Annotated in this window: 96 protein-coding genes, 4 tRNA genes and 1 other annotated feature (1 of these 101 running past the window's edge); of the genes, 62 read left to right on the top strand and 38 right to left on the bottom strand. The window is 55.1% G+C overall.

All coding sequences use genetic code 11. From position 1 onward, the window contains the following. Both SK47_RS14075 and yegD read right to left on the bottom strand, forming a co-directional pair. Positions 1-150 carry the beginning of an MdtA/MuxA family multidrug efflux RND transporter periplasmic adaptor subunit gene (locus tag SK47_RS14075; protein ID WP_048244546.1) on the bottom strand. 1,053 nt of this gene lie to the left of the window's left edge, so the window shows 150 of its 1,203 coding nt (coding positions 1-150); the start codon lies at positions 148-150; its stop codon lies off the left edge, out of view. A 216-nt stretch (positions 151-366) separates the two neighbouring features. Beyond that, positions 367-1,719 carry a molecular chaperone gene (yegD, locus tag SK47_RS14070; RefSeq protein ID WP_023314478.1) on the bottom strand — a complete coding sequence of 451 codons (1,353 nt, stop codon included), beginning with the start codon at positions 1,717-1,719 and terminating at the stop codon, positions 367-369. A gap of 130 nt (positions 1,720-1,849) precedes the next feature. Here yegD and alkA point away from each other — a divergent pair, with 130 nt between their 5' ends. Beyond that, positions 1,850-2,722 carry a DNA-3-methyladenine glycosylase 2 gene (gene alkA / locus SK47_RS14065; protein ID WP_048244544.1) on the top strand — a complete coding sequence of 291 codons (873 nt, stop codon included), beginning with the start codon at positions 1,850-1,852 and terminating at the stop codon, positions 2,720-2,722. On the opposite strand, the gene SK47_RS14060 is transcribed toward alkA, so the two are convergent. Next, the gene (locus tag SK47_RS14060; protein WP_048244542.1) at positions 2,687-6,016 is read right to left on the bottom strand and encodes a diguanylate cyclase; all 3,330 of its coding nucleotides are present in this window, start codon (positions 6,014-6,016) and stop codon (positions 2,687-2,689) included. The genes alkA and SK47_RS14060 overlap by 36 nt on opposite strands. 342 nt (positions 6,017-6,358) lie before the next feature. Here SK47_RS14060 and udk point away from each other — a divergent pair, with 342 nt between their 5' ends. The 3 genes from udk (at position 6,359) to asmA (ending at position 9,547) form a co-directional block, all read left to right on the top strand. Then, positions 6,359-7,000: a uridine kinase gene (udk, locus tag SK47_RS14055; protein ID WP_000130320.1), complete on the top strand. Its 642-nt coding sequence runs from the start codon at positions 6,359-6,361 to the stop codon at positions 6,998-7,000. A 91-nt stretch (positions 7,001-7,091) separates the two neighbouring features. Next, on the top strand, positions 7,092-7,673 hold the full coding sequence (dcd, locus tag SK47_RS14050) for a dCTP deaminase (RefSeq protein WP_013097886.1): 582 nt from the start codon (positions 7,092-7,094) through the stop codon (positions 7,671-7,673). Positions 7,674-7,696: 23 nt separating this feature from the next. Beyond that, the gene (asmA, locus tag SK47_RS14045; RefSeq protein WP_032659393.1) at positions 7,697-9,547 is read left to right on the top strand and encodes an outer membrane assembly protein AsmA; all 1,851 of its coding nucleotides are present in this window, start codon (positions 7,697-7,699) and stop codon (positions 9,545-9,547) included. A gap of 113 nt (positions 9,548-9,660) precedes the next feature. On the opposite strand, the gene SK47_RS14040 is transcribed toward asmA, so the two are convergent. Further along, complete coding sequence (locus SK47_RS14040; protein WP_003862080.1) at positions 9,661-11,244, bottom strand: TerC family protein; 1,584 nt, start codon at positions 11,242-11,244, stop codon at positions 9,661-9,663. Between the two features lie 693 nt (positions 11,245-11,937). On the opposite strand from SK47_RS14040, the gene SK47_RS14035 reads away from it, so the two are divergent. The 30 genes from SK47_RS14035 to ugd all read left to right on the top strand — a co-directional run bounded on the left by SK47_RS14035 (position 11,938) and on the right by ugd (position 45,488). Next, the gene (locus SK47_RS14035; RefSeq protein WP_003862079.1) at positions 11,938-13,074 is read left to right on the top strand and encodes a polysaccharide export protein; all 1,137 of its coding nucleotides are present in this window, start codon (positions 11,938-11,940) and stop codon (positions 13,072-13,074) included. 6 nt (positions 13,075-13,080) lie between these two features. Next, positions 13,081-13,524, top strand: a complete 444-nt coding sequence (wzb, locus tag SK47_RS14030; protein WP_003862078.1) for a low molecular weight protein-tyrosine-phosphatase Wzb — start codon at positions 13,081-13,083, stop codon at positions 13,522-13,524. 2 nt (positions 13,525-13,526) lie between these two features. Further along, positions 13,527-15,689 carry a tyrosine-protein kinase Wzc gene (wzc, locus tag SK47_RS14025; RefSeq protein WP_015572374.1) on the top strand — a complete coding sequence of 721 codons (2,163 nt, stop codon included), beginning with the start codon at positions 13,527-13,529 and terminating at the stop codon, positions 15,687-15,689. 151 nt (positions 15,690-15,840) lie between these two features. Next, positions 15,841-16,683 carry a colanic acid biosynthesis glycosyltransferase WcaA gene (wcaA, locus tag SK47_RS14020; RefSeq protein ID WP_017383272.1) on the top strand — a complete coding sequence of 281 codons (843 nt, stop codon included), beginning with the start codon at positions 15,841-15,843 and terminating at the stop codon, positions 16,681-16,683. Then, entirely contained in the window at positions 16,683-17,174 is a 492-nt protein-coding gene (gene wcaB, locus SK47_RS14015) for a colanic acid biosynthesis acetyltransferase WcaB (protein WP_003863505.1), read from the top strand. The genes wcaA and wcaB overlap by 1 nt, the downstream gene beginning before the upstream one ends. Continuing rightward, positions 17,171-18,388 (top strand): colanic acid biosynthesis glycosyltransferase WcaC, encoded by a 1,218-nt coding sequence (gene wcaC / locus SK47_RS14010; protein ID WP_032609666.1) that lies wholly within the window; start codon positions 17,171-17,173, stop codon positions 18,386-18,388. The genes wcaB and wcaC overlap by 4 nt, the downstream gene beginning before the upstream one ends. Further along, positions 18,363-19,583: a colanic acid polymerase WcaD gene (gene wcaD / locus SK47_RS14005; protein WP_003863508.1), complete on the top strand. Its 1,221-nt coding sequence runs from the start codon at positions 18,363-18,365 to the stop codon at positions 19,581-19,583. Before wcaC ends, wcaD begins: the two co-directional genes overlap by 26 nt. Before the next feature lie 16 nt (positions 19,584-19,599). Beyond that, positions 19,600-20,346 (top strand): colanic acid biosynthesis glycosyltransferase WcaE, encoded by a 747-nt coding sequence (gene wcaE, locus SK47_RS14000; RefSeq protein WP_003863510.1) that lies wholly within the window; start codon positions 19,600-19,602, stop codon positions 20,344-20,346. A 16-nt stretch (positions 20,347-20,362) separates the two neighbouring features. Continuing rightward, on the top strand, positions 20,363-20,911 hold the full coding sequence (gene wcaF, locus SK47_RS13995) for a colanic acid biosynthesis acetyltransferase WcaF (protein ID WP_048244539.1): 549 nt from the start codon (positions 20,363-20,365) through the stop codon (positions 20,909-20,911). Between the two features lie 24 nt (positions 20,912-20,935). Continuing rightward, positions 20,936-22,057, top strand: coding sequence for a GDP-mannose 4,6-dehydratase (gene gmd, locus SK47_RS13990; RefSeq protein WP_003863514.1), 1,122 nt, complete (start codon positions 20,936-20,938; stop codon positions 22,055-22,057). A gap of 2 nt (positions 22,058-22,059) precedes the next feature. Beyond that, a complete protein-coding gene (locus SK47_RS13985; protein WP_003863516.1) occupies positions 22,060-23,025 on the top strand; it encodes a GDP-L-fucose synthase in 966 nt (321 codons plus the stop codon). A gap of 2 nt (positions 23,026-23,027) precedes the next feature. Continuing rightward, on the top strand, positions 23,028-23,507 hold the full coding sequence (locus SK47_RS13980; RefSeq protein ID WP_057979975.1) for a GDP-mannose mannosyl hydrolase: 480 nt from the start codon (positions 23,028-23,030) through the stop codon (positions 23,505-23,507). Beyond that, a complete protein-coding gene (wcaI, locus tag SK47_RS13975) occupies positions 23,504-24,727 on the top strand; it encodes a colanic acid biosynthesis fucosyltransferase WcaI (RefSeq protein ID WP_022651482.1) in 1,224 nt (407 codons plus the stop codon). Before SK47_RS13980 ends, wcaI begins: the two co-directional genes overlap by 4 nt. Before the next feature lie 3 nt (positions 24,728-24,730). Further along, positions 24,731-26,167 (top strand): mannose-1-phosphate guanyltransferase, encoded by a 1,437-nt coding sequence (cpsB, locus tag SK47_RS13970; protein ID WP_003863522.1) that lies wholly within the window; start codon positions 24,731-24,733, stop codon positions 26,165-26,167. Between the two features lie 109 nt (positions 26,168-26,276). Then, on the top strand, positions 26,277-27,647 hold the full coding sequence (gene cpsG, locus SK47_RS13965; RefSeq protein ID WP_022648631.1) for a colanic acid biosynthesis phosphomannomutase CpsG: 1,371 nt from the start codon (positions 26,277-26,279) through the stop codon (positions 27,645-27,647). Positions 27,648-27,775: 128 nt separating this feature from the next. Continuing rightward, complete coding sequence (gene wcaJ, locus SK47_RS13960) at positions 27,776-29,170, top strand: undecaprenyl-phosphate glucose phosphotransferase (RefSeq protein ID WP_045346745.1); 1,395 nt, start codon at positions 27,776-27,778, stop codon at positions 29,168-29,170. Between the two features lies 1 nt (position 29,171). Continuing rightward, positions 29,172-30,650, top strand: coding sequence for a colanic acid undecaprenyl disphosphate flippase WzxC (gene wzxC, locus SK47_RS13955; protein ID WP_003863527.1), 1,479 nt, complete (start codon positions 29,172-29,174; stop codon positions 30,648-30,650). A gap of 15 nt (positions 30,651-30,665) precedes the next feature. Next, positions 30,666-31,946 carry a colanic acid biosynthesis pyruvyl transferase WcaK gene (wcaK, locus tag SK47_RS13950; RefSeq protein WP_006811234.1) on the top strand — a complete coding sequence of 427 codons (1,281 nt, stop codon included), beginning with the start codon at positions 30,666-30,668 and terminating at the stop codon, positions 31,944-31,946. Further along, a complete protein-coding gene (gene wcaL, locus SK47_RS13945; protein ID WP_048244537.1) occupies positions 31,943-33,163 on the top strand; it encodes a colanic acid biosynthesis glycosyltransferase WcaL in 1,221 nt (406 codons plus the stop codon). The genes wcaK and wcaL overlap by 4 nt, the downstream gene beginning before the upstream one ends. 12 nt (positions 33,164-33,175) lie before the next feature. Next, positions 33,176-34,567 carry a colanic acid biosynthesis protein WcaM gene (gene wcaM / locus SK47_RS13940; protein WP_048244534.1) on the top strand — a complete coding sequence of 464 codons (1,392 nt, stop codon included), beginning with the start codon at positions 33,176-33,178 and terminating at the stop codon, positions 34,565-34,567. A 174-nt stretch (positions 34,568-34,741) separates the two neighbouring features. After that, a complete protein-coding gene (gene galF, locus SK47_RS13935) occupies positions 34,742-35,638 on the top strand; it encodes a GalU regulator GalF (RefSeq protein WP_048244533.1) in 897 nt (298 codons plus the stop codon). Between the two features lie 334 nt (positions 35,639-35,972). Then, positions 35,973-37,247, top strand: a complete 1,275-nt coding sequence (locus SK47_RS13930) for a WzyE family oligosaccharide polymerase (protein ID WP_048244531.1) — start codon at positions 35,973-35,975, stop codon at positions 37,245-37,247. Further along, the gene (locus tag SK47_RS13925; protein WP_232927024.1) at positions 37,225-38,286 is read left to right on the top strand and encodes a glycosyltransferase family 4 protein; all 1,062 of its coding nucleotides are present in this window, start codon (positions 37,225-37,227) and stop codon (positions 38,284-38,286) included. Before SK47_RS13930 ends, SK47_RS13925 begins: the two co-directional genes overlap by 23 nt. Further along, a complete protein-coding gene (locus SK47_RS13920) occupies positions 38,277-39,497 on the top strand; it encodes a hypothetical protein (RefSeq protein WP_048244529.1) in 1,221 nt (406 codons plus the stop codon). The genes SK47_RS13925 and SK47_RS13920 overlap by 10 nt, the downstream gene beginning before the upstream one ends. After that, a complete protein-coding gene (gene pssD, locus SK47_RS13915; protein WP_048244527.1) occupies positions 39,481-39,981 on the top strand; it encodes a PssD/Cps14F family polysaccharide biosynthesis glycosyltransferase in 501 nt (166 codons plus the stop codon). Before SK47_RS13920 ends, pssD begins: the two co-directional genes overlap by 17 nt. After that, a complete protein-coding gene (gene pssE, locus SK47_RS13910; RefSeq protein WP_048244525.1) occupies positions 39,978-40,445 on the top strand; it encodes a PssE/Cps14G family polysaccharide biosynthesis glycosyltransferase in 468 nt (155 codons plus the stop codon). The genes pssD and pssE overlap by 4 nt, the downstream gene beginning before the upstream one ends. Before the next feature lie 173 nt (positions 40,446-40,618). After that, positions 40,619-42,025: an NADP-dependent phosphogluconate dehydrogenase gene (gndA, locus tag SK47_RS13905; protein ID WP_006811221.1), complete on the top strand. Its 1,407-nt coding sequence runs from the start codon at positions 40,619-40,621 to the stop codon at positions 42,023-42,025. Positions 42,026-42,114: 89 nt separating this feature from the next. Beyond that, positions 42,115-43,200 (top strand): dTDP-glucose 4,6-dehydratase, encoded by a 1,086-nt coding sequence (gene rfbB, locus SK47_RS13900; protein WP_048244523.1) that lies wholly within the window; start codon positions 42,115-42,117, stop codon positions 43,198-43,200. After that, complete coding sequence (gene rfbA, locus SK47_RS13895; RefSeq protein WP_003859476.1) at positions 43,201-44,082, top strand: glucose-1-phosphate thymidylyltransferase RfbA; 882 nt, start codon at positions 43,201-43,203, stop codon at positions 44,080-44,082. It begins immediately after the preceding gene. Between the two features lie 239 nt (positions 44,083-44,321). Then, positions 44,322-45,488 carry a UDP-glucose 6-dehydrogenase gene (gene ugd, locus SK47_RS13890; protein WP_003859477.1) on the top strand — a complete coding sequence of 389 codons (1,167 nt, stop codon included), beginning with the start codon at positions 44,322-44,324 and terminating at the stop codon, positions 45,486-45,488. 47 nt (positions 45,489-45,535) lie between these two features. On the opposite strand, the gene SK47_RS13885 is transcribed toward ugd, so the two are convergent. Further along, positions 45,536-46,540 carry an NAD-dependent epimerase gene (locus tag SK47_RS13885; protein ID WP_048240498.1) on the bottom strand — a complete coding sequence of 335 codons (1,005 nt, stop codon included), beginning with the start codon at positions 46,538-46,540 and terminating at the stop codon, positions 45,536-45,538. A gap of 192 nt (positions 46,541-46,732) precedes the next feature. Here SK47_RS13885 and wzzB point away from each other — a divergent pair, with 192 nt between their 5' ends. Further along, positions 46,733-47,713, top strand: a complete 981-nt coding sequence (wzzB, locus tag SK47_RS13880; RefSeq protein WP_048244521.1) for an LPS O-antigen chain length determinant protein WzzB — start codon at positions 46,733-46,735, stop codon at positions 47,711-47,713. A 38-nt stretch (positions 47,714-47,751) separates the two neighbouring features. Here the strand turns inward: wzzB and hisIE are convergent, their stop codons facing one another. From hisIE to hisL, 9 genes are all read right to left on the bottom strand, one after another. Then, a complete protein-coding gene (hisIE, locus tag SK47_RS13875) occupies positions 47,752-48,363 on the bottom strand; it encodes a bifunctional phosphoribosyl-AMP cyclohydrolase/phosphoribosyl-ATP diphosphatase HisIE (RefSeq protein ID WP_045337605.1) in 612 nt (203 codons plus the stop codon). Beyond that, positions 48,357-49,133, bottom strand: a complete 777-nt coding sequence (gene hisF, locus SK47_RS13870; RefSeq protein ID WP_003859481.1) for an imidazole glycerol phosphate synthase subunit HisF — start codon at positions 49,131-49,133, stop codon at positions 48,357-48,359. The genes hisIE and hisF overlap by 7 nt, the downstream gene beginning before the upstream one ends. Continuing rightward, entirely contained in the window at positions 49,115-49,852 is a 738-nt protein-coding gene (hisA, locus tag SK47_RS13865; protein ID WP_048244519.1) for a 1-(5-phosphoribosyl)-5-[(5-phosphoribosylamino)methylideneamino]imidazole-4-carboxamide isomerase, read from the bottom strand. Before hisA ends, hisF begins: the two co-directional genes overlap by 19 nt. Next, positions 49,852-50,442, bottom strand: coding sequence for an imidazole glycerol phosphate synthase subunit HisH (gene hisH, locus SK47_RS13860; RefSeq protein ID WP_003859485.1), 591 nt, complete (start codon positions 50,440-50,442; stop codon positions 49,852-49,854). The genes hisA and hisH overlap by 1 nt, the downstream gene beginning before the upstream one ends. Then, entirely contained in the window at positions 50,442-51,509 is a 1,068-nt protein-coding gene (hisB, locus tag SK47_RS13855) for a bifunctional histidinol-phosphatase/imidazoleglycerol-phosphate dehydratase HisB (RefSeq protein ID WP_003859487.1), read from the bottom strand. The genes hisH and hisB overlap by 1 nt, the downstream gene beginning before the upstream one ends. Then, positions 51,506-52,567, bottom strand: a complete 1,062-nt coding sequence (gene hisC / locus SK47_RS13850; protein WP_045337604.1) for a histidinol-phosphate transaminase — start codon at positions 52,565-52,567, stop codon at positions 51,506-51,508. The genes hisB and hisC overlap by 4 nt, the downstream gene beginning before the upstream one ends. Next, positions 52,564-53,868: a histidinol dehydrogenase gene (gene hisD / locus SK47_RS13845; RefSeq protein ID WP_023314448.1), complete on the bottom strand. Its 1,305-nt coding sequence runs from the start codon at positions 53,866-53,868 to the stop codon at positions 52,564-52,566. Before hisD ends, hisC begins: the two co-directional genes overlap by 4 nt. Positions 53,869-53,873: 5 nt before the next feature. Further along, on the bottom strand, positions 53,874-54,773 hold the full coding sequence (gene hisG, locus SK47_RS13840) for an ATP phosphoribosyltransferase (protein WP_003859492.1): 900 nt from the start codon (positions 54,771-54,773) through the stop codon (positions 53,874-53,876). 45 nt (positions 54,774-54,818) lie between these two features. Further along, positions 54,819-54,942: a sequence feature (His leader region), on the bottom strand. Beyond that, a complete protein-coding gene (gene hisL / locus SK47_RS23980) occupies positions 54,918-54,968 on the bottom strand; it encodes a his operon leader peptide (protein ID WP_099516347.1) in 51 nt (16 codons plus the stop codon). Its footprint overlaps the feature before it by 25 nt. A 172-nt stretch (positions 54,969-55,140) precedes the next feature. Between hisL and SK47_RS13835 the strand changes: the two genes are divergently transcribed. The 4 genes from SK47_RS13835 to plaP all read left to right on the top strand — a co-directional run bounded on the left by SK47_RS13835 (position 55,141) and on the right by plaP (position 58,566). After that, complete coding sequence (locus SK47_RS13835) at positions 55,141-55,965, top strand: SDR family oxidoreductase (protein ID WP_003859494.1); 825 nt, start codon at positions 55,141-55,143, stop codon at positions 55,963-55,965. A 41-nt stretch (positions 55,966-56,006) separates the two neighbouring features. Next, complete coding sequence (locus SK47_RS13830; protein ID WP_003859497.1) at positions 56,007-56,936, top strand: LysR substrate-binding domain-containing protein; 930 nt, start codon at positions 56,007-56,009, stop codon at positions 56,934-56,936. A gap of 219 nt (positions 56,937-57,155) precedes the next feature. Beyond that, positions 57,156-57,218 (top strand): membrane protein YoeI, encoded by a 63-nt coding sequence (gene yoeI / locus SK47_RS23975; RefSeq protein ID WP_099458931.1) that lies wholly within the window; start codon positions 57,156-57,158, stop codon positions 57,216-57,218. After that, positions 57,208-58,566: a putrescine/proton symporter PlaP gene (plaP, locus tag SK47_RS13825; protein WP_048244517.1), complete on the top strand. Its 1,359-nt coding sequence runs from the start codon at positions 57,208-57,210 to the stop codon at positions 58,564-58,566. The genes yoeI and plaP overlap by 11 nt, the downstream gene beginning before the upstream one ends. 123 nt (positions 58,567-58,689) lie before the next feature. Here plaP and sbcB read toward each other — a convergent pair whose 3' ends face one another. Next, positions 58,690-60,126 carry an exodeoxyribonuclease I gene (gene sbcB, locus SK47_RS13820; protein WP_015572402.1) on the bottom strand — a complete coding sequence of 479 codons (1,437 nt, stop codon included), beginning with the start codon at positions 60,124-60,126 and terminating at the stop codon, positions 58,690-58,692. 191 nt (positions 60,127-60,317) lie between these two features. Between sbcB and dacD the strand changes: the two genes are divergently transcribed. The 4 genes from dacD (at position 60,318) to SK47_RS13800 (ending at position 63,715) form a co-directional block, all read left to right on the top strand. After that, complete coding sequence (gene dacD / locus SK47_RS13815; protein ID WP_156172561.1) at positions 60,318-61,490, top strand: serine-type D-Ala-D-Ala carboxypeptidase DacD; 1,173 nt, start codon at positions 60,318-60,320, stop codon at positions 61,488-61,490. Between the two features lie 118 nt (positions 61,491-61,608). Continuing rightward, positions 61,609-62,082, top strand: a complete 474-nt coding sequence (gene sbmC, locus SK47_RS13810; RefSeq protein WP_023314443.1) for a DNA gyrase inhibitor SbmC — start codon at positions 61,609-61,611, stop codon at positions 62,080-62,082. A 91-nt stretch (positions 62,083-62,173) separates the two neighbouring features. Beyond that, a complete protein-coding gene (locus SK47_RS13805; protein WP_003859506.1) occupies positions 62,174-63,232 on the top strand; it encodes an FUSC family protein in 1,059 nt (352 codons plus the stop codon). Positions 63,233-63,379: 147 nt separating this feature from the next. Next, complete coding sequence (locus SK47_RS13800) at positions 63,380-63,715, top strand: DUF496 family protein (protein WP_000450410.1); 336 nt, start codon at positions 63,380-63,382, stop codon at positions 63,713-63,715. Positions 63,716-63,862: 147 nt separating this feature from the next. Here the strand turns inward: SK47_RS13800 and SK47_RS13795 are convergent. Next, positions 63,863-63,938 (bottom strand) — tRNA-Asn (locus SK47_RS13795). A 226-nt stretch (positions 63,939-64,164) separates the two neighbouring features. On the opposite strand from SK47_RS13795, the gene emmdR reads away from it, so the two are divergent. Together emmdR and SK47_RS13785 are read left to right on the top strand one after the other, a co-directional pair. Beyond that, positions 64,165-65,583: a multidrug efflux MATE transporter EmmdR gene (emmdR, locus tag SK47_RS13790; RefSeq protein WP_023324934.1), complete on the top strand. Its 1,419-nt coding sequence runs from the start codon at positions 64,165-64,167 to the stop codon at positions 65,581-65,583. A gap of 103 nt (positions 65,584-65,686) precedes the next feature. Then, positions 65,687-65,762: transfer RNA gene (locus SK47_RS13785), tRNA-Asn, on the top strand. Positions 65,763-65,897: 135 nt separating this feature from the next. Here SK47_RS13785 and SK47_RS13780 read toward each other — a convergent pair. Together SK47_RS13780 and shiA are read right to left on the bottom strand one after the other, a co-directional pair. Continuing rightward, positions 65,898-67,352, bottom strand: coding sequence for an AMP nucleosidase (locus SK47_RS13780; protein ID WP_023324933.1), 1,455 nt, complete (start codon positions 67,350-67,352; stop codon positions 65,898-65,900). Between the two features lie 76 nt (positions 67,353-67,428). Further along, positions 67,429-68,745, bottom strand: a complete 1,317-nt coding sequence (gene shiA, locus SK47_RS13775) for a shikimate transporter (RefSeq protein WP_048244513.1) — start codon at positions 68,743-68,745, stop codon at positions 67,429-67,431. A gap of 256 nt (positions 68,746-69,001) precedes the next feature. Here shiA and pagP point away from each other — a divergent pair, with 256 nt between their 5' ends. Continuing rightward, positions 69,002-69,577 (top strand): lipid IV(A) palmitoyltransferase PagP, encoded by a 576-nt coding sequence (pagP, locus tag SK47_RS13770; protein WP_032609626.1) that lies wholly within the window; start codon positions 69,002-69,004, stop codon positions 69,575-69,577. On the opposite strand, the gene SK47_RS13765 is transcribed toward pagP, so the two are convergent. The 3 genes from SK47_RS13765 to SK47_RS13755 are packed head-to-tail and all read right to left on the bottom strand — an operon-like array spanning position 69,574 to position 74,683. Further along, a complete protein-coding gene (locus SK47_RS13765; RefSeq protein WP_047653421.1) occupies positions 69,574-70,539 on the bottom strand; it encodes an acyltransferase in 966 nt (321 codons plus the stop codon). The genes pagP and SK47_RS13765 overlap by 4 nt on opposite strands. Next, on the bottom strand, positions 70,536-73,598 hold the full coding sequence (locus SK47_RS13760; RefSeq protein ID WP_048244512.1) for an efflux RND transporter permease subunit: 3,063 nt from the start codon (positions 73,596-73,598) through the stop codon (positions 70,536-70,538). The genes SK47_RS13765 and SK47_RS13760 overlap by 4 nt, the downstream gene beginning before the upstream one ends. Continuing rightward, complete coding sequence (locus SK47_RS13755; protein WP_023314437.1) at positions 73,598-74,683, bottom strand: efflux RND transporter periplasmic adaptor subunit; 1,086 nt, start codon at positions 74,681-74,683, stop codon at positions 73,598-73,600. Before SK47_RS13755 ends, SK47_RS13760 begins: the two co-directional genes overlap by 1 nt. A 472-nt stretch (positions 74,684-75,155) precedes the next feature. Here SK47_RS13755 and SK47_RS13750 point away from each other — a divergent pair, with 472 nt between their 5' ends. The 3 genes from SK47_RS13750 to ldtA all read left to right on the top strand — a co-directional run bounded on the left by SK47_RS13750 (position 75,156) and on the right by ldtA (position 79,314). Further along, the gene (locus tag SK47_RS13750; RefSeq protein ID WP_003859525.1) at positions 75,156-75,587 is read left to right on the top strand and encodes a universal stress protein; all 432 of its coding nucleotides are present in this window, start codon (positions 75,156-75,158) and stop codon (positions 75,585-75,587) included. Positions 75,588-75,634: 47 nt separating this feature from the next. Beyond that, on the top strand, positions 75,635-78,328 hold the full coding sequence (locus tag SK47_RS13745) for a cation-transporting P-type ATPase (RefSeq protein WP_048244510.1): 2,694 nt from the start codon (positions 75,635-75,637) through the stop codon (positions 78,326-78,328). A gap of 62 nt (positions 78,329-78,390) precedes the next feature. After that, the gene (gene ldtA / locus SK47_RS13740; RefSeq protein ID WP_032659287.1) at positions 78,391-79,314 is read left to right on the top strand and encodes a L,D-transpeptidase; all 924 of its coding nucleotides are present in this window, start codon (positions 78,391-78,393) and stop codon (positions 79,312-79,314) included. A gap of 92 nt (positions 79,315-79,406) precedes the next feature. On the opposite strand, the gene SK47_RS13735 is transcribed toward ldtA, so the two are convergent. Then, positions 79,407-79,482: transfer RNA gene (locus tag SK47_RS13735), tRNA-Asn, on the bottom strand. Between the two features lie 320 nt (positions 79,483-79,802). On the opposite strand from SK47_RS13735, the gene nac reads away from it, so the two are divergent. Then, positions 79,803-80,720 carry a nitrogen assimilation transcriptional regulator NAC gene (gene nac / locus SK47_RS13730; protein ID WP_003859531.1) on the top strand — a complete coding sequence of 306 codons (918 nt, stop codon included), beginning with the start codon at positions 79,803-79,805 and terminating at the stop codon, positions 80,718-80,720. A gap of 96 nt (positions 80,721-80,816) precedes the next feature. Continuing rightward, positions 80,817-81,767: an HTH-type transcriptional regulator Cbl gene (gene cbl, locus SK47_RS13725; RefSeq protein ID WP_003859532.1), complete on the top strand. Its 951-nt coding sequence runs from the start codon at positions 80,817-80,819 to the stop codon at positions 81,765-81,767. A gap of 99 nt (positions 81,768-81,866) precedes the next feature. On the opposite strand, the gene SK47_RS13720 is transcribed toward cbl, so the two are convergent. From SK47_RS13720 to SK47_RS13695, 6 genes are all read right to left on the bottom strand, one after another. After that, positions 81,867-81,942: transfer RNA gene (locus SK47_RS13720), tRNA-Asn, on the bottom strand. 167 nt (positions 81,943-82,109) lie between these two features. Continuing rightward, positions 82,110-84,299: a TonB-dependent siderophore receptor gene (locus SK47_RS13715; RefSeq protein ID WP_023324924.1), complete on the bottom strand. Its 2,190-nt coding sequence runs from the start codon at positions 84,297-84,299 to the stop codon at positions 82,110-82,112. Positions 84,300-84,325: 26 nt separating this feature from the next. Continuing rightward, positions 84,326-85,651 (bottom strand): lysine N(6)-hydroxylase/L-ornithine N(5)-oxygenase family protein, encoded by a 1,326-nt coding sequence (locus SK47_RS13710; RefSeq protein WP_023314433.1) that lies wholly within the window; start codon positions 85,649-85,651, stop codon positions 84,326-84,328. Continuing rightward, positions 85,648-87,390, bottom strand: a complete 1,743-nt coding sequence (iucC, locus tag SK47_RS13705; RefSeq protein ID WP_048244508.1) for an IucA/IucC family protein — start codon at positions 87,388-87,390, stop codon at positions 85,648-85,650. Before iucC ends, SK47_RS13710 begins: the two co-directional genes overlap by 4 nt. Continuing rightward, the gene (locus SK47_RS13700) at positions 87,387-88,334 is read right to left on the bottom strand and encodes a GNAT family N-acetyltransferase (RefSeq protein ID WP_048244506.1); all 948 of its coding nucleotides are present in this window, start codon (positions 88,332-88,334) and stop codon (positions 87,387-87,389) included. Before SK47_RS13700 ends, iucC begins: the two co-directional genes overlap by 4 nt. Further along, positions 88,334-90,076 (bottom strand): IucA/IucC family protein, encoded by a 1,743-nt coding sequence (locus tag SK47_RS13695; RefSeq protein ID WP_048244504.1) that lies wholly within the window; start codon positions 90,074-90,076, stop codon positions 88,334-88,336. The genes SK47_RS13700 and SK47_RS13695 overlap by 1 nt, the downstream gene beginning before the upstream one ends. A gap of 138 nt (positions 90,077-90,214) precedes the next feature. Here SK47_RS13695 and SK47_RS13690 point away from each other — a divergent pair, with 138 nt between their 5' ends. Continuing rightward, the gene (locus SK47_RS13690) at positions 90,215-91,414 is read left to right on the top strand and encodes an MFS transporter (protein ID WP_045346626.1); all 1,200 of its coding nucleotides are present in this window, start codon (positions 90,215-90,217) and stop codon (positions 91,412-91,414) included. Between the two features lie 3 nt (positions 91,415-91,417). Here the strand turns inward: SK47_RS13690 and mtfA are convergent, their stop codons facing one another. Then, positions 91,418-92,215, bottom strand: coding sequence for a DgsA anti-repressor MtfA (gene mtfA, locus SK47_RS13685; protein ID WP_003859539.1), 798 nt, complete (start codon positions 92,213-92,215; stop codon positions 91,418-91,420). Positions 92,216-92,481: 266 nt separating this feature from the next. Here mtfA and SK47_RS13680 point away from each other — a divergent pair, with 266 nt between their 5' ends. After that, on the top strand, positions 92,482-93,384 hold the full coding sequence (locus SK47_RS13680) for an L-proline-binding transcription factor PsrA (RefSeq protein ID WP_045896111.1): 903 nt from the start codon (positions 92,482-92,484) through the stop codon (positions 93,382-93,384). Here SK47_RS13680 and SK47_RS13675 read toward each other — a convergent pair. The 3 genes from SK47_RS13675 to SK47_RS13665 all read right to left on the bottom strand — a co-directional run bounded on the left by SK47_RS13675 (position 93,356) and on the right by SK47_RS13665 (position 97,008). Beyond that, positions 93,356-94,144: a substrate-binding domain-containing protein gene (locus SK47_RS13675; RefSeq protein ID WP_023324918.1), complete on the bottom strand. Its 789-nt coding sequence runs from the start codon at positions 94,142-94,144 to the stop codon at positions 93,356-93,358. The two genes, SK47_RS13680 and SK47_RS13675, sit on opposite strands and share 29 nt — an antisense overlap. Positions 94,145-94,150: 6 nt before the next feature. After that, complete coding sequence (locus SK47_RS13670; RefSeq protein WP_048244502.1) at positions 94,151-95,452, bottom strand: MFS transporter; 1,302 nt, start codon at positions 95,450-95,452, stop codon at positions 94,151-94,153. A gap of 260 nt (positions 95,453-95,712) precedes the next feature. After that, positions 95,713-97,008, bottom strand: a complete 1,296-nt coding sequence (locus tag SK47_RS13665) for a serine hydrolase domain-containing protein (RefSeq protein ID WP_003859544.1) — start codon at positions 97,006-97,008, stop codon at positions 95,713-95,715. Positions 97,009-97,103: 95 nt separating this feature from the next. Between SK47_RS13665 and SK47_RS13660 the strand changes: the two genes are divergently transcribed. Then, entirely contained in the window at positions 97,104-98,009 is a 906-nt protein-coding gene (locus tag SK47_RS13660; RefSeq protein ID WP_048244500.1) for a LysR family transcriptional regulator, read from the top strand. Here the strand turns inward: SK47_RS13660 and fumA are convergent. Continuing rightward, on the bottom strand, positions 97,998-99,647 hold the full coding sequence (gene fumA, locus SK47_RS13655) for a class I fumarate hydratase FumA (RefSeq protein WP_048244498.1): 1,650 nt from the start codon (positions 99,645-99,647) through the stop codon (positions 97,998-98,000). The genes SK47_RS13660 and fumA overlap by 12 nt on opposite strands. 52 nt (positions 99,648-99,699) lie before the next feature. After that, on the bottom strand, positions 99,700-101,208 hold the full coding sequence (locus SK47_RS13650; RefSeq protein WP_023314425.1) for an anion permease: 1,509 nt from the start codon (positions 101,206-101,208) through the stop codon (positions 99,700-99,702). A gap of 609 nt (positions 101,209-101,817) precedes the next feature. Between SK47_RS13650 and SK47_RS13645 the strand changes: the two genes are divergently transcribed. Together SK47_RS13645 and SK47_RS13640 are read left to right on the top strand one after the other, a co-directional pair. Beyond that, the gene (locus SK47_RS13645) at positions 101,818-104,598 is read left to right on the top strand and encodes a flavocytochrome c (RefSeq protein WP_048244496.1); all 2,781 of its coding nucleotides are present in this window, start codon (positions 101,818-101,820) and stop codon (positions 104,596-104,598) included. A gap of 58 nt (positions 104,599-104,656) precedes the next feature. Then, complete coding sequence (locus SK47_RS13640; protein WP_045897119.1) at positions 104,657-105,619, top strand: FAD:protein FMN transferase; 963 nt, start codon at positions 104,657-104,659, stop codon at positions 105,617-105,619. Here SK47_RS13640 and dcuR read toward each other — a convergent pair. Both dcuR and SK47_RS13630 read right to left on the bottom strand, forming a co-directional pair. Then, on the bottom strand, positions 105,600-106,319 hold the full coding sequence (dcuR, locus tag SK47_RS13635; RefSeq protein WP_003859556.1) for a two-component system response regulator DcuR: 720 nt from the start codon (positions 106,317-106,319) through the stop codon (positions 105,600-105,602). The genes SK47_RS13640 and dcuR overlap by 20 nt on opposite strands. Beyond that, positions 106,316-107,932 carry a sensor histidine kinase gene (locus SK47_RS13630; RefSeq protein ID WP_032659246.1) on the bottom strand — a complete coding sequence of 539 codons (1,617 nt, stop codon included), beginning with the start codon at positions 107,930-107,932 and terminating at the stop codon, positions 106,316-106,318. The genes dcuR and SK47_RS13630 overlap by 4 nt, the downstream gene beginning before the upstream one ends. Positions 107,933-108,085: 153 nt before the next feature. Between SK47_RS13630 and SK47_RS13625 the strand changes: the two genes are divergently transcribed. Further along, complete coding sequence (locus tag SK47_RS13625; protein ID WP_048244494.1) at positions 108,086-108,949, top strand: N-acetylmuramic acid 6-phosphate etherase; 864 nt, start codon at positions 108,086-108,088, stop codon at positions 108,947-108,949. Positions 108,950-109,003: 54 nt separating this feature from the next. Here the strand turns inward: SK47_RS13625 and ompC are convergent, their stop codons facing one another. Beyond that, a complete protein-coding gene (gene ompC, locus SK47_RS13620; RefSeq protein ID WP_048244492.1) occupies positions 109,004-110,170 on the bottom strand; it encodes a porin OmpC in 1,167 nt (388 codons plus the stop codon). A gap of 284 nt (positions 110,171-110,454) precedes the next feature. On the opposite strand from ompC, the gene SK47_RS13615 reads away from it, so the two are divergent. Genes SK47_RS13615 through SK47_RS13605 form a run of 3 tightly spaced genes read left to right on the top strand, consistent with a single transcriptional unit; the run spans position 110,455 to position 113,105 of the window. Next, positions 110,455-111,156, top strand: a complete 702-nt coding sequence (locus tag SK47_RS13615; RefSeq protein WP_048244490.1) for a phosphohydrolase — start codon at positions 110,455-110,457, stop codon at positions 111,154-111,156. Between the two features lie 43 nt (positions 111,157-111,199). Then, a complete protein-coding gene (locus tag SK47_RS13610; protein WP_057979973.1) occupies positions 111,200-112,633 on the top strand; it encodes a DNA cytosine methyltransferase in 1,434 nt (477 codons plus the stop codon). Next, positions 112,614-113,105: a very short patch repair endonuclease gene (locus SK47_RS13605; protein ID WP_023324908.1), complete on the top strand. Its 492-nt coding sequence runs from the start codon at positions 112,614-112,616 to the stop codon at positions 113,103-113,105. Before SK47_RS13610 ends, SK47_RS13605 begins: the two co-directional genes overlap by 20 nt. On the opposite strand, the gene yedA is transcribed toward SK47_RS13605, so the two are convergent. After that, positions 113,077-113,991 (bottom strand): drug/metabolite exporter YedA, encoded by a 915-nt coding sequence (gene yedA / locus SK47_RS13600; protein ID WP_048244488.1) that lies wholly within the window; start codon positions 113,989-113,991, stop codon positions 113,077-113,079. The genes SK47_RS13605 and yedA overlap by 29 nt on opposite strands. 179 nt (positions 113,992-114,170) lie before the next feature. Between yedA and SK47_RS13595 the strand changes: the two genes are divergently transcribed. Together SK47_RS13595 and SK47_RS13590 are read left to right on the top strand one after the other, a co-directional pair. After that, positions 114,171-115,082 (top strand): DUF808 domain-containing protein, encoded by a 912-nt coding sequence (locus SK47_RS13595; protein ID WP_003859571.1) that lies wholly within the window; start codon positions 114,171-114,173, stop codon positions 115,080-115,082. Between the two features lie 77 nt (positions 115,083-115,159). Further along, positions 115,160-115,342 (top strand): YodC family protein, encoded by a 183-nt coding sequence (locus SK47_RS13590; protein ID WP_003859574.1) that lies wholly within the window; start codon positions 115,160-115,162, stop codon positions 115,340-115,342. The last annotated feature ends 1 nt before the right edge of the window (position 115,343 follow it).

Here is a 115,343-nt window from a genome sequence, read left to right as displayed (position 1 = left end):
CCCGCCGCCCGTTGGGCGATGTGAGGGGCTACTGGCGCCAGCAGGTGCCGTGGAGTTCGCGGACTGGCTGTGCCAGTACCAGGCGGCGGCCAGGACCACCACAATCAGACCAGCGGCGATTGCCCAGCGGGATTTGTTACTGCCTTTCATCGTTATACGTTCTCATCCTGAAACTCTTTCGGGGAATGATACTAGTTTAGTCAGGTAACACAGTGGAAAAATGGAGGAAATATGGAAGACTGTCAGGAATGGTCTGAGTGTGGTGCCGCGGTTTCGCCTTCGCCGGGTGGCGCTGCGCTTACCCGGCCAACGGTTGGAGGATCTTGTTGGCCGGGTAAGGCGAAGCCGCCACCCGGCACAACTCCATTAGCTAAACACCACCTGCGCCCAGCGCGCCAGCCCTGCTGTAACGGAGCCAAAGTCATCGCCGCCGGCAATCGGGATCCCCGGCAGCTGTTCCGCCAGCGCTTTCTTGATCAGCGGCGAACGGGCGCTACCGCCGGTCAGGTAAATCACGTCCGGCTTCACTTTGCCATTCTCAAGCGCCAGCTGCACCTGCTCCAGAATACGCTGAAGCGGCTGAGTCAGCGCCATTTCCAGCCCTTCCTGGGTGATAGCCGTAGCCAGATCGTCACTGATAAACGGCAGCGAAACCGCATGCTCAGGACGATCGGAAAGGGCGATTTTGCTCTCTTCGGCGGTGCGCACCACGCGGTAGCTCAGGCGCTGACGCCACACCTTATACAGCAGCGCGACCTTCTCTGCATCCTGTGCATCACGCACCAGATCGTTGAGGAAACGGCCATTCGCGGTGCTGTAAAAATCACTCTGGGCAGGGACGTCGTTGATGGCAATCGCGTTCCACCACGGCAGGATCGGCAGGGCGATGCCTTTCTCGGTTTGACCGCCCATGCCGAGCAGTGGCATCAGGCTCTTGAATGCCAGGGCAATATCCAGATCGTTACCGCCCACTCGGCAGCCGCTGTGCCCCAGCAGACTGTTTTCACGATCGCGACGGTGATGCCACTTCGGACCCATCAGCAGTAATGAGCAGTCCGTCGTTCCGCCGCCGATGTCCACTACCAGCACCCGTTGTTCTTCCGTCAGCGTGGCTTCAAAATCCAGCCCCGCTGCAACCGGCTCATACTGGAATACCACGTCACGGAAGCCAGCCCGGTGCGCTGCACGCTCAAGGATCCCCTGCGCCTGCTGGTTGGCTTCGTCGCCGCCCAGCCCCTGGAAGTTGATCGGACGGCCAATCACCGCCTGGGTGATGGCATCCGGCACCTGGGACTGCGCCTGATTGCGGATGTGCAGCATCATCGCGCAGACCAGATCTTCAAACATCGCCACTTGCTGTGGCTTCAGGCCGCTGGCGCCGAGGAAGGATTTCGGCGATTTAACGAAGTAGACCTCTTCCGGATCTTCAATGTACTGCCCGAGGGAAGAGAGGCCGAACTGCACGCTGGAAGGGGTAACGTCGATATCTTCCTCGCGGTTAAAGCTGACCGCACGGCGCAGCAGCGCCTGGGTTTCCGCTGCGGTAGCAGGAACCTGATGATGGCGGAACAGCCACTCGCTCACCGCTTCACGCGTCGGCGCACAGAGCATTGACGGCAACAGCGTACTGCCGTTTTCCATTTTCAGGAGCTGCGGTTGTCCGTTTTGCATTATCGCAACCGAGCAGTTTGCGGTGCCGTAGTCGAATCCAATAAACACAATAAATCCCCATGCCGGTGAGAAGGGGCGAGACTTTAGCGAAATGTCTGCCAGGCGACAACAGGAATATGAAAGCAAGGCGCAACGCGATCTTTCGGTTTATGCTGAGGTAAATTCAAAAGGAGAGACAATGTACACCCTGAACTGGCAACCGCCTTACGACTGGTCGTGGATGTTTGGCTTTCTTGCCGAGCGTGCGGTCACGGGGGTTGAGACCGTTACGAAGGATTACTACGAGCGCAGTTTTGGCTATGCCGGGCACAAGGGCGTTTTCCGGGTTACGCCAGACAGCGCAACCCATACGCTTGCGGTGTCGCTTAGCCCTGGCCTGATCCCGGTGGCGGATATCTGCCTGGACCGCATCGCCCGCCTTTTTGACCTCGATTGCGACCCGCAGCACATTGCACAGACCCTCGGCGATCTCGGCGCGGCGCGGCCGGGGTTACGTTTGCCCGGCGCAATGGATGCTTACGAGCAGGGCGTGCGCGCCATTCTTGGACAACTGGTAAGCGTGGCGATGGCGGCTAAACTGGCGTCACGGGTGGTGGCGCTGTGCGGTGTACCCATCCAGGACGCGCCGGGCTACCTCTGCTTTCCTCCGCCAGAGGTACTGGCCGCGGTGGATCCGCTGGCGTTGAAAGCCCTCGGGATGCCGCTCAAGCGTGCGGAGTCGTTGATTCATCTGGCGCAGTCGGTGGTGGACGGTGAATTCCCGCTGTTCCCGCCCGCGAACGTTGAGGACGGGATGAAGGCGCTACAGCAGCGCCCCGGCATCGGGCGCTGGACCGCGAATTATCTGGCCCTGCGCGGCTGGCAGGCGAAGGATGTTTTCCTGCCGGATGATTATCTGATTAAACAGCGCTTTGCCGGTATGACGCCCGCGCAGATCCGTCGCTACGCCGAGCGCTGGCAGCCGTGGCGCTCGTATGCGCTGTTACATATTTGGTACACCGACGGCTGGTCGCCATCAGTTGATGGCGAAATAGCTGGTATTCAGCAGTAGATCGAGCGGCTGCGCTTCCCCAATGGTGTCGCCGTAGATAAAGTCAACGCCGATGCCCGACAGCGTATTCATCATGATCGACTGATGGCATGGCCCGGCAATGGTTTTTATGCCCAGACGCTGGGCATGGCCCTGAATGATGGTCACCATCATCTCGTCCATCAGATTGCCGTGGACGTTGGTCACCACGTCTGCATCCAGCAGCAGATAATCAGCGGTGTTGGCGCTGAGCTGGCTGAAGACGTTCATATCGCGTCCAACCCGCGTCAGCACCACGCGACAGCCAGCCTGACGAAGCTTTTGCAGACCCTGCTGCACGTTTTCATCCGTATTGCTCAGCACATCAGCGGCGATCGCCAGATGCAGCAGCCGCGCCGGCAGCGGACCTTTGGTAATGAGGTCGAGCAGCTCATCCACCAGCGTGACGCTGGCTAAACCCGCTTCTGAGAGCGGCAGCGCGACGCCCATTCCTTTGGCCGCCACCTGTGCGGCATAGGTACGGAAAAATTCGCTGAAGATACGTCGGTCCAGGGCGTGCAGCAGCTCCGGCTCCGCCAGCCCGGCGCGGAAGGCATGCTCTTCCAGCACTTCCCCCTGGCTGGTCCACAGCCGCAAGGAAATCAGCCAGAAGCTACTGCTCTCGGGAATGCGCGGCGAGGCGACGCTGCGGGCGATCATCAGCAGATGGTTATCTTTAATCATGTGCCACTGCTCATCCAGCGACATCATGCTGCGCGTGCTGTGGATCCTCTCCTGCTGGGGTTCGTAGACGGTGACCACGCCGCGCCCGCTGTTTTTCGAGGCGTAGCAGGCGATATCGGCCTGAGACATCACTTCCGCAGCCTGATAATTGGTGTCGTCAATCAGCGTAATCCCCGCACTGGCACCAATGCGGTGCAGGCGTCCTTCCCAGGAAAAATGATAGTTGTTGATGGCGTCGATCAACCGGCCCGCAATATAGCGTGCGCTTTCGACGTTGCAGTCCGGCAGCAGCAGGCCAAACTCGTCGCCGCCCAGACGCGCCAGCACGTCGCTGGAGCGCAGCATGGTCAGCATCAGCGAAGAGAGTTCGCGCAGGAGCGCGTCGCCCGCCGCGTGGCCTGCCGTATCGTTCACCGCCTTAAAACGGTCAAGATCGATAAAGACCAGCGCGTGATGCTGATGGGTCTCCTGTACTGTCTGCAACAGACGCTTCAGATGGTTTTCAAAGCTGACGCGGTTCGCCAGGTGAGTCAGGGCGTCATGTGAGGCGCTGTAACTCAGCTGGCGCAGCATTTTGCGCGACTCGGTCACGTCCTGAATCACCAGCACCGAGCCGATGGTGTTACCTTCCAGAGTGCTGAGGGGGGTAATGCTGTAATGAATGTCGAAACTGCCGCCATTGCGGCAGTTAAGCACCACGTCCTGTTCGATATCGGTACGGGACATATCGCCGCTGTGGATGTTTTCCATTAACGGACCGTTCTCGCCAAAGGTAATGTGCAGCACCTTCAGAACGGGCTGACCCAGCGCTTCGCTTTGCGACCAGCCGCTCATCTTCTCGGCGACCGGGTTCATAAAGGTGATGTTCATGTCGATATCGGTGCACAGCACCGCTTCGCCGATGGAGTCGAGGGTGATATGCAGGCGCTCTTTTTCCTGGAACAGCGCCTCGTTCAGCTGCTTCACCTCGGTCATATCCATGTTGATCCCTAACAGCCGCTCCACTTCGCCCTGTTTGTTCAGTACCCGGTTCGCCAGCGAACGAATGTGGCGGATGCCATCCTTGACGCGAATGCGAAATTCCAGCTTGAAAGGCACCCTGGCCTGAAGGGATTCTCGCAGCACCTGTTCGGCGTGGGTGCGATCTTCAGGCACCATGGCCGCATGCCAGAGCTGCCAGGTGGGTTTAATGTGCGGGGGGATCTCGTACAGCTCAAACATCCGCTTATCCCAGCTGATCACGTCCGGCTCGAGATCCCACTCCCATATCCCGATGCCACCGGCTTCGTTCGCGAGGGTGATACGCTCCATCAGGCGCTTATTGACCCACTCGGTCTGTTTCAGGTCGTTGATATCTTCAATCTGGGCAATAAAGTAGAGCGGGGTGCCGTCGGCATGGCGCACAACGGAGACGGCCAGCAGCGCCCACACCACCGCGCCGCTGCGAGTGTAGTAGCGTTTTTCGAGGCTGTAGCTATTGATCTCCCCGTTAATCAGCTGTCCCAACTGCTCCAGGTCGGTATTTAAATCTTCTGGCCAGGTTAACTGCTGAAACGTGAGCGACTGGAGTTCAGACTGGCTGTAACCGAGGAAATTGCACAGCGCCTTGTTGGCCTGGAGCCACTGGCCCTCAATGCCCACCAGCGCCATACCAATCGCGGAATATTCCATCGCATTACGAAAACGTTCTTCGCTTTCCGTAATATGTTTACGCTCGGCCCGGAAGGCATACATCACCATCGTCATAATATTGGCGGGGAGCAGCATCATCAGGAAGGGGAGCCACGGCGCGTTGAAGGTGACGATCATGGAGGAGGGCGTCATGGAGAGCGGATTTCGCGCCATCATCAGGGACACCATCATGATGGTGAATAAAAATATCAGGAACGCTTCCATACGCGGCAGACGTACCGCGCTCCACATCAGCAGAACGATGATGCAGGTGAATGGCCACGGCAGCCAGGTGATTGCCGTCCAGCAAAGAACCAGCGTAACGACCAGGGTCACCAGCGTTTCCAGCAGCAGTTTCGGATTGCGGTGGCGCAGCAGGTAATGCGGTTTAAACAGCAGACCTAAAGGCACCAGCGCCAGCGCGCCAATGGCCTCTGAAAGTACCCAGACAAGGAAATTACGCAGCGGCTCCGCGCTCGGCACCAGAAAATGAACCAGAACGCCCCCCACCAGCGGCGGCACAAGGGCACTGCCGAGGGCAAGCCGGACCCAGTCGTTGAGGTTTTGCAGCGGATTATACCAGGGGAGCAGTTTACGCAGTAACAGCGCGCCAACCGTGGCCTCAATGATATTGATCGCCGTGTAGGTGATGTTGAGCGATTCCCATGAGAAGAGCATCCACGAGGCAAAGATATTGCCAAAAGAGCAGGCGAGGGCAATGCCGGGCCACATTTTTCCCGCGTGGCGGTAAAACGCTACCATCATTATTGAAGTCGGGAACCACAATGGCGCCAGCAGCGTACCGAAGCGAGTCAGCTCGAGGGAAAATAAGGTGAAGATGAACGTGACCAGACCCAGACAGACAAGCCGCAGTAAAGGATGTGGGGTAGTAACCAAAACCCGCTGGTATTGTTTATTCATTACCGCTCTATCCAGGGACGCCATGTTGTCAGGAGCCAGGTCCGGACGCGTGAAATTAATAATTTGGTTTATGCTAGTACAAACATTTTACAATTCATATGCCGAGTGCTCAGATTTTGACTTCATAGACTTATAAAATAGTTACTCTGCGAAGAATGGTGATGAAATGGTGAAAATCCGCGCGTAAAAATTTCGCTAAAGGCGTGAAACGGCGCTTTTCAGCCCGCCTCGCATAACCTGCGCATTCGACTGGTATCACGCCCCCGAAATCCCTATAATTGCCGCGTTTGACGCTCCGGCGTCGTCCTTCCTTACATCCAGGTTAATCAGGTCGCTAAATTTATGACTGATAAGTCTCATCAGTGCGTCATCATAGGCATCGCCGGCGCATCGGCTTCAGGTAAAAGTCTTATTGCCAGTACGCTTTATCGCGAACTACGTGAACAAGTGGGTGATGAGCATATCGGTGTTATTCCCGAAGATAGCTATTACAAAGATCAATCCCATCTTTCGATGGAAGAGCGCGTAAAAACCAACTACGACCACCCCAGTGCGATGGATCACAGCCTGCTGTTCCAGCATCTGGAAGCGCTAAAGCGCGGCGAGGCAATTGAGCTGCCCGTCTACAGCTACGTGGAACATACCCGCACCCAGGAAACGATCCGTATCGAGCCCAAGAAGGTGATTATCCTTGAAGGGATTTTGCTGCTCACCGACGCCCGTCTGCGCGAATCAATGAACTTCTCGATTTTCGTCGACACTCCTCTGGATATCTGCCTGATGCGGCGTATCAAACGCGACGTTAATGAACGTGGCCGCTCCATGGACTCGGTGATGGCGCAATATCAGAAAACCGTTCGCCCGATGTTCCTGCAATTTATTGAGCCTTCGAAACAATACGCCGATATTATCGTGCCTCGTGGCGGTAAAAACCGTATTGCCATTGATATCTTAAAAGCGAAAATCAGTCAGTTTTTTGAATAAGCCGTGTGAATTGTGTACCGTTCAGAGATAACCTGGTTTTGCCCTGACGCCGTAAGGCTTCAGGGCGCGATGCACGAAAGGAGAAAGTGCCATGCGTCTTTGTGACCGCGATATAGAAGCCTGGCTGGATGAAGGCCGCCTGTCTATCACCCCGCGTCCGCCGGTTGAGCGTATTAACGGCGTGACCGTCGATGTGCGTCTGGGGAATAAATTCCGCACCTTCAGCGGCCACACGGCACCGTTTATCGACCTCAGCGGGCCGAAAGACGAAGTCAGCGCGGCGCTGGATCGCGTCATGAGCGACGAAATCGTCATCGACGAAGGAGAGGCGTTTTATCTCCATCCTGGCGAACTGGCGCTGGCGGTGACCTTTGAATCGGTCACGCTGCCTGCGGATCTGGTCGGCTGGCTTGACGGACGCTCTTCCCTGGCGCGTCTGGGCCTGATGGTGCACGTCACCGCGCACCGTATCGATCCGGGCTGGTCGGGCCGTATCGTGCTGGAGTTCTTTAACGCCGGTAAACTGCCGCTGGCGCTTCGTCCGGGAATGATGATTGGTGCGTTGAGCTTCGAACCGCTGACCGGCCCGGCAGACCGTCCTTATAACCGCCGTCAGGACGCAAAATATCGCGACCAGCAGGGTGCGGTTGCCAGTCGTATCGATAAAGACTGATTTGTGAGTTCACTGAGGAAGCCATGAGAAGAGTTCTGACAACGCTGATGATTTTGCTGGTGGTGCTGGTGGCTGGCCTTTCAGCGTTGGTGCTGCTGGTTAACCCGAATGACTTCCGGGCCTACATGGTGCGGCAGGTGGAAGCGCGCAGCGGGTATGAACTCAAGCTGGACGGGCCCCTGCGCTGGCACGTCTGGCCGCAGCTCAGCATTCTCTCCGGACGTATGTCGCTCACCGCGCCGGGCGCCGCGCAGCCGCTGGTGACGGCGGATAACATGCGTCTTGATGTTGCGCTCATCCCGCTCTTATCCCATCAGCTCCAGGTTGAACAGGTGATGCTGAAAGGGGCGGTGATTCAGCTTACGCCGCAAACCGAAGCCGTTCGTCAGGCGGATGCTCCGGTCGCACCGCGTGAAAACACCTTGCCTGACGTCCCCTCTGATACCGGCTGGTCGTTCGATATTGGTAATCTGAAAGTTGCTGACAGCGTGCTGGTTTTCCAGCATGAGGATGACGAACAGATCACCGTACGCAATATCAATCTCAGGATGGAGCAGGACGCCAATCATCACGCCACCATGGAGTTCTCCGGGCGGATCAACCGCAATCAGCGCGATCTCAACCTGTCGATGAACGCAAACGTGAACGCTTCTGACTATCCGCACCAGCTGACGGCGGACGTTCAGCAGCTCAACTGGCAGCTGACCGGCGCGGATTTACCCGCGAAGGGGATTGCCGGCCAGGGCACGATGCAGGCGGTGTGGCATGAAGAGCGCAAACAGCTCGAACTGAACGCGCTCAACCTCCAGGCCAACGACAGTTCCCTGAAGGGGCAGGCGAGCGTCACGCTTGATGAGAAACCTAAGTGGGTGCTGGATCTGCAATTCGACAAGCTGAATCTCGAGAACCTGCTTCCGCTCCAACCGGTGAACGCGACCGATGAGGGAGCTACGCAGGTAGGGCAAAGCCAGGCCACGCAGTCGCGTCCGGTGATCTCCTCAAATCTCGATCTGCCTGACTACAACGGCCTGCGCGGATTTACCGCCGACATTCTGCTGAAAGCGAACAGCGTGCGCTGGCGTGGAATTGATTTTACTGACGTCAGCAGCCAGATGTTCAACCACAACGGCCTGCTGGTCATCTCCGAGCTCAGCGGAAAAATGGGAGCAGGGAACCTCTCGCTGCCGGGCACGCTGGATGTACGCAAAGACGTTGCCAGCGCCGCGTTCCAGCCGCGTCTGGAAAACGTTGAAATTGGCACCATCCTGAAAGCCTTTAATTACCCAATTGCCCTCACGGGGCAGCTGTCGCTGGCAGGGGATTTCTCTGGCACGAAGATTGATGCGGATGCCTTCCGTCGTAGCTGGCAGGGGCAGGCGCACGTTGAGCTGAAAGATACGCGCATGGAAGGGCTGAACTTCCAGCAGCTGGTGCAGCAGGCGGTAGAGCGCAGCAGCAGCGTGAAAGCGAATGAAAACTACGACAGCGCAACCCGTCTCGACAGCTTTACCAGTGAGCTTGCCCTCGACAACGGTCAGCTCTCGCTTGACGACATGCAGGGCACTTCGTCACTGCTGGCGCTGACCGGAACCGGCGCGCTGGATCTGGTGAAAGAGACGGCAGACACCCGCTTCAACGTCCGCGTGAAGGCTGGCTGGGAAGGCGAAGGCCAGCTTGTAGAGTTCCTGAAAGAGACGCCGATACCGCTGCGCGTTTATGGAAAATGGCAGGCGCTGAATTACAGTTTGCAGGTCGATCAGATCCTGCGTAAGCACCTTCAGGATGAAGCGAAACGTCGGCTGAATGACTGGGCGGACCGCAATAAAGAGACTCAGTCAGGTAAGGACGTGAAAAAACTGCTCGATAAGCTGTGATGCCTGTTGTTCCGGGTGGCATGTACGGCCTGATGCCCTCACCCCGGCCCTCTCCGACGGGGAGAGGGAGCAAACACTAAAAACGGCAACGAGGTTGCCGTTTTGCTTTTTACCTACACCTCTAAATCCATCTCATCTTCACCGCGCAGCGGTATCAGCTGCACCTTCTGCACGCGATGGCTCTCAACCTGCAAGGTTTTGAGCATGTAATCCCCCACCTGGACCTCTTCCCCCGGCTGCGGAATACGTTGCAGATTTTCCATCAGCAAACCGGCGATGGTGTGGTATTCGCGCTTCTCGTCCAGCGGAAGCGGAACGAACTGCACCAGATCTTCAAGCGGCATATGGCCGTTGGCGGTCCAGCTGCCGTCGGCGTTTTTCTGAATATCGTGGCGCGCATCGATCTCATCCACCTCATTAGGCAGATTACCGGCGATGGTTTCCATCACGTCGCTGAGCGTCACCAGCCCTTCCACAGAACCAAACTCATCAACGACAAACGCGAAGTGGGTGCGCGCGTTGCGGAACTGCTCCAGCGCGGAGAGCAGCGGCAGCGCTTCCGGGAAGACCAGCGGCTGGCGCACCAGCGCGCGCAGGTTTAGCGGCTCGCCGTGAAGCTGCTGTTGCAGCAGGTCAATCACGTGTACCACGCCCAGCAGCTCTTCTTCCTCTTCACCGCCGGTCACGACCACGCGGGTGTGCTGGTTTTTATCCAGCAGGGCACGGATCTGCTCTTCCGGCGCCGTCAGGTCAATATGCTCAATGTCATGGCGGGAGGTCATGATACTGCTCACTGTGCGCTGGTTGAGGTTAAGCACGCGCTCTATCATCCGGCGTTCCTGCGGGTTGAAGATCTGCCCGTCGCTGTGGTCGGCAAGCATCGCCGCGGATTCAGCATCCAGCTCGGCATCCTCTTTTTTGCCGCTCAGCAGGCGCATCACCGTATCTGCGGTGCGCTGCCGTAATGTCTGGTTCGCGGAAAGAAAACGGCGACGGTTGAAAATGGCCAGTTGGTTGAGAAACTCAATCAGCACCGAGAAACCAATGGCGGCGTACAGATACCCTTTCGGGATATGGAAGCCAAAACCATCCGCTACCAGGCTAAAGCCAATCATCAGCAGGAAGCTCAGACAGAGGATGACGATAGTCGGGTGACTGTTCACGAAGCGCGTCAGGGCTTTACTGGCGAGCACCATCAGGGTGATGGCGATGATCACGGCGGCCATCATCACCGCCAGATGGTCAACCATCCCGACGGCCGTGATCACGGAGTCGAGAGAAAAGACGGCATCCAGCACCACTATCTGTGCGACCACCGGCCAGAATTTAGCGCCGCGTCGCTGGGTGGGGTTTTCACTGTCTTTTCCTTCCAGCCGCTCATTAAGCTCAACCGTGGCTTTGAACAGCAGGAACAATCCGCCGAAAAGCATGATCAGGTCGCGGGCGCTAAAGCTCAGACCCTGCACGCTGAATAAGGGTTTGGTCAGCGTCACCAGCCACGAGATTGAGGCCAGTAACAGCAGACGCATCACCATGGCGAGCAGAAGACCCGTCACGCGGGCGCGGTCGCGTTGTGAAGGGGGTAATTTATCGGCAAGGATGGCGATAAACACCAGGTTATCAATGCCGAGCACTAATTCGATGACGACCAGCGTCACCAGCCCGGCCCAGATTGATGGATCGGCAATCCATTCCATAGTAAATGCAATACCTTCTGTTATATGACTAATGTCACACTTCGATCATGGATAAAGCCGACGGAAATTGCAATGCCGGGGTGAGATTTCTCTTAATGCTACACTCAGGTAAACCCCATTTGCCGGGCGGTGTAAATAAGTTAATTGCGAAGATTTAATTACAGAAGTCGTTATTTAGGAAATATCGCAATAAATGGTCCGGCGATCTATTTTGTCAATATAAAGAAAATCCGAAAACCTTAAAACTTTGCTCTTAATATTAATCTTAAAAACGAATATTAGGACGGTTGTCTCCTTGCCTGCTATTAGGTTAGCTGCAACAATTCTTCCAGCATCAAATGTTAAAACTCCTTGTTGCTATTTTTGTTTCGGTCTTTGGTGAAGGTTATACATTATCAATCGCCCCTGTGAGGCGTTTGATATATTTCGCAAAAGGCCTTATCCAAGAGGGTGTCTAACCATAACGCATTGTTTAGTCAGTGGATTGGTAACTGAAAGCCAAGGGCGGTAGCGTGCCTGAAAGCGTGTGAATCAGCCTCAATTATTCTGTCAATAGCCAATGGATGAATAAGCTTTTTTTAGGACTGATGCCAGTTATATTGCTAAATGATTAACTGCATTCTGATTGTCACCACGACCCGCGCTTATTTTAATTGCACAGGATAATTACTCTGCCAAAGTGATAAATAATCAATGATGAAATCCAAAATGAAATTGATGCCATTATTGGTGTCTGTGACCTTGATGAGTGGTTGCACGGTCTTTCCCGGCAGCAATATGTCGACAATGGGCAAGGATGTGATTAAACAGCAGGATGCTGATTTTGATCTCGACAAAATGGTGAATGTGTATCCATTAACCCCACGTCTGGTGGAACAATTACGCCCACGTCCAAATGTTGCTCAGCCAAATATGTCCTTGGACCAGGAAATTGCCTCTTACCAGTATCGCGTGGGTCCGGGTGACGTCATTAACGTGACCGTCTGGGATCACCCGGAGCTGACCACGCCTGCGGGCCAGTACCGTAGCTCAAGCGACACCGGTAACTGGGTACAGTCCGATGGCACCATGTTCTATCCCTACATTGGCAAAGTGCACGTCGCGGGTAAAACGCTTGCTGAGATCCGTAGTGATATTACCGGCCGCCTGGCGCAGTACATTGCTGACCCGCAGGTGGACGTTAATATCGCCGCGTTCCGATCCCAGAAAGCCTATATCTCTGGCCAGGTCAATAAATCCGGCCAGCAGGCCATCACTAACGTCCCGCTCACCGTTCTCGATGCGATCAATGCCGCAGGCGGCTTAACCGACGGCGCTGACTGGCGCAACGTGGTGCTAACCCACAACGGCAAAGAGCAGCGCATTTCGCTTCAGGCGCTGATGCAAAACGGTGACCTGACCCAGAACCGCCTCCTCTATCCGGGCGACATTCTGTACGTGCCGCGCAATGACGATCTGAAAGTGTTCGTGATGGGTGAAGTGAAGAAACAGAGCACCCTCAAGATGGACTTCAGCGGTATGACCCTGACCGAAGCGCTGGGCAATGCGGAAGGCATCGACCTGACCGCCTCCAACGCCAGCGGTATCTTCGTGATCCGTCCTATCAAAGGCGAGAACGCGAAGGGCAAGATTGCCAACATCTACCAGCTGGATATGTCCGACGCGACGTCGCTGGTCATGGCAACGTCGTTCCGTCTCCAGCCGTACGATGTGGTCTATGTCACCACCGCGCCGGTTGCCCGCTGGAACCGTCTGATCAACCAGTTGCTGCCTACCATCAGTGGCGTTCGCTACATGACGGATACGGCGAGCGACGTTCATAACTGGTAAGCCGCGATGTTTAACAAAATTCTGGTGGTGTGCGTGGGGAACATTTGCCGTTCCCCCACGGCTGAAAGGCTGTTGAAAAATTACCAGCCTGCGTTAACGGTCGACTCCGCAGGGCTGGGCGCGCTGGTCGGAAAAGGTGCCGACGAACGTGCCGCAAGCGTTGCCCTTGAGCATAACCTCTCACTCGACGGGCACGTTGCCCGTCAGGTCTCTGGCCGGATGTGCCGGGAATATGACCTGATCCTCGCGATGGAAAAACGCCACATTCACGCGCTGTGCGATATCGCACCGGAGATGCGCGGCAAGGTGATGCTGTTTGGTCACTGGGATGGTGAGCGCGAAATTCCCGATCCGTATCGCAAGAGCCGCGAGGCCTTTGAGGCGGTATACACCTTACTAGACCAGTCTGCCCGTCAGTGGGCGCAGGCACTGAAAGCTCAGCAGGGATAACAATGACAGAAAAAACAAGACCTTCTGCCGCCCCGACGTCGGGCAGTGATGAAATCGATATCGGTCGCCTGGTCGGGACCGTTATTGAAGCGAAATGGTGGGTGCTGGGTATTACCGCCATTTTTGCCGTGGCGGCGATCGTTTATACGCTGTTCGCGACGCCTATTTACAGCGCCGACGCGCTGGTGCAGATCGAACAAAATACCGGAAACTCGCTGGTTCAGGATATCGGCTCGGCGCTGGCCAACAAGCCGCCGGCATCGGAAGCCGAAATTCAGCTGATTCAGTCGCGCCTGGTACTGGGCAAAACGGTTCACGACCTGGGGCTGGATATCGCGGTCACCAAAAACACCTTCCCGGTGTTTGGCGCAGGCTGGGATCGCCTGATGGGGCGCAGTAACGATACGGTAAAAGTGACCGACTTCGTGATCCCAAAAGGGGCAGGGGACCAAACCTTTACCCTGACCGTGCTGGGACCAAAACAGTATCAGCTGACCAGCGACGCGGGCTTCAGCGCGCGCGGCGAGGTGGGGCAGATGCTGACCAAAGAGGGCGTCAGCATCAAGGTCAGCGCAATTCAGGCGCATGAGGGCGGGGAGTTTACGGTCACCAAATTCTCGACGCTCGGGATGATCAACAACCTGCAAAACAACCTGACCGTCACCGAAAACGGCAAGGACACCGGCGTTCTGAGCATGACCTTCACCGGTGAAGACAAGGATCAAATTCGCGACATCCTCAATAGCATCACCCGCAACTATCTGGAGCAGAACGTTGAGCGCAAGTCAGCGGAAGCCGCAAAAAGCCTGGCGTTTCTCAGTAAACAACTGCCGGAGGTGCGCGCCCGTCTGGATGACGCTGAGAACAAGCTGAACGCGTACCGTCAGGACAAGGATTCCGTCGATCTGCCGCTGGAGGCGAAATCGGTTCTCGACTCCATGGTGAATATTGATGCGCAGCTGAACGAGCTGACCTTCAAAGAGGCGGAGATTTCCAAGCTCTATACCAAACGTCACCCGGCGTACCGCACTTTGCTGGAGAAACGTCGTACCCTGGAAGAAGAGAAGGCGAAGCTGAATGACCGCGTGACCGCGATGCCGAAGACGCAGCAGGAAATTGTACGCCTGACGCGTGATGTGGAATCCGGCCAGCAGGTTTACATGCAGCTGCTGAACAAACAGCAGGAGCTGAAAATCACCGAAGCCAGCACCGTCGGCGACGTGCGTATCGTTGACCCGGCGATTACCCAGCCGGGCGTGCTGAAGCCGAAGAAGGCGCTGATTATCCTCGGCAGCATTATTCTCGGCCTGATGCTTTCCATTGTCGGCGTGCTGCTGCGCTCGCTGTTCAACCGCGGTATCGAAAGCCCGCAGGTGCTGGAAGAGAACGGGATCAGCGTGTACGCCAGCATCCCGCTCTCCGAGTGGCAGAAGTCCCGTGACAGCGTCAAAACCGTTAAGGGCGTCAAGCGTTACAAACAGAGCCAGCTGCTGGCCGTGGGTAACCCGACTGACCTGGCGATTGAAGCGGTGCGCAGCCTGCGTACCAGCCTCCACTTCGCCATGATGCAGGCCAAAAACAACGTCCTGATGATGACCGGCGTTAGCCCATCAATCGGTAAAACCTTCGTCTGCGCCAACCTGGCGGCGGTGGTGAGCCAGACCAACAAGCGCGTGCTGCTGATCGACTGCGACATGCGTAAGGGCTACACCCACGAGCTGCTGGGGACCAACAACGTTAACGGACTGTCGGAAATCCTGCTCGGTAAAGGGGAAATCAGCGAGAGCGCCAAGCCGACGTCGATTCCGAAATTTGACCTGATCCCGCGTGGCCAGGTGCCGCCGAACCCGTCTGAACTGCTGATGAGCGAGCGCTTCACGCAGCTGATTGAGTGGGCGAGCAAAAACTACGACCTGGTGCTGATCGATACCCCACCAATTCTGGCGGTCACCGACGCTGCCGTGGTAGGGCGTCATGCGGGCACCACGCTGATGGTCGCACGCTATGCGGTGAACACCCTGAAGGAAGTGGAAACCAGCCTGAGCCGCTTTGAGCAGAACGGTATTGAGGTGAAGGGGGTCATTCTGAACTCCATCTTCCGCCGCGCGACCGGGTATCAGGATTACGGCTATTACGAGTACGAATACAAGTCTGACAGTAAATAACAAAATGCACCCCACACCCCTCACCCTAACCCTCTCCCCAAAGGGGAGAGGGGACTGTTCGGTGCTGGATTTGGGGGACGAACGTAATGATAACCACTGGATGCCTTTCACCCTCTCCCCTATGGGGAGAGGGCCGGGGTGAGGGGAAAATATGACCACACAACGCCCTTTGATTTCTATCTATATGCCGACATGGAATCGTCAGCAGCTGGCGATCCGCGCGATTAAATCGGTCCTGCGTCAGGATTACGATAACTGGGAACTGATTATCGTGGATGACTGTTCCTCCTCTTACGAACAACTGCAAAAGTTTGTTGAAGACCTGAACGACCCGCGCGTGGTGTACACGCACAACGCTATCAACTCCGGGGCGTGTGCGGTGCGCAACCAGGCGATTATGCAGGCGAAAGGGCAGTATCTGACCGGTATCGACGACGATGACGAATGGACGCCAAACCGTCTGTCGATCTTCCTGTCGCACAAAGCGCAGCTGGTGACCCACGCGTTTCTGTATGCCAATGACTATGTCTGCCAGGGCGAGGTCTATTCGCAGCCGGCCAGCCTGCCGCTGTATCCGAAATCACCGTATTCCCGACGCCTGTTCTACAAGCGCAACATTATCGGCAATCAGGTGTTTACCTGGGCATGGCGCTTTAAGGAGTGCCTGTTCGATACCGAGCTGAAGGCCGCGCAGGATTACGACATTTTCCTGCGGATGGTGGTGGAGTACGGCGAGCCGTGGAAGGTGGAAGAGGCCACGCAGATCCTGCACATCAATCACGGGGAGATGCAAATCACCTCGTCGCCGAAGAAATTCTCGGGCTACTTCCATTTTTACCGCAAGCACAAGGACAAGTTTGACCGTGCCAGCCGGAAGTATCAGCTCTTCACCCTGTATCAGATCCGTAACAAGCGCATGAACTGGCGCACGTTGCTGACGCTGTTGTCGGTACGTAACGGCAAGCGTCTGGCTGACGGGCTTCGGGGGAAATAATGTTTCTGGAAGATTGTCGCGCTAACAGCTGGAGCCTGCGCCCGTGCTGCATGGTTCTGGCCTACCGTATTGCGCACTTTTGCTCGGTGTGGCGCAAAAAAAATGTGCTGAACAATATCTGGGCCGCGCCGGTGCTGGTGCTGTACCGCATCATCACCGAATGCTTTTTTGGCTATGAAATTCAGGCCGCAGCCACCATTGGCCGCCGCTTTACCATTCATCACGGTTATGCGGTGGTCATCAACAAGTTCGTCGTCGCGGGTGATGATTTCACCATTCGCCACGGGGTGACGATCGGCAACCGCGGGCCGGACAGCCTGGCCTGCCCGGTCATCGGCAATAACGTCGAGCTGGGCGCCAACGTGGTGATGATCGGGGACATTACCGTGGGCAATAACGTGACGATTGGCGCAGGCAGCGTGGTGCTGGACAGCATTCCGGACAACGCGCTGGTGGTGGGCGAGAAAGCCCGCGTGAAGGTGATAAAATGAACATTCTGCAATTTAACGTACGCCTCGCAGAGGGCGGGGCGGCAGGCGTAGCGCTGGATCTGCACCAGCGCGCGCTGCAAAAAGGATTACAGTCGCGCTTCGTTTACGGTTACGGCAAAGGTGGCAAGAAAAGCGTCAGCCATGATAACTATCCGCAGGTGCTGAAACAGACGCCACGTCTGACCTCCATCGCCAATATCGCGCTGTTCCGCCTGTTTAACCGCGACCTGTTCGGCAACCTGAATAATCTCTACCGCACCGTCACCCGCACTCGCGGCCCGGTTGTGCTGCACTTTCACGTGCTGCACAGCTACTGGCTGAATCTGGAAGAGGTGGTGGCGTTTTGTGGCAAGGTGAAGGCGCATAAGCCGGATACCCGATTCGTCTGGACGCTGCACGACCACTGGAGCGTGACCGGACGCTGCGCCTTTACCGACGGCTGCGAAGGCTGGAAAGATAACTGTCAGAAATGCCCTACGCTCAGCAACTACCCGCCGGTGAAGATCGATCGCGCGCATCAGCTGGTTGAGGATAAGCGTCAGCTGTTCCGCGATATGCTCTCGCTCGGCTGCACCTTTATCTCCCCAAGCCAGCACGTGGCGGATGCTTTTAATAGCCTGTACGGAGCAGGGCGTTGCCAGATCATCAACAACGGTATTGATGTGGCGACGGAAGCGATCCTGGCCGAACTGACGCCCGTAGCCGTTACCGCCGGTAAGCCGAAAATTGCGGTCGTCGCCCATGACCTGCGTTACGACGGCAAAACCAACCAGCAGCTGGTGCGCGACATGATGGCGCTCGGCGACAAGATTGAGCTGCATACCTTTGGCAAATTCTCCCCGTTTGAAGGCGCTAACGTGGTGAACCACGGGTTTGAAACCGACAAACGCAAACTGATGAGCGCGCTGAACGGTATGGACGCGCTGGTGTTCAGCTCCCGCGTGGACAACTACCCGCTGATCCTGTGCGAAGCGCTTTCCATCGGCGTGCCGGTGATTGCCACCCACAGCGACGCCGCGCGGGAAGTGCTGGAGAAATCCGGCGGTAAAACCTTCAGTGAAAACGAGGTGCTGCCGCTGGTGCAGTTGTCGAAGGCCGATATCGCGCAGGCTGTTTTTGGCACGGACCTGGAATCGTTCCGCAACCGCAGCCGTAAAGCGTACAGTGGACAACAGATGCTGGAGGAGTATGTCTCGTTCTATCAGAATCTGTAGTTATCTGCTGCTGCCGCTGATCTACCTGCTGGTCAACGTTAAGATTGCCCAGCTCGGCGAAAGCTTCCCGATCACTATCGTCACCTTCCTGCCGGTTCTGCTGTTGCTTTACGTTGACAAGCTTAACCTCAAAAAGCTGATGATTGCGCTGGGCATCGGGTTTGGTCTTACGGCGTTTAACTACATCTTTGGTCAGTCGCTGGACGCCAGCAAATATGTCACCTCCACCATGCTGTTTGTTTATATCGTTATCATTATTGGCATGGTGTGGAGTATTCGCTTTAAAACTATTTCTCCGCACAATTATAGGAAAATCCTCAGGTTCTTTTATATTGTCGTCGGGCTGATTGTTGTGCTTGCGGCAATGGAGATGGCGCAAATTATTCTCACAGGCGGAAGCAGCCTGATGGAAATAATTTCGAAATATCTTATATACAGTAACAGCTATGTACTGAACTTCATTAAGTTTGGTGGCAAGCGTACAACCGCGCTCTATTTTGAACCGGCGTTTTTTGCTCTGGCATTAATCTCAATTTGGCTCAGCATCAAACAGTTCGGTATCAAAACCCCCAAGACCGATGCTATGATTCTTGCAGGAATCGTTCTGTCAGGGTCGTTCTCCGGGGTAATGACGTTTATTCTGTTTTACCTGCTGGAGTGGGCGTTCCAGTACCTGAACAAAGAGGCGATTAAGAAAAAACTGCCGCTGGCGATAATCTCTCTGACGGTATTTTTAGTGGGCGTGATATTTGCGTTTCCGTACATTTCTGAGCGTCTGGGTGATTTGGGAACGGAAGGGTCATCGTCCTATTATCGCATCATTGGTCCACTGGTGATGGTGGGTTATTCCTTAACCCATATAGATGGCGTAGTAAGATTCGGCTCACTTTATGAATATGTTGCATCATTCGGAATCTTTAACGGTGCGGATGTCGGTAAAACCATAGACAATGGTCTGTATCTGTTAATTATCTATTTTTCCTGGTTCGCCGTACTGTTGACACTGTGGTATCTGTTTAAAGTTTTCAAAATGATGATTAACGCGTTTGGTGATAACCAGAACTTTCGCGTGCAACTTTATCTGTTCACACCGGTGTCGTTGTTTTTTACCGGGTCAATATTTAGCCCGGAATATGCATTCTTAATTGTATGTCCGTTTATTTTGCGCAAGGCGCTGAATATTACGAGCGTATGACGAAATGAGGTGATTTATGTTTCTTAGCGTCATTACTGTCGCCTTTCGTAACTACGAAGGGGTGGTAAAAACCTGGCGCTCGCTGCGCAACCTGGCGCGCGATCCGAGCCTCACGTTTGAGTGGATCGTGGTCGATGGCGGCTCGAACGACGGCACGGCGGAGTTCCTGGAAAAACTCAACGGTGAGTTTAACTTACGTTACATCAGCGAGAAAGATAAAGGCATTTACGATGCCATGAATAAAGGCATCAACATGGCGCAGGGGCGTTACGCCATCTTCCTCAATTCCGGCGATGTGTTCCATGAAGATGTGGCGCTGTTTGCCCGTCAGCTGGCGCGCCAGAAAGAAGATGCCATGTTTATCGGTGATGCGCTGCTTGATTTCGGCGAGGGGAAAAAAGTGCTGCGCGGTGCGAAACCAGGCTGGTATATCTACCACAGCCTCCCGGCCAGCCATCAGGCTATTTTCTTCCCAATGAGCGGCCTGAAAAAACAGCCTTACGATTTGCGCTATAAAGTGTCATCAGATTATGCCCTGGCCGCCAGCCTTTACAAATCTGGCTACCCGTTCCGTCGAATTAAAGGACTGGTATCTGAATTTTCAATGGGCGGCGTGTCAACCTCAAATAATCTGGAACTGTGCCAGGATGCAAAAAACGTGCAGCGTAAAATATTACGCGTGCCAGGGTTCTGGGCGGAATTATCTTATTTCTTACGTCTGAAAACGACGGGTAAAGCGAAAGCCTTATATAACAAAGCCTGAGATATAAGGAAACGTAATGCAGGAATTAAATGGATTCTCCGTACCGAAAGGTTTTCGGGGCAGGAGCGGTATTAAAGTTCAACTGTGGTGGGCTGTACAGGCAACGTTATTTGCCTGGTCGCCGCAAATACTGTACCGCTGGCGCGCATTTTTACTGCGTCTGTTTGGCGCAAAAATAGGAAAAAACGTAGTCATTCGACCTTCGGTGAAAATTACTTATCCCTGGAAATTAACGCTTGGGGATTACGCCTGGGTTGGGGATGACGCGGTGTTATATACCCTTGGCGAGATTACGATTGGCGCAAATTCGGTGGTTTCACAGAAGTGTTATTTGTGCACCGGTAGCCACGATTTTATGAGCCCGTATTTTGATATTACCGCTTCGCCTGTTGTGATCGGTGAAAAATGCTGGCTGGCAACAGACGTCTTTGTTGCACCCGGTGTTTCTGTTGGCGATGGCACGGTAGTCGGTGCCCGCAGCAGCGTTTTTAAATCGCTTCCGGCAAATAAAATTTGCCGTGGCAACCCCGCAGTGGTGATACGCGAACGCGTTGAAACTGATTAAATTCATAAGTAGAGGAATATAAACATGTCTAAAGTCGCTCTCATCACCGGCGTTACCGGGCAGGATGGTTCTTACCTGGCAGAGTTACTGCTGGAAAAAGGTTATGAAGTACACGGTATTAAACGTCGTGCGTCTTCATTTAACACCGAACGTGTCGATCATATTTATCAGGATCCTCACGCGGCGAACCCGAAATTCCACCTGCATTACGGCGACCTGACCGATACCTCCAACCTGACCCGCATCCTGCAAGAAGTACAGCCGGATGAAGTCTACAACCTGGGCGCGATGAGCCACGTTGCGGTCTCCTTCGAATCCCCGGAATACACCGCTGACGTGGACGCCATGGGTACGCTGCGTCTGCTGGAAGCGATTCGCTTCCTGGGTCTTGAGAAGAAAACTCGCTTCTACCAGGCATCTACCTCTGAGCTGTACGGCCTGGTGCAGGAAATTCCACAGAAAGAGACCACGCCGTTCTACCCGCGTTCTCCGTACGCTGTGGCGAAACTGTACGCCTACTGGATCACCGTGAACTACCGTGAATCCTACGGCATGTACGCCTGTAACGGCATTCTGTTCAACCACGAATCTCCACGTCGCGGCGAAACCTTCGTGACCCGCAAAATCACCCGCGCGATCGCTAACATCGCTCAGGGCCTGGAGTCTTGCCTGCACCTCGGCAACATGGATTCCCTGCGTGACTGGGGCCATGCGAAAGACTACGTGAAAATGCAGTGGATGATGTTGCAGCAGGAGCAGCCAGAAGACTTCGTGATTGCGACCGGCGTCCAGTACTCCGTACGTCAGTTCGTTGAGATGGCTGCGGCACAGCTGGGCATCAAGCTGCGCTTCGAAGGCACCGGCGTGGAAGAGAAGGGTATCGTTGTTTCCGTGACCGGCCATGACGCACCGGGCGTGAAGCCAGGCGACGTGATTGTCCAGGTTGATCCGCGTTACTTCCGTCCTGCTGAAGTGGAAACCCTGCTGGGCGACCCAACCAAAGCGCACGAGAAACTGGGCTGGAAACCAGAAACCACCCTGCAAGAAATGGTATCCGAGATGGTGGCCAAAGATCTTGAAGCAGCGAAAAAACACTCCCTGCTCAAATCCCATGGCTACGAGGTTGCCATCGCGCTGGAGTCCTGAGAATGACAAAACAACGTATTTTTGTCGCCGGTCATCGCGGAATGGTGGGTTCCGCGATTGTTCGCCAGCTGGAACAGCGCGGTGACGTGGAGGTGATTGTTCGCACCCGCGACGAGCTGAACCTGCTTGACAGCAAAGCGGTGCAGGACTTCTTCGCCAGTGAACGTATCGACCAGGTGTATCTGGCGGCGGCGAAGGTGGGCGGCATTATCGCTAACAATACCTACCCGGCGGATTTCATCTACGAGAACATGATGATTGAGAGCAACATCATTCACGCGGCGCATCTGCACAACGTGAACAAGCTGCTGTTCCTCGGCTCATCTTGTATCTACCCGAAAATGGCGAAGCAGCCGATCGCCGAGAGCGAACTGTTGCAGGGCACGCTTGAAGCCACCAACGAGCCGTATGCGATTGCCAAAATTGCCGGGATCAAGCTGTGTGAATCCTACAACCGTCAGTATAACCGCGACTATCGCTCGGTGATGCCGACCAACCTGTACGGACCGCACGACAACTTCCACCCGAGCAATTCCCACGTGATCCCGGCGCTGCTGCGTCGTTTCCACGAGGCGACTGCCGAAAACGCCCCGGACGTGGTCGTGTGGGGCAGCGGTACGCCAATGCGCGAGTTCCTGCACGTGGACGATATGGCGGCGGCCAGCATTCACGTCATGGAGCTGGATCGCGAAGTGTGGCAGGAAAACACCGAGCCGATGCTGTCGCACATTAACGTCGGGACCGGCGTGGACTGCACCATTCGCGAGCTGGCGCAGACCATCGCGCAGGTGGTGGGCTACAAAGGACGCGTGGTGTTTGACGCCACCAAACCGGACGGCACGCCGCGCAAGCTGCTGGACGTGACCCGTCTGCATCAGCTGGGCTGGTATCACGAGGTCTCACTGGAGCAGGGGCTGGCCAGCACCTACCAGTGGTTCCTGGAAAACCAGCACCGCTTCCGGGGGTAATGATGTTTTTAAGTCAGGAAGATTTTGCCACGGTAGTGCGTTCCACTCCGCTGATCTCAATTGATTTGATCGTGGAGAACGAACGCGGCGAGTTCTTGCTGGGGAAACGAACCAATCGTCCTGCACAGGGCTTCTGGTTCGTGCCCGGCGGGCGCGTGCAGAAGGATGAGACGCTGGCAGATGCCTTCGAGCGTCTCACTCTGGCGGAACTGGGCCTGCAACTGCCGATGGCAGCGGGCCAGTTTTACGGGGTCTGGCAGCACTTCTATGACGATAACTTTTCAGGCACCGGGTTCACCACGCACTACGTCGTGCTGGGGTTCCGCCTGAAGGTGAGTGAGGCAGACCTGCGTCTGCCTGATTCTCAGCATGACGATTACCGCTGGTTAACGCCAGAGGCGCTGCTGGCAAGCGACAACGTCCATGACAACAGTCGGGCGTACTTCCTTGCGGAACGTCAGGCCGAGGTGCCAGGTCTATGAAAATCCTCGTCTACGGAATTAACTACTCGCCGGAGCTTACCGGTATCGGGAAATACACCGGCGAGATGGTCGAGTGGATGGCGAGCCAGGGACATGACGTGCGGGTGATTACTGCCCCGCCGTATTACCCGGAGTGGAAGGTAGGCGAACGCTATTCCAGCTGGCGCTACCGCCGCGAAGAGGGCGCCGCGACCGTCTGGCGCTGCCCGCTCTACGTGCCGAAACAGCCCTCGACGCTGAAACGTTTAATTCATCTGGGCAGCTTTGCCCTGAGCAGTTTCTTCCCGCTGATGGCGCAGCGTCGCTGGAAGCCGGATCGCATCATCGGCGTGGTGCCGACGCTGTTCTGCACGCCAGGCATGCGCCTGCTGGGAAAACTCTCCGGCGCGCGCACCCTGCTGCACATTCAGGATTATGAAGTGGACGCCATGCTCGGGCTGGGTATGGCCGGGAAAGGCAAGGGCGGCAAGGTGGCGAAGCTCGCCAGCGCCTTTGAGCGCAGCGGCCTGCACAACGTGGATTACGTCTCGACCATTTCGCGCTCGATGATGAACAAGGCGCAGGAGAAGGGCGTCCCGGCGGAAAAAGTGATCTTCTTTCCGAACTGGTCCGAAGTGGCGCGCTTCCGCGATGTGACAGACCAGGATGCGCAGGCGTTACGCGCGCAGCTCGGGTTGCCTGCTGAGCAAAAAATCATTCTTTACTCAGGCAACATCGGCGAAAAACAGGGGCTGGAGAGCGTGATTGACGCCGCGCTTCAGCTGAGCGAACACCCGTGGATGTTCGTGATAGTCGGGCAGGGCGGCGGTAAAGCGCGGCTGGAAAAAATGGCCAGCGAGCGCGGACTGACCAACATCCGCTTCTTCCCGCTTCAGTCTTATGACGCGCTGCCCGCGCTGCTGAAAATGGCGGATTGCCATCTGGTGGTGCAAAAACGCGGCGCGGCGGATGCGGTGCTGCCGTCCAAGCTGACCAACATTCTGGCAGTGGGCGGAAACGCGGTGATTACGGCAGAAGCCGCAACAGAATTAGGCCAGCTGTGCAACAGCTACCCGGGCATTGCCGTTTGCGTGGAGCCGGAATCGGTTCCTGCGCTGGTGACCGGAATTGAGCAGGCACTCGCCATGCCAAAAGAGAACACGGTGGCACGTGAATATGCCGAACGCACGCTCGAGAAAGAGAACGTGCTGAGCCAATTTATTGCAGATATACGGGGATAAATCATGAGTCAAACCACTTTGTATCCGGTCGTAATGGCGGGTGGATCCGGGAGCCGGTTGTGGCCACTGTCCCGCGTGCTTTATCCAAAACAATTTCTGTGCCTGAAAGGCGACCTCACCATGCTGCAAACGACGGTTAACCGTCTGCACGGCGTGGAGTGTGAAAGCCCGGTGGTGATCTGTAACGAACAGCACCGCTTTATCGTTGCCGAGCAGCTGCGCCAGCTGAACAAACTGACCGAAAATATCATTCTGGAGCCTGCCGGACGCAACACGGCGCCTGCCATTGCCCTTGCGGCGCTGGCGGCAAAACGCAGCAGCCCGGACTGCGACCCGCTGATGCTGGTGCTGGCGGCTGACCACGTCATCCAGCAGGAAGAGGCCTTCCGCGACGCGGTACGCGCCGCGATTCCTTACGCTGAGAACGGCAAGCTGGTGACCTTCGGCATCGTGCCGGATCTCCCGGAAACCGGCTATGGCTACATTCGCCGCGGCAGCGTTACGCCTGGTGAAGGCGACAGCGTGGCCTTTGACGTAGCGCAGTTTGTCGAAAAACCGAATCTGGAAACCGCGCAGGCGTATGTTGCCAGCGGTGAATACTACTGGAACAGCGGTATGTTCCTGTTCCGCGCCGGTCGCTACCTGGAAGAGCTGGAAAAATATCGCCCGGATATCTTAAGCGCCTGCGAAAAAGCGATGGCGGTGGTGGATCCGGATCTCGATTTTATCCGCGTGGACGAAGAAGCCTTCCTCGCCTGTCCGGAAGAGTCCATTGACTATGCGGTGATGGAACGTACGGCAGATGCGGTAGTGGTACCGATGGATGCGGGCTGGAGCGACGTCGGCTCCTGGTCGTCACTGTGGGAGATCAGCGCGCATACCCCGGAGGGTAACGTCCATCACGGGGATGTGATCAGCCACAAAACGGAAAACAGCTACGTCTACGCCGAATCTGGCCTCGTCACTACGGTAGGGGTGAAGGATCTGGTGGTCGTGCAGACCAAAGACGCGGTGCTGATTGCCGACCGTAATGCCGTGCAGGACGTTAAAAAAGTGGTGGAGAAGATCAAGGCCGATGGCCGTCACGAACACCATATTCACCGTGAAGTCTACCGCCCGTGGGGCAAATATGACTCCATCGACGCCGGCGAGCGTTATCAGGTGAAACGCATCACCGTGAAGCCGGGAGAAGGGCTGTCGGTGCAGATGCACCATCACCGCGCCGAACACTGGGTGGTGGTGGCAGGGACCGCCAAAGTGACCATCGACGGTGAAGTGAAGCTGCTCGGTGAAAACGAGTCCATTTATATTCCGCTGGGCGCCACGCACTGTCTGGAAAACCCGGGGAAAATTCCGCTCGACTTAATTGAGGTGCGTTCCGGCTCCTATCTGGAAGAGGACGACATCATCCGCTTCCAGGATCGCTACGGGCGCGTGTAGCACTCCGCATCATGCCCGGTGGCGCTGCGCTTACCGGGCCTACGAATGAAAAAAATAAATTTGGCCATTACATGGTCAGGGCCAACTGTTGCCTGAAAAAGGGGTCATCATGGAAAAATTAACCTGTTTTAAAGCCTACGATATTCGCGGCAAGCTGGGCGAAGAGCTGAACGAAGACATTGCGTGGCGCATCGGCCGCGCGTACGGCGAATACCTGAAACCACAAACTATCGTGCTTGGCGGCGACGTGCGTCTGACAAGCGAATCCCTGAAGCTGGCGCTGGCGAAAGGGCTACAGGACGCGGGCGTCGATGTGCTGGACATTGGCCTTTCCGGTACCGAAGAGATCTATTTTGCCACCTTCCACCTGGGCGTGGACGGCGGTATCGAAGTGACCGCCAGCCATAACCCGATGGACTACAACGGCATGAAGCTGGTGCGCAAGGGCGCGCGTCCTATCAGCGGCGACACCGGTCTGCGTGACGTGCAGCGTCTGGCCGAGGCCAATGACTTCCCGCCGGTGAACGAAGCGAAGCGCGGCAGCTATAAGCAGATTAACCTGCAAAAAGAGTACATCGACCACCTGCTGGGCTACATCAATGTGGCAAACCTCAAACCGCTGAAGCTGGTGATTAACTCCGGCAACGGCGCGGCAGGCCCGGTTGTAGACGCACTTGAAGCCCGCTTTAAGGCGCTGAACGTGCCGGTGACCTTCGTCAAAGTGCACAACACGCCAGACGGCAACTTCCCGAACGGTATTCCTAACCCGCTGCTGCCGGAGTGCCGCGACGACACCCGCAACGCGGTGATTGAGCACGGCGCCGATATGGGTATCGCCTTTGACGGCGACTTCGACCGCTGCTTCCTGTTCGATGAGAAAGGGCAGTTTATCGAAGGCTACTACATCGTTGGCCTGCTGGCGGAAGCGTTCCTCGAGAAAAACCCGGGGGCGAAAATCATTCACGATCCGCGTCTTTCCTGGAACACCGTCGACGTGGTGAAGGCCGCGGGCGGCGAGCCGGTGATGTCCAAAACCGGCCACGCGTTTATCAAAGAGCGTATGCGTGAGGAAGACGCCATCTACGGCGGCGAGATGAGCGCCCACCACTATTTCCGTGATTTTGCCTACTGCGACAGCGGGATGATCCCGTGGCTGCTGGTGACCGAGCTGCTGTGCCTGAAAGGGCAGAGCCTGGGCGAACTGGTGCGCGACCGCATGGCGGCGTTCCCGGCGAGCGGTGAGATCAACAGCAAACTGGCACAGCCCGCTGAGGCCATTGCCCGCGTGGAACAGCACTTTGCCATTCATGCGCTGGAGATTGACCGTACCGACGGTATCAGCATGGCGTTCCCGCAGTGGCGCTTCAACCTGCGCTCCTCCAATACCGAGCCGGTGGTGCGCCTGAACGTGGAGTCCCGCGCCGATACCGCGCTGATGGAAGCCCGAACGAAGGACATTCTGGCGCTGTTGAATCAGTAAAAAGAAAACCTTACCCCTCACCCTAACCCTCTCCCCAAAGGGGAGAGGGAACTTGAACACCCTCTCCCCTTTGGGGAGAGGGCCGGGGTGAGGGGCGAGGGGTAAGGTTTAGAACTAAAGGAACAACGATGACAAATCTAAAAAAGCGCGAACGAGCGAGAACGAATGCATCGTTAATCTCTATGGTGCAGCGTTTTTCTGATATCACCATCATGGTCGGCGGACTGTGGGCGGTGTGTTGGGTCAGCGGGCAGTCGTTCTTATACATGCACTTGCTGATGGCGTTGATTGCGCTGGTGGTGTTTCAGATGATCGGCGGCATGACCGATTTCTATCGTTCATGGCGCGGCGTCAAAATGACCACCGAACTGATGCTGCTGCTCCAGAACTGGACCTTAAGCCTGATTTTCAGCGCAGGCCTGGTGGCGTTCAGCCATGATTTTGATAACCGTCTTGTGACCTATCTCTGCTGGTATCTGTTAACCAGCATTGGCATGGTGGTCTGCCGCTCGCTGATCCGCTTTGGCGCGGGCTGGCTGCGCAACCGCGGGTATAACCGTCGCTTCGTTGCCGTGGCGGGCGATCTGCCGGTGGGACAGGTGTTGCTCGACAGCTTCCGCAAAGAGCCGTGGTTAGGTTTTGAAGTGGTCGGGATTTATCACGACGCGAAGCCCGGCGGCGTACCGTCCGACTGGGCAGGTAACTACGAACAGCTTATTGACGATGCGAAAGCCGGCAAAATTCATAACGTCTACATCGCCATGCAGATGAAAGATGAATCCCGCATCAAGAAACTGATGCGCGAGCTGGCGGATACCACCTGCTCGGTGATACTCATCCCGGATGTCTTCACCTTCAATATTCTCCACTCCCGTATTGAAGAGGTGAACGGGGTACCGGTTGTTCCGCTGTACGACACGCCGCTGTCGGGGATTAACCGCGTGCTGAAGCGCGTGGAAGATATCGTGCTTTCGTCCATGATCCTGCTGCTCATCTCCCCGGTGCTGTGCTGCATTGCGCTGGCGGTAAAGCTCAGCTCGCCGGGGCCGATCATCTTCCGTCAGACCCGCTACGGCATGGACGGTAAGCCGATCATGGTGTGGAAATTCCGCTCCATGAAGGTGATGGAGAACGACAAGGTGGTGACCCAGGCGACGCAGAACGATCCGCGCGTCACCCGTGTGGGCAACTTCCTGCGCCGTACCTCGCTCGATGAACTGCCGCAGTTCATTAACGTGTTCACCGGCGGGATGTCCATCGTCGGGCCTCGTCCTCACGCCGTGGCCCATAACGAGCAGTACCGTACCCTGATTGAAGGCTACATGCTGCGCCATAAGGTGAAGCCGGGCATCACTGGCTGGGCGCAGATCAACGGCTGGCGCGGCGAGACCGACACGCTGGAAAAAATGGAAAAACGTATCGAGTTCGATCTGGAGTACATCCGCGAGTGGAGCCTCTGGTTCGATATCAAGATTGTTTTTCTGACCATTTTCAAAGGTTTCGTGAACAAAGCGGCGTACTAAGATGAGCTTACGAGAAAAAACCATCAGCGGCGCGAAATGGTCAGCCATGGCCACCATCGTCATCATTGGCCTCGGCCTGGTGCAGATGACGGTGCTGGCGCGCATTATCGATAATCACCAGTTTGGTCTGCTGACCGTCTCGCTGGTGATTATCGCCCTGGCCGATACGCTGTCGGACTTTGGTATCGCCAACTCCATTATCCAGCGCAAAGAGATCAGCCATCTGGAGCTGACCACCCTCTACTGGCTGAACGTCGGGCTGGGTATCTTCGTTTTTGTGCTGGTGTTCCTGCTGAGCGATGTGATTGCCGGCGTGCTGCATAACCCGGACCTGGCGCCGCTGATGCGTACCCTGTCGTTCGCTTTCGTGGTGATCCCGCACGGGCAGCAGTTCCGCGCGCTGATGCAGAAAGAGCTGGAGTTCAACAAAATCGGCATGATTGAGACCAGCGCCGTGCTGGCGGGCTTTACCTTCACCGTGGTCAGCGCCCATTTCTGGCCGCTGGCGATGACCGCCATCCTCGGCTACCTCGTTAACTCTGCCGTGCGCACGCTGCTATTCGGCTTCTTTGGCCGTAAGATTTATCGCCCGGGGCTGCATTTTTCGCTGGCATCTGTTTCATCCAACCTGCGCTTCGGCGCGTGGCTGACGGCAGACAGCATTATCAACTACGTGAATACTAACCTCTCCACGCTGGTACTGGCGCGCATTCTGGGCGCGAGCGTCGCGGGTGGCTACAACCTGGCGTATAACGTCGCGGTTGTCCCGCCGATGAAGCTCAACCCGATTATTACCCGCGTCCTGTTCCCGGCGTTCGCCAAAATTCAGGACGATACCGAGAAGCTGCGCGTGAACTTTTATAAGCTGCTCTCCGTGGTGGGGATCATCAACTTCCCGGTCCTGCTGGGGCTGATGGTGGTCGCCAGCAATTTCGTACCGCTGGTGTTTGGCGAGAAGTGGAACAGCATCATCCCAATCCTGCAACTGCTGTGCGTCGTGGGGCTGCTGCGCTCGGTGGGGAACCCGATTGGTTCTCTGCTGATGGCAAAGGCGCGCGTGGATATCAGCTTCAAGTTCAACGTGTTTAAAACCTTCCTGTTTATTCCGGCAATTATTGTGGGCGGGCACATGGCGGGCGCCATTGGCGTGACGCTCGGCTTCCTGCTGGTGCAAATCGTCAATACCGTGCTGAGCTACTTCGTGATGATCAAACCGGTGCTGGGCTCCAGCTACCGTCAGTACATCCTCAGCCTGTGGCTGCCGTTCTATCTCTCCTTACCGACGCTTGCGGTGAGCTACGGCCTGGGCGTGGTGCTCAACGGGCATCTGCCGCTGGCGGCACTGCTTGCGGTGCAGGTCGCGGCAGGCGCGCTGGCGTTCGGCGTGATGATTGTGCTGTCACGCAATGCGCTGGTGGTCGAGATGAAGCGCCAGTTTTGCCGTAACGAAAAAATGAAAACGCTGCTTCGCGCAGGCTAATTTTACGAGGCCATTATGAAATTACTTATTCTTGGCAACCATACCTGCGGCAACCGTGGCGACAGCGCCATCCTGCGCGGTTTACTGGATGCAATTAACACCCTTAAGCCTGAGACAGAAGTGGATGTGATGAGCCGTTATCCGGTCAGCTCATCCTGGTTACTGAACCGCCCGGTGATGGGCGACCCGCTCTACAGCCAGATGAAACAGCACAACAACGCTGCGGGCGTGATGGGGCGCGTGAAGAAAGTGCTGCGTCGCCGCTACCAGCATCAGGTGCTGCTTTCTCGCGTAACCGACACCGGCAAGCTGCGCAACATCGCCATCGCGCAGGGCTTTACCGATTTTGTGCGTCTGCTGTCCGGCTATGACGCGATTATTCAGGTGGGCGGTTCGTTCTTCGTCGACCTGTACGGCGTGCCGCAGTTTGAGCATGCGCTTTGTACATTCATGGCGAAAAAGCCGCTGTTTATGATTGGCCACAGCGTCGGGCCATTCCAGGATCCGCAGTTTAACCAGCTGGCGAACTATGTCTTCGGCCACTGCGACGCGCTGATCCTGCGTGAATCGGTCAGCCTCGACATGATGAAGCGCAGCGAAATCGACACCACCAAAGTGGAGCACGGTGTAGACACCGCCTGGCTGGTGGATCATCAGGATGACAGCTTCCAGGCCAGCTACGCGGTACAGCACTGGCTGGACGTGGCGGCAAAGCAGAAAACCGTCGCCATTACCCTGCGTGAACTTGCGCCGTTCGATAAACGCCTCGGCACGACCCAGGCGGCGTACGAGAAAGCCTTTGCCGACGTGGTGAACCGCGTGCTGGACAGCGGTTACCAGGTGCTGGCGCTTTCCACCTGTACCGGTATCGACAGCTACAACAAAGATGACCGTATGGTGGCGCTCAACCTGCGCAACCTGGTGAACGATCCGTCCCGCTATCACGTGGTGATGGACGAGCTGAACGATCTGGAGATGGGCAAGCTGCTCTCCGCCTGCGACCTGACCGTGGGCACGCGTCTGCACTCGGCCATTATCTCGATGAACTTCGGCACGCCAGCCATCGCCATCAACTACGAACACAAGTCCGCGGGCATTATGCAGCAGCTCGGTATGCCTGAAATGGCCGTCGATATTCGTCATCTGCTGGACGGATCGCTGGGTGCGATGGTGGGCGACACGCTCGGCCAGTTGCCTGCGATCAACGAACGTCTGGCGGTGGCGGTAAAAGCCGAACGCGAAAAAGGTATTGGCATGGTGAAATCCGTACTCGACCGCGTCCGGGAGGGGAAATGAAGGTTGGTTTCTTCTTACTGAAATTTCCGCTGTCGTCTGAAACTTTTGTGCTGAACCAAATCACCGCGTTTATCGATATGGGGTATGACGTGGAGATTATCGCCCTGCAAAAGGGCGATACGCAAAACACCCATGCGGCGTATACCCGGTATGGGCTGGAGGCAAAAACCCGCTGGTTGCAGGATGAACCCGCCGGACGGATGAACAAATTGCGCCATCGCGCCGGACAGACGCTGCGCGGCCTGCATCGCGCCTCGACGTGGCGGGCGCTGAATATGTCGCGCTATGGGGCGGAGGCCCGCAACCTGATCTTATCCGCCATTTGCGGGCAAACGGCCCAGCCGTACCGGGCCGATGTCTTTATCGCCCACTTTGGCCCGGCGGGCGTAACGGCGGCAAAACTGCGTGAGCTGGGGGTGATTGACGGCAAAATCGCAACCATTTTCCACGGTATCGACATCTCCAGCCGGGAAGTGTTGAACCACTACACACCGGAATATCAGCAGCTGTTCCGCCGTGGCGACATGATGCTGCCGATAAGCAACCTGTGGGCCGGGCGCCTGAAAACCATGGGGTGCCCGAGCGAGAAAATCACCGTTTCACGCATGGGCGTGGACATGGAACGCTTCACCCAGCGACCGGTCAAGGTGCCGGGCAAGCCGCTGCAAATTATCTCTGTTGCCCGCCTGACTGAAAAGAAAGGGCTGCACGTAGCCATCGAAGCCTGTCGCCAGCTGAAGGCGCGTGGTGTGGTCTTCCACTACCGCATCCTGGGTATCGGGCCGTGGGAGCGTCGCCTGCGCACGCTGATTGAACAGTATCAGCTGGAAGACGTGGTCGAGATGCCGGGCTTCAAGCCGAGCCACGAAGTGAAAGCCATGCTTGATGACGCGGATGTGTTCCTGCTGCCTTCCGTAACCGGCGCCGACGGCGATATGGAAGGCATTCCCGTGGCGCTGATGGAGGCGATGGCGGTCGGCATTCCGGTAGTCTCGACCCTGCACAGCGGGATCCCGGAGCTGATCACCTCTGAGCATTCCGGCTGGCTGGTCCCTGAAAACAATGCGCTGGCGCTGGCGGATCGTCTGGCCGCGTTCAGCAATATCGATCAGCAGACGCTGATCCCTGTGCTGCAAAATGCGCGGCAAAAAGTTGAAGCAGAATTCAATCAGCAGGTGATTAATCGCCAGTTAGCGAGCCTGCTGCAAACGCTGTAACGCTGAGGTTGTATGCTGAAAAAGATTACCCGACGCCGATTTGTCTCTTCTTTATCCGTCCTGGCTGCCATGCCGCTGCTGTCGCCCCGCGCTGCGCGGGCGGCGACCGGGAAGACGGTTTCTGTCGATCGCTACAACAATAACGACTGGATCGCCGCCTTTAAGCAGGCATTTACCGAGGGCGATACCGTTGTTGTTCCCGCCGGGTTAACCTGTGAAAACATCAATACCGGCATTTTCATTCCTGATGGCAAAACCCTGCTGATCCGCGGTGCGCTGAAGGGCAACGGCCGCGGGCGGTTTGTGCTCCAGGAAGGCTGCAAGGTCATTGGGGAAGGAGAGGGGCGCACGCATAACATTACGCTGGACGTGCGTGGCTCCGACTGTGTCATTAAAGGGCTGGCGATGAGCGGCTTCGGCCCCGTCACCCAGATCTACATTGGCGGTAAAAAGCCGAGAGTGATGCGTAACCTGCTTATCGATCGCATTGCCGTGAGTCAGGCCAACTACGCCATTCTGCGCCAGGGTTTCCATAATCAGGTGGATGGTGCGCGCATTACCAACAGCAAATTCAGCCATTTGCAGGGTGACGCGATTGAGTGGAACGTGGCGATTAACGACCGTAACATCCTGATCTCTGACCACGTGATCGATAACATCAACTGCACGAACGGCAAGATCAACTGGGGCATAGGCATTGGGCTGGCTGGCAGCACGTACGACAATGACTATCCGGAACAGCAGACCGTTAAAAACTTCGTGGTGGCGAATATCACCGGCAGCAACTGTCGGCAGCTGGTGCATGTTGAAAACGGTAAACACTTTGTGATCCGTAATATCAAGGCCAGCAATATTACTCCCGACTTCAGTAAAAAGGCCGGAATTGATAACGCAACGGTAGCTATTTATGGTTGTGATAATTTCGTTATCGATAATATCGATATGGTGAACAGCGCCGGAATGTTAATCGGGTATGGCGTGATCAAGGGCGATTATCTGTCGATACCGCAAAACTTCAAACTTAACGATATTCGCCTGGATAACCGACAGCTTGCCTATAAGCTGCGCGGGATACAGATTTCCTCCGGCAATGCCACCTCGTTTGTTGCCATCACCAACGTCAACATGCAGCGAGCAACGCTTGAGCTGCACAACAAGCCACAGCACCTTTTCTTGCGCAATATCAAGGTGATGCAGGAGTTAGCAACGGGGCCTGCGCTTAAGATGAACTTCGACTTGCGCAAAGACGTGCGCGGGAAGTTTATGGCCAAAAACGAGACGCTGTTGTCGCTTGCGAACATAAAAGCGGTTAATGAAAAGGGGCAGAGTTCGGTAGATATTGATCGGGTCGATCAACACGTGGTGAATACGGAACGGTTGAATTTTGCGCTGCCGCACAGGTAATCGCACAGACTATTTTGCGACTATTCCTGGAACAGAATCGCGATCTATTCAGATTACAACTACTGTAATTTGTGGTGGGGTGACCTAGGATTACTTCATATTTACGGCAAAACATGCTGGCGAAAACAGGTTTAAAAGCTATAATTCGTCAACCATTTTAAGGTGGAAGAAATAATGATTAATTTGAAAGCAGTCATACCGGTAGCGGGTCTGGGCATGCACATGTTGCCCGCCACAAAGGCCATTCCTAAAGAGATGCTGCCGATCGTTGACAAGCCGATGATTCAGTACATCGTCGACGAGATTGTTGCTGCGGGGATCAAAGAAATCGTTCTGGTGACGCACTCTTCGAAGAATGCCGTTGAGAACCACTTCGACACCTCTTATGAACTCGAGGCTCTGCTTGAGCAGCGCGTTAAGCGTCAGCTTCTGGCAGAAGTTCAGTCTATCTGTCCTCCTGGCGTGACCATCATGAACGTGCGTCAGGCGCAGCCGCTGGGTCTGGGCCACTCAATCCTCTGCGCGCGTCCGGTAGTGGGTGATAACCCGTTCATCGTGGTTCTGCCGGACATCATTATTGATACCGCTTCCGCCGATCCGCTGCGTTATAACCTGGCGGCAATGGTCGCTCGCTTCAACGAGACGGGCCGCAGCCAGGTGCTGGCGAAACGTATGAAGGGCGATCTCTCCGAGTATTCTGTTATTCAGACTAAAGAGCCACTGGAGACAGAAGGGCAGGTGAGCCGGATCGTTGAGTTTATCGAAAAACCCGATCAGCCGCAGACTCTGGACTCTGACCTGATGGCAGTCGGCCGTTATGTGCTGAATGCGGATATCTGGGCTGAGCTGGAAAAAACCGAGCCGGGTGCCTGGGACCGTATCCAGTTGACCGATGCGATTGCCGAGCTGGGGAAAAAGCAGTCCGTTGATGCCATGCTCATGACCGGCGACAGCTATGACTGCGGTAAGAAAATGGGGTATATGCAGGCGTTTGTGAACTACGGTCTGCGTAACCTGAAGGAAGGGGCGAAGTTCAGAAGCCGGATTGAGAAGTTGCTTAAAGAGCACTAAACCCTCGGTATACTCCCGCAAAGTATTGATCTAAGGTGGTAAGCGTTCGGAATGGATAGAACGCTACCACCTTTTAATGTTTCTGACACAGATAAGAGCGAGTCTTAGTACGATAGTCTATAACTTTTTGCTTGTTTCTAAGGGAGATACGTCAGACAATTATCCGCATATTTTTATGAACCGGACCTGCGTAATCGGCGTTCAAAAATTTGTTATAGAATATAAGCATGTTGGTAGCTTAGGAGCCAAGGGCGGTAGCGTGGCCCGACCATATTGAGCGTTGTGGCTCATTCCATTTATTAGTAATGCTAATATTTTACCTAAAGGCAGATTGATGGCATCTCTGTATTTTTTACTTCCTCTTTTATATATTATTTGCACCATATACTTTATAAAAGGCGTATATATTCGCGTTTTTACTATTTTTTATTTCGTGGTGAATTTTGTATATTATCTATCTGTCTGGATACAGGGTATTCCGCTAGAGGAGGGATATACTCAGGTATTTTGGTTCTCATTCTTAAGTTTATTCGCAATCCATTTGTCATATTTTATAACACCAATAAAAGTGTCCTCGCGGTATAATCATTCAGATGATTTGTCTAATTCATGGTTCAGAAGTATTAACTCAAAAATATTTGTCGTTTGTGGTCTGGTTTTATACATTTTTGCTTTGATGATTTATGTGAAAAATAATGGGGTCGCATTTGGTGGTGGTTACGAAGCTCGTCTTGAACAGAATTCTGGTGGCGGCCTGTCAATAATTTTAATGTACGCATTTGTTCCTTCCTCGATTGTGTTCTTTCTTCGTAAACCTACTAAATTACGTTTTATATTGGCAACCGCATTGGCTATTTTCTGTGGTTCTGTTTATTACTACGTTATAGGCGGCTCACGAAATGTAATGGGCGCGGCAGTTCTTGCAATAACTTATTTTGCCTATGAGAAAAAAGTACTTCGTATAAATGAAATAGCTATACTATCAGCATGTTGCTGTGTGGCTTTAATTGTATTGGGTGCTCTGCGTTATGGATCCAGTCTTGATGATGTGATCAGTATGCTTCTGTCTGGCTCATCAGTCATGATTTCATTCGCTTTAGATTCTTTCTCTCCGATTTATGCAATCAAAGATATTATTGAATATATTGATAAAACAGGTAATATTCAGTATTTTTCAACCTTCTTCAATGAGTTTGCGATAATTGTTCCTCGTTTTTTATGGGAGTCAAAACCGATTAACTTTTTGAATAACGGCTATTTTTATACAACCTATATCCTGAATATGGATACGCAGTTGACCATATCACCAACGATAGTAGGTAGCTTTATTATTATGTTTGGCACAACCTGGTTTTGGCTTTGGGGACTTATTACTGGAAGCACATTAAAAATTATTGACTCAGTAACCAAAAAAACCAGGATGATTACGATAAAGATTACATTTATAACCTGCATTGGCTACTGCTTCTTCTGGGTGCGTGACGGTTTAGAAGTGTTTATGTATATCTCATTTAAATTCTTTTTATGTGTAATGATCATTAAAGCGATCAGCATGATAGTTGGTAGTCTATTGAAAAGGCCTTCGAATGAAAATTTTGCTCATAAGTAATATGTATCCAGGTTCGGATACGCCGCATCTGGGCGGGTTCGTTAAAAACGCAGCTGATTCGCTGCGTAATAATGGACATGATATTGAATTATGTGTTCTTAATAAAATCTCAAAAAGCAAAGTTACTAAAATTTATAACTATCTTGTTTTCTATATCTCTATTTTGGTTAAAGTTCTTTTGACCAAAAGTGATTGTCTTTATTTGCATTATGCGTCTCATTGCTATCTGCCGGTAAAAATGGGCAATTGCGTCAGAAGAAAAAAAATTGTGGTGCACGTACACGGCGGTGACGTTAAGCGGCTCAACGGAACCAATGGGATGTTCTTTCGTGTTAAGAAGGCAATTGTTTCTAATGCGTTGAAAAATGCAGTAAAAATAGTGTTTCCTTCAAAGTCTTATCTGGAATTTACCAAAAATGAATATCAACTCGATGAAGTTAAATGTGCAATAAGCCCTTCTGGTGGCGTTGATACCCAACTCTTTGCGTTTAAAAACCGTGAATTCGGTGTTCCGCTTAAACTCCTTTTTGCTGGACGACTCATCAAGAGTAAACGTGTGGATCTGGCAATACAGGCAATTGAAAACCTGTCCGACGATGATAAAAGTAAAATTCTCTTAACTATTGTTGGGGATGGCCCAGAGCTGGGTTCGTTAGTGAAAAGTGCAGCTCATTTACCAAATATTGAATTTTCGCCTGCCGTAGGGCACGTTCGCTTGGCTGAAATTTTTCAGGAACATGATGTACTAATCTATCCTTCAGAAAGTGAAAGCCTTGGACTGGTTCCTTTGGAGGCGATGGCTACGGGGATGATTCCACTTCTAAGTAATATCCCCTCTTTCAACGAGTTCATCGATAATAACCAAAATGGTTTTATTGTTTACGAGGACGGACACTATAAAATTAAAATTGAGCAAATGCTCAAGATGTCACCACAAACGCTTCAAGCGATGTCTCATCAGGCTAAGCAAACGGTCTTAAACAGCTATACGAAAGAAATAGCGCAAACGAAGCTGCTTGAGGCGTTTAAATGTTTGTAATTAATAAATTAATTTGGCTTGGATATACTGTATCTTCTGGAGCAGCAAGGGTTATAATCTTCTTTTTATTGACTCTTGTGTTTGTCCAAAAAGACATTGCGCTCTTTGCTGTTTATTATTCATTCTTAACTGTTGCAGTGATATTCCTCGGTCAGGGACTTGGTACAACGCTCATTAAAGATGGCTCTGAAGTGAGCATGAAATACTTTAATTATGTTTTACTCCTTAGTATTGCAGCAGCCTCGGTTATTACCTTAGCACTGGCAACTCCAACACTAGACTTGAATTTAATTGACACCTTAATATTCGCTGGCTCTCTTGCATGCCTGGCTATCAACCAAATCTATCGTTATTATTATATTTATTATAAAAAGGCACTCCCTGGCTTAATTTATGATTTGCTAGCGCTGGTTCTTTTCGCGGCAGGAATGCTGCTGTGCAAACTGCATCTTGTCTCTTTAAAACCTCTTGATATTTTCTTCCTTGCTTACTTTATCGCGACAATATTTAACCAAATTATTTACTACATATATGTTAAGCGAGCGTGGATAACCGTATCTGATAGCAAGGCTTTCAATGGGCTAGATTGGAAATTCTCCCTAAATGTTGGCTTCGTGGGGCTCATTTCTACAGGGATCGTTTTTCTATTACCTTACTTTTCCCGTGAGTTACTTCCCGATGAATCAATGTCGGTACTGGGTCTCACAATTAGCATAATTGGAATTATATCTGTCTTCTCACGTGCATACATGAACTACTTTTATCGAGAGTTAGTGGAGTGTGCTAAGTCCAAAGAAGAAAAAGTTTATCTTGCGATAAATAAAAAAGTTATTATCATATCAGCGCTTGTATGCTTTGGTAGTATCCTGCCACTAATCTTTTATGTTAAATTATCGCTTTCCTATATTACCTTTAATGAAATACTGGCAATCGTCGTGCCTGTAATGCTTTTTACTCTCTCTTCGCAACTATCACTAGTTCAGTCAAATATAATATTATTCCTTGGTAAAGAAAAAATCTCACTGATATTCAACTTTTTTGTATTTATTGTGGTTCTGTCATTGTTTTTGGTATGGCAATACTTCATTAGTATTTCGGTGATATATCTTATCCCAATGATGTCTTTATTCCTGATGGTTTTATATTTAATCAGATACGCTTATTTTAGAATCCTGATCAGGACGGCTTTTAAGAATGGAGAAGCAGTTTAACATGAACATAGAGGATAGTGCTTTATTCATTTACGGCGAGGGAGGACACCGAGCCCAGATGAACAGATTGATGAAAAGAATTGGTGGAGAAATAAATAAAAATAAAATCAGTCTCTCAGATTATAAAATTAAGGAAGAATGGTCTGATAAGCATTATGTTACTCGTGAATTTAGAAATAAATATTCAACGTTCACTAGTGTGCTTCGCTTCAATCAGCTACATCAGATCAAGGTCTGTTTAAAGATTCATAAAACTCATCGAATAAAAGTAGTCGTTTCAACGGGACCCGGTGTAGCTCTTATTCCCGCTTTTTATTTTAAATATATTGTTGGTGCAAAAATAATTCATCTCGAAACATGGTCCAGATTCGAAACGAAGTCCTTCACTGGTAGAATCATGTCTTTAATTGCGGATGAGTTTTATGTGCAGCACAAGTCGCTTTTAAAACAGTATAAAAAAGCCAAATTTTCCGGAGTGCTATGAAAATTTTAGTGACCGTAGGCACCACTCGATTTGATAAACTTATCAAGCAGATTGCATCAATTTCAGCACTTCCACATATGGCCAACAATTTTTTTATGTGCCAAAAGGCGAATGGCCTGTCAAACCCTGAAACAGAAAATTACAAGGAAGTTGAATTTATTCAATCTATTGAGAACGAATATTCTCATTATGATCTTGTAATCAGTCATGCAGGCGCTGGATCAATATTTTCTCTTTTAGATCACGAGAAAAAAATCATCATTGCCCCAAATTTAGATCGTTTGGATAAACATCAGTCTGACATTGCTAAATATATGGGGGAAAAGGAATTTGCAATGATTTGTTGGGATATCGAAGATCTCGAAAATCTAATCATTAATTCAAGTTCATTCCAGCCAAAGAAATTTGAATTAGTGCGATTTTTCAAGAATGATGAGTTTATTGACCATATAAATAACGCGTGATATTACTCGATCGCTAGAGCCATTTAATAATATTTGCAGGTAACTTTTGATCATAAAAATTAGTTAATGCTTTGTGAAATTATTTGATAACGACTTTAGTATTGTTTAGAGTTATGAGAAGTGATTCCCAAGCCGCTATCATTCGCGGCGACCACACCTGACAGGAGTATGTAATGTCCAAGCAACAGATCGGCGTTGTCGGTATGGCAGTGATGGGGCGCAACCTGGCGCTCAATATCGAAAGCCGTGGTTATACCGTCTCCGTTTTCAACCGCTCCCGTGATAAGACCGAAGAAGTCATCGCTGAGAATCCAGGCAAAAAACTGGTTCCTTTCTATACGGTTAAAGAGTTCGTTGAGTCTCTGGAAACACCTCGTCGTATCCTGTTAATGGTGAAAGCGGGCGCAGGTACCGATGCAGCTATCGATTCACTGAAACCGTATCTGGATAAAGGCGACATCATTATCGATGGCGGCAACACCTTCTTCCACGACACTATTCGTCGTAACCGTGAACTGTCTGCTGAAGGCTTCAACTTCATTGGTACCGGCGTATCCGGCGGTGAAGAGGGCGCTCTGAAAGGTCCATCCATCATGCCTGGCGGTCAGAAAGAAGCGTACGAACTGGTTGCGCCTATTCTGACTAAAATCGCAGCCGTAGCTGAAGACGGCGAGCCATGCGTGACCTATATCGGTCCTGATGGCGCTGGTCATTACGTGAAAATGGTTCACAACGGAATTGAATATGGCGACATGCAGCTGATTGCTGAAGCCTACTCTCTGCTGAAGGGCGGTCTGAACCTCTCCAACGAGGAGCTCGCAGAGACCTTCACCGAGTGGAACAAAGGCGAGCTGAACAGCTACCTTATCGACATCACCAAAGATATCTTCACCAAGAAAGATGAAGAGGGTAAATACCTGGTTGATGTGATTCTGGATGAAGCCGCTAACAAAGGCACCGGTAAATGGACCAGCCAGAGCTCTCTGGATCTGGGTGAGCCATTATCCCTGATCACCGAATCCGTATTTGCACGTTATATCTCTTCTCTGAAAGAGCAGCGCGTTGCGGCATCTAAGGTGCTGTCTGGTCCTCAGGCTAAACCCGCTGGTGACAAAGCTGAATTCGTTGAAAAAGTCCGTCGTGCACTGTACCTGGGTAAAATCGTCTCTTACGCGCAGGGCTTCTCTCAGCTGCGTGCAGCTTCAGACGAGAACAACTGGGATCTGAACTATGGCGAGATAGCGAAGATCTTCCGTGCCGGCTGTATCATTCGCGCCCAGTTCCTGCAAAAAATCACTGATGCCTATGCTGAAAATGCGGGTATCGCCAACCTTCTGCTGGCGCCTTACTTCAAGCAGATTGCTGACGAATATCAGCAGGCGCTGCGTGATGTTGTTGCGTACGCGGTGCAGAATGGTATCCCGGTTCCGACCTTCTCCGCTGCGGTGGCATACTATGACAGCTATCGTGCTGCCGTTCTCCCAGCGAACCTGATTCAGGCACAGCGTGACTACTTCGGTGCGCATACCTATAAGCGTACGGATAAAGAAGGTGTGTTCCACACCGAATGGCTGGATTAATATACGGTTAGCCATGCCATCAAGCCCGGTAGCGATACCGGGCTTTTTTATCTTACCCGATCCACCTACTGTTTAATGGAATAGATTGCGTGAAAATTCTAGTTACTGGCGGTGCCGGTTTTATCGGTTCCGCGGTTATCCGACATATTATTAGCAATACTCGGGATAGCGTTGTTAACGTTGATAAATTGACCTATGCCGGTAATCTGGAATCCTTGCGTGAAGTAAGCGATAGCGAACGCTATGTTTTTGAGCATGCCGATATATGTGATAAAGAGGCAATGGCGCGTATTTTTGCTACCCATCAGCCTCATGCGGTAATGCACCTGGCTGCCGAGAGCCATGTCGACCGTTCTATTACAGGTCCCGCTGCGTTTATTGAAACCAATATTGTTGGCACGTATAACCTGTTAGAAACGAGCCGTGCTTACTGGTCTTCACTGGACGAGGCAGCAAAATCTACCTTCCGTTTCCATCACATTTCAACTGATGAGGTTTACGGCGATCTGCCACATCCTGATGAATATCATGATTCTGTCCCGTTACCGCTGTTTACCGAGAAAACAGCGTACCAGCCAAGTAGCCCTTACTCAGCGTCAAAAGCGTCCAGCGACCATTTAGTTCGGGCCTGGATACGCACCTATGGTTTACCTGGGATTGTGACAAATTGTTCGAATAATTATGGCCCATACCACTTTCCTGAAAAGCTGATCCCTCTTGTTATCCTTAATGCGCTGGATAATAAACCATTGCCGATCTACGGTAAGGGCGATCAAATCCGTGACTGGTTATACGTTGAAGATCATGCTCGTGCACTGTATACGGTTCTGACCACGGGTAAGCCGGGAGAAACCTATAATATTGGCGGCCATAACGAGAAGAAAAATATTGAAGTCGTTCAGACCATTTGTGATCTGCTCGATGACATGGTACCGAAAGAAACATCCTATCGCGCACAAATTACTTATGTCGCGGACCGACCAGGTCACGACAGACGTTATGCAATTGATGCTCATAAAATTAGCGACGAGCTCGGATGGACTCCTGTGGAAACCTTTGAAAGCGGCATCCGTAAAACGGTTAAATGGTATTTGAATAACCAGGAGTGGGTATCGAATGTGAAAAGCGGCGCCTATAAGAGCTGGATAGAGCAGAATTATGGGGAGCGTAAGTAAATGACGAAACGTAAAGGGATTATATTAGCTGGCGGATCGGGTACACGTCTTTATCCCGTGACTATGGCCGTAAGTAAGCAATTGTTGCCAATTTACGATAAGCCAATGATCTATTACCCGCTCTCTACGCTTATGCTGGCAGGTATACGGGATATTCTGATTATCAGTACGCCTCAGGACACTCCGCGTTTTGAACAACTGCTCGGGAACGGTAGCCAGTGGGGATTGCATATCCAGTACAAAGTGCAACCAAGTCCTGATGGACTGGCACAAGCTTTTATTCTGGGTGAAGAGTTTATCGGTGAGGATAATTGTGCGCTGGTATTAGGCGATAATATTTTCTACGGACACGATCTCCCCAGACTGCTTGAAGGCGCAGCAAGCCAGCAAGAGGGGGCGACCGTATTCGCCTATCATGTCAGCGATCCGGAACGCTATGGCGTCGTTGAGTTTGATAAAGACGGTACTGCAATTGGTCTTGAGGAGAAGCCTCAGCAACCCAAGAGTAATTACGCAATAACCGGTCTTTATTTTTACGACAACGATGTGGTTGAGATGGCCAAAAGTTTAACGCCGTCCGAGCGAGGTGAACTCGAAATTACCGACATCAACCGCATCTATATGCAGCAGGGACGATTGTCTGTCGCAATGATGAGGCGCGGTTACGCCTGGCTGGATACCGGAACGCATCAGAGTATGATCGAAGCAAGCAATTTTATCGCCACAATTGAAGAGCGACAGGGGCTAAAAGTTTCATGTCCTGAAGAGATTGCGTTCCGACGAGGTTTTATTGATGCCGAACAACTTCGGGTACTCGCTGAACCATTGAAAAAGACCGGGTATGGGCAGTATCTGCTGAATCTGACCAAGGGATTAGTCTGATTTGACGAAGTAAGCAGTTTTCCTCTGCTTACTCTCGACTGCCCTTTAACGTCTTATTGTCGCTGTAAAACAGGTACTTTGCTTAGTGTAACGACAGGACTTTTTGTTGAGCAAAAACATTTTTCAAAAAACCTGAAACCTTGACAGCGAATGAAGGTTAGCGATAAAAAACGCTTAGTTAATCATTGTGGTGACTGTGTTATGGTCATCAAAAACTCAAACGTGTAGAAGTCAAACAAATGAAAATAACCATCTCCGGAACAGGCTATGTTGGTCTCTCAAACGGTATTCTGATTGCACAAAACCATGAAGTGGTTGCGCTGGATATCGTGCAGGCAAAAGTGGACATGCTTAACCAGAAGAAGTCCCCGATCGTCGATAAAGAGATTGAAGAATACCTCGCGACTAAGCCGCTGAACTTCCGCGCTACCACGGACAAAGAAGACGCATACCGCGATGCGGATTTCGTCATCATCGCCACGCCAACCGACTACGATCCTAAAACCAACTACTTCAATACCTCAACTGTTGAAGCGGTGATCAAAGACGTTACGGCAATTAACCCGAACGCAGTGATGATCATCAAGTCGACGATTCCAGTGGGCTTCACCAAATCGATTAAAGAAGAGTTGGGTATTGATAATGTCTTCTTCTCGCCGGAATTTCTCCGCGAGGGCAGGGCGTTATACGATAACCTGCACCCATCCCGTATCGTGATTGGCGAGCGTTCCGAGCGTGCGGAGCGTTTTGCTGCGTTGCTTCAGGAAGGCGCAATCAAAAAAGATATTCCGGTGCTGTTCACCGATTCCACCGAGGCAGAGGCCATTAAGCTTTTCGCTAATACCTATCTGGCGATGCGTGTGGCTTACTTCAACGAGCTGGACAGCTATGCCGAGAGCTTAGGTCTGAACACCCGTCAGATCATCGAGGGCGTGTGTCTTGACCCGCGTATCGGTAACCACTATAACAACCCGTCATTCGGTTACGGCGGCTACTGTCTGCCAAAAGACACCAAGCAGTTGCTGGCTAACTATCAGGCGGTGCCGAACAACCTGATTTCTGCCATTGTGGATGCCAACCGCACGCGTAAAGACTTCATCTCGGATTCCATTCTCGCGCGTCAGCCGAAAGTGGTGGGCGTGTATCGTCTGATCATGAAGAGCGGTTCCGATAACTTCCGCGCTTCTTCCATTCAGGGGATCATGAAGCGTATTAAGGCGAAGGGCGTGCAGGTCATTATTTATGAACCGGCGATGCAGGAAGATGAGTTCTTCCATTCGCGTGTGATCCGCGATCTGGATGCGTTTAAGAAAGAAGCGGATGTAATTATCTCCAACCGCATGGCGGAAGAGCTCGCGGACGTGAAAGATAAAGTCTATACCCGCGATTTGTTCGGCAGTGACTGAGTAAAACGGTGATACAAAAAACCCGGCATTTTGCCGGGTTTTTTGTTTTAAACGTTATAGAAGTTGCGGTACCAGTCGACAAAGTTTTTCACGCCTTCTTTCACGGAGGTCTGTGGTTTAAACCCAATGACGTCGTACAGCGCTTTAGTATCCGCACTGGTCTCCAGTACGTCACCCGGCTGGATCGGCATCATATTTTTCACCGCTTCTTTGCCCAGCGCCTCTTCAAGCGCGGTGATGTAATCCATCAGTTCGACAGGTGAACTGTTACCGATGTTATACACGCGATACGGGGCAGAGCTGGTTGCTGGCGAACCGGCTTCGACCGTCCAGTCGGCATCGGCCTGAGGAATAACGTCCTGTAGGCGAATAATCGCCTCCGCAATATCATCGATATAGGTGAAGTCGCGCTTCATCTTGCCGTAGTTGTATACGTCGATGCTGTTGCCTTCAATCATGGCTTTGGTGAATTTGAACAGCGCCATGTCCGGGCGTCCCCACGGGCCGTAGACGGTAAAGAAGCGGAGGCCAGTGGTCGGCAGGTTGTACAGATGCGAATAGGTATGCGACATCAGCTCGTTAGCTTTTTTGGTTGCCGCATACAGGGATACCGGGTGATCCACGGAGTCGTCAGTAGAAAACGGCATCTTACGGTTGAGGCCGTAAACAGAACTGGATGAAGCATACAGAAGATGCTGAACCTTGTTGTGGCGACAGCCCTCCAGCACGTTCAGGTGACCTACCAGGTTCGCATCCGCGTAGGCATGCGGGTTTTCCAGCGAGTAACGCACGCCCGCCTGGGCGGCAAGATGGATCACGCGGTCAAATTTTTCATTGGCGAAGAGCGCAGCCATGCCCTCGCGGTCCGCTAAGTCCAGCTTGTGGAAGGTGAAACTCTCGGATTTGAGCAGTTCGAGGCGAGCGAGCTTGAGGTTAGGGTCATAGTAATCATTCAGATTATCAATCCCAACAACTTCATGCCCTGCATCAAGCAGGCGCTTGCTGACATGAGAACCGATAAAGCCCGCGGCGCCCGTTACAAGAAATTTCATAGCTTCCCTCATTCACAGTGTTCTTGTTGATGTCCAAGGACATCAGAATCCGACTATGATAGCGCGTCGCACTTCACTTACATAACCCATCTTTCCGATATAACTCATCGGATTCTTATAGAAAAATCGCCAGCAACAGATACACTAAGGAAACAAGATTGTTTTTGCCCTTTTTCATCTGTTAGGGATTGTATGACGCACAACAACGATAACCTGGTCACACGCAACAATGACCCGGAGCAAATTGATTTACTGGATTTAGTGCTACAGCTGTGGCGTGGTAAGTGGGTAATAGGGGCATTTGTTGCTGCTTTTATCGTTCTCGCCGTTATTTATATTACTGTAGCCAAAGAGAAATGGACGTCATCTGCTATCATAGCCCAGCCTGATGCGGCACAGATCGCCACCTATTCCAATGCTTTGAATATCCTCTATGGCGGGGCAGCTCCCTCCATGTTAGACATTCAGAATCGTGCTATTGGACGTTTCAATTCCTCCTTCTCGGCATTAGCTCAGGCGCTGGAGAATCAGGAAGATCCGGAAAAACTGACTATTGAGCCTACCGTTAAAGGACAAAGTTTGCCTTTAACCGTAAGCTATCAGGGCGAATCCGCTGAAGCAGCTCAAAAGCAATTAGCTCAGTACATTCAGCAGGTTGACGAGCAGACGGCAAAAGAACTGACGCTTGATCTCAGAGATAACCTCAAGCAGCAGATTACAACCCTGAACGACTCCCTCCAGAATCAGGAGAAAGTTGCTCAGGAGCAGAAAGATCTACGCATTAAGCAGATTACTGAGGCGCTGAAGAACGCAGAAGCCGCTAAGATCACCACTCCGCAGCTTCAACAGACTCAGGATGTTACTCAGGAAACCATGTTCCTGTTGGGTACCGTAGCGCTCAAGTCAATGGTTGATAACGAAGCGTCTCGCCCACTGGTCTTCTCAGGCGCTTACTACCAAACCAAACAAAATTTACTGGATATTCAGAACCTCAACGTTAACCCAGACACTATTCACGTCTATCGTTACGTCATGAAGCCGAACCTGCCTATCCGACGCGACAGCCCGAAAATTGTTATTACCCTCATCCTTGCCGTACTGTTCGGCGGAATTATCGGTTCTGGTGTCGTCCTCGGCCGTAACGCGCTGAGAAACTACAAGCCAAGATCCTGATTTACAGACAAAAAAAGACCGGGTTTCCCCGGTCTTTTTTATTTGTGCCGTTTCCGCAAATTCTCAATCACCGTCGTTAAATCCAGCTCCTGATCCTGAAGCAGCACCAGCAGGTGATACATTAAATCCGACGCTTCGTTCGTCAGCTCCTCCCGATCATGCACGGTGGCCGCCAGCGCCGTTTCAACGCCTTCCTCACCCACTTTCTGCGCAATACGTTTGGTGCCGCTGGCGTACAGCTTCGCCGTGTATGAGCTCTCAGGATCCGCTGATTTACGCTCTGCCAGTAATTGTTCCAGCTGATAGAGGAACAGCCACTGGTGGCTCGTCTCGCCGAAGCAGCTGCTGGTGCCTTTGTGGCAGGTCGGCCCAATCGGGTTGACCAGCACCAGCAGGGTGTCGTTGTCGCAGTCTGGCGTAATGCTGACCACATTCAGGAAGTGACCCGAGGTTTCCCCTTTCGTCCACAGGCGCTGTTTGGTGCGCGAGAAAAACGTCACCTTGCCGCTGTCGAGCGTTTTTGTCAGTGCCTCCTGGTTCATGTATCCCAGCATCAGCACTTCGCCTGAAACGGCATGCTGTACAACCACCGGCAGTAATCCGTCAGTTTTTTCCCAGTCCAGCTGCGCCTGTTGTTGCTCTGTTAACATACCCTGATCTCCACGCCCTGGTCGGCCAGGTACGTTTTTAACTCACCAATATTGATAATCTGTTTATGGAACACGGAGGCGGCCAGCGCGCCGTCTACGTTCGCATCGCGGAAGGCTTCAAGGAAGTGTTCCATGGTGCCCGCGCCGCCGGAGGCAATCAGCGGAACCTGGCAGACCGCGCGCACTTTTTTCAGTTGCTCGAGGTCGTAACCGTTGCGTACGCCGTCCTGGTTCATCATGTTCAGCACAATCTCACCCGCACCGCGTTTTTGCACTTCCTGCACCCAGTCCAGCGTCTCCCATTGGGTGACGCGCGTGCGGCTTTCATCGCCAGTGTACTGGTTAACGTGATATTTTCCCGTCGCGGTATCAAACCAGGTGTCGATCCCCACGACAATGCACTGCACGCCAAAGCGGTCCGCCAGACGCGTAATCAGCTCCGGGTCGGCGAGCGCAGGGGAGTTAATCGAAATTTTGTCCGCACCGAAAGAGAGAATTTTCGCCGCATCGTCAGCAGATTTAATCCCGCCCGCCACGCAGAAGGGAATATCAATCACCTCTGCCACGCGCGCCACCCAGCTTTTATCCACCACGCGGCCATCGCTGGAGGCGGTGATATCGTAAAATACCAGTTCGTCTGCGCCTTCTTCGGCATAGCGTTTTGCCAGTGGAACAATGTCGCCAATGATCTCGTGGTTGCGGAACTGCACGCCTTTTACAACCTGACCATCACGCACGTCCAGGCAGGGAATTATCCGTTTTGCCAGCATTGAATCGCCTCCTTCACCGTAAATTTGCCTTCAAGCAGCGCGCGACCCACGATCACGCCGCGTACACCGCTTCCGCGCAGAGCGGCGATATCCGCCAGGTCGCCGATACCGCCAGAGGACTGAAACGCCACCTGCGGATAACGCGCGCAAACCTCTTCATACAGCGAGACGTTAGATCCTGCGAGCGTACCATCGCGTGAAATATCCGTGCACAGGACGTGCTTCAGCCCTACGGGGAGATACATCCCTACCAGCTCTTCCAGCGTTACGCCGGAGTTTTCCTGCCAGCCGCTGACCGCGACCTGCTTGTTACCCTGTGCGTCAATGCGCACATCCAGCGCCAGCACCAGCGCATCCGCGCCGAAGCGGCGAAACCAGCCCTTGACCGTCTCAGGATCTTTCACAGCGGTCGAACCGACCACCACGCGCGCCACGCCCGCGTCCAGTAAGGCGGCAACATCGGCTTCCGTACGCACGCCGCCGCCAACCTGCACCGGGACGTCCACGCCAGCCACCAGTGTTTTAAGCAGCGGGATCTGGCGCTTCGCCGGATCTTTCGCGCCGGTCAGATCGACCAGATGCAACACCTCAGCGCCCTCGGCGGCGTAAGCCTGTAACCGCGGCAGCGGGTCGTTGCCGTAGTCGCGCTGCTGCCCGTAATCGCCCTGGTGGAGACGAACAACCGTGCCGTCAATTAAATCTAAAGCGGGAATTATCATCACATCTCCAGGAAATTTTTCAGCAGTTGCGCACCGGCGGCACCGGAGCGTTCCGGGTGAAACTGCACGCCGTAAAAGTTATCTTTCTGCACGGCGGCGGTGAACGCCTCGCCGTAATTGCACTGGGCGATGGTGTAGGTATTCACGGGCATGGCGTAGCTGTGGACGAAATAGAAGTACGCGCCGTCTTCAATACCCTGGAACAGCCTGTTGCCCGCCTTCGGATAAACGCGGTTCCAGCCCATGTGCGGCAGCGGCAGGCCGTGGTCGGTCATTTTCGGCACGTCTTCTTCTATAATGCCCAGCAGATCGACACCGTTGCTCTCTTCGCTGCGGCGGCCAAGCAGCTGCATCCCGAGGCAAATGCCCAGCACCGGTTGAGTACAGGCTTTGATGAGATCAACCAGCTCGCGCTCGTGGATCTGATCCATCGCCGCCTGGGCGGTGCCTACGCCCGGCAGAAAGAGTTTATCCGCACGCAGCACCACGTCCGGGTCGCGGCTCACCACCGGCTCGTAGCCGTGGCGCATAATCGCCGACTGTACGGAGTTCAGATTGGCGCATCCGGTGTCCAGAATCACCACGTTCATTACAGCACTCCTTTCGACGAGGGCAGGGCGTCACCTTCCACGCGGATCGCCTGGCGCAGGGTACGGCCAAAGGCTTTGAACAGGCTCTCGACGCGGTGGTGATCGTTTTTGCCTTTGGTTTTCAGGTGCAGCGTCAGGCCCATAGTGTAAGAAAGCGAGCGGAAGAAGTGTTCCACCATCTCGGTGCTGAGATCGCCCACGCGCTGGTAGGTGAAGTCAGCTTTATATTCCAGGTGCGGACGTCCGGAGATATCCATCGCGCAGCGCGCCAGGCACTCGTCCATCGGCAGAACAAAGCCGAAGCGGTTGATGCCGCGCTTGTCGCCGAGCGCCAGCTTCAGGGCTTCGCCCAGCGCCAGGCCGGTATCTTCCACGGTGTGGTGATCGTCGATATACAGGTCGCCCTTAACCGTGATCTCCATACGGAAGCCGCCGTGCGTGGCGATTTGATCCAGCATGTGGTCAAAGAAACCGACGCCGGTGTGGATCTTGCTGCCGCCTTCGCGGTCGAGCCAGACCTTCACGTCGATCTGCGTCTCTTTGGTGTTGCGTTCAACGTGGGAATAGCGGTCGCGTCTGGTGAGCTGCTCGCCAATCATCGCCCAGTTTAGCGTGTCGCGGTTATAGCGCAGACCCGCAATGCCCATGTTTTCCGCCAGCGTGATATCCGTGACGCGATCCCCGATCACATAGCTGTTGGCTTTATCCAGCGCCTCTTCAGCCAGATAACGTTCAACAAGCTTCAATTTCGGCTTCCGGCAGTCGCACTCGTCGGCAGGCATATGCGGGCAGATAAGCACCTCGTCGAAGGCGATGCCCTGCGAGGTCAGCACCTGCATCATCAGGTTGTGCGGGCCGTCAAAGTCCGCCTGCGGGAAGCTGTCGGTGCCCAGACCGTCCTGGTTGGTGATCATTACCAGCTTATAGCCTGCTTTCTGAAGCTTCAGCAGCACCGGGATCACGTCGGGTTCAAACGCCAGCTTGTCGAAACGATCGACCTGAAAATCGCTGGGTGGCTCCGAGATGATGGTGCCGTCACGATCGATAAAGAGATACTTCTGACTCATACTTTCTCCGCTTTCAGGGCGTCAATCACGCGCTGGCTCTCTGCACGGGTGCCGACGGTAATACGCAGGCAGCCGCTCAGGGTAGGTTGTTTATTCTGGTCTCGTAAGATAATGCCCTGATCCCACAACGATTTAAATATCGCGCTTGAGGCGGTGAAGCGCACCAGGATGTAGTTGGTTTCCGAGTCGAACACCTCTTCCACGCACGGAATCGTTTTCAGGGCATCGACAAGATACTGACGCTCTTCCAGGATCTGCGCCACACGCTCGCGCATCGCGCTGATGCCCTGCGGGGCCAGCGCCTGTGCCGCAATATCGGCAACTGGCGTCGAGAGCGGATACGGGGCGATGACTTTCAGCAGCAGGTCGATAATTGCTTTATTTGCCAGCGTAAATCCACAGCGAAGGCCGGCGAGGGCGAAGGCTTTGGAAAGGGTACGCAGCACAACGAGATGCGGATACTCTTCAAGCCAGCCTGCCAGTGTCGCCTGTGGGCAGAACTCAATGTAGGCTTCGTCGGCCACGACCAGCGCTTTGCCGCGCGTCATTTCCAGCAGAGAACGGATATCCTGCGGATTGATAATCTGCCCGGTCGGGTTGTTCGGGCTACAGACAAACACCACCTTCACGCCGTCGAGGTTATCGGCAATGCCCTGCAAATCCAGCTGCCAGTTGTCCAGCGCCTGCACGTTGCGGCAGGCCACGCCAAAGGTTTCGGCGCTGACGCTGTACATGCCGTAGGTGGGCTGGCAGTACATCACCGCGTCTTTACCCGGCTCGCAGAAGGCGCGGATCAGCAGCTCAATCCCTTCATCCGCCCCACGGCTGACCAGCACCTGCTCAGGCTTTACGCCTGCATACTGCGCATAGTTCTCGATCACCGCTTTCGGCTGACACTCCGGGTAGCGGTTCAGCGTCTGCTGCGAGAGCTCAAAGGCCACCGCCGTGGGATATTCGTTGGCATTCAGCCAGACGTCGCCGTTGCCGCCAAGACGACGCGCAGACTGATAGGGCGTCAGGCGACGGACATTTTCGCGGGCTAATTCTTCGATGTTCATGCTTGCTCCTTCAGGGCGGCAACGCGCAGCGTCACGGCATTTTTGTGGGCAGTCAGGCGCTCGGCGGCGGCCAGGGTTTCAATGGTCGACGCCAGCGAGGCAAATCCCTCGCGGGAGAGTTCCTGCACGGTCATGCGCTTCTGGAAATCCGCCAGCCCCAGGCTGGAGCAGGTTGAGGTATAGCCATACGTGGGCAGCACGTGGTTGGTGCCGGAGGCGTAATCCCCGGCGGATTCCGGTGACCAGTCCCCGAGGAACACTGAGCCTGCGCTGGTTATGCTGTCGACCAGATCGCGCGCGTTACGGGTCTGAATAATCAGGTGCTCAGGACCGTACTGGTTGGAGATGGCGATGCACTGGTCAAGATCGCGGGCCACAATCAGGCGGCTGGCGGATAACGCCTGACGCGCCGTTTCCGCACGCGGCAGGTCAGCCAGCTGACGCTCAACGGCGTCGCCCACGCGTTTTGCCATGTCGGCATCTGGCGTCAGTAAAATCACCTGCGAGTCAGGGCCGTGCTCGGCCTGCGAGAGCAGGTCAGAGGCCACGAAATCCGGTGTAGCGCCGCTGTCGGCAATCACCAGCACCTCAGACGGACCGGCAGGCATATCAATCGCCGCGCCGTCCAGACGCTGGCTGACCTGGCGTTTCGCCTCGGTCACGTAGGCATTGCCCGGGCCAAAGATTTTGTCGACCTTAGGAATGGATCCCGTCCCGAACGCCAGGGCGGAAATCGCCTGCGCACCGCCCACTTTATAAATTGCCTGCACGCCGCACAGCTTCGCCGCGTACAGGATCTCGTCGGCGATCGGTGGCGGAGAGCAGAGCACCACCTTCTGACAACCGGCAATACGTGCCGGGGTGGCCAGCATCAGGACGGTCGAAAACAGCGGAGCAGAGCCGCCGGGAATATAGAGGCCAACGGACGCCACCGGGCGCGTCACCTGCTGGCAGCGCACGCCGGGCAGGGTTTCCACATCCACCGCCTGCAATTTCTGCGCGGTGTGGAAGGTATCAATATTTTTCACCGCGACGGCCATCGCCTGTTTGATGTCATCACCCAGACGATTGCTGGCATCATTGATTTCCTGCTCGGTAACCTGTAAAGCGCCGACTTCCGTCTTGTCAAACTTTGCGCTGTACTCGCGCAGCGCGTCGTCCCCGCGGGCTTTGACGTTATCGAGGATCTCCGCCACGGTGCGGGTGATGCTCTCCGAAGCGGAAATTGCCGGGCGCATCAGCAGCTCGCGCTGTTGCGCGTCGCTACAGGTATTCCAGTCGATGATTGTGTTAAAGCTCATGGTCGTTACTCCATCATCTTCTCAATTGGCAGCACCAGAATGGAGCTTGCGCCCAGCGCCTTCAGTTTTTCCATGGTTTCCCAGAACAGGGTTTCGCTGCTCACCATGTGCATCGCCACGCGCTGCTGGTCGCCCGCCAGCGGCAGAATGGTTGGACGCTCAGCGCCCGGCAGCAGGGCAATCACTTCCTCCAGACGCTCGGTTGGCGCATGCATCATGATGTATTTGGATTCACGCGCCTGAATCACGCCCTGAATGCGGGTCAGCAGTTTGTCGATGAGCTGCTGTTTGGCGTCGGCCATCTCGCCGTCGCGCTGGATAAGGCACGCTTTGGAGCGGTAGATCACCTCCACTTCGCGCAGGCCGTTCGCTTCGAGCGTGGCGCCGGTGGAGACGAGGTCACAGATGGCATCGGCCAGGCCCGCACGCGGCGCCACTTCAACAGAGCCATTCAGCAGACAGGATTTAAACTGCACGCCTTTTTGATCGAGGTAACGCTTCAGCAGGTGAGGGTAAGAGGTGGCGATACGTTTGCCGTTCAGCGCGGCCGGGCCGTCCCAGGCTTCATCGACCGGCGTGGCCAGCGACAGGCGGCAGCCGCCAAAGTCCAGACGACGCAGGGTAAAGTAACGCGGATCTTCGCCCTGCGCGCGGCGGGTTAACAACTCTTCTTCCAGTACGTTTTCGCCGATGATGCCGAGATCAACGACGCCATCCATCACCAGGCCCGGGATATCGTCATCACGTACGCGCAGAATGTCGATCGGCATATTTTCAGCCAGGGCGATCAGGCGCTGGGTGTGCAGGTTGATTTTAATCCCGCAGCGGGCCAGCAGTTCGCGTGAATCGTCGCTTAAACGGCCTGATTTTTGAATAGCTATGCGTAAACGTGAGTTATCTAACATTCTGTGTTCCTCGTTAACCTGTTTTAACCTGTCTGAATGCGGTCCAAAAAAAAGCCCCCGGAAGAAGATCTTCCGGGGGCTTTTTCATGCGTTCATGCACCACTGGAAGATCCAAACGTCTTCCAGCACACATCGCCTGAAAGACTAGTCAGGATGATGGTGATGATGGTGGTTTTTAAAAGGAACGCGTGTCATATAAATTCTCGTTGAATGCTTATGCATTTGATGTCTTTTAACCTAAACCAGTTGTACGCCATAAAGCAAGGGCTTTTTTTGATCATTAATTCATTTCATATTGATGGTATGAATTGTGCGTTCCACCAGGCTGGCGTAGCCTTATAACAGGCATCGTTAAGCGGAGAATGTAATGAAAAAGGTCGCGATTGTCGGGTTAGGATGGTTAGGAATGCCACTGGCGATGTCATTAGCCGCGAAAGGCTGGCAGGTGACAGGGAGTAAGACCACCCGAGATGGGGTTGAAGCGGCACGCATGTGCGGCATTGATGGTGTCGAGCTGCGTCTCGAACCCGAGCTTATCTGCGATACCGACGAGCTGGATGAACTGATGAATGTGGACGCGCTGGTCATTACCTTACCGGCGCGGCGCAGCGGCCCGGGCGAGACGTTTTACTTGCAGGCGGTGCAGGAGATTGTCGACAGCGCCCTGGCGCACCATATCCCGCGCATCATTTTCACCAGCTCCACCTCCGTCTATGGCGCTATCGACGGTACGGCGAAAGAAAACACCGAGCGCCGTCCGGTGACCGCCAGCGGCCGGGTGCTGAAAGAGCTGGAAGACTGGCTGCACAATCTGCCTGGCACGCAGGTGGATATCTTACGTCTGGCCGGGCTGGTGGGGCCGGGGCGTCATCCGGGGCGCTTCTTTGCCGGTAAATCCGCGCCGGATGGCCAGCACGGGGTTAATCTTGTGCACCTTGAGGATGTTATCGGCGCCATAGAACTGCTTTTACAGGCTCCGAAAGGGGGGCACATCTATAATATATGTGCGCCTTCGCATCCGCCGCGTAGTACCTTTTATCCGCTGATGGCGCGCCAGCTTGGCCTGGCGCCGCCGGTATTCAGTGATGCGCAGGGGGAGCGCAAAGGCAAAATTATTGATGGCAATCGTATTTGCCATGAACTGGGATTTGAGTATCAGTATCCCGATCCGCTGGTAATGCCCATGGAATAATTGCGCCGGCGGAGACAATCGCACACCGCAAGGGGGCGAAGATGAAACCGCTGCTGGATGTTCTTGTTATTCTGGATGCGCTGGAAAAAGAGGGGAGCTTTGCCGCCGCCTCGGCGAAGCTCTATAAAACCCCTTCGGCTCTGAGCTACACCGTGCAAAAGCTCGAGAGCGATCTTAATATCCAAATCCTTGACCGCACCGGGCATCGCGCGCGTTTCACCCGTACAGGGCAGATGCTGCTGGAAAAAGGGCGTGACGTGCTGCATACGGTTCGCGAGCTGGAAAAACAGGCCGTCAAACTTCATCAGGGCTGGGAAAATGAGCTGGTGATTGGGGTTGATGATACATTCCCTTTCTCCCTGCTTACCCCGCTTATTGAGGCGTTCTATCAGCGCCACAGCGTCACCCGGCTGGTTTTTATCAATGGCGTGCTGGGCGGTTCCTGGGAGGCCCTGACGCAGGGCAGGGCGGATATCATCGTTGGCGCGCTGCATGAGCCTCCCCAGTTGAGCGAATTTGGTTTTGCGCGGCTGGGTGTTCTGGAGCAGGTTTTTGCCGTTGCGCCTCATCACCCGCTGGCGAATGAACCGGAGCCGGTTACCCGACGCGTCATTAAAAACTATCGTGCCATTGTGGTTGGAGACAGTTCTCGCCCCGAGTGCGGCATTTCATCGCAGATGCTGGATGAGCAGGAGGCCATCACCGTTTTTGATTTTAAAACCAAGCTGGAGCTGCAAATAAGCGGCCTGGGGTGCGGTTACCTTCCCCGTTATTTAGCGCAGCGGTTTATTGACAGCGGAGCGCTGGTGGAAAAACAAGTTTTAGCGCAGAGCAGTAACGAATCGGTATGGGTGGGCTGGAATGAACAGACCGCCGGGCTTGCCAGCGCCTGGTGGCGAGACGAAATTTTAGCAAATAGTGCTATCGCGACAGTTTACACTCAGGCAGATGATGGTAAATCAACCAGTTAGAAAAATTATTTTATGGGCAGGTTTCTCAATGTATTGCCTTTTGTATCTTGAATAGGGCAAAATGCCGCCGCTGCAAACAAATAAATAATCGACGATATAAAAGGCGTCGGTTATTTTTTTTTGCATGTACGAAACGAAACTAAAAACCAAGAGGCCGGGCTTCGTACCGGATAGATACTTACTAAAATCCGACAGTTGTTGTCGCTGAGGAAGAAAGAAATGGGGCAATTTTTCGCTTACGTGGCGGTTATCACCGTAAAGGAGAATAACTATGTCGCATAACGCAACTCCAAACACCTCTCGCGTGGAATTACGTAAAACGCTTACGTTGATTCCGGTTGTCATGATGGGCCTTGCCTATATGCAACCGATGACGCTGTTCGATACATTCGGTATCGTTTCAGGCCTCACGGACGGTCATGTGCCGACGGCTTACGGCTTTGCACTGATTGCGATCCTCTTTACCGCGCTCAGCTACGGTAAACTGGTGCGCCGCTATCCGTCTGCCGGTTCCGCCTACACCTATGCCCAGAAATCCATCAGCCCGACGGTAGGCTTTATGGTGGGCTGGTCTTCGCTGCTCGACTATCTGTTCGCGCCGATGATCAACATTCTGCTGGCAAAAATTTATTTTGAAGCGCTGGTGCCATCGATTCCATCCTGGATGTTCGTCGTGGCGCTGGTGGCCTTTATGACGGCCTTCAACCTTCGCAGCATCAAGTCCGTTGCCAACTTTAACTCCGTTATCGTTGTGCTTCAGGTTGTACTGATTGCCGTGATCCTCGGCATGGTGATTTACGGTGTGTTCCACGGTGAAGGCGCGGGCACTCTGGCGAGCAACAAGCCGTTCTGGTCTGGTGATGCGCATGTGATCCCGATGATTACCGGGGCGACGATTCTGTGCTTCTCCTTTACCGGTTTTGATGGTATCAGCAACCTGTCTGAAGAAACGAAAGATGCAGAGCGCGTAATTCCGCGTGCAATCTTCCTGACGGCGCTGATTGGTGGCCTGATCTTTATTTTCTCGACCTATTTCCTCCAGCTGTACTTCCCGGATATCTCTCGCTTCAAAGATCCGGATGCTTCTCAGCCGGAAATTATGCTCTATGTGGCGGGTAAAGCGTTCCAGGTCGGCGCGCTGATCTTCTCCACCATCACCGTACTGGCGTCCGGTATGGCCGCGCATGCAGGCGTTGCGCGTCTGATGTACGTTATGGGCCGCGATGGCGTATTCCCGAAAAGCTTCTTCGGCTACGTGCATCCAACTTGGCGTACCCCGGCGATGAACATCATTCTGGTCGGTGCGATCGCGCTTCTGGCGATTAACTTTGACCTGGTGATGGCAACGGCGCTGATTAACTTTGGTGCGCTGGTGGCGTTTACCTTTGTTAACCTGTCGGTGATCTCTCAGTTCTGGATCCGTGAAAAGCGTAACAAGACGCTGAAAGACCACTTCCAGTATCTGTTCCTGCCGATGTGTGGTGCTATGACCGTGGGCGCGCTGTGGGTTAACCTGGAAGAGAGCTCAATGGTGCTTGGCCTGATTTGGGCAGGTATCGGCCTGGTTTACCTGGCCTGTGTGACGAAGAGCTTCCGCAACCCGGTTCCTCAGTACGAAGACGTCGCGTAAGACTGCGTCGGGTGGCGGCTACGTCTTACCCGACCTAAATACCCCGCAGGCCCGCGTAAGCGAAGCGCCATCGGGCAAAAAAAAAGCCGGAGACATCGCCTCCGGCTTTTTGGTACCCGCTATTCAGACAATCTCTTGCGCATACTGGAACAGCGCTTTCAGCAGCGCCTGCTTCTCAGCATTCCCTTCATACTGACCGTAAAGCATCTCCAGCTCCTGGGCGTAGCTATTAAGAAACTCCGGCGTAAACACGTTGCGCCGATGCTGTAACCAGCGCTCCTGCTCTGCTTCATCCAGCGTGCCGGGATAGTTGCGCGCGCGATAATTAAACATCAGCTTCTCAATGCGCTTATCTGCGAAGGTGATATCCAGCGCGGGCAGGTTACGCGGGTCGGTTTGCAGCACGATATTCATCGCCGCGCGATCGGCGTCGCTGAAGAAGCCGTTATAAAGCTGCGCATCCACATTCTCAGACGGCACGAACGGCTCTGCTTCGGCAAAAATGGCGACGACTTTCTCGCGCACCTGCGGGTTGTCGCGCAGCACTTTCAGGTTATCGAGGCAGTGCTGACGGTTAATCCCCAGCCGGTCGGCGTCTTCCGGGCGTAGCGTGTTGGCCTGCGCCAGCACCGGGCACTTATTAATGTGCACCAGTTTTACCGGTACGGCTGGCAGGTCACCCAGCGCCTCTTTCGGCGTATAGAGCCGTTCACGTAAGGTGTCGCTGTCGAGCTCAAGCAGCGGGGAGATATCTCCGGCGAGATCCACCATGATGACGGCGTTACGGTTGTCCGGATGCCAGGCAAGCGGCGCCACCCAGCTTGTATTCCCGCGCCACGCGCCGAACATCCCTGAAATATGCACCAGCGGTTTCATCTGCGGCACGTCAATCAGCGTCATCAGCTTTTGCTTGCTGCGATGGCTCAACAGATACTCAAACAGGCGCGGCTGCGCGGTTTTTACAAGTTTCGCCATAGCGATGGTCGCGTAAACGTCTGCCATCGCGTCGTGGGCATTGCTGTGCTCAATGCCGTTGGCCCGCGTCAGGTGCTCGAGCCTGAAGCTCGGCAAGCCGTCGTCGTTCTCCGGCCAGTTAATCCCCTCCGGGCGCAGCGCATAGCAGGCGCGCATGATATCCAGCAAATCCCAGCGTGAATTACGGTTCTGCCAGCTCCAGGCATACGGATCGTAGAAGTTGCGGTAGAAGATATTGCGCGTCACTTCATCGTCAAAACGGATATTGTTGTAACCCACCACGCAGGTATTGGGCACCGTGAACAGGTCGTGGATGCGACGGGCAAATTCTGCTTCGCTAACGCCTTTATCCCGCGCTTCCTGAGGCGTGATGCCCGTCACCATCACCGCGCCCGGCTGCGGCAGATAGTCATCGGCGGGCTTACAGTAAAACACCTCGGGTTCGCCGATGACGTTAAATTCGTCATCGGTACGGATAGCCGCAAACTGCGCCGGTCGGTCCAGCGCCGGATGGGTGCCAAAGGTTTCGTAATCGTGGAACAAAAAAGTCGGGCGCGCGGCAGAGTCAGACACCAGTAATCTCATCCTGTTAAAAGTTGACGTCTCTATGGTAAACGATTGGGGTGAGCAGTCCGAACAAAAAGCACCGTCAGGCAAGAAATTTGCGAGATTTGTTCCGAAAAAATCTGCGTGCTGTCACATTTTTTTGCAATTAAGGCAGGTAACGACATCAGAACTCCCGTAAAAAGGTCATCGATTTTTACTGACCTGAGGATATACCGTTGAAACGCCGTCTGTTTATTGCTGTTTCTTTACTCGCTTCGAGTATTTCATCCGCGCGGGCTGCCGAGCCGCTGGATTTTTCACCTCAGCCGCCTGCCATCCAGGCTGGCTCCTGGGTATTGATGGATTACACCACGGGTCAAATCTTAACGGCGGGCAACGAACATCAGCAGCGCAATCCGGCGAGCCTGACCAAACTGATGACGGGGTACGTTGTCGATCGCGCCATTGATAGCCACCGCATCAGCCCCGATGACATTGTGACGGTCGGACGTGACGCCTGGGCAAAAGGCAATCCGGTCTTTGACGGTTCGTCGCTGATGTTTCTGAAGGAGGGCGATCGGGTTTCCGTGCGCGATCTCAGCCGCGGCCTGATTGTTGATTCCGGCAATGATGCCTGCGTGGCGCTGGCGGATCACGTGGCGGGCGGTCAGCCGCAGTTCGTCAGGATGATGAATGACTATGTTGAAAAACTGAACCTGCGCGATACCCACTTCGAAACCGTACACGGGCTGGATGCACCGGGTCAGCACAGCTCCGCTTACGATCTTGCCGTGCTTTCACGGGCCATCATTCACGGCGAGCCTGAGTTCTACCACATGTACAGCGAGAAGAGCCTGACCTGGAACGGCATCACCCAGCAGAACCGCAACGGCCTGCTGTGGGATAAGACCATGAACGTGGATGGTCTGAAAACGGGACACACCTCGGGCGCGGGCTTTAACCTGATTGCCTCCGCGGTGGACGGTCAGCGTCGACTGATTGCGGTGGTGATGGGGGCAGACAGCCCGAAAGGACGTGAAGATCAGGCGCGCAAGCTGCTGCACTGGGGACAGCAAAATTTTGATACGGTGCAGATCCTGCATAACGGTAAAAAAGTGGGAACCGAGCGCATCTGGTACGGCGATGAAGAGCAGATCGCGCTGGGCACGGATCAGGACTTCTGGCTGGCATTACCCAAATCGGAAGTGCCGAACATCAAGGCGAAATACGTGATGGATAAAAAAGAGCTGGAAGCGCCGATCGCAGCGCATCAGCGGGTAGGGGAGATCCAGCTGTACGATCGTGACAAGGTGGTCGCGCACTGGCCATTGGTTACGCTGGAAAGCGTTGAAAAGGGTGGACTTTTCTCCCGTCTTGGCGATTATCTGCATCATAAACTCTAACCTTTTCGGGCAGACTGGCAGTGTTGCGAGTCTGCTCACATAATAAACACTCCTGGTTTGCCGATAATCTCGATTCTGCTTTACAGTGTATATATATACAGTAATAAACGGAGGCAGCATGGACTACAGCATCAGGCAGCAACAGAAACGTACGATTGCAGGCTTTCATCTCGTGGGGCCGTGGGAAAAGACGGTCAAGCAGGGGTTTGAACAGCTGGTCATGTGGGTAGATGGTCGTCATATTCAGCCGCAGGAGTGGGTGGCCGTTTATTATGACAATCCGGATGACGTGCCGGCAGAAAAGCTCCGCTGCGTTACCGCCGTAACGGTAGTAGACGATTTCACTATTCCTGAAAACAGCGAAGGGGTGATGATGACCGAAATTGCTGCCGGAGAGTATGCTATTGCTGCCGCGCGCGTCGAAAATCATGATTTCGCCACGCCGTGGTATCAGTTCTTCAACTCCCTTCTGGAAGACAGCAAATTCCAGATTGCAGCAAAACCCTGCTTCGAACGCTATCTGAACGATGGCAATGCTGACGGCTACTGGGATATTGAGATGTTTGTACCGGTAGAGCACAAAGTGGGATAATCCTGCGAAACGCAGGGTTTTTCAGCCGGGCGCGATCCACCCGGCTGAAAACACAGTACAATTGTGGTTTGCCGTAGAGCTGGAGACGGGTGTGCGCCCCGACAAGTCATTAACCCCTTTTGAAATTCGGTTATACAAACATTATCGCGTGGTGCACGGTTGCCGCATTGCGCTGGCGTTTGTGTTGACCTTCGTACTGGTTCGTTTGCTGGATATCCCGGAAGGGACGTGGCCGCTAATCACGCTGGTGGTGGTGATGGGGCCGATCTCATTCTGGGGGAACGTGGTCCCTCGCGCTTTCGAACGCATAGGCGGTACCGTTTTAGGCTCAGCTCTTGGGCTTATCGCCCTGAAACTGGAGCTGATCTCGTTTCCGTTCATGTTGCTGTGGTGCGCGGTGGCGATGTTTCTTTGCGGATGGCTGGCCCTTGGCAAGAAACCGTATCAGGCGCTGCTGATTGGCATTACGCTCGCGGTTGTGGTCGGCGCACCGGCGGGCGATATGACCACCGCATTGTGGCGAAGCGGGGACGTGATCCTCGGCTCGTTGCTCGCCATGCTGTTTACCGGCATCTGGCCGCAGCGCGCCTTCCTGCACTGGCGCATTCAGATGGCAAACTACGTCACGGCATTTAACCGGGTCTACCAGGCCGGGTTTTCGCCGAATCTGATTGAGCGTCCGCGGCTGGAAAAGCATCTGCAAAAAATCCTCAATGATGTGGTCAAAATGCGCGGGTTAATTACGCCAGCAAGCAAAGAAACCCATATCCAGAAAGCCATCTTTGAAGCTATTCAGACGGTCAGCCGTAATCTGGTCTGTATGCTTGAACTGCAAATCAATGCCCACTGGGCCTCACGCCCCAGCCATCTTCTGATGCTCAACGCGCATACGCTGAAAGAGACGCAGCAGATGACGCAACAAACCCTGCTGACCATCGCTCATGCGCTCTATGAAGGTAACCCGCAGCCGATACGGGCGAACAGCGAGCGGCTGAACGAAATCGTCGCCGAGCTCAAACAGCTGATGAATGAGCGCCAGGGCGACAATGTGGCGGAAACGCCCATCCATGGTTATGTCTGGCTGAGTATGGAGCTGGCGCGGCAGCTGGAGTTGTTATCGCAGCTGATTTGCCGGGCTCTGCGCAAATAAAAAGCGTATGTGATGCCTGCTGCTTCGATTCAGCAACAATTAGGGTTATGATGGTTTTAAACGATATACTCATTGTCATTCGCAGCCGCTGTCTGTTAAAACGGTTGCTTTAACGAATCCGAATCTCACATTATCAGGGGTGTAAAAATGGAAACTACCAAGCCTTCGTTCCAGGATGTTCTGGAGTTCGTCCGCCTGTTCCGCCGCAAAAACAAGCTACAGCGCGAAATCCAGGACGTAGAGAAGAAGATCCGTGACAACCAGAAACGTGTCCTGCTGCTGGACAACCTGAGCGACTACATCAAGCCAGGTATGAGCGTTGAAGCTATTCAGGGCATCATCGCCAGCATGAAGAGCGATTATGAAGATCGCGTTGATGACTACATCATCAAAAACGCTGAGCTGTCCAAAGAGCGTCGCGACATCTCCAAGAAGCTGAAAGTGATGGGCGAAATCAAAAACGTCGACGCGAAAGGCGAGTAATCGCACACTCTGTTGCCCGGTGGCGCTGCGCTTACCGGGCCTACAGGACTGTTATCACGTAGGTCGGGTAAGGCGAAGCCGCCACCCGAAAATTTTACCGAACGCAAAAAAGCAAAAAGCCTGCTCTAAAAGCAGGCTTTTTAAATTTGGCTCCTCTGACTGGACTCGAACCAGTGACATACGGATTAACAGTCCGCCGTTCTACCGACTGAACTACAGAGGAATCGTTGTGGAGGCTTATCTTAGCGGCGAAAAAACTTTTGTCAAACCTGATCTCAGGCAAAAGCGTTTGTTTGATGATTCTGTCGTCATTTTGTTGTAAATCCAAACATAATTTTATGGAAAATACTTTGCAGGATACGCATTTCTGCCCCATCATTTGAAATGGAGTTTCAACTTTCTCGCTAAGGTCCATTTTGAACGTCACCGCACCCCTACGCCAGGCGATTATGCGCACGCCCTGGTATGCAAAACGTAAGAGTTATCGAGTTCTCTTCTGGCGTGAAATCACCCCCCTTGCTGTGCCTATTTTCCTGGAGAATACCTGCGTCCTGTTGATGGGCGTGCTGAGCACATTCCTGGTGAGCTGGCTCGGTAAAGAAGCTATGGCCGGGGTAGGGCTGGCGGATAGTTTCAATATGGTGGTGATGTCCTTCTTTGCCGCTATCGATCTCGGTACGACGGTGGTGGTGGCGTTTAGCCTGGGTAAGCTCGATCCGAAGCGTGCCCGCGAAGCGGCCAGACAGTCGCTGATGATCATGACCCTCTTTTCGATCATCCTTGCGGCGGTTATCCATTATTACGGCAAAGAAATTATCGACTTTGTCGCGGGAGAAGCGACCAGTGAGGTGAAGGATCTGGCTCTCACCTACCTGGAAATGACGGTGCTGAGTTATCCGGCGGCTGCCATCGCGCTGATTGGTAGCGGTGCGCTTCGTGGAGCAGGGAATACCAAAATCCCGCTGCTGATCAACGGCGGCATGAACATCCTGAACATCATTATCAGCAGCGTTTTGATTTATGGCGTCTTTTCCTGGGAGGGGCTGGGCTTTGTCGGCGCGGGTTTAGGACTGACCATTTCCCGCTATATTGGTGCGGCGGCGATAATCGGCGTACTGATGGCGGGAATTACGCCATCGCTGCGCCTGACGCTGAAAAGTTATTTCCGTCCGCTTAACTTCGCCATTATCTGGGAAGTGATGGGGATCGGGATTCCGGCCAGCATCGAATCCGTGTTGTTTAACGGCGGGAAACTGCTGACGCAGATGTTTGTTGCCGGGATGGGAACAGACGTCATCGCCGGCAACTTTATTGCCTTCTCCATTGCCTCACTCATTAACCTGCCGGGAAACGCGCTGGGGTCGGCGTCGACGATCATCACCGGCAGACGTCTCGGAAAGGGGCAGATAGGGCAGGCGGAACGGCAGCTTCGGCATGTCTTCTGGCTTTCAACCATTGGACTGACGGCGATTGCGTGGGGAACTGCGCCTTTTGCCGGGCTGATGGCCTCGTTCTATACGCATGAAAATGACGTGAAAGAGGTCGTGAAGGTGCTCATTTGGCTCAACGCGGCGTTTATGCCAATCTGGGCCGCGTCCTGGGTACTTCCTGCCGGGCTGAAAGGGGCGCGCGATGCCCGGTTTGCGATGTGGGTCTCCATGCTCGGCATGTGGGGCTGTCGCGTCGTGGCGGGCTACACGCTGGGGGTAATGTTAGGTATGGGCGTTGTCGGCGTCTGGCTGGGGATGTTCCTTGACTGGGCCGTGCGCGGCGCGCTGTTCTACTGGCGCATGGTGAGCGGGCGCTGGCTGTGGAAATATCCGCGAAAAAAACCGGAGCAGGAGGTTTCGGAAACGGCAAGTGCCTGACAAATGTGCGAAGTGGAGAATAAATCGGCAAACGATTGAAAATCTGCATTCACCCTTTGACATCCTCAGGGCGCATCGATAATATGCGCCCCGTTCACACGATTCCTCTGTAGTTCAGTCGGTAGAACGGCGGACTGTTAATCCGTATGTCACTGGTTCGAGTCCAGTCAGAGGAGCCAAATTTAAAAAAGCCTGCTTTTAAAGCAGGCTTTTTGCTTTTCTGCGTTCGGTAAAATTGTCGGGTGGCGGCTTCGCCTTACCCGACCTACGAAATCCCAGGCCGGGTGAGTGGTGTGCGTGATGTGTCCTTGTTATCAGCGGAACGGTGGCTCATTGAAGGTGCGCAGCTTGCGGGAATGCAGTTTGTCGCCCTCTGCACGCAGTAAATCGATGGCGCGAATACCAATCTGAAGGTGCTCTGAGATCGCCCCTTCGTAAAAACGGTTCGCCTGGCCCGGCAGTTTGATCTCGCCGTGCAGCGGTTTATCGGACACGCACAGCAGCGTGCCGTAAGGGACGCGGAAGCGGTAGCCCTGCGCGGCAATGGTGGCGCTTTCCATATCGATTGCGACCGCACGGCTGAGATTGAAACGCAGGGCGGAGGCGGAATAGCGCAGCTCCCAGTTACGATCGTCGGTGGTAACGACCGTACCGGTACGCAGGCGCTGTTTCACCTCTTCACCCGGCATGCCGCTCACCTCTTTGGTGGCGTCGTACAGAGCGCGCTGCACTTCCGCGATACTCGGGATAGGAATATCCGGCGGCAGAACCGCGTCAAGAACATGGTCGTCACGCAGATAAGCGTGGGCGAGGACGTAATCGCCAATCAGCTGGCTTTCACGCAGGCCGCCGCAGTGGCCGATCATCAGCCAGACGTCCGGGCGCAGTACCGCCAGATGGTCGCAGATGGTTTTCGCATTCGACGGGCCAACGCCGATGTTAATCAGCGTAATGCCCTGACCGTCGGCGGTGATCAGGTGCCAGGCGGGCATCTGGTGCTTTTTCCACGCCAGGTCGGAGATGGCCTCTTCCGGTGCTTCGGTTTCGGCGGTGATCCAGATCCCGCCCGCGCAGGAGAGGGCGACGTAAGGACTGTCCGGATCGAGGATCTGGCTACAGCCCCAGCGAACAAATTCGTCTACATAGCGGGTGTAGTTGGTAAACAGCACGAACGGCTGGAAATGTTCGGCTGGCGTGCCGGTGTAGTGGCGCAGGCGTGCCAGCGAGAAATCGACACGGCGGGCATCAAAGTGCGACAGGGGTGAAAACTCTGCCGGGTGATAGATCCCGTCCGCCGTCTCATCGCCAATCTGCGACAGTTCAGTGGTCGGGAAATGACGGGTCAGCCCTGCGCTCATGGAGCGATCCAGCGTCAGCGCTGAGCCGTCTATCACGTACGGGTAAGGGATCTCGTGCAGGGACGGCTCAACGCTGATATGCGCGCCGTAATCCTGATACAGCAGGGTAAGCTGCTCTTCCAGGTAGGGGCGGAACAGCGCAGGTCGCGTGATGGTTGTGCTGTAACAGCCGGAGTGGGTGAAACGCGCATAGGCGCGGGTTTTCGGATTGCTGCTGGCGCTACCGTCCCAGGTGACAGAGAGCGATGGATAAACAAAAAGGCCCTGGGTTCTGGCCTTTTCATCGGGAAGTTTCCCTGTTTCGATATAGTCACTGATGGCGCTGCGCAGTGCATTGACGGACTGTTCATACAGCGCGTCGAGTTTTTCCAGCGCCTGAGCCGGGGTCAGGCTGGAGCCCTTATTATTCATGTCTGTCTCCTTGTTCCACAGGTGTGCGGCTATACCCGATAGTATGTCACACGCCTGTGAAACAAAAGTGAGGAGATCAGCTGTGCGCGGTTTCCTTCATCAACAGGGCGGTGGCAGCAGAAAGCAGGCAACCCGCCAGCAGATAAATCGCCACGCTATGCCAGTTACCGCCGGAGAACGTCACCAGCGCGGCGGCGATAAACGGCGTAAACCCGCCGCCGACCACGCTCGCCACCTGATATCCCACGCCCGCGCCGCTGTAGCGGTAGCTTGCGCCAAACAGCTCGGTGAACATTGGCTGCTGCACGCAGACCACCATGTCGTGAGCGATGTTCGCAAGCATGATCGCGAAGAAGACAATCCAGAAGACCGACTGTGCCTCCAGCGCCATAAAGAACGGCCAGGCGCTAAGTGTGCCGATGAGCGCGCCCGTGATATACACCCGTCGACGGCCAAAGCGATCCGCCAGCCAGGCGAAGCAGGGGATGGTCAGGCAGCTGATCCCGCCCACCACCAGGCCAATATTCAGGAACAATTCCCGCGGCAGGCCGAGGTTTTGCGTGGAATAGTTGAGGGCAAAGGCGGTGACGATATACATCGTCAGCAGTTCGCACAGGCGCAGGGCGATAATTTTCAGAAAAGCGCCAGGGTGCTGCACCAGCGCTTCCATTACCGGCAGCCGTTTTTTGGCGACCGGTTTTTCGCGCTGCTGCCGCTCAAACTCAGCCGACTCTTCCATGCCGTTACGGATCCACAGGGCCACCACGACCAGCACAATGCTGAAGATAAACGGAATACGCCAGCCCCAGCTCAGGAACTGCTCGTCTGTCGTGAGCTGGCTTATTAGCGACACCAGACCCGTGGAGAGCAGCAGACCCACGCCATAACCTACCTGCACGCCGCTGCTGTAGAACGCTTTCTTGTTCTTCGGCGCGCTTTCCACGGACAGCAATGCTGCGCCGCCCCATTCGCCGCCAACGGCAAAGCCCTGAATGGCGCGCAGCGTCACCAGCAACACCGGGGCCCACCAGCCAATCGATGCAAAGGAGGGCAAAATACCGATTAGCGCGGTGGCAATACCCATCATCCACACGGTGAGCATCAGCATACGTTTACGGCCAAGGCGATCGCCGATGTGGCCGAAAATTATCCCGCCCAGCGGACGAAACAGAAAACCGACGCCGAAGGTGGCAAACGCAGCAAGCGTACCCATGGCGGGGCTGATCTGGGGAAAGAATTCACGGTTAAAGACCAGCGCAGCGGTAATACCGTAGAGCAGAAAGTCATACCAGTCGACGACGGCGCCTGCGAAGCTACCTAAAGCGGCGCGGCGGGCGCGGTTAAGCGAAGGTGTCTCCTCGTTGCGGCGAGCGGAGATAAGGGTGGAGTCCATAGTTGTCCTGTCTGTACTGATTTTTAATTATTGGTATAAGAAAAGGTCACTCACATCACGGCCGTCATATTGGCGGAACGTATGAGACTACCGCGACACGCGGCCTGAGAAAACGTTTTTATCTTTCCTGAAAGCGCAGAATAAATAAATTTCATCTTATCGGGCGACAACATAAATCAGCCTGTTTGGCTCCGGTTAGGGCTGAATGGTTTACAGTAATAATGATCGCTGTGTGACGTAAGCTGAGGGAATAACGATGCAACGCCTCTTTCCTGCACTGTGGGTAGTCCTGTTTTTAGTCGTATCTCCGCTGCATGCGGAGCAGAAAGTCTATGGCGAACAGCGTATTCATCGCTGGTGGGATGCAGTAACGGACGATATTGCGCAAACCTGGGAACAGCCGGATCGTTACGATCTCTACCTTCCGTTTTTGAGCTGGCATGCACGCTTCATGTATGACAAAGAGAAAACGGATAATTACAACGAAATGCCGTGGGGCGGGGGGCTGGGCGTGTCTCGCTACAACGACGAGGGCAACTGGAGCGCGCTGTTTGCCATGATGTTTAAAGATTCCCACAACGAGTGGCAGCCCGCGATGGGTTACGGCTGGGAGAAGGGGTGGTATCTGGATAACGCAAAAGATTTCCGTCTGGGGCTGGGGGCCGCCGCGGGGATCACCGCGCGCGACGACTTTGCCAACTATGTCCCGCTGCCGTTTATCTTCCCGCTTTTCTCAGCCGGATATAAGCGCGTCACCGTCCAGTTCACCTATATTCCCGGGACCTACAACAACGGCAACGTGCTGTTTGCCTGGCTGCGCCTGGGCTTTTAGAGGGTGATCACTTTTTTGGCCACTGTGTTGGACAGGATCAGCAGCGAAAACAGGACCGACGTAACAAACGTAAGCACAATCAGAGCAAGTTTGGTGCTCAGGGACGTCACCGGAATGAGCGCGGTCAGCAGGTGAAACACCGAGTAGTGCATGATATAGACCCCGGTCATCGTTTTGCTAATGGCGGCCAGCACGGACTCTTTAAACTCCGCATTGCGGCGAAACCGCACGCCATTTGCCGCAATCACCAGGGCAATAATCAGAATGTAAATTTGCGATCCGGTGAGGATAAAGGCGTTTCTGTCTGCTTTAAATAGCGCAAAAAAGAAGTGCCGTTCGTAAAACCATGTGAAGAGATAGATAAACGGTATCGCAATCACCGCGGCCCTGACCACGTTTTTGCGGCCGATCCACGCCGCGATCTGCGGATCGCAAAAGAGCTGGCCTGTCAGATAAAACAGCAGCCACGTCCACAGGCGATACTGCGGCGACAATGAAAGGACGTGGGCATCAGGATAGAGGGCCGACAGCAAATCGTACCCGTAAGAGAAAAGCAGCAGGGCGGCAATCACCCCGCAAAAGAGCATTCGTCGCTGGCTGAGCCGCTCCACCACCGGGTGAAACGTGTAAATCACGATAAACGCGAACACGAACCAGGGCTGGATCAGATATCCGCGCTGATAGGGTTCCCACAGGTAGTAAATCGTTACCCAGAACAGAAAGACGATCACCAGGCGTTTGATCTTATCCAGTTGCCAGCGCGTGCCGTGTCGGGATTGCCCGTCCAGATACCCTGCAACCACAAAAAATAACGGCGTGGCGATGGTCGAAATGAAGGTTAAAAAACCGAGGATCCAGTGATAGTCATAATCGTAATGATCCCAGGTGTTGTAGATGGTGAAAAAGGTAACCGCCGTCATACAGCCCAGCGTCTTGATGATATTCAGCCCTGTCGCATTCATTGTTGTTCAGCTTTGTCCTTACGATGGAAACACGCGTAAATTACGGGGAGTACCAGCAGCGTCAGGATTGTAGCAAACCCAAGCCCAAACATAATCACAACGGCCATGCTCTGGAAGAACACATCCAGCAGCAGGGGGGCGAGGCCGAGTACGGTCGTAAAGGCGGTGAGGAGGATGGGACGCAGGCGCGACGTGGCGGCGTAAACGATCGCACTGTGCTGATCCTGCTGCGCTTTCTGCTGCTCTATCTCTTCCACCAGCACAATGCCGTTGCGGATCAGCATCCCGCTCAGGCTCAGCAGGCCAATCAACGCCATAAAGCCAAAGGGGATGCCGGTAATTAAAAACCCCGGCGTCACGCCGATCAGCGCCAGCGGCACGGTCAGCCAGATAGCGACGGCGTTTTTCACCGAACTGAACATCAGCACCGTGATCACAAACATCACCAGATACCCGATCGGCAGCGTGGTAAATAGCCCCTGCTGCGCTTCGCTGGAATTCTCCGCGTCCCCGCCCCACTCAATGCTGTAGCCGTGAGGCAGAGGCAGGGCATCTATTTGCGGCTTCACGCGGGCGAGAATATCGCCGGACGTTTGCTGGCTTAGCGGGTCAGGGTCGGTCTGCACGGTCAGCACGCGCGAGCGGTCGCGACGCAGGATCAGCGGATCTTCCCACTCCAGCGCGAAGCCGCTGACGACGTTGCTCAGCGGAATATACTGCTGCCGGGTCTGGCTCCAGACCAGGACGTTGTTCAGGTGGTTGGCGTCCAGCCGCTCGCTTTCCGGCGGGCGCACCACCACGGGTAACAGATCGCTTCCTTCTCTGTACAGGCCTGCCCGGCTGCCGGAGAAATTCATCTCCAGTGCGTTATCGACGTCCTGCTTATCCACGCCAAGCTCACGTCCGAGCGCGGTGACGTACTGCGGGCGGATCACTTTGCTGCGGTTTTGCCAGTCGTTCCTGACGCTGTCCGTCGCCGGATCGCGCGTAAGAATGTTGTCTACCTGGCTGGCGATCAGACGCAGCCTGTCGGGATCGGGGCCTTTAATACGCACTTCAATAGCGCTGTCGCCGGAGGGGCCAAACATCACCCGCTTCGTGCTGGCGTTAACCTGCGGATAGTTCCGGGCGATGTACTCATCAACGTGGCGGGTCAGGGCGGGGATGTTACGCTGGTCGTCCATTCTCACCATGATTTGCGCATAGTTGCTGTACTGCCGCTGTCCGCTGTAGGTCAAAATAAATCGCATACTTCCCTGACCAATCGTCGAGACCGTGGTTTCCACGCCAGGCTGGCCGTTAATGGTTTTCTCGATATCACTGGTCATCTTCTCGGTCCATTTAATGTCGGTACCGTAAGGGAGCCAGAGGTCGACAAAGAAAATCGGCGTGCTGGAGGAGGGGAAGAAGTTCTGCCGCACCGAGCCAAAGCCCCAGATGGCGGCTGCCAGCAGTGCGGCCATCACCACCAGCGTTGGCGCTTTACGCCGTAACAGCGCGTTGAGCACCGCCTGATAGATCCGATAGATGCGTTTGTCATAGGGATCCGTTTCGTCAGCCTCTGGCGGCGCAGCGTCCCGTTTAAACAGCCACCATTTGATCAGCACCGGTGTAATGGTGAGGGCAGAGAACCAGCTCAGCATGAGCGAAATCAGCAGAACCTGAAACAGCGACTTACAGTATTCGCCGGTAGAGTCCTGCGACAGCCCTACGGGCGCAAAGGCCAGGATGGCGATCACCGTCGCACCCAGCAGCGGCAGCGCAGAACGGCGAATAATGTTGCTAATGGCGTTCATCAGGGACGAGCCCTGCTGCCGGGCTATCAGTACCCCTTCGACAATAACAATGGCATTGTCAACCAGCATGCTGAGGGCGATGATCAGCGCGCCCAGTGAAATGCGCTGTAGTTCAATACCCCAGAGATACATGATCAGCAGCGTACCCAGCACATTAAGCGCGAGGGAAAAGGCGATAATGATCCCGCTGCGTAAGCCCATAAAGATCAGCAACACACCGACGACAATCGCCAGCGCCATCACGAAATTAATGATAAATCCGTTGACGGAATGCCCGACCTCCGCCGCCTGATCGTAAAACAGGTCGATGTGGATACCTGCCGGTTTCTCGGCTGACATCTGCTCAAGCTTCGCCTCCAGGGCATCTCCCACGTCGATCACGTTAACGCCGGGGATAAAGGAGACGCCCATGGTGACGGCTTCTTTGCCGTTGGCATGGTAGATGCTGGCAGGGGAGGCATCCAGCCCGCGTGACAGGGTGGCAATATCCCGTAAGCGGGTAGCAGCCCCAACGCCCGGCGGGGTCACGATGAGATCGGCCAGCTCGTCAATACTTTCGAATTCACCGGTAGGATGCAGACGAATTGACTCGGTACCGGAGGGGATCTCTCCCGCGCTGGAGACCACGTTCAGCCTGCTGAGCTGGGCAGAAAGCTGGTTCAGCGTTATCCCGCGCGCGGCCATTTTGCTCAGAGAAATATCCACGTTAATCTGCTGGGTGAGGGCTCCGCCGATGGCCACTTTGCCCACGCCTGGCACGAGGACCAACTCCCGGCGCAGCTGCTCGGCATACCGGACCAGTTCCGGATTGCTGAATTCATCGCCGGAAATGGCAAAGAAAAAGCCGAACACATCGCCAAAATCGTCATTCACAAACGGGGTCACTACGCCGGGTGGAAACTGTCGGGCGGCATCACCCACCCGGCGACGCAGTTCATCCCAGATTTGCGGCAGCGCATTTGAGTGGTAGCGCGAGGCTATATTGACCGTAATCTGCGACAGGCCGCTGGAGGAGATGGAGCTGACGTTATCCAGGTAAGGTAATTGCTGAAGCGCGTTTTCCAGCGGCAGGGTGACCTCTTCCTCAACCTGCTGCGCCGACGCGCCCGGATAATGGGTGATCACCACCGCCGTTTTGATGGTAAACGCCGGATCTTCCAGTCTGCCGATGTTCAACAGGGCAATAATGCCACCTACGCCCAGCAGCAAAATCGTCAGCCAGACGCGAACCGGGTTGCTGATAAACTGACGAGAGATATCCATTATAGTCCCCGTTCACGCGTCCAGATACGTACCGGCTGGTTGGGATGTAACTCCCCAACGCCTGCGGCCACCACGCGTTCACCCGCCTTAAGCCCACCGACGATGATGACCCCCTCAGCGCTGACTTGCCCCACGCTGACCTTACGATCTTCAAGGTGCAACGTATCGCCTTCGCCCGTCACCACCCAGACGTGTGGCTCATTGCGCGGGCGGTTATCCGGGTTAAAGACCGCTTCAACCGGCACCACCAGCGCCTCACTGCCCACGCCCGCCGGTAGGTTGGTTAAATTGATGGTGACCGTTCCGCTGACGCCGCCCACGACGGGAAAATCATCCGGGCGGGGCATGGTTAAAATTACCTGCCAGGTCAAAGTGTTGCTGTCGCTACTGCCTGAGTGCTCTTTGTACACAGCGGTAAACTCGCGACCGGGCAGGGCGTTGATCCTCACTACCGGTTTGTATTGCGCATTGCGAATATCGAAGGTGTTAAACAGGTTCTCTGGAAGGCTGAACACCACGTCCAGCAGATCGGTACGGGTCAATGTGACGACGGGCTGGCCGGCTGAGACGACCTGATGGTTTCGCACATGTACGCTGGCCGCTGTCCCGCTAAAGGGGGCGACGAGCGTCATCTGACTCAATTCTTCGCGTGCAATCTGAAGCGCGGCGTTTGCAGAATCGCGGTTTGCGCGCTGGACATCCATCTCGGCCTTCGACACGGCCTGGCGTCCTGCCAGGGTCTGGAAGCGGTCGAATTGCCGCTGAGCCAGGGTCGCCGCCGTTTGCCTGTCGTTCAGACGCTGCCGGGCTTCGCGATCGTTAAGACTGGCGAGCCGTTGCCCCTGTTTGACAACGGCACCCTGGCGAATGTCCAGGGTCTCAATCTGCCCGGCACGTTTGAACGCAAGATCCGTGGCGTCGCCGGATTCGATACGGGCGGGAAAGACGCGCTGCTGCGCGTTGCCAGCCTTCACCACCTCTGCGACTTTTACCATTTTCGGCAGGGGCGCGGCGCGGTCGGATTTCGGATCGCACGCCGTCAGCAGCAATAAAACAGCAGGCAGAAGAGAGAGGTAGCGCTTCACAGTATTCCCCTGATAATAATTGTTTTATTTATTTCGTCATCAATGCTGGGGTGGCGCTATTCTGCCAGGGCCGAGACGACCACATAGGTAAATAAACCGATTGCTGTGCTGGCGATAATGGCGAGCGCAATAAACAAACCAAGGCGAATCAGGCTTAAACCGTACATGCATTCCTCCATGAGGTTGAAGGTGGCGCGGGATAAAGAGAATGAACGTATTGCATGCCTGACTATGAGCATAGTCGGTGAATAAATAAATGTTAAATAACCATTATTAGTGGCGTGACATACTCAGGCTATACAAGCGTTACGATAGCGTATCCCCTTTGAATAACATCCTGATATTCCTGTGCTACGTTTAATAGCATCCATTCCTTTTTTCCGTAAAAGGCATTCACGCCTGTACCCATGGGGTTGATGCGATCTCTCCTGATTCACTCACTGTTGTGTTGGTTATAAAAAGGATGCTTGATATGTATAAAACGATTCTGGTGCCGGTGGATGTATACGAAACAGCGTTGTCTGATAAAGCGCTACAGCATGCCCAATTCCTGGCGCAAAGCGCATCGGGTAATGTCCATCTGCTGTACGTTATGCCAAAGTTCTCGGCGGAACTGACCCGCGGTTTTATTGCAGACGCGAGAAAGATGGATGAATATATGATTAATAATGCTAAAGAAAAACTGGCTGCGCTGGTAAAAAAAATCAACCTGCCGGAAGCAAATGTCCATCTGCATGTTCGCAGCGGGAATATACGTGATGAGGTAATCAAACTGGCGGATGAACTTAACGTCGGTGCGATTATTGTGGGATCGCGTAATCCCAATATTCAAACCCATTTATTAGGGTCAGAGGCGGCGAGTATCGTTCGTTATGCGCATGTTCCTGTTTTCGTTATTCGTTAATGACATGAAAGCAAGGTGATTTCTGAAAAGAACCCGAGGAAGGAACGATGAAAACAGAAAAGCCTCACCGCCCGTATTATCAACAGACCGTTGATGAAACCCTGACAAATATCCAATCCAGCCTCGACGGACTTAGCAGTACAGAAGCCACCGCCAGGCTGGAAAAATACGGCGAAAACGCCTTACCGCAAAAACCGGGTAAACCTGGCTGGCTGCGCTTTCTGGCCCATTTCAACGATGTCCTTATTTACGTCCTTCTGGCGGCGGCGCTGCTGAAGCTGATAATGGGACACTGGGTGGATATGTTTGTCATTCTTGGGGTGGCTATCATTAACGCCCTGATTGGCCATATTCAGGAGAGCAATGCGGAGAAGTCGCTACAAAGCATTCGTAATATGCTCTCCAGCGAGGCTGTGGTCATCCGGCAGGGCAACCATGAAACTATCCCGACGACAGCGCTGGTGCCCGGAGATATCGTCGTGATACGCGCCGGGGATCGCATTCCTGCCGATCTTCGCGTGATAGAGGCGCACAACCTGCGGGTGGAAGAAGCTATTCTCACCGGCGAATCCACGGTAGTGGAGAAAAGCAGCGATGTGCTCAGCGGCGAACTCCCGTTAGGTGACCGTTACAATCTGCTGTATTCGGGCACCACCGTCAGCTCCGGCGGGGGAAAAGGGCTGGTGGTGGCAACCGGTGGGGAGACCGAACTCGGCCATATCAACCAGATGATGTCAGACATTGAAAAACACCGTACCCCGTTGATGGTGCAAATGGATAAGCTCGGAAAGACCATTTTTATCACCATTCTGGTGATGATGCTGGCGCTGTTCGTTTTCAGCCTCATCTTCCGCGATATGCCCGTTTCAGAGCTGGTGCTGTCGCTGATTAGCCTTGCGGTGGCGGCGGTGCCGGAAGGATTACCGGCCATTATCTCGATCATCCTCTCGCTGGGCGTGCAGGCGATGGCGCGTCGCAAGGCGATTATTCGCAAGCTGCCTACCGTGGAAACGCTGGGGGCGATGACGGTTATCTGCTCGGATAAAACCGGCACCCTGACCATGAATGAGATGACGGTAAAAGCGGTGATTACCGCGGACACCACCTACCGCGTCGAGGGAGACAGTTACGAACCGGTGGGCGCTATTCACCCTGTTGACGATCCAACACCGGTCACCGTGACCCAGGGGTCTGTGCTTGAGCGCTATCTGCGCACCGTCGATCTCTGTAATGACAGCCAGCTGATCAAAGATGAGCAAAGGCTGTGGAAAATCACCGGCGGGCCAACCGAAGGCGCGCTGAAGGTGCTGGCGGCCAAAATCCCGCTTCCGACAATTGACGCCGAATTGCGCAGTAAAATCCCATTCGATTCGCAATATAAATACATGTCCACCCTTTATCGCCTGGGCGACGAAGAGGTGATGTTAATCACCGGTGCGCCGGACGTCCTTTTCCGTCTTTGCCAGCACCAGCAGACCCAAAACGGGCTGGAGCCGTTCAACCTGCACTATTGGGAAGAGAAGATTGAAGAGTATGCGCGCGAGGGATTGCGCATGGTGGCTGCGGCCTGGAAACCGGCCGCCAGCGGGCAGCGCGAGCTGACACATGCGGATCTGCAAGAGGGGGTCATACTGCTCGGCATTGCGGGCATGATGGATCCCCCGCGCCCGGAAGCCATTTCGGCCATTGCCGACTGCTTGCAGGCGGGCATTCGCGTGAAAATGATTACCGGGGATCATCCACAAACGGCGATGAGCATTGGACAGATGCTGGGTATTGGCAACGCGGCGAGCGCCATTACCGGGCGCGAGCTGGAGGCGATGGACGACCACCAGCTGAGCGAGGCGGCGCAAAAATACGATATCTTTGCCCGAACCAGCCCGGAAGATAAATTCCGCCTGGTGCAGGCGCTGCAAAGTAAGCAGGAAGTGGTCGGAATGACCGGGGACGGGGTGAACGATGCGCCTGCGCTGAAGCGGGCGGATGTCGGCATCGCGATGGGGATCAAAGGTACTGAAGTCACCAAAGAAGCCGCCGATATGGTGTTAACGGATGATAACTTTGCCACCATTGCCCGGGCGGTCCATGAAGGGCGTCGGGTCTACGACAACCTGAAAAAGACCATTTTGTTCGTTATCCCGAGCAACATCGCCCAGGCCCTGCTGATCATTATTGCCCTGCTGGCGGGGAACCTGATCCCGTTAACACCGGTACTGATCCTGTGGATGAACATGGCAACCTCGGCAACGCTGTCGTTTGGCCTGGCGTTTGAAGCGGGTGAGAAGGACATCATGAACCGGCCGCCGCGTAAGTCTAACCTGCATGTGATGGACGGATATGCCATCTGGCGAGTGGTGTTTGTCGGACTGATGATTGCCATCAGCGCCTTTGTGCTGGAGGCCTGGCTGCAACCACGCGGTTACTCGCCGGAGTTCATCCGCACCGTGTTGCTGCAAACGCTGGTCACCGCCCAGTGGTTTTACATGCTCAACTGCCGCGTCACCGACGGTTTCTCCCTGAGTAAAGGTCTGCTGGCTAATAAGGGGATATGGATCGTGAGCGGCGTACTTCTGGCCCTTCAGCTTCTGATCATCTATGCGCCGTTCATGCAAATGCTGTTCGGTACCGAAGCGCTACCGTTCCGCTACTGGATCATTACCTTCCTGATTGGGTTTGCGATGTTCATGATTGTTGAAGCAGAAAAAGTCCTTACCCGGAGATGGCGCACGACGAAAAGATGACTGAATGAGCAGGCTAAGCCTGCCCACCGGCAGGCTTTCTCTTTGACTGAGTACAGAACACTATGATTCGATTTGCCTCGTTCGTTTTTACGCTTGGTATTCTGGTTCCCGCTGCATCTGCTGTAACCTACCCCCTCCCTCCCGAGGGCAGCCGCCTGGTGGGGGCGCCGATCACCATCACCGTGCCTGAGGGCAATACTCTGCCGCTCGAAGCGTTTGCAGCGCAGCACGGACAGGGGTTGAGCAATATGCTGGAAGCCAACCCGGGGGTGGATCCGTTTTTACCGCGAGCCGGAACACAGCTTGCGGTGCCGCAGCAGCTTATTCTGCCGCCAACGGTGCGCGAGGGAATTGTGGTGAACGTCGCGGAAATGCGACTTTACTATTATCCACCCGGCAGCAACACGGTTGAGGTGCTGCCTATTGGCATCGGTCAGGCCGGGCGCGAAACGCCGCGTAACTGGGTAACCGCCGTTGAGCGCAAACAGGAAGGCCCAACCTGGTCACCCACGCCAAATACGCGACGCGCTTACGCGAAGGAAGGGAAAACGTTGCCCGCGTTCGTTCCCGCCGGGCCGGATAACCCGATGGGGCTGTATGCCCTTTATATCGGCAGGCTGTACGCGATCCACGGTACCAACTCAAATTTCGGCATTGGTCTGCGCGTCAGCCAGGGCTGCATTCGCCTGCGTAATAACGATATCAAATACCTGTTCGATAACGTTTCGGTGGGGACGCGGGTACAGCTTATCGATCAGCCCGTAAAAGTGACCACGGAGCCGGACGGTAGCCGTTGGGTAGAGGTTCACGAGCCGCTTTCACGCAATCGCGCGGAATTTGAATCGACAAATAAGGTGCCGCTGCCCATTTCAGCCGCACAAAGGACGCAGCTGATAAGTGAAGGGGCGGGCGCTGAACTGGAACGGCGGTCGGGGATGCCGGTGAAGCTTGCTATGACTGGTAGCGCTTCGCTTGCCGGGCCTTGAGTACCGTAGCTCGGGTAAGCGGAGCGCCACCCGACAAACTTACCGAACGCAGAAAAGCAAAAAGCCTGCTTTAAAAGCAGGCTTTTCAAATTTGGCTCCTCTGACTGGACTCGAACCAGTGACATACGGATTAACAGTCCGCCGTTCTACCGACTGAACTACAGAGGAATCGTGTGAACGGGGCGCATATTATCGACCTCCGTACGCCTTGTCAAAGGATGTATCGCCCACTTCAGACTGTTTGCTGACAAAACCAGCAAAGTGACGTTTTTGCCAACGGAATGCACCATTATTGTGCAGATATACCCCGAATGGGGCAGATCGGAAACCGTTGTCCCCGTCTCAAAACAGGCATCAGTGATTGGCTTTCCTTATTTTCAGCCGCTTAGCAGAGACATACACCCGCTGCAAAAAACTGGCATCCATATTGCAAAACCTGTTTAACAACACAGCCGTTACCGGCACGCTATTTTCGAACAGGGGGCAACATGAACTTAAGACGACTGAAATACTTCGTAAAAATCGTCGATATCGGCAGCCTGACCCAGGCGGCTGAAGTGCTGCATATCGCGCAGCCTGCGCTGAGCCAGCAGGTCGCGACTCTGGAAGGCGAAATGGACCAGCAACTGTTGATCCGCACCAAGCGCGGCGTAACGCCTACCGAAGCGGGAAAAATTTTATATACCCATGCCCGCACGATCCTGCGTCAGTGTGAACAGGCGCAGCTGGCCGTGCACAATGTGGGTCAGACCCTGAGTGGCCATGTCTCCATCGGGCTGGCGCCGGGAACGGCCGCATCGTCGGTAACCATGCCGCTGCTTCAGGCGGTGCGCGCAGAGCTACCGGAAGTGCTGGTTTATCTGCATGAGAACAGTGGTTCCGTGCTCAATGACAAACTGCTCAACGGTCAGCTGGATATGGCGGTGCTGTACGATCGCTCCCCGGTTGCCGGGATCACCAGCCAGCCGCTGCTGAAGGAAGATCTTTATCTGGTCGGTACCCGTGATTGCCCTGGCCAGAGCATTGATTTAACCGCTGTGGCAGAGATGAACCTGTTTCTGCCGCGCGACTACAGTGCCGTGCGCGTGCGCGTTGACGAAGCGTTCTCGCTGCGCCGTCTGACGGCGAAGATCATCGGCGAGATTGACTCCATCTCCACGCTGACTGCCGCCATTGCCAGCGGCATGGGTGTAACGGTTCTGCCCGAGTCTGCCGCACGTTCACTGTGCAGCGCGGCAAACGGCTGGATGGCGCGTATCACCACGCCATCCATGAGCTTACCGCTGTCGTTAAATATGTCCGCGCGCGGCTCCCTGTCACCGCAGGCGCAGGCGGTGAAAGAGATCCTGATGTCTCTGGTCAGTAAGCCGTCGCTGGAAAATCGCGAGCTGCAACTGGTCAGCTGATATTCCAAATAAGCATAAGATGCTGGTTTTTATTATTTGTTCTCCAGCCCGGCTGACTCTAACAATAGCCTTATGTCAGATGCGCCGGAGTGAATTGTGAATTTCCAGCAACTTAAAATTATTCGTGAGGCGGCCAGGCGGGATTACAACCTGACCGAAGTCGCCAATATGCTTTACACCTCTCAGTCGGGCGTCAGCCGGCATATCCGCGAGCTGGAGGAGGAGTTAGGCATTGAGATTTTTATCCGTCGCGGCAAGCGCCTGCTGGGTATGACCGAGCCAGGCAAGGCATTGCTGACCATCGCTGAGCGCATTCTCAACGAGGCCAGCAACGTTCGCCGGCTGGCGGATCTCTTTACCAACGACGCTTCCGGTGTGCTGACTATCGCCACCACCCATACACAGGCGCGCTACAGTCTTCCGACGGTTATCAAAGCATTTCGTGAGATCTTCCCGGACGTACGTCTCGAACTGATCCAGGGCACGCCGCAGGAAATCGAAGTGCTGCTGCATAACGGCGGAGCCGATATCGGTATCGCCAGTGAACGGCTGAGCAACGACCCGCTGCTGGTGGCGTTCCCGTGGTTCCGCTGGCACCACAGCCTGCTGTTACCCGCCGATCACCCGCTGAATCAGGTTTCGCCGTTGACGCTGGAAGAGATCGTCAAATGGCCGCTGATTACCTACCGGCAGGGCATTACCGGGCGCTCGCGCATTGATGAAGCGTTCAAGCGTAAAGGGCTCACGCCGGACGTGGTGCTGAGCGCGCAGGATTCCGACGTGATCAAAACCTACGTCGAGTTAGGGCTGGGGATTGGCCTGGTGGCCGAGCAGTCTGGCGGAGAATATGAGGCCGGAAATCTGGTGCGTCTGGATACGCGTCACCTGTTCGATGCGAATACCGTCTGGCTGGGGCTAAAGCGCGGGCAGCTTCAGCGTAACTACGTGTGGCGTTTTATTGAGCTATGCAACGCGGGGCTGTCGGTGGATGAGATCAAACGCCAGGTGATGGAGCCGGAAGAGGTGGCGATTGATTATCAGATTTAGTTGCTAATCAGTAGGCCGGGTAAGGCGCAGCCGCCACCCGGCAAATTTACCGAACCCACAAAAGCAAAAAGCCTGCTTTAAAAGCAGGCTTTTCAAATTTGGCTCCTCTGACTGGACTCGAACCAGTGACATACGGATTAACAGTCCGCCGTTCTACCGACTGAACTACAGAGGAATCGTGTGAACGAGGCGCATATTATCGACCTGCGTGCGCCTTGTCAAAGGGGAAAACACCGTTTTTGTTCGTTTGCCGACAATTTCAGCAAACCGATGATTTAATAGCAAATTTGCTTTCAAATTGCACAGCAAATCGCGCCGCCCGCAGACAGGCGGCGCGCAGGATCAGAACAGAACGGAGTAGTTCAGACCAAACGTACGTCCACGGCCTTTATAAGTATAAAGACCCGGTGCGCCGTAGGTTGGGCTATACAGCCCCGGTGCGCGCTGGCCCCAGGCGGTGGTGTAGTCTTTGTCCAGCAGGTTCTCCACGCTGAAGCTGACTTTGCCCACCGGCAGGGCGTAGCTACCCAGGAAATCAACGGTGTTATAGCCATCAATCTTCTTACCGTCGGCGTCAGACACGTCAAAGGTTTGTGTGCTCTGCACGCGTAGCGTCCAGTCGCCCGGCGCCCAGTTGACCCATGCGCTGGCTTTAGACGGGCTGGCGCTGTCGACCGTCAGCTTCTCCCATTTCCCGTTTTCACGCGTTTCGGACTTGATGGCGTTAAAGTTCGCCCCGGTGCTCCAGTCGCTGTCGGTGAAGAAATAGTCCACCTGGCCTTCAACCCCATAGATACGACGTTTGTCGTCCTCCAGGTTGATGGTCATGTCGCTCTTGTTGATGGTGATGGTTTTATCCGAGAGCGAGTAGTATGCCGCCACCTGGGTACGCAGGTTATCGCCGGTGAAGCGCCAGCCGAGCTCGTAAGCATTGACCTTAATCCCGTCCAGCGTTGAGTCGTTCACATTGACGCTGTTTTGCAGACGATAGTGACCATCGACCAGCTGATAGGTGCCGGAGCCGTAGTACTTCGCCAGGTCCGGGATCTCGAAGCCCTGGGAGAAGTTAAACCACAGCTGTTGCTGTTCGGTCAGACGTCCAAGGATCCCGGCGTTAAACAGGAAGTTGTTGTAGTCGGTTTTCCCGCCCGGCACCGCGTCAGCGGAGGTGGCTTTGCCCGTGGCGATTGCCTGCTGCTGGGCGTAACCGACAAAATCGTCCACCTTGTTTTCGGTGTACTGATAACGCACGCCGCCGCTCAGGGTGATGGCGTCAATGTCATAGCTGGCTTGCAGGAACGGCGCGAGGTTGGTAATGCTGTAACCCGGATAACGGCCCACGTTGTAGGCATTGTCCAGCTCCATGCCGCCGCTCGCCGCCGCTTTGCTTAAGTCGAAGAACTGCTGGTTGGCATCGAACGTTTCATGGTCGGCATCCACGCCCCAGGTGAGGGTCAGGTCGTCCATCGGCTTGCTGTTCAGCGTCAGCTTGCCGCCGTAAAAATCGGTTTTCTGCTGGGACGCGCCAATGCTGGTCACCGCGCCTTTGCTCAGCGTCGGGAACGGGTAGTAGGTCAGACTCTCATCACGGTAGTAAATCTGCGCAACCAGATCCTGACCCCAGAAATCGGTGTTCGAGTATTGCAGGTTGATCAGGTGACGCTCTGTGCCCGGGATACGGTCAGAGTTCAGGTTGTCTTTGTTATAGGCTTTGGCATCGCCCGTGACCGCAGCGAAATTCTCCCCAAGGAACAGGCCGTGCTTGCCGTCAGATTCGCTCTTGTAGTACTGCGTGGTTAACTGGAGCTGCTGATGATCGTCGATGTTGATGGTGCCTGTCCCCATCACGTCGATACGGTCGGAATACTGCAAGCCGGTCTGGGTGTTATCGATAATCACCTCGTCGCCGTTGCCGTCATACCAGCCGCCGTAGCGCTGATAGGAGACCGACAGACGACCAGAGGCGTTGTCATTGCCGCCGCTCACGGCTGCGGAGACGTTCTCATCATGGTCGTTATGGCTGTTAAACCCGCTTTTTGCCCCGGTCTGGAACTCCACTTCGGTCTCCGGCTGGCCTTTTTTGGTGACGATGTTCACCAGCCCGCCGGTACTGCCGCCGCCGTACAGCGAGGTGGCGCCGGAGATCACTTCGATGCGGTCAATGTTGAACGGATCGATAGAGTCGAGCTGGCGGCTGTCGCTGCGGGACGAGTTCAGACGTACGCCGTCCACCATCACCATCATGGAGCGACCGCGCAGGTTCATGCCGTAGTTGGTACGTCCCTGGCTGCTGACGTCCATGCCGGGGATCAGCTGGGCCAGAACGTCTTTAATCTCTTTCCCGCCCTGAACCTGCTGCTCAATTTCCGCCCGCTCAATAACCCAGGTGGTTTGCGCCATCTCTGCGACGCTGCGATGTGCCCGGCTGGCGGAGACCACAATATCTTCTTCCTTTTGTTCTTCCGCCCACGCAGAGGTAGAAAGCATGGCAAGCAAGCACGGATTTAAAACCCAAAGATGAGAACGTTTCATTGTTATGTTGATCCTGAATGTGTGTGTCAGTACTCGGTGGTCTTTATTAATGATTTAATAACCTGGCTGCTCTCCGGGCTGGTGGTGCTCCGCCAGTGGATCACGCCGGGGGTGGTTGCCAGCTCAAACGGCTCGTCATCGTGAGCGCGATTCAAAATTCGCGCCGCGCGCCAGGCCATCAGGCTGAGCTGGGGTTCGGCAATACCGAGACGGTGCATCCCGGCATTCACGGCAAACAGGCGGTTGCTCTGCGGGCCGTCCCATTCAAGGGTAAAATCGTTGTTGATGCAGAAGGCTTCATCCTCATCCAGACGCAGTCGGGAAGAGAGCGGGGCGAGAAAAGCAGGCTGCACGGCGCGGTAGCCGGTGGCGAAAATCACCACGTCGCTTTCAAGCTGTTCGCGCCCGCCGTCCAGGTGATGCTGGATGCTGAGGCGAGGTCCGGTTTCCTGGCGCGTCAGCGCCGTCACCGAGCGGGACGGCATCAGGTGCGCCCAGGGTTTTTCACGCAGCACTTCGAAACGGTGGTACATGGCGCGGTAAATCGCCAGCAGGGACTCGGTGGTGATCCCGTCGGAGGTCATTTTCTGCTCCTGCAACATCTGACGTCGGGCGTCGTCACCGAGGGTCGAGAAGCTGTCCACATACTCTGGCGTGAAATACTCGTTAGCAAACGCGGCTTCATCCAGCGCGTTGTAGTTGTTGCGGCGCGACACCCAGTTGAGGCTCAGCGGCTGGCCCCATTCCCCACGGAAGATATTCAGGAACAGATCCGCACCGCTCTGGCCGCCGCCGACGACGGTGACGCGCTTGCCCGCTAAATCCGGCGTGCGCAGCATCATTTCGCTGGCGTGGAAGCAGGTATCGTCCTGCGCGGTGACGCAGTCTGGCAGATTGATCTGCTTCCCAATCCCCACGCAGACGTGCCGCGCCAGGAAGCGATCCCGCTGGGTCACGATCTCAAACAGGCCGTTTTGCTCATCAAAGCTGACCTGCTGTACCTGCTGGCTGAAGGCCAGGTTGGTGAGGTTATCCGCCGCCCAGCACAGGTAGTCGGCAAACTCCTCGCGCGACACGGTGCGCTGCTCGGTGGTGAGGAAACGGTAGAACTTTTTGCGCTGTACCAGGTAGTTCAGGAAGCTGTGGCGGTTGGTTGGCTCTACGGCGCTGACCAGATCCTTCAGGAAGCTGGTCTGCATATGGCAGTCCGGCACCATCATCCCCGGGTGCCAGGAGAAGTGCGGCTTGCGTTCAAGAAACAGCGAGCTAAAACCGTCCAGCCCCTCCGCCAGCGCGGCAATACTGAGGTTGAACGGACCGATACCAATGCCGATGAAATCATAGGTTTTCATTGCGCTGACTCCCGGGAGGCCAGAAAAAGAGGGTTATCAAGATCGCAGACGTAGTTCGGCAGCATGCGGCTGCCGCCGTCGTGTTCAGAGAAGGTCAGTTTGACCGGGTTGAGGATCACGCGAATAATCTGCGGCTTAAACAGGTCGAACTTCGCGAAGCGCGCCGCAAGATCCGCATGGGCGGCCATATAACGATGTAACACCAGCGCCAGGATCTGATAGAAGCGGGTTTCATTCACGCCGCATTGCAGGGTGAGGCGGGATATAAAGCGCAGCACCGTGACAAAGTTGCCGGTTTGCAGGTCGTGGATGATGTAATCCGCGCTGAGGCGCGCCGTCACCGCTTTTACCTGCTCCGGCAGGCTCTGCGCCTGCGGGAAATCTTCATCCACCAGGCGCATATCGCCCTGGAAATCCTTCAGCAAAATGCGCTGCGGAACGTAATCTTTCATCACCAGCGTGACGTTCTGGCCGTGGGCGATGAGCGCCACCCCGTAGCGACAGAGCAGGTGATAGAAGGGGATCACCGTCGCCTCAAACAGCTTTTCCAGCCATGCGTCAGCGGTTAACCCCGAGCGTTTGATCCATGCGTCAATCAGCGGGCGCCCCTGATTATCGGTTTCCATCAGCGCCGCCATCAGCACCGCCTGTTCACCATCCTGTAAATAGCAGGATGGGTTCTCGCGCCAGATCACCCCCAGCATCTCCTGATAGCGGTACGGCGCCTCAGGCAATGCGGCATAACCCGGATGCGACAGATATCCGGCAGCGGGTTCGCCAAGCACCTGCGCCCCGGAGCGAATCAGCGTGGCATCGCTGGCAAACTGCTGCTGTAGCCAGCGCGAGGCCAGCGGACCGGCGGCAATATACTTGCCCGGAATACCGCGATAGCAGGAGGTGTTGTAGATGGTCAGCGGCAGCTTGATGTCATACGGCGCGCGACGGCTGGCGTTGGTCAGCGTGCGCAGGGACTGCTGCGCCAGATACTCATCGCCGAACTCACCCAGCTCCACCATTTCACCGCGTGCGAGCTGCGCCAGGAAATGAATGGCAATTTTTTGTTGCCACTGCCACGGGTGCAGCGGCACCGGCAGCCAGCTATCATCCAGATCCAGCTCCTGCCAGCGGGCGTCGAACCGCTCGCGCTCGGCATCGTCCATGGCGCTGGAGAGCAGGGCGTTAATATCGCAATCGGCGTCGCTGCTCCAGACCAGACGATCGCGCTGCACGGCGACCCAGTGCAGGCGAAAACGCCCGCGATATTCCGGCGCGTACAGGCGCAGGGCATCCAGCCCCCAGCCGCGGCGTCCCTTGTTGAAAATAAACTTCGGGTGACCGCGCATCAGGCACTGTAGCTCGTCCGGGTCAAGGTGGATCAGCGCATCGGCATCCAGCGTTTCGCGCGCCTGCAACAGCTGCATGTCGCCCCGCAGCGTGGCGTAGAGATCTTCCATGTGCTCCGCCGTTTGCGCGTCGCTCATCTCCAGCACGGTGGCCAGTTGCAGCAGCGCGTTTTCCGCTTCGACCGCCGCGCCGCTGGTGGTGGTCAGGGTATCAGGGTCAATATGCAGCCAGCCCCAGATCCCACGCGTGGCGCGAAACTGCCAGCACGCGTTGCCCATACTGATGCGCCAGTAGTCCGCCGAAACCGGCTCGGCGCGCAGGGTGCGTTCATATTCCAGTTCGGCGAGGATCTTCGCCACCATCTCGCGGTTCACTTTCTGCCAGGGTGCGTTCACAGTTCCACCTCGTGGAAGAAGCGATGACGCTCGCTCATGATGAGGCGGGAGCGTTTGTGCGGGAAGTCGAACTCTTTCACCGTGTCGAAACCGGCGGACGCCAGATGGCGGAACAGACGCTGGTTGTCGAAGCGCGGTTCCCCCACGATGCGCGCCGTGCGCGGTTCATCGAGATACAGATAGTGGCTCAGGCCGCGCAGCCAGCTGCGGATATACTGCGCTCCGCGCCAGTTCTCTTCGCCCACCAGCATGTGCAGCCCGCGGTCAAAGGGCTGCCAGCGATAGTGGCGGCCAATGCGGTCTTCCGCCGCCCAGTAGAGTTCAAAATAGCCGAATGGCTGATCGTCAAAGCAGCCGATCACCGGGTAACAATAGGTCGAGTCGAGCTGACGGCGCAGGTAGTTTTCCTGCTCGGCCTGCGGGCCCGCCATCTCCCAGAAAGCGTTCACGCGTGGGGTGTTCATCCAGCGGGTAAAACGCTCGCCGTCCAGCGCCACGTCCGCCATGCGGAAGCTCAGGGTGCGCTTAATCTGCGGATCGTAACGGCGATACACCTCGCCCTGCGGGCGGTGAGGGCGCAGCGGGAAGTACAGCTGACGGCTTTCGTCAAACTGCATTCCGCCGCTCGCCTGCGGGCGTTCGCCTTTCAGCCACAGCGGCAGCTGCCAGAAAATTTCACGCGCCAGATAATCTCCGTGAACGAGGCTAAACAGCGCCTGCGCCTGAGGTTCATCCTGCCAGGCTGCCCACGGCAGGGTAATGCCGGTCAGGGCGGGCGCGGCAACAAACAGCTGGTCGAGGGCGTCCACCAGCCAGCCGTCCGGGAGCCCGGTCAGCCGCTCCATCACCGCGCTGCCGTCGAGACCCAGCGTCAGCGGCAGGTTTTGTTCCGTGACCGTGCAGCGAAAGCCGTAGCCGGAATGGACGATATTCGCGTTTGCCATCACGCCTTCTCCTTATAAAACGGGTTGCTGAAGTCGAAATAGATCACCGCCGGATCGACGATGGTGTTTTCGTTGCGATCGTGCAGATAGCAGAAGAAGTTGCCTTTACAGTTCCAGGTCGGGCTGTCGAGCACATAATCAAGGCAGCGGGTCTGCTTCGCCGTCGTGCGCAGTTCGGCCAGCGCGTCACGCACGCGGGACATCAGGTTCTCTTCGCTGTCGAAACCGGCAGCGGCGAGCGCGGCGGTGACGGCAAGGGTAGAGTTCAGCAGCAGGTAATAAGGGAAGTAGCGCAGCAGCTGGCTCTCACCGAAGCGGTTTTCAACTTCGGTTTCACCTGCCTCATTCAGCCACGCGTCGGCCCCTTCGGTCCAGGCGCTGCCCTGGCAGTCACGGTAGATCAGCCCAACGGGGAAATCCTGCTGCATCTCAACGAGGATATTTTGCTGGTGCGCCAGCAGGACCAGACCGTAGTCCGCCTCGGCGCTGAACAGCGGAAGCAATACGCGGTCGCAGTAGGCGTCCAGCCAGCAGCGCGCGGCCTGGGCGAGGGGTAAGTCCAGACGCTGGCTCAGACGACGCACCGCCGCGGCGAGCAGGCTGTCGCCGCCGTCCGGCGCGGCCTGGGTCAGGCTCACCAGCACGTTGGTTTGCGTTTCAGGGGTATCGAACAGCAGATTGACGCGCAGGGCCATCAGGCTCTCTTCCTGAATGACGCCGTGCTCATCGCGCAGCCCCGCCCAGCCGTCCTCCTGCATCACGCGCATGGTCGGGTAGCGCGCCTGAAGTTCCTGCCAGCGTGCCGTTTTCGCCAGCCGCGCCAGGCGCATGCCGCGCTTAACCTCTTTCACCGACAGCGTGCGCACGGAGTTGGTCAGCCGCACGCTCAGGGAAAACTTAATCATGTCGCTGTTGGTTTCACTGTACAGCGAGCGGGAAGAGCTGGTGGGTAGCCATGGCGCACCGGCTTCGCCCAGATCGCGCAGGGCGCCTTTTTCTACCAGACGCTGGCACCAGTCCTGCTCCAGCAGATAGTCGGCCTGCCACGGGTGCATCGGCAGTAGCCAGCAGGTGTCGGTGAAGTGACCGAGAAGAGCCGGCGCGCTCTGCGCTGCAAAGCGCAGCAGACGTTCCCGCAGGGAGACATTCAGGCTGTCGCCGGTAATCAGCTCATGCTCAACCGCAAACCAGCGCAGCGGGAAGCGGGAGGCGAAATCCGGCAGATAGCGACGCGCCTCGGCCTCGTTAAACGGCTCGTGCGACTTTGGGGCAGGATGAAAAGCATGGCCGACCAGCAGCGCCTGTTCCGCTTCGGCAAAGGTCAGCGGCTTATCGCGCAGGTTTGCCCAGTTGTGGCGTAAATCAATGGCCTGCCAGGTGTGTGTATGGCTTTCCAGGACGCGCTGCTTAAAGCGAGCCAGCGTATCGGCATCCAGAGCGCCTTTAACCGTCTCTTTTTCAATAATTAAATCAATCAGTTGATGGAATGTGACCGTGTCACCGCCGTCGCTGTCGGCCTGAATCAGCGTTGCCGGGAAACGATACTGGTGATGCTGTGTGGGGGAGAAATAGCGTACCGGAACCCGAATGGCCTGGGTTGGGGAGAGCGGGATATGAATCAGTGATAACTCATCCGCACGGGTTGCGGGAAGATAGTGCCAGTCCTTCGTTTCGCGCAGCAGCGCGTTCAAAAAACACTGGGCCGCAACATCTGTACCGGCGGAGCGGGGCAGAGTACGCATAGTTGTACCTCATTCCATGACTGATAATAATTCTCGTTATGATATTCATTCTGTTTACAGTGGCAACTATTTTTGCAATATTTGTTTTCATAAACTTCATAATTTCCACGCATTTATTGACATTATCTTCACAATTTTATGCGCACCCGTACCGAGAATCTCACTGACGTTGTGGCCCCCAAAGCTAACTGGCCCCTGGCACTGGGCGCCGGTTTATTAGGTATTGGACAAAACGGTTTGCTGGTCATGCTGCCGCAGCTGGTCTCCCTGACCGGATTGTCGCTCTCCGTCTGGGCCGGGCTGTTGATGTTCGGCTCGATGCTCTTTTTACCCGCATCGCCCTGGTGGGGACGCCAGAGCGAGCGGCACGGCTGTAAGATCGTTATGCTGGCCTCGCTGGGCGGCTACCTGGCGAGCTTCGTCGTGATGGCGCTGGTAGTCTGGGCGATGGCGAACGGCGCGCTGAATGCCCTCTGGGGAATGGCGGGCCTGGTTCTGTCGCGCATGCTGTACGGCCTGACGGTATCAGGGCTGGTGCCTGCGGCCCAGACGTGGGCCATTCAACGCGCGGGGCTGGATAAAAGGATGGCGGCGCTGGCGACGATAAGCTCTGGCCTGAGCTGCGGGCGTCTGCTGGGACCGCCTCTGGCCGCGCTGATGCTCAGCGTCAGCCCGGTCGCACCGCTCTGGCTGATGGCGCTGGCGCCGTTGATCGCGCTGCTGCTGGTGCTGCGCGAAGCCGCCGATCCCCCGCTGCCGCCAGTGGCGCACCAGTCGACGCGGTTACAGGCCTCCATGCTGCCTTTCCTGGTGCTGGCGCTGCTGCTGGCAGCGCTGGTCAGCCTGATGCAGCTTGGCTTATCGCCGCATCTTCATCCGTTATTCAATGGCGATGCCGTGCAAATCAGCCATCATGTCGCGCTGCTGCTAAGTCTGGCCGCCCTGGCGACCCTGGCGGCGCAGTTTCTGGTGGTACGCCCGCAGCATTTTACCCCGAGAGTTTTGCTCTTAATTGCCGCAGTGCTGATGGTGGCGGGTCTTGGGCTGATGTCTCTCGCCAGTTTAGCCCTGTTCTACGTGGGCATTGTCATCACTTCGCTGGGGGCCGCCATGGCAACGCCGGGATACCAGCTTTTGCTCAACGATCGGCTGACGACGGGCAAAGGCGCAGGGGTGATCGCCACCAGCCATACGCTGGGCTACGGCGCCAGCGCGCTGCTGGTACCCGTGGTGACGCGCTTTTACGGTGAGCAGTTTTTGATTACTGCCGCATGGGGAATGGCCCTGCTGTTTCTCGCGGTGAGCGTGTGGGTACGATCGACCGATCGTACCCCTTAAACATTAGTGGAACGGATGAGAGGATGTGCTGGCTGCGTCCTCACTTTGCCGCAGACGCTGGAGTGGATCCTGCTGATAAAATTGGCAAAAACGCTGCCACAGCGCCGGGAAGCGCGGGGCAAAAAGCTCAGGTGCGCTAAAGAAATACTCGGACAGCACCGCAAAACACTCGGCGGGATCGGTCGCGGCGTAGGCATCAATGCTGGCCGCGCTTTCACCCACCAGGTCGATCTCATCCTGAATGTTTTCCATCGCCGCGTGCAGGTCGTGCTCCCATCCCGCGACTTCACGCAGCGGGATCAGCGGCACGCCGCTGGCGCGATCGCCGTTACGGGTATCCAGCTTATGCGCCACTTCGTGAATAATCAGGTTGAAGCCCGAGGCATCGAACGAGTCTTGAATATCCAGCCAGTTGAGGATGATTGGCCCTTGCTGCCAGCTCTGCCCGGACTGCACCATACGCTGGTTGTGCACCAGCCCGATGTCATCCTCCCACTCATCATCGACGATGAACGGCGCCGGGTAGATCAGCACTTCGTGGAAGCCATCCAGCCATTCGATACCCAGCTCCAGCACCGGCAAGCAGAAGAGCAGGGCGATGCGCGAATTTTTAAGCGGATCCAGTTCGAAGCCCTGTAGCGGTACCAGCCGTTTTTGCTGTAAAAAACGCTCGGCCAGCTGAATCAGCTTTGATTGCTCTTCAGGCAAGAGATTCGCCAGCACGGGGATCGCCAGAGCCTCATCCCAGGGGAGCGCCATATTTCGACCAGCGTCGTTCGTTTTCCAGGGCCACTTAATCATCGCTTTGCTCGTTACTCGCACGTGAACAAAATGGAAAGGTCAGGGGCTGTTAGCATGCCAACATACTCTGTTAAGCAGTATGACACTCCTCATCGGCTGCATGCAGAGTGGCGGCCTGTTTAAGAGGAATCCAGCCCGCATAAACTATCACTATGTGCCGTCATGTTGATAGCGCTTTAGGGGTATCCCCTTCATTTTGTGAAGTATGTCGTGCGCGGCTATGATAAATCTCTTCTTACCCTACCGTGCTTAAGGATCCCGTCAGTATGCCCGTCAATTTTGACCTCAACGATCTCTATGCCTTCCGCGCTTTACTGGAATACGGCAATTTCCGTCTTGCGGCAGAATCTATCTGCCTTTCCCAGTCGGCGTTGAGTCGCAGAATTGAAAAGCTGGAGGCGGCACTGGGGACAAAACTGTTCGACAGAACCACCCGGCGCGTCACGCTGACCCTGTATGGACAGACCTTTGCCGACCGATGCGGGCAACTGCTTGCTGACGTGGAGTCCATGCTTTCGGATATCGATAAGGCCAGCGAAGAGCGCACGGGGCTGATCACCGTGGCGACGGTGCCGTCAGCCGCCTGTTACTTTATGCCGGATGTGATCCGCCGCTTTCAGTCCCGTTACCCCCGCGTGCGCATAAAACTGATCGACAGCAGCGCCGGAAATGTTATCGAGGCCGTCACCCGCGGACAGGCGGATTTTGGTATCTGCTTTGCCCGGAGTTTGCAGCTCGACATCGAGTTTGTCCCGCTGGTGGAGGATGTCTACGTGGCCGCCTGCCGACGCGACAGCCCGCTTGCAAAAAGGAAAAGCCTGACGTGGCAGGCTTTTTATCAGCAGGATTATATCGGTCTGGATAAGACCTCCGGCAACCGCAATCTTCTCGACCAGCGGGTCGGGCATATTCGGCCTGAGCGCCCCAGCATCTGCGAAACGCGGCACGTGACGACCATGCTGGGGATGGTTGAAGCCGGGATCGGCATTGCGGCCGTTCCCGCCATGTCAATGCCCCGCGCAGAGCATTCGCTGCTGACGTCGGTACCTTTAACCGAGCCTGAAGTCAGGCGAACCGTGGGGCTGATCCGCCGCCGCGGTCGGATCCAGTCCTATATTGCTGCCGAACTCGAAACGCTGATTACCGAGCAGTATCGCGAGGTGCACTGACGGGCGTTAAGCCCGTTGCCGTAATGACGCTGGCGGCCTGTGGCGAGGCGAGAAAAGTCAGCAGCGCTTTTCCCTGTTCAGGATGGTCGGCCTTCTGCGTTACGGCTCCGGCGAAACGGGTAATGTACTGCATGTCGTCAGGCAACTTACCGACAAACGTCACCCCCGGGACCGGCAGAAGCTCGCTCACCTGCTGAAAGCCGAGGTCGTATTTCCCTTTTGCCACTTCAGACGCCACCGGGATACGCTCAACCCGGTGCGCTTTATCGTGGACCTGGCCGTCTATGCCCAGCTTACGGAACAGCTGGCTCTCAACATACCGGCCGCTGGCGCTGTCGGAATAAGCCATGGAATGCGCCTTCAGCAGCGTTTGCCGCAGGGCAGGCACCGTACTGATATCCGGCACCGGCGCGCCCGCTTTGACGACCATCCCGACGGGCGAATCCGCCAGCTCCACGCGGGAGCCCGCCGCCGTCCTGCGATCCTGTTCCAGTTTCGCCAGCGCATCGCCCACCATAATCACCACGTCCGCTTTTTCGCCCCGGGCGAGCCGGGCCGGAATGGCCTGCGGCGTTTTGCCCATCGACGGGCCGGAGATCACAATGAGCCTGTCGCCGCTTTGCGCTTCGTACTGCGGCGTCAGCTTCTCCAGCGCCGCTTTGAAGCCGCCAGAAATCATCACCGTCACATCCTGCGCAAGCGCGCCCGCGCTGAGGGTGGCGAAGGTCAGGGCGGCAATCACCGTTCTGAATGTAAGCATGAGGGATCACTCCTTAACGGCAGTTTGCAGGATTAACGTGCGACGACGATAGAGATAGAGCGTTGCCAGCAGGGCGCAAACGGCGGCAAAGCTCATCCAGTAGCCCGGGGAGGCTTTGTCGCCGGTGTACTCAATTAAGGCAGTCGAAATCACCGGCGTGAAACCGCCAAAGACCGCCGTTGCCAGGCTGTAAGCCAGCGAGAAGCCCGCCACGCGCACCTCTGCTGGCATGATCTCAGTCAGGGCCGGGATCATCGCGCCGTTATACAGACCGTAGAGGAAAGAGAGCCACAGCAGCACGGTCAGCATCATTGAGAAGCTCGGGGCTGCCGCCAGCATCGTCAGCGCCGGATAGCTGGTTGCCAGCGCCAGCAGCGTCATGGCGATCAGCACCGGTTTACGCCCGAAGCGATCCGACAGCGCGCCGCCCACCGGCAGCCAGATGAAGTTGGACACCGCCACCAGCAGCGTGACCAGAAGACTGTCCGACGCGCTGAGCATCAGGACTTTTTTACCGAAGGTCGGCGCGTAAACGGTGATCAGGTAAAACGCGGTGGTGGTCATCGCCACCATCAGCATGCCCGCGACGACGACCGGCCAGTTGGCGAGCAGCGTTGTGAAGACCTGACGCATCGCCAGATGGTGGCGACGGGCGCTGAATTCCTCGGTCTCTTCGAGCTTGCGGCGCAGGAAAAAGATGAACGGCACAATCAGACAGCCAAACAGGAACGGAATACGCCACCCCCATTCGCGAATGGCACTCTCTTCCAGCACCACATTCAGCGCGAAGCCTATCGCCGCCGCGATCATAATGGCGACCTGCTGGCTACCTGACTGCCAGCTGGTATAGAAACCCTTGCGGCCCGGCGTGGCGATCTCCGCCAGATAAACCGAAACCCCGCCCAGCTCGGCACCTGCCGAAAAACCCTGCAACAGGCGGCCGGTCAGCACCAGCAGCGGTGCCCACAGGCCAATGCTCTGATAAGAAGGGATCAGCACAATCAGAAAGGTTCCGGCGGCCATAATCGACAGGGTGACGATCAGCCCTTTACGGCGGCCCACTTTATCAATGTAAGCCCCCAGCACAATGGCCCCGATCGGACGCATCAGGAAGCCCGCGCCAAAGACGGCGAAGGTCATCATCAGTGACGCAAATTCACTGCTTGCCGGAAAAAAAGTATGGGCGATGTAGGTGGCATAAAAGCCGAACAGAAAGAAGTCGAATTGCTCAAGAAAGTTGCCCGACGTGACGCGGAAAATCGCGCCCGCTTTCGCACGAACCGTTGCAGGTGAGGTTGAGGAAACCATGATTATCTCCAGTTTTATAGCGACGTTATGCTCGTCTGTTTCTGAAAACTGGATCAGGAAGTGGAAATTAATAAGCGCAAATAGCGCATAAACCGATGCGTGTGGCGCATTAATGACAATGCGTTGACCAGTATTTACATATTCAACAATAACTTAACATTTCGATGATCTTTTATTTACCACGTTTCGCTAAGTCGCTGATATATCAGTTTTGTGACACCGCGCAGATGAGAAGCCAGGCGGGGCCTGGCTTGGGATTATCAGCGCAGCGCGTTCGCAATCGCGCTAAACATCAGCGACGCTTCCAGCGGCTGGGCGCTGAATGACGGCTCTGCCTGCGGCCAGGTGGACCACTGGACGATAACCAGATTTTCTTTCTGATTAACCATGATCATCTGCCCAAAAATACCCAGCGCCCACAGGGAATCCTTCAGCGAATTTTCGACTTTCGGCTCCACATTTGTGGCGGTGGCTGGCACTTCATTGTTCCACCACTGGTAGCCGTACAACCCCTTCGGATGCGCCTCGGACACCGATCCTTTGGCCTGTGTCCAGGCTGAGGACTGTTTCACCCAGCCCTCGGGGAGGATCTGCTTTCCGTCCGGCAGGGTACCGTTATGCAGGATAAACTCCCCGAAACGCCCCCAGTCTTCCAGCGTGGCGTTGAACCCATGCGCACCCACGTCGTGCTGGCCTTTGCTGTAGGCATGCCACACGCCGTCGCTCGCCATACCGTACGGCTGCCAGATGCTTTTCTCCAGATACGCCGCGAGCGTCATGCCGGTGGCGCGCTCAAGCACATCGCCTAACAGCCAGGCGCCACCCGAGGAATAGGACCAGTTTTCGCCCGCCGGGTGTTCACGGTGTAACCCCTTCACCAGGGTGCGCACACAGTCGTAGGTGCCCGGTTTCGCTTCGCATTCGGTAAGCCGGGCGAAGTCAGATTGCGCGTTGGTGTAATCTTCAGTCCACGCCACGCCCGAGGTGTGGGTGATGAGCTGTTTCAGCGTTACGCCTTCCCAGGCGGTGCCTTTTAAATCCGGTTCGTATTGGGTGACAAGGTCGTCCAGGGAGTGGATTTTCCCTTCTTTAATCGCAACACCCACCAGCGCGGAGACCACGGATTTGCCCACGGAACGCGACGTCCAGAGCGTAGAGTCGGTATTGCCTTCTCCCAGATATTTATAGGCCACTTTGCCATTTTTCAGCACCAGCATGCCGCTGACGTTCTGGCGTTTCAGGTAATCCTGAAGATTGTAAATCTTACCCTTCACCTGATAGCGGGCATCGGTGAGCGGTTTTTCTGCGGGCAGCAGTGGCGTAGCGTTGCCGTGGCGGAACACATCGCCCGCGTAGTTGCGGTAGTCATTGCGAAAGCCCACCACGCGATCGGCCTGGCTCCAGGTGAGCATGGTATGTGCGTCCGGGAGTCTGGCATCGAAAGGCGCCGGACAGGTCGTGAGTTCGGTACCGTTGCAGGCCGCCATGACGGCGGGCGAGAGCAGGCTGCTGATAACCAGCGCCGCGAGCAGTGTGCGGTTTGTTTTGATTTTCATATTTATCTCGTTTGGCTCAGGAAGGACTTCAGTTTAAGAACCTGAGGCCTATAATAAAAAACGCGTTATGGGGGAAAATCCCCCGGAAAAATCGCGTGGAGAATGACGTGGCATCACTGATCTATTCCTTTGCCCAGCTTGAGGCGTTCACCGCCGTCGCTGAGCACGGCAGCCTGATGAAGGCGGCCAGTAAACTCGGCAAAGATCGTACAACCCTGCGGGATCTGATCGATTTCCTTGAGGATGGGCTGGGCTACGCGCTGTTCCTGCGGGAGGGGCGTAGCCTGCGCCTGACGCCGGAGGGGGAGCAGCTTCAGCGGCAGGCGCACCTGCTGATGCGGCAGGTCAAAGCGTTTGAGGCGTTTGCCCGTACGGTGTCGGACAACGCGACGCAGGACATTGCCCTCGTTTACGATCCGTTCACCCCCAGAGCCTTTTTGCAGGCGCTGATCGCTACGCTGGCGACGAAAAAGATCCGCCTGAGCCTGACCAGCGCATCGCGCGATGAGGCGGAAGCCATGCTGGCGAGCGGTCAGGCCGATCTGGGCATCTGCCAGGCGCGCAACCGCAGCGTGGGCAATGAGATGGAGTGGCGGGCGCTGGGGGCGATCGAAATGGATTTTTACGCCGCAACGGCGCTTTTTGCGGAGGTTGCGTCGCCGGTGTCGCTGCTCGATCTCTCTCTGGTTCCACAGGTGGTTATGCATGCCGCGTCAGACGAGCCGGTTGCCCGTCGCCTGCAAATTTCAGGGCACACGCTTTTCACTAACGAACTGGAGATGCTGCGCGGCCTGCTGGAGCAGGGCTGCGGCTGGGGATTTTTGCCGACCCATCTTCACGCAACGCAGTGGAAAAACGTAAAAAGGCTGCCCACCGAAGTGGGCAGCCAGGGGATAAGCCAGACGATGGTCACCATCTGGAAGCCGGGCAGCGACAAGCGCGGGTTGATCAACGATACGCTGTCGCAGCTTCCGGCGTTATGGAAACGCTCAGCGCTGTGAGCACCCTTTGCACTGTTTATTCTGGATCTCCTGGAAGAAGTCGTTGCCTTTGTCATCCACCAGGATAAACGCCGGGAAGTTCTCCACTTCAATTTTCCAGATGGCTTCCATTCCCAGTTCAGGATACGCCACGCACTCCAGACTCTTGATGCTGTTTTGCGCCAGTACCGCCGCCGGGCCGCCAATGCTGCCGAGGTAGAAGCCGCCGTGCTTATGGCAGGCGTCGGTGACCTGCTGGCTGCGGTTACCTTTGGCCAGCATGATCATGCTCGCACCGTTGGATTGCAGTAAGTCTACGTAGGAGTCCATACGCCCGGCGGTGGTCGGGCCTAAGGAGCCAGACGCGTAACCTTCTGGCGTTTTCGCCGGGCCTGCATAGTAAATCGGGTGATCTTTAACGTACTGCGGCAGTTCTTCCCCGTTGTCGAGCAGCGCTTTCAGCTTCGCATGGGCGATGTCGCGCGCCACAATAATGGTGCCGTTCAGCGACAGGCGGGTGGAGACAGGGTGCGCGGAAAGCTGCGCCAGAATGTCGGGCATCGGCTTGTTCAGATCAATGCTTACCACGTCGCCTTCTCCCTGCTGGCGCAGGGATTCAGGAATATACTGGCCCGGATTGTGCTCCAGCTTCTCAATCCAGATCCCCTCGCGGTTAATCTTCGCCTTGATGTTGCGGTCAGCGGAGCAGGAGACGCCCATGCCGATCGGGCAGGAGGCGCCGTGGCGCGGCAGACGGATCACGCGAATATCGTGCGCGAAGTATTTCCCGCCAAACTGCGCGCCCAGGCCGAGGTTTTGCGCTTCCTGAAGCAGTTCCTGCTCGAGCTGGACGTCGCGGAACGCCTGGCCGTGCGCGTTGCCTTCGGTTGGCAGGCCATCGTAGTAGCGCGCAGAGGCGAGCTTGACGGTTTTCAGCGTGGCTTCCGCAGAGGTGCCGCCGATAACGAAGGCGATATGGTAAGGCGGGCAGGCCGCGGTGCCCAGGGTCCGCATCTTCTCAACCAGATAATTTTTCAGCTTCGCCGGGGTGATCAGCGCTTTGGTTTCCTGATACAGATAAGTTTTGTTGGCGGAACCGCCGCCTTTCGCCATGCACAGGAATTTATACTCGTCACCATCAACGCTGTAGAGGTCGATCTGCGCGGGCAGGTTGGTGCCGGTATTCACCTCTTTATACATATCCAGCGCCGCATTCTGCGAGTAGCGCAGGTTGTCTTCAATATAGGTGTTATACACGCCCTGACTCAGCGCCGCTTCGTCGCCGCCGCCGGTCCAGACGCGCTGGCCTTTCTTACCCATAATGATTGCCGTACCGGTATCCTGACAGGTGGGCAGCACGCCTTTCGCCGCAATTTCGGAGTTGCGCAGGAATTGCAGGGCAACATACTTATCGTTCTGGCTGGCTTCCGGATCGTTAAGAATGGCGGCAACCTGCTTCTGATGAGACGGACGCAGCATAAACGCGGCGTCGTGGAAAGCCTGCTGCGCCAGCAGGGTCAGGGCTTCCGGCTCCACTTTCAGCACTTCCTGACCGTCGAACTCGGCAACGGAGACATGCTCTTTGGTCAGCAGATAGTATTCGGTGTCGTCATGCGCGAGAGGGAAGGGGTTCTGGTAAATAAAGGGTTTGTTTGACATAGCTTGCTCCAAAAAAATAAAACCGCCGGAGGATATGTCCGGCGGTCAGGAATCAGAACATCATGGACATCCACGGGTAGCCAATCAGCAGCAGGGCCGCCAGGAAGATGGCGCCGAAGATGGTGCCGAGGCGCCAGTAGTCTTTGGTTGGCAGGTAACCGCTACCGTAGTAAATCGGGCTTGGACCCGTACCGTAGGGGGTGATGATCCCCATCACGCCCAGAGAGGTCACCATTAGCAGGACGAACACTTCCATATTCATGCCCGGAATGGTGGAGGCGATGGTCAGCATCGCCGGCAGCAGCGCCGTGGTGTGCGCGGTGGTGCTGGCAAACAGGTAGTGCAGCAGGTAGAACGCCAGCAGCAGCACGATGGTGGCGACACCCGGAGAGATACCGCTCATCAGCAGGCCGCCTTCTTTACCCAGCCAGCTGATAAAGCCGGTGGAGGAGAGGCCGTCCGCCAGCGCCACCAGGGTGGCGAACCAGACGAAGGTGTTCCACGCGGCTTTGTTACCGGTGATATCGTTCCACTCCAGCACGCCGGTCCACAGCATCAGGCCAACGATCAGCAGGGCAGCCATGGCCGGTTCAATCCACGCCGCGGCGAAGATCCACATCAGCAGCGCACAGCACACGAACACCAGCAGCAGGATCTCATTGCGCGACAGTTTGCCCAGTTTTTCCAGTTCACGGGTCGCCCACAACGGTACTTCGTTGTTTACCTTCACTTCCGGCGGGTAGAACCAGTAAGCCAGCAGCGGCATGGTCAGGATCAGCAGAATACCCAGCGGCAGGAAGGCGAGGAACCAGGTCCCCCATGAGATATCAATTCCGACCGTGCTTTTTACCAGCGCCAGCGCCAGCAGGTTAGGCGCCAGAGCGGAAAGGAACATCGAGCTGGTGATACAGGCCGCGGTAATTGCCACCCACATCAGATACGAACCGATTTTACGCGCGCTTGGGTCGTTGGGTTTTGAACCGTACAGCGGCGGCAGGTTGGCGATGATCGGGTAGATGGTCCCACCGCTGCGCGCGGTATTGGACGGGGTAAACGGGGCCAGCAGCAGGTCCGCAAACGTAATGGCGTAACCGAGCGTCAGGCTGCGACGGCCCAGATATTTCACCAGTATCAGCGCCAGGCGGCGACCGAAGCGGGTTTTATCGTAGCCCGCAGCAAACATAAAGGCACCGAAGATCAGCCACACGGTGGAGTTACCAAACCCGCTGACCGCCCATTTAAAGGAGGCGCCCGCCAGCTTGAATTTTGGGTCAGCCAGCTGTTCCGGGCTAAAGAGCACCCACTGGCTGCACAGCGCAATCGCCACGACGCCGGTAAGACCGATCACGGCGCCCGGCAGCGGTTCGAAAATTAACCCGACGATGACGCCAACAAAGATGGCGAAGTAGTGCCACGCATAAGGCGGCAGCCCGTCCGGAACGGGAACAAACAACAGCAGGACGGCAACAATGACGGGCAGGGCCATCATCAGCAGGCGTTTTGCTGTTCCATTTGATGCCAGATTCGCCGCAGGAGGCGTTACAGCAGTTTTTGTATTCATAGTTTCACGTCTTAAGTTGTCAAAAATTCGTCGTACAGCGAAAACACAAATTCGATTGCTTTATTCGTTTTGCTTTTTTTAGTTATTTAAGGTGCGTTTTTGTGTTTTCAGTAATAGCGATTTAACGCATTTTTGTTTGCGCTAAATAAAAAATGATGATGTTTTTATATTGCTCTTTTGAATGCCATAACTATTGATCACGATCAAAAAAACGGAACTGAATGGCTATTTTTATATTTTTTATAATAACCACTCTGAGTAGTGTGGTTATTCGCTGATTTTACGCATTTTATGTATCAAAACTATAACATTTAAATTTTGGTGCTTTTTCTTGTTGTTGTTTTATTAGGTTTTTTGGTAGTTGTGGTGTATTGGTTTGACCTTTTGTGATTTAACTTTTTTTAAATTATTGTGAACGAGTGAAACATTCGCGCTAACACCAATGTGTTATTAATGTTATCGAAGGGATTAAATAGTTTATTAACTAACGTAATGGCTTTATAAACTAAAAAAAGCTTTATATTACTATCATGACATCGGCAAAAAACACGAAATAAAAAAATCATCCCGATAACGAATTCTTAATTTTTAAAGTTTGGAGTTTCTATTATGAGCACTAACGAACGTATTTTAAGCCCCTTCACATTACCGAATGGTACTGAACTGAAAAACCGTTTGTTAATGGCCCCGATGACAACCTGTACCGGTTATTACGATGGCACCGTGACCAGCGAGCTGGTGGAGTACTACCGCGCCCGCGCGGGCAGCATCGGCACCATCATCGTTGAGTGCTGTTTTGTTGACGATCTCGGCCTGGCGTTCCCGGGCGCAATTGGCATTGATAACGACGAGAAAATCGCCGGGCTGGCAAAAATCGCTGACGCCATCAAGTCAAAAGGCTCCAAAGCCCTGCTGCAAATCTACCACGGCGGCCGTATGGTCGACCCAAAACTGATCGGCGGTCGCACGCCGGTTGGCCCAAGCGCCGTTGCCGCGCCGCGTGACGGTGCCGCCACGCCGGTTGCCCTGACCGCGGAAGAGGTGGAAGGCATGATCGGCAAGTTTGGCGAAGCCGTGCGCCGCGCAATTCAGGCCGGGTTCGACGGCGTCGAAATCCACGGGGCGAATACCTATCTGATCCAGCAGTTCTTCTCCCCGAACTCCAACCAGCGCGACGACGAGTGGGGCGGCAGCCGCGAAAACCGCGCGAAATTCCCGCTGGCGGTGCTGGACATTACCCACAAGATGGTGCGCCAGTACGCGGACGACGCGTTTATCATTGGCTACCGTTTCTCTCCGGAAGAGCTGGAAGTCCCGGGCATTCGCTTCGAAGATACCCTGTATCTGCTGGAAAAACTGGCAGCGCGCGGGGTGGATTATCTCCACTTTTCCCTTGGCGCCGCCCTGCGTCCTTCTATCGTCGATACTCAGGACCCGACGCCACTTATCGAAAAATACTGCGCCATGCGCTCAGACACGCTGGCTCAGGTACCGGTGATGGGCGTTGGCGGCGTGGTGAATGCCACGGATGTGAATGAAGCGCTGGATCACGGTTACGACCTGATTGCCGTTGGTCGTGCCACCATCGCCTATCCGGACTGGACCGATCGCATCGCGGCGGGCGAAAGCCTGGAGCTGTTTATGGACAGTACCCGACGCGAAGAACTGAGCATCCCGGAACCGCTGTGGCGCTTCTCGCTGGTGGAAGCGATGATCCGCGACATGAGCATGGGCGAATCTAAATTCAAACCGGGCACCTTTATTGAAAAAGTGCAGGACGATGCTAACGAACTGGTGATTAACGTCAGCCTCGAAACCGATCGTATTGCCGATATCGAACTGGCCTCCGGCCCGAGTGAAGACGTCGAGTTTGTCACCAGCTTCGAAGAGATCCGTACCCGAATTCTTGATGCCAACACTCCGCACGTGGATGCTATCACCGGCGCAACCAGCCAGAGCGAGGCGGTGAAAAAAGCGGTCTCGAAGGCGATGCTGAAATCCAGCAAAGCGCTGGCGGCAGAAGAGGGCGCTGACCCGAATGAGACTAAAAGCGTGGACGTGGTGGTGGTCGGCAGCGGCGGCGCCGGTCTTGCGGCGGCGATTCAGGCGCATGACGAAGGCGCGAGCGTGCTGATCGTCGAGAAAATGCCGACTATCGGCGGGAACACCATTAAAGCCTCGGCCGGGATGAACGCGGCGGAGACCCGCTTCCAGCGCGTGAAAGGTATTCAGGACAGCAAAGAGCTGTTCTACCAGGAAAGCCTGAAAGGCGGTGGCAACAAGAACAACCCTGAACTGCTGCGTCGCTTTGTCGAGAACGCGCCGCAGGCCATCGAATGGCTGGCCACGCGCGGCATTATGCTGAACGACATTACAACCACCGGCGGGATGAGCATCGACCGTACGCACCGTCCTAAAGACGGTTCCGCAGTGGGCGGGTATCTGATCAGCGGCCTGGTGCGTAACGTCAACAAGCGCAACATCGAGGTGATGCTGGATACCTCCGTGAGCGACATCATCTTCGAAAACGGCGAAGTGACCGGCGTGCGTCTGACCACCGAAGAGAACGAAACCCTCACCGTGGCAACCAAAAGCGTGATTGTCGCAACGGGCGGATTCAGCGCCAACAGCCAGATGGTGGTGAAATACCGTCCGGATCTGGCAGGGTTCGTTACCACTAACCACAAAGGGGCGACCGGGGGCGGTATCGCGCTGCTGGAGCGTATCGGTGCGGGCACAGTGGATATGGGCCAAATTCAGATCCACCCAACCGTTGAGCAGAAAACGTCGTATCTGATTTCCGAATCCATCCGCGGCGGCGGGGCGATTCTGGTCAATCAACAGGGGAACCGATTCTTTAACGAAATGGAGACCCGCGATAAAGTCTCGGCGTCAATCATCGCGCTGCCGGAGAAATACGCTTACATCGTCTTTGACGAGCATGTTCGCGTCAAAAATAAAGCCGCGGATGAGTACATCGCGAAAGGATTTGTTACCAGCGCCAGCTCGCCAAAAACCCTGGCGGAAGCGCTGGGGATGGATCACCACCAGTTCCTTGCAACGCTGGAACGCTACAACGTCTTTGTGGAGAAACAGCACGATGACGACTTTGGACGTACCACCGCGCTGCGTGCGCCAATCAACGAAGGGCCGTTCTACGCCATTCAGATTGCACCAGGGGTTCACCACACCATGGGCGGCGTGACCATCAATACCGATACCTGCGTGCTGGACAGCAACCATAACGTATTGCCGGGAGCGTTTGCTGCGGGTGAGGTTGTTGGTGGCATCCACGGCGGTAACCGCATCGGCGGTAATGCGGTGGCAGATATCATTATTTTTGGTACGCTTGCAGGACATCAGGCGGCTATGCGTTCGAAAACACGGTAAGGCTCCTGTTTCCCCGGCGGCGCGGTGCCTGCCGGGGCTACACCTGAGGACTCATGCAATGCCTGATAGCCATCGCGTTTACAGCTACTCCGCCGTTCTGATGGGCTCGCCCATACTCCTGAAACTCTTTTCCCATGACGAAGCGCTTGCCTCCCGCGTGTTTCGCCTGATCAAACAGTACGAAGATCTGCTCACCGTTAACCGTGCGCACTCCCAGGTAATGGACATCAACCATGCGGCTGGTCAGCATCCGGTTGCCGTCAGTCGTCCGGTGTTTGAGCTGATCCGCTGCGCGAAAGCGGCAAGCCTGCTTAAAGACAGCGCCTTTAACCTGGCGATCGGCCCGCTGGTGAAATGCTGGAAAATTGGCTTTAAGGGGGACGCTGTACCGCCCGCGGACGAGATCGCCGCCTTGATGGGCATCACGGATCCTGCGGACGTGGTGCTGGATGAAGCCAATAGCAGCGTGTTTCTTACTCGCCAGGGAATGGAGATCGATCTGGGTGCTATTGCTAAAGGCTATATCGCCGACAGGGTGCGGGATCACCTGCATAAAGAGGGCGTTGAACTTGGGCTGATCAACCTTGGCGGCAACGTCCAGACGTTAGGTTCGCCGGAGGGCGGCTGGCGCGTCGGCCTGAAAAAACCGTTCGCCGGTGACGCGCTGATTGGCGCTATGACGGTAGAGAACCGGTCGGTGGTGACGTCAGGCACCTATGAGCGCTATTTCGAGCAGAACGGCAAACGTTATCACCACATACTTGACCCGCGCACCGGCTACCCGCTGGATAACGAACTGGACAGCGTGACGATTATTTCGCAAGACTCCCTCGACGGCGATATCTGGACCACGCTGATCTACGGCATGGGTGTGGAAAAGGGCTGCGCCGCGCTGCGTTCGCGCCCCGATATTGAAGCCATTTTTGTCACCAAAACAAAAGAAGTGGTGATCTCCTCGATGCACCACTTCCGTTTTACCCTTCTGGACGACAGCTACCGAATTACTGGCAGTACTGTTTGAGCAGTCCGACCTGTTCCGGCTGCAAACGGTATCGATATACCGGTCGGCCGGTAGCGCCGTAATGAATGCTGGTGAACAGGATATTAATTTGCGCCAGCCAGATCAGGTATTTGCGGCAGGAGACGCGGGAAATGTTGACCGCATTCGCCAGATCGTCGGTGGAAAATTCTATCTCCGGATGGCTGTCGATCCACTGGCAAATGGTGCGCAGCGTCTGCGGCGTTAGGCCTTTCGGTAATTTTTTGCTGTCAGCCAGCTCCGGCGCGCCGCCGTGGATCAGCCTGTCGACGTCGGCCTGTTCATAATACTGATGCGATCCCATCAGGCTGCGCTTTGCCTTCCAGCCGTTCAGCGCCTCTTCAAAACGCGGGAACTGGAACGGTTTAATCAGGTAATCCACCACGCCATAGTGCATGGACGTCTGGATTGTTGCGGCGTCGGAGGCCGACGAGATCATGATGACGTCAATCGGGCGGCCCGACGCGCGAATGATGGGCAGCAGATCCAGCCCGTTATCCTGCTGCATATAGACATCCAGCAGCACCAGATCGATCGGCTGGCCTGGGTTGGCGATCAACGCCTCGGCCTGGTTGAGCGTGGAAGCGACGCCGCAGCAGCTAAAACCCTCAACGCGGTTAACATACAGACGGTTGAGGTCGGCTACCATGGCGTCATCATCGACAATTAACACATTTATCACGCGATATTCCTCTCGCTATCCCAGGGGATCTGAACAAAAAATTGGGTAAATACGCCAGGTTCAGACTCGACGGTAATATCTCCGCCCAGATTCTGGATCTGCTGACGCGCAAGGAACAGCCCAACGCCGCGGTTTTCACCTTTTGTTGAGTAGCCCTTTGTAAAAATAGCCTCCAGCCGCTCGGGATCAATACCGGGACCGTCATCGCTGACCTCACCGCTCAGCCAGCCGTTCTGATAATGCAGCAGCAGGCCGATCTCGCCTTCCGGCTGGCCTTCCATCGCATCAAGGGCATTTTCGATTAAATTGCCCAGCACGGTGATCAGCACCGCAACCTGCTCTTCATTGGCGGTGTCAGGAAGCTGACTCTCCTCCGCCAGCGTCAGGGTCACTCCGGCCTCTTTGGCGCGGTTAATTTTACCCAGCAGGAAACCCGCAATGACCGGCGATTTAACTTTGCGCTGTATCGCGCCGATATCCGTCTGATAATTCTGCGCGGTCTGGATGATGTACTCCTCCAGCTTATCGTAGCGCTTCATGTGCAGCAGGCCGAGGATCACGTGCAGCTTGTTCATAAACTCATGCGTATGGGAGCGCAGGGCATCAACATAGTTGACCATGCCATCGATACGCTGCATTAACTGGCTGATTTCGGTCTTATCGCGGAAGGTGCTGATTGCCCCGATCACCTGATTCTGGCTTTTCACGGGGACCATGTTGCATAGCAGTAGCCGTCCGTTACAGCCGATCTCCTGATCCTGGCGAGCAATGCCGGTTTTCGCCACTTCCCGCAGGCTGGCCAGCAGTGGTTCGCCGCTGCTCTCGGAGTGCTCACCCGAGCTCAGGAGCAAAATCTCTCTGGCGGTGTGGTTAATCATCGTCACGCGCCCGTGCATATCCACGGCCATCACGCCTTCGCGCAGGGACTGCAACATGGCCTGGCGCTGCTCAAAGAGGGCTGAGATCTCGTAAGGCTCCAGCCCGAAGAGGATACGCTTCAGCACCCGGACCAGACCCCATATCGCCACCGAGCTCATCAGAACGCTGAATAAGATGGTCCACACGGCGTTGAGCCGCCCGCGGGCAATCTGATCTTCAACTTTATTCAGCGAAATGCCCACCACCACCACGCCGATCTGGTCGTGCTGGTCGTCATACACGGGGGTAAAGACGCGCAGCGCTTCCGCGAGCGCGCCGCGGTTAACGGAGACATTCTCTTTCCCTTCCAGGGCGGGCGTCAGATCGTCGCCAATAAAGTGCAAACCTAACAGCGCTTCATTTGGATGGGAATAACGGATCCCACGCAGGTCGGTGACCACGGTAAACAGCAGGTCGTTGCGCTTCGTCACCGCCTCGGCAATCGGCTGGATGATGCCAGCCTGCGGCGATTCCATCAGGCCACGCTTGATCTCCGGGCTGTCGGCCAGCGTCCGGGCGATACCCAGCGCGGTATCTTTCACGTCATCGCGCGTGGCGCGGGTGATCTGCACAGAGTAGAGCGCGAAGACCACCAGCAGCACCGAGCCGATAATCGCGCACACCATCAGCGTAACCAGCGTATTCAGCTTCATAGGGCGCTTGCGCGTCGGGGGGAAGGGCTGCAAATCGCTCATTAACACTCCGCGATGAAAAAGAAAGGGCTAATTATCGCTGATGACGGGCGTTTCATAAAGCCATGTAAAGAGAGGCGTTTCGTGAGCCTCCTCTCAGGTGACCTATATAAAACACTTTATAGTGTGTGGGTACTCATAATAAGGAGGCAGTTTATGAGCATTATGCTTACCGGTACGGCCAGGGAAAGACGGCACGCCAGCACGATGAACATCGACAGATTATCGACGCTGGATATGCTTAACGTCATACACCAGGATGACGCGCAAATCTCTTCTGCACTTACCCCACACTTAAGTATGCTGGCCCGCGTGGTGGATAACGCGGCGGCGACGCTTAGCCACGGCGGACGTCTGGTGCTGACCGGCGCGGGCGCGTCCGGACGCATGGCTGAGCAGGCGGCAGAAGCGTTTGCGCCGGGCAAACACCCCGTCATTGCGTTAACAGCAGGTGATAACGCCGGAAGCTACGCGAGCGGCGTTGCCGACCTTCAGACGATAGAATTTGGCGAGCATGACATGATGCTGGCGCTGTCCGTCAGCGGCAAAACCCCATGGGTATGGGGCGCGATGCGTCATGCGTGGTCTCTGGGCTCAACGGTTGCGCTCATTACGGAGGATGCGCAAAGTGAAGCGGCGCAGCTGGCGAGTATGGTCATTGCTCCCGATCTGGGCGCGGATGTGGTGGGCGGGTATACCAACGCTAAAGCAGGCATTGCGCAAAGCATGATCCTGCATATGATCACCACCGGTCTGGCGGTACGGACAGGACGGGTGTACAGCAACCTGCGCGTTGATCTGGAGGCAAGCAACACCAGATGGGCCGAACGACAAATTGCCATTGTGATGGAAGCGGGGGGATGTAGCCGGGCGCAGGCGAAGGCCGCGCTGGAAAGCTGTAACCACCAGTGCAAAACGGCGGTACTGATGGTGCTGACGGGTCTGGATGCCTGGAAAGCGCATGAATTGCTGGCGCAGAATAACGGGTTTGTTCGCCTGGCCTTGCAGGAAGCGCCATAACATTTCAGCGTCAAATAAAAAAGCCCGCGTTGCGGGCTTTGCTATTTATGGGGATCAGAACTGGTAGATCATACCGATGCCAACGATGTCATCGGTAGCAATACCGTTGTCATTGTAGAAGGCATCATCTTCGTCCAGCAGGTTGATTTTATAATCAACGTAGGTGGAGAAGTTCTTGTTGAAGCTGTAGGTCATGCCCACGTCGATATAGTTAACCAGATCCTGGTCTACATAGTCATAACCATTGCCTGGATGATAATCGTTACCACCCAAATCGATGCCTTTAGAATAGACCCACGCCAGGGATGGACGCAGACCGAAGTCAAACTGGTACTGTGCTACGGCTTCAAAGTTCTGGGTTTTGTTGGCGATGCCATCGTTGCCGTACGGAGTCATGTTACGGGTTTCAGCATACATCATGGCCAGGTAGACATCATTAGCATCGTATTTAGCGCCGATTGTCCACGCTTCCGCACGTTCACCGCCAGCATATTTGCTGAAGCGGTTATAGGTGCCAGCGCCGTAAGCGACCTGGTCGTTAGTACGGTCAGAGGAAGAATAAGCCGCACCCAGCGTCAGGCCGAAATCGAAGTCATAGGTGGTAGACATACCGAAGCCGTCGCCGTTCTGGAAACGAACATCATCATGACCGTTTTTGGTGCCTTCCTGATTTTCGTTTGCGTTAGCACCTTCGTTAGCACCCTGGTATTGCAGCGCAAAGTTCAGGCCGTCGACCAGACCGAAGAAGTCATTATTACGGTAGGTCGCCACACCGTTAGTACGGCCAACCATATAGTTGTCGGTCCAGGTATAGGAGTCGCCACCAAATACCGGCAGCATATCGGTCCAGGCTTCAACGTCATACACGACGCCGTAATTACGGCCATAATCGAATGAGCCATATTCGCCGTATTTCAGGCCAGCAAAGGCCAGACGGTTAAAAGAGGTGTCGCCTGCGCTTTCGGTATCGTTAGCGTAGGTTTTATATTCCCACTGGCCGTAACCTGTCAGGTCGTTCGTGATCTGCGTTTCGCCTTTGAAACCCACCTGTACATAGGTTTCATCGCCGTCGTCGCCTGGGTTGTCGGAGAAGGTATGACGCGCATCAACCTTACCGTACAGGTCAACTTTGTTGCCGTTTTTGTTATACATTTCCGCTGCATTTGCTGCGCCAGCCATTAATAACGCGGGTACGAGAATTGCCAGAACTTTTCTTTTCATTATATATTCCCTTTAAATATAAATTGTCTGAATATATGTAATTACCCTCCGTAACTACATGGCTGATACTATTCTATGGATTATTATTTAGGTTCAAAAATAAATGTAATTAAACTGGTAAAAATATTACAAAATATTTCTTTTTATCTCTTTATTTTTCATGTGAATTAATTAATTGAAAATATAGCGGGTAATTATTATTAAGTATTTCGTAATTCTATTTATTAAAAATTTTGATTCGGATGTATTATAATTCACTCTCTTTTGAGCAACAGGATGGGATGATGGAAATTGCGCAGTGGCAGCACCGTTATGAGCGCTGGCTCGACGAAAATCATTTTACTGATGATGCGGCGCACGATATCGCCCATTTTCGCCGCGTCTGGATGACGGCGCAGGGTATTATGGCTGACGAGGATAGCGATCCGCTGGTTGTGTTGACCGCATGCTACTTCCATGACATTGTCAGCCTGCCGAAAAATCACCCGGAACGTAGCCACTCCTCGCGGCTGGCAGCGCGAAAAACGCGCGAGATCCTCAGTCGCGACTTTCCTGATTTTCCGCCGGATCGTTATGCAGCCGTTGAGCATGCTATTGAAGCGCACAGCTTCAGTGCCGGTATCGCGCCGCAAAGCCTGGAGGCCAAAATTGTGCAGGATGCCGACCGGCTGGAGGCGTTAGGCGCTATCGGCCTGGCGCGCGTCTTTGCCGTCTCCGGTGCGCTGGGCGCCGCGCTGTTTGATGCCGACGACCCGTTCGCCGGAACACGAGCGCTGGATGATAAAGCCTTCGCGCTCGACCACTTTCAGACCAAACTCCTGCGCCTGCCGGACACTATGCAAACCGCGCGGGGGCGCAAACTTGCGCGTCACAATGCCGATTTTCTGATCCAGTTTATGGCGAAGCTGAGTGCCGAATTACAGGGCGATTACCTCGGAACCGACAGCCAGATATTGACCCATTTCCGTCGCAGTGTGCGATCCTGAACTGTGGTACTCTGTTTTCTGTCTTTATTGTCCGGTTAAGAGAATGCAGGAAAATCGATCAGTGACTGTGCCCGCGCCTGAGCGGGTTGAGAAATCAACGGCAGCCGTGCAGGCACTCCTGCGTCAGCTGCTGGAAATGTATGATGCTAAAACGCTGGCAAACCAGCTGGTGGCCCATGGCGAGAGTCACTGGAGCCCGGCGATACTCAAGCGGTTGCTGATAAGCGACAGGGCAGGGCACCGCCTGAGCGACGGCGAGTTCCGTTATCTGCGCAACCTGCTGCCGCGTCCTCCTGCTGCGCATCCGAATTATGCCTTTCGCTTTATCGATCTCTTTGCCGGTATCGGCGGCATTCGCCATGGCTTTGAAGCTATTGGCGGGCAGTGTGTGTTCACCAGTGAATGGAATAAACATGCCGTCCGTACCTATAAAGCCAACTGGTATTGCGACCCCGACGCGCACCAGTTCAACGCGGATATTCGTGATGTCACGCTGAGCCACAAAACTGGCGTCAGCGATGAAGAGGCCGCCGAACACATTCGCAATACCATTCCGGCGCACGATGTGCTGCTGGCAGGCTTTCCGTGTCAGCCGTTCTCGCTGGCTGGCGTGTCGAAAAAGAACGCGCTGGGACGCGCACACGGCTTTGCCTGTGATACGCAGGGCACACTGTTTTTTGACGTTGCCCGGATTATTGATGCCCGCCGCCCGGCAATTTTTGTTCTGGAGAACGTCAAGAATTTAAAGAGTCATGACGGCGGCAAAACCTTCCGCATTATCATGCAAACGCTGGATGAACTGGGTTACGACGTGGCGGATGCAGAGGATATGGGGCCGGACGATCCGAAAATTATCGACGGCAAACACTTCCTGCCACAGCACCGCGAACGCATCGTGCTGGTGGGCTTCCGCCGCGATCTCAATCTGAAAGGCGATTTTACGCTGCGTGATTTACCTTCGCTGTATCCGGCGCGCCGCCCGACGGTGGCCGATCTGCTGGAGCCCGCCGTCGATGCGAAATTCATTCTGACCCCGGTGCTGTGGAAATACCTCTATCGCTATGCCAAAAAGCATCAGGCCAAAGGCAATGGCTTTGGGTTTGGCATGGTCAATCCGCTTAATCCTGACAGCGTGACGCGTACGCTGTCGGCGCGCTATTACAAAGATGGCGCGGAAATTCTTATCGATCGGGGCTGGGATAAGGCGCTGGGCGAAAAAGATTTCGACGATCCACAGAACCAACAGCACCGACCGCGGCGCTTAACGCCGCGCGAGTGCGCTCGCTTAATGGGCTTTGAGACGCCGCAGGGCTACAGTTTTCGCATCCCCGTGTCGGACACCCAGGCCTATCGTCAGTTTGGCAACTCGGTGGTAGTGCCCGCCTTTGCCGCCGTAGCTAAACTGCTGGCCTCACGTATCAGCAAGGCCGTTCAGCTTCGTCAGAGTGAGGCCGTCAATGGCGGACGTTCACAATAAGGCCACGCGCAGTAAAAACATGCGTGCCATCGGCACGCGTGATACCGCGATCGAAAAACGGATCGCGGGCCTCCTGACCGCCGTCGGGTTTGAATTCAGGGTTCAGGATGCCACGCTTGCCGGGCGTCCTGATTTCGTCATCGACGCGTACCAGTGCATCATCTTTACCCACGGCTGTTTCTGGCATCATCATGACTGCTATCTGTTTAAAGTCCCGGCGACACGCACCGACTTCTGGCTGGACAAAATTGGCAGGAACGTCGAGCGTGATAAACGCGATGTTTCGCAGCTTTACGCTCAGGGCTGGCGGGTGCTGATTGTCTGGGAGTGCGCGCTGCGCGGAAGAATGAAGCTGAATGACGTGGAACTGACGGAGCGGCTGGAAGAGTGGATCTGCGGCGGCGGTCAGGCCGCGCAGATCGATACCCAGGGCATTCACCCGATCACGGTTTCTCCACCTCACACCTCGTAACAATCGGTTTCGCGGGCAGCAAATATTTACCCAGCGTGACCAGCACCACGGCAAAGACAATCACGCCCAGCGCCAGCCATTCAATCGTCGACAGCACTTCGCCCGCAAAACCGGTACCCAGCAGCACGGCCACCACCGGGTTAACGTAGGCGTAGCTGGTGGCAACCGCCGGTGAGACGTTGCGAATCAGGTACATATAGGCATTGATAGCGATAATGGAGCCAAACAGCGCCAGATACCCGACGGCCAGGAAACCTGAAAGGTCTGGCATCGCCGTCAGTTTTTCACCCGTCAACGCGGAGGCCATCAGCAGCACAATGCCTGCCGCGAGCATCTCAATGGCACCCGCCATCATCCCGGAAGGCAGCTCGATGCGGGAACCGTAGACCGAGCCGAAGGCCCAGCTCATGGAGCCGATCATGATCAGAACGGCAGCCCAGGGGTTCCCGCTCAGGTTACCGCCGCTGTTCAGCAGGATGATACCCACAAGCCCAATCGCGATGCCCAGCCATTCGAGCTTACGGGTGCGGATCCCGAAGAGACGACTAAAGCAGAGCGTAAACAGCGGCACGGTCGCGACGACCACGGCGGCGATGCCCGACGGTACGTTCTGGTGCTCGGCGACGGTTACCGCGCCATTGCCCACCGCCAGCAGCAGCAGGCCAATCAGGGCGGCGTTAAGCAAGGGATGCAGCGGCGGTAGCCTGTGGCCGCGCAGCAATAAAAATGCCATCAGCAGCACGCCGGCCGTAAGGAAACGAATACCGGCCATCATCAGCGGGGGCCAGCTTTCCACGCCTATACGAATGACAAAATAGGTGGATCCCCAGATGATATAAAGAGAAAAGAGTGCTCCAATGAGCGGTAATAAATGCCGAAAACGCATAGTCCCTCACGACGAAATAAAAAGTTCGCTCATAGTTAACGCCAAAACTATCGGGCTGGCGAGTGCTTTAATTGTGTAGTTAATGTGAAATTTTTGTTGACGTGAGGTGCCTGTTTCCGGGCGGTGAGTTTTGTTCCATACTATCCACTTAATTAGCAAAAAAAAGAAGGATAGAGATTTTGGCAGGAAGTAGCTTATTAACATTGCTGGATGATATCGCCACCTTGCTGGATGACATTTCGGTTATGGGAAAACTGGCGGCGAAAAAAACCGCCGGGGTACTGGGAGATGATTTGTCGTTGAACGCGCAGCAGGTCAGCGGCGTGCGGGCGAACCGTGAGTTGCCGGTGGTGTGGGGCGTAGCGAAAGGGTCCTTTATTAACAAGGTGATCCTCGTTCCGCTGGCGTTGCTGATTAGCGCCTTTATACCCTGGGCCATTACGCCCCTGCTGATGATTGGCGGGGCGTTCCTGTGCTTCGAGGGTGCCGAAAAAGTGTTGCATATGTTCGCTGCACGCAAAGAGAAAGACACCCCGGAAATGCGCCAGCAGCGTCTGGAAGCGCTGGCCGCGCAGGATCCAAAAACGTTCGAGCGCGATAAGGTCAAAGGCGCGATCCGTACTGACTTCATCCTCTCGGCCGAAATTGTGGCGATTACGCTGGGGATCGTCTCAGAAGCCCCTCTGATGAACCAGGTGCTGATCCTGTCCGGCATTGCGATCCTCGTGACGATAGGGGTTTATGGTCTGGTCGGGCTGATCGTCAAGCTGGACGATATCGGCTTCTGGCTGGAAAAAAAATCCAGCGCAATTGCGCGCGGCATCGGGAAAAGCCTGCTGGTGGTAGCGCCGTGGCTGATGAAAACCTTATCGGTGGTGGGAACCCTGGCAATGTTCCTGGTCGGCGGTGGAATTATCGTGCACGGTGTTGCTTCGCTGCATCACATGATTGAACATTTTGCGTCAGGCCAGGGAGCGGTAGTCGCTGCGATCCTGCCCACACTGCTTAACCTCGTGCTGGGCTTTATCGTCGGTCTGATTGTGGTAGCCGTTGTTAAGCTGGTTGAAAAAGTACGCGGGAAATCGCATTAATTATTGCTGACCCCGGGTGCAAAAAGACTATTCCTCGTCTAAATTGAAAACGTTTCACCCTGATACAGGAGGCAGGTATGGTCTTTTTGATCAGTGATGAAGTTAAGCCTAAAAATGGTGGTCCAGGCATGATCGTCACCGGGTATTCCAGCGGAATGGTGGAGTGTCGGTGGCATGATGGATACGGCATTAAGCGGGAGGCTTTTCGTGAAGACGAGCTTCAGCCTGCTAATAAAAGGCAAAAACGCGACAAGGCTTAAT

This window comes from Enterobacter sp. BWH52, from assembly GCF_001037565.1.
In the GTDB taxonomy this organism is placed as follows: Bacteria; Pseudomonadota; Gammaproteobacteria; order Enterobacterales; family Enterobacteriaceae; genus Enterobacter; species Enterobacter hormaechei_C.
Note: the sequence above shows the minus strand (reverse complement) of the source record. Positions and strands in the feature narration are given on the sequence as shown.

What these genes read in the sequence shown, in the direction of transcription:
- alkA (WP_048244544.1), top strand. Translation starts at nt 1,850, where the DNA reads ATGTACACCCTGAACTGGCAACCGCCTTACGACTGGTCGTGGATGTTT.
- SK47_RS14060 (WP_048244542.1), bottom strand. Translation starts at nt 6,016, where the DNA reads ATGAATAAACAATACCAGCGGGTTTTGGTTACTACCCCACATCCTTTA.
- udk (WP_000130320.1), top strand. Translation starts at nt 6,359, where the DNA reads ATGACTGATAAGTCTCATCAGTGCGTCATCATAGGCATCGCCGGCGCA.
- dcd (WP_013097886.1), top strand. Translation starts at nt 7,092, where the DNA reads ATGCGTCTTTGTGACCGCGATATAGAAGCCTGGCTGGATGAAGGCCGC.
- asmA (WP_032659393.1), top strand. Translation starts at nt 7,697, where the DNA reads ATGAGAAGAGTTCTGACAACGCTGATGATTTTGCTGGTGGTGCTGGTG.
- SK47_RS14040 (WP_003862080.1), bottom strand. Translation starts at nt 11,244, where the DNA reads ATGGAATGGATTGCCGATCCATCAATCTGGGCCGGGCTGGTGACGCTG.
- SK47_RS14035 (WP_003862079.1), top strand. Translation starts at nt 11,938, where the DNA reads ATGATGAAATCCAAAATGAAATTGATGCCATTATTGGTGTCTGTGACC.
- wzb (WP_003862078.1), top strand. Translation starts at nt 13,081, where the DNA reads ATGTTTAACAAAATTCTGGTGGTGTGCGTGGGGAACATTTGCCGTTCC.
- wzc (WP_015572374.1), top strand. Translation starts at nt 13,527, where the DNA reads ATGACAGAAAAAACAAGACCTTCTGCCGCCCCGACGTCGGGCAGTGAT.
- wcaA (WP_017383272.1), top strand. Translation starts at nt 15,841, where the DNA reads ATGACCACACAACGCCCTTTGATTTCTATCTATATGCCGACATGGAAT.
- wcaB (WP_003863505.1), top strand. Translation starts at nt 16,683, where the DNA reads ATGTTTCTGGAAGATTGTCGCGCTAACAGCTGGAGCCTGCGCCCGTGC.
- wcaC (WP_032609666.1), top strand. Translation starts at nt 17,171, where the DNA reads ATGAACATTCTGCAATTTAACGTACGCCTCGCAGAGGGCGGGGCGGCA.
- wcaD (WP_003863508.1), top strand. Translation starts at nt 18,363, where the DNA reads ATGTCTCGTTCTATCAGAATCTGTAGTTATCTGCTGCTGCCGCTGATC.
- wcaE (WP_003863510.1), top strand. Translation starts at nt 19,600, where the DNA reads ATGTTTCTTAGCGTCATTACTGTCGCCTTTCGTAACTACGAAGGGGTG.
- wcaF (WP_048244539.1), top strand. Translation starts at nt 20,363, where the DNA reads ATGCAGGAATTAAATGGATTCTCCGTACCGAAAGGTTTTCGGGGCAGG.
- gmd (WP_003863514.1), top strand. Translation starts at nt 20,936, where the DNA reads ATGTCTAAAGTCGCTCTCATCACCGGCGTTACCGGGCAGGATGGTTCT.
- SK47_RS13985 (WP_003863516.1), top strand. Translation starts at nt 22,060, where the DNA reads ATGACAAAACAACGTATTTTTGTCGCCGGTCATCGCGGAATGGTGGGT.
- SK47_RS13980 (WP_057979975.1), top strand. Translation starts at nt 23,028, where the DNA reads ATGTTTTTAAGTCAGGAAGATTTTGCCACGGTAGTGCGTTCCACTCCG.
- wcaI (WP_022651482.1), top strand. Translation starts at nt 23,504, where the DNA reads ATGAAAATCCTCGTCTACGGAATTAACTACTCGCCGGAGCTTACCGGT.
- cpsB (WP_003863522.1), top strand. Translation starts at nt 24,731, where the DNA reads ATGAGTCAAACCACTTTGTATCCGGTCGTAATGGCGGGTGGATCCGGG.
- cpsG (WP_022648631.1), top strand. Translation starts at nt 26,277, where the DNA reads ATGGAAAAATTAACCTGTTTTAAAGCCTACGATATTCGCGGCAAGCTG.
- wcaJ (WP_045346745.1), top strand. Translation starts at nt 27,776, where the DNA reads ATGACAAATCTAAAAAAGCGCGAACGAGCGAGAACGAATGCATCGTTA.
- wzxC (WP_003863527.1), top strand. Translation starts at nt 29,172, where the DNA reads ATGAGCTTACGAGAAAAAACCATCAGCGGCGCGAAATGGTCAGCCATG.
- wcaK (WP_006811234.1), top strand. Translation starts at nt 30,666, where the DNA reads ATGAAATTACTTATTCTTGGCAACCATACCTGCGGCAACCGTGGCGAC.
- wcaL (WP_048244537.1), top strand. Translation starts at nt 31,943, where the DNA reads ATGAAGGTTGGTTTCTTCTTACTGAAATTTCCGCTGTCGTCTGAAACT.
- wcaM (WP_048244534.1), top strand. Translation starts at nt 33,176, where the DNA reads ATGCTGAAAAAGATTACCCGACGCCGATTTGTCTCTTCTTTATCCGTC.
- galF (WP_048244533.1), top strand. Translation starts at nt 34,742, where the DNA reads ATGATTAATTTGAAAGCAGTCATACCGGTAGCGGGTCTGGGCATGCAC.
- SK47_RS13930 (WP_048244531.1), top strand. Translation starts at nt 35,973, where the DNA reads ATGGCATCTCTGTATTTTTTACTTCCTCTTTTATATATTATTTGCACC.
- SK47_RS13925 (WP_232927024.1), top strand. Translation starts at nt 37,225, where the DNA reads ATGAAAATTTTGCTCATAAGTAATATGTATCCAGGTTCGGATACGCCG.
- SK47_RS13920 (WP_048244529.1), top strand. Translation starts at nt 38,277, where the DNA reads ATGTTTGTAATTAATAAATTAATTTGGCTTGGATATACTGTATCTTCT.
- pssD (WP_048244527.1), top strand. Translation starts at nt 39,481, where the DNA reads ATGGAGAAGCAGTTTAACATGAACATAGAGGATAGTGCTTTATTCATT.
- pssE (WP_048244525.1), top strand. Translation starts at nt 39,978, where the DNA reads ATGAAAATTTTAGTGACCGTAGGCACCACTCGATTTGATAAACTTATC.
- gndA (WP_006811221.1), top strand. Translation starts at nt 40,619, where the DNA reads ATGTCCAAGCAACAGATCGGCGTTGTCGGTATGGCAGTGATGGGGCGC.
- rfbA (WP_003859476.1), top strand. Translation starts at nt 43,201, where the DNA reads ATGACGAAACGTAAAGGGATTATATTAGCTGGCGGATCGGGTACACGT.
- ugd (WP_003859477.1), top strand. Translation starts at nt 44,322, where the DNA reads ATGAAAATAACCATCTCCGGAACAGGCTATGTTGGTCTCTCAAACGGT.
- SK47_RS13885 (WP_048240498.1), bottom strand. Translation starts at nt 46,540, where the DNA reads ATGAAATTTCTTGTAACGGGCGCCGCGGGCTTTATCGGTTCTCATGTC.
- wzzB (WP_048244521.1), top strand. Translation starts at nt 46,733, where the DNA reads ATGACGCACAACAACGATAACCTGGTCACACGCAACAATGACCCGGAG.
- hisIE (WP_045337605.1), bottom strand. Translation starts at nt 48,363, where the DNA reads ATGTTAACAGAGCAACAACAGGCGCAGCTGGACTGGGAAAAAACTGAC.
- hisF (WP_003859481.1), bottom strand. Translation starts at nt 49,133, where the DNA reads ATGCTGGCAAAACGGATAATTCCCTGCCTGGACGTGCGTGATGGTCAG.
- hisA (WP_048244519.1), bottom strand. Translation starts at nt 49,852, where the DNA reads ATGATAATTCCCGCTTTAGATTTAATTGACGGCACGGTTGTTCGTCTC.
- hisH (WP_003859485.1), bottom strand. Translation starts at nt 50,442, where the DNA reads ATGAACGTGGTGATTCTGGACACCGGATGCGCCAATCTGAACTCCGTA.
- hisB (WP_003859487.1), bottom strand. Translation starts at nt 51,509, where the DNA reads ATGAGTCAGAAGTATCTCTTTATCGATCGTGACGGCACCATCATCTCG.
- hisC (WP_045337604.1), bottom strand. Translation starts at nt 52,567, where the DNA reads ATGAACATCGAAGAATTAGCCCGCGAAAATGTCCGTCGCCTGACGCCC.
- hisD (WP_023314448.1), bottom strand. Translation starts at nt 53,868, where the DNA reads ATGAGCTTTAACACAATCATCGACTGGAATACCTGTAGCGACGCGCAA.
- hisG (WP_003859492.1), bottom strand. Translation starts at nt 54,773, where the DNA reads ATGTTAGATAACTCACGTTTACGCATAGCTATTCAAAAATCAGGCCGT.
- SK47_RS13835 (WP_003859494.1), top strand. Translation starts at nt 55,141, where the DNA reads ATGAAAAAGGTCGCGATTGTCGGGTTAGGATGGTTAGGAATGCCACTG.
- SK47_RS13830 (WP_003859497.1), top strand. Translation starts at nt 56,007, where the DNA reads ATGAAACCGCTGCTGGATGTTCTTGTTATTCTGGATGCGCTGGAAAAA.
- plaP (WP_048244517.1), top strand. Translation starts at nt 57,208, where the DNA reads ATGTCGCATAACGCAACTCCAAACACCTCTCGCGTGGAATTACGTAAA.
- sbcB (WP_015572402.1), bottom strand. Translation starts at nt 60,126, where the DNA reads ATGAGATTACTGGTGTCTGACTCTGCCGCGCGCCCGACTTTTTTGTTC.
- sbmC (WP_023314443.1), top strand. Translation starts at nt 61,609, where the DNA reads ATGGACTACAGCATCAGGCAGCAACAGAAACGTACGATTGCAGGCTTT.
- SK47_RS13800 (WP_000450410.1), top strand. Translation starts at nt 63,380, where the DNA reads ATGGAAACTACCAAGCCTTCGTTCCAGGATGTTCTGGAGTTCGTCCGC.
- emmdR (WP_023324934.1), top strand. Translation starts at nt 64,165, where the DNA reads ATGCGCACGCCCTGGTATGCAAAACGTAAGAGTTATCGAGTTCTCTTC.
- SK47_RS13780 (WP_023324933.1), bottom strand. Translation starts at nt 67,352, where the DNA reads ATGAATAATAAGGGCTCCAGCCTGACCCCGGCTCAGGCGCTGGAAAAA.
- shiA (WP_048244513.1), bottom strand. Translation starts at nt 68,745, where the DNA reads ATGGACTCCACCCTTATCTCCGCTCGCCGCAACGAGGAGACACCTTCG.
- pagP (WP_032609626.1), top strand. Translation starts at nt 69,002, where the DNA reads ATGCAACGCCTCTTTCCTGCACTGTGGGTAGTCCTGTTTTTAGTCGTA.
- SK47_RS13765 (WP_047653421.1), bottom strand. Translation starts at nt 70,539, where the DNA reads ATGAATGCGACAGGGCTGAATATCATCAAGACGCTGGGCTGTATGACG.
- SK47_RS13760 (WP_048244512.1), bottom strand. Translation starts at nt 73,598, where the DNA reads ATGGATATCTCTCGTCAGTTTATCAGCAACCCGGTTCGCGTCTGGCTG.
- SK47_RS13750 (WP_003859525.1), top strand. Translation starts at nt 75,156, where the DNA reads ATGTATAAAACGATTCTGGTGCCGGTGGATGTATACGAAACAGCGTTG.
- SK47_RS13745 (WP_048244510.1), top strand. Translation starts at nt 75,635, where the DNA reads ATGAAAACAGAAAAGCCTCACCGCCCGTATTATCAACAGACCGTTGAT.
- ldtA (WP_032659287.1), top strand. Translation starts at nt 78,391, where the DNA reads ATGATTCGATTTGCCTCGTTCGTTTTTACGCTTGGTATTCTGGTTCCC.
- nac (WP_003859531.1), top strand. Translation starts at nt 79,803, where the DNA reads ATGAACTTAAGACGACTGAAATACTTCGTAAAAATCGTCGATATCGGC.
- SK47_RS13715 (WP_023324924.1), bottom strand. Translation starts at nt 84,299, where the DNA reads ATGAAACGTTCTCATCTTTGGGTTTTAAATCCGTGCTTGCTTGCCATG.
- SK47_RS13710 (WP_023314433.1), bottom strand. Translation starts at nt 85,651, where the DNA reads ATGAAAACCTATGATTTCATCGGCATTGGTATCGGTCCGTTCAACCTC.
- SK47_RS13700 (WP_048244506.1), bottom strand. Translation starts at nt 88,334, where the DNA reads ATGGCAAACGCGAATATCGTCCATTCCGGCTACGGCTTTCGCTGCACG.
- SK47_RS13695 (WP_048244504.1), bottom strand. Translation starts at nt 90,076, where the DNA reads ATGCGTACTCTGCCCCGCTCCGCCGGTACAGATGTTGCGGCCCAGTGT.
- SK47_RS13690 (WP_045346626.1), top strand. Translation starts at nt 90,215, where the DNA reads ATGCGCACCCGTACCGAGAATCTCACTGACGTTGTGGCCCCCAAAGCT.
- mtfA (WP_003859539.1), bottom strand. Translation starts at nt 92,215, where the DNA reads ATGATTAAGTGGCCCTGGAAAACGAACGACGCTGGTCGAAATATGGCG.
- SK47_RS13680 (WP_045896111.1), top strand. Translation starts at nt 92,482, where the DNA reads ATGCCCGTCAATTTTGACCTCAACGATCTCTATGCCTTCCGCGCTTTA.
- SK47_RS13675 (WP_023324918.1), bottom strand. Translation starts at nt 94,144, where the DNA reads ATGCTTACATTCAGAACGGTGATTGCCGCCCTGACCTTCGCCACCCTC.
- SK47_RS13670 (WP_048244502.1), bottom strand. Translation starts at nt 95,452, where the DNA reads ATGGTTTCCTCAACCTCACCTGCAACGGTTCGTGCGAAAGCGGGCGCG.
- SK47_RS13665 (WP_003859544.1), bottom strand. Translation starts at nt 97,008, where the DNA reads ATGAAAATCAAAACAAACCGCACACTGCTCGCGGCGCTGGTTATCAGC.
- fumA (WP_048244498.1), bottom strand. Translation starts at nt 99,647, where the DNA reads ATGTCAAACAAACCCTTTATTTACCAGAACCCCTTCCCTCTCGCGCAT.
- SK47_RS13650 (WP_023314425.1), bottom strand. Translation starts at nt 101,208, where the DNA reads ATGAATACAAAAACTGCTGTAACGCCTCCTGCGGCGAATCTGGCATCA.
- SK47_RS13645 (WP_048244496.1), top strand. Translation starts at nt 101,818, where the DNA reads ATGAGCACTAACGAACGTATTTTAAGCCCCTTCACATTACCGAATGGT.
- SK47_RS13640 (WP_045897119.1), top strand. Translation starts at nt 104,657, where the DNA reads ATGCCTGATAGCCATCGCGTTTACAGCTACTCCGCCGTTCTGATGGGC.
- SK47_RS13630 (WP_032659246.1), bottom strand. Translation starts at nt 107,932, where the DNA reads ATGAGCGATTTGCAGCCCTTCCCCCCGACGCGCAAGCGCCCTATGAAG.
- SK47_RS13625 (WP_048244494.1), top strand. Translation starts at nt 108,086, where the DNA reads ATGAGCATTATGCTTACCGGTACGGCCAGGGAAAGACGGCACGCCAGC.
- ompC (WP_048244492.1), bottom strand. Translation starts at nt 110,170, where the DNA reads ATGAAAAGAAAAGTTCTGGCAATTCTCGTACCCGCGTTATTAATGGCT.
- SK47_RS13615 (WP_048244490.1), top strand. Translation starts at nt 110,455, where the DNA reads ATGGAAATTGCGCAGTGGCAGCACCGTTATGAGCGCTGGCTCGACGAA.
- SK47_RS13610 (WP_057979973.1), top strand. Translation starts at nt 111,200, where the DNA reads ATGCAGGAAAATCGATCAGTGACTGTGCCCGCGCCTGAGCGGGTTGAG.
- SK47_RS13605 (WP_023324908.1), top strand. Translation starts at nt 112,614, where the DNA reads ATGGCGGACGTTCACAATAAGGCCACGCGCAGTAAAAACATGCGTGCC.
- yedA (WP_048244488.1), bottom strand. Translation starts at nt 113,991, where the DNA reads ATGCGTTTTCGGCATTTATTACCGCTCATTGGAGCACTCTTTTCTCTT.
- SK47_RS13590 (WP_003859574.1), top strand. Translation starts at nt 115,160, where the DNA reads ATGGTCTTTTTGATCAGTGATGAAGTTAAGCCTAAAAATGGTGGTCCA.